Raw genomic sequence first — 115,343 nt, forward strand, 5'->3', positions numbered from 1 at the left:
TCGGCTATGGTTTTCAAGGCGCGTTGTGTCGTCCAGTAGTCATCAGAGGAATCCACACCGCGCAATTCACGGAAGAAGTGGCCGTATTGGACACGAACCGGCACAGGTTTTTCTGGATTGAACTCACCGCGATAAAAAGCCAAATGTTCGGTGTCATTGATGTGGTCTTGGAATTTTTTGACTTGAAAGTCGCCCCATTGGGTGCTGAATTCAAACTCACTGATGACCTCAACGGTAGTCTCCGTCATCATGCGGTATTCAATCAAATCGGCAATCGTACCAATTTTTAAATCATGCTTTTGTGCTATCTTCATCAAATCATCACGGCGCGCCATGCTGCCGTCTTCGTTCATGATTTCGACAATCACAGCAGCTGGTGTTTGACCCGATAACAAAGCAATGTCACAACCCGCTTCGGTGTGCCCTGCCCTTGATAACACGCCACCTTGTTGTGCCATCAATGGAAAAATATGTCCAGGCATCGCCATGTCTTCTGGTTTGGCATTGACTTTTACCGCATCAATGATGGTTTTATAACGGTCATAGGCAGATATGCCTGTAGTAATGCCATGGGCGGCATCAATCGAGATGGTGAAGTTGGTTTCCAATTGCGCCGTGTTATTGGTCACCATCAGTGGCAAGCCCAATTGCTCACATTTTTCTTTGGTCAAAGTCAAACATATTAGGCCGCGTGCATGTTTGGTCATGAAGTTAATCACTTCAGGTGTCACGGCATTGGCCGCAATAACCAAATCACCTTCATTCTCACGGTCCTCATCGTCCATCAAAATGACCATCTTGCCATGTTTGATGTCTTCAATTAGTTCTTGCGTGCTGTTCAGTTGTAAGCTCATATTTTTTGCTCTTTTTTATCGTCATTACACGGCTGCCCTAAAGGCCCTACTTTTGGTGACCGGGTAATCTATAGCGAAGCGGGTTCGAACGCAGTTCGAAATTTTAATCGTATATTAATAGTTATTCTAATTTGACTGACAGGCCAACATCTTTTCAACGTATCGCGCCACGGTGTCAATTTCAACATTCACCGCATCACCGGCTTGTAACGCACCCAAATTGGTGTGTTCCAAAGTGTGTGGCACCAAATTCACCGACAACACACCCTGATCCACAGTATTAACCGTCAAACTTGTGCCATTGATGGTGATCGAACCTTTAACCGCAACGAATTTATCTAATTCTGCGGGTATTTTAAAGGAAAACACTTCAGAACGGGCGCTTGCCGTGCGAGATAAACATTTGCCCACCGCATCGACATGACCCGAAACCAAATGACCACCCAATTGATCTTGTAAAGTCAAAGCAGGTTCCAGGTTCAAAACCTTACCCACTTGCCAATCACCCACTGTGGTTTTATTGACGGTTTCTACAGACACATCAACGGTCACTTCATCGCCTTTGAAGCTGGTCACTGTTAAACAGACGCCATCCATGGCGATTGAGTCGCCCAGATGAACGCCTGACATGTTCTTGAAATTAGTTTTGATGGTCATGTGCAAATCCCCCCCGCGAGATTCGCGGGCTTGCACTGTACCCAAAGATTGGATGATACCTGTGAACATAGAATAACTGATTATTTTCAATGCCTCTGATATGGCGGCTGATTCCATTAAATCAACTTCAACTCATAATTATTTTATTCAACAAATTACACTTGACTTCTTAGAGACTACAGCTGTAAACTTTAGACACCCAAAAAGCACTATACTCATGAATATTGCAGAATCAGAGTTAACAGTCATCTCCACACTGTGGAAACAATCTCCATTGACCATAGGTCAAATAATAGAACGCGTTCAGCACAACACAGACTGGCATGACAACACAATCAAAACATTGGTTAACAGGTTACTGAAAAAAGGTCACATCAGCCGTGTTAAAGATGGCAGGCAATTTTTCTACAGCCCGATTACAGAAGAGAATCAAGTCGCAGAAACTGAATCCAATCAATTACTTGACCGTTTTTTTAAAGGCAAACTATCTCCCCTCTTGGCCCACTTTGCTGAGAATAAAAAAATCACACAACAAGATTTAAGTGAAATAGAAAATATCATTCAAAACATAAAAACAGATATTCAAAAGGGCGAAACTGATGAGTGATTGGCTTTTACAAAACACCTTGACACTGTCTGTCACCTTGATGCTTATCCTCTTTTTAAGGTTACCACTGCGTAAATATTTGGGAGCACATATAAGCTATGCCCTGTGGCTGCTGCCTTTAATGGTATTGGCACTCCCCTCTTTGTTGAAATATACCCTTGCAGAAGAACAATGGCTAAGCGTCACCACAAGCTTTCAACCACAGCTGATTCAAGGCTTGCCACAAGCCACATTGAATCCACAATACGATTGGTTATTGGCCGTATGGCTGATTGGCTTTTTAATAACAGCGGTTTTAAAAATTGTACGAATGATTCGCTTCAATCACCATGCCTTGCTCAATGCACAATACTTAAACCCAGAAATTTGGCAGCTTGAGACAGGCCGAGTTAACATAACCCAATCAAAACACATTAAAACACCATGCATCAGCGGATTGCTTTTTCCAACCATCTATTTACCGACTGGCTTTGACTCAGATTACAGTCATGCACAACAGCGATTAATCATTCAACATGAGCTACAACACCACAAAAATGGAGACCTGTGGTTTTTAATGTTGGCTGAAATTTATTGCAGTGTATTCTGGTTCAATCCTTTGACACACATAGTAAAGCCATATTTTATCGTAGACCAAGAGCTGGCCTGTGATCGACAAGTTTTAAAAGAAGCTTGTCAACAAACCCGCTTGGACTACGCTCAAGCACTTCACCAAGGCCTAGTGACGCAACTGTCACCGATGTCCTTGTCATTTTTTACAGTAAAACACGTAAGGTTTATTATGCTCAACAAACACCAAAACAACACAACAAAGACAGTTATCGGCTTCACATTGATGGTGCTGCTTACATTCACAGCAAGCGTATTCAGCCAAAGAGCCATTGTTAATGAAGATTCAGGCCAGAAAGTAAGCTTTAACTTTAATGAAAGCGCTTTGCCAATGGTAATTCGCTTAATTGCAGACGCAACAGAAGTTGAAGAAACTTTTGTAAACGAAGATTTGTTAGCGGGTAAATATGTTACAAAAGAAGTTAGAAATACCAATGTATTTAAAGCTTTAGACGACATTTTAGCCGATCAAGACTTACAAGTCAGCCGAACCGATAAGGTTTGGACTTTTTCAAGCTTATAAAAAATATCCATTTCTACAAAAACACAAACCACTTTAATTAGAAGTGGTTTTTTATTTTTATAAATAACCAATCAGCTGTGCCTCTCGTTAAAGCTATAACATCTAACCTAAAAGAGCAGACCACATGACGATTAACAGACGACAATTACTCAAAAACAGTCTCGTAGGCTCAGCGGCTTTGGGCTGCTTGAGTCTATCTGCTTGTGCATCAAAAGCCCTTTCCCCAACGCAACATAAAGCCCAAAACATGATCATCAATGGCAACATGGTGATTTCACCTACATTTGGTGAACCATTAGATGAGACATCAAAAGCTCAGCTTCGACAAACTGGATTAACAGCATTCAAACAGTCAATTGGGGGCTCTCAAGGCACATTTGAACAAACCAAAGACATACTGGATTCTTTTAAATACATCTACGAGGCCAATCCAGATGTCTTCATGCATGTCAATTCAGCACATGATTTATTCACTGCACAAAAGAGCAACAAGATTGGCATCATTTACTCTTTTGAAGCCGCAACAATGCTGGTTGACGATCTAGATAACATTAAATATTTCGCTGACCGTGGCGTGCGGATCATGCAACCAGGCTACAACAACTCGAATGCCTTTGGTGCTGGCGTGATGTCTATCGAACCACCATTGGGCTTAACCAACTTAGGTAAAGAAGCCATTAAAGCCATGCAGGCCAACAATGTTTTGGTTGATTTATCTCATGCGCATGAACAAACCGCTTTTGATGTGTTGAAAGTCAGCCAAAGACCAGTTGGTATAACGCACACGGCTTGTTTTGGCGTCAATCCACACCAAAGAAACAAAAGCGACGCCCTACTCAAAGCTGTTGCCCATCAAGGTGGTGTAGTGGGTATCTATGAAATGAGCTACCTGACACCAGATCTAGAACAACAATCTCTTGATGCCTTTATGGCCCACATATTTCATGCCATCAATGTCTGTGGCACTGACCATGTAGGCATCGGCAGTGACACACCCGTTTTAGGCTTTGATACCGGCGAAGAAAGCATGAAGCAATGGAATGAAATTAATGCCATGCGTAAAAGAACAGGAGTGGCCGCGCCAGGTGAAGGCCCGCCTCCTTATGTCGTTGGCCTGAATGGCCCACATAAGATGCACGGCATCGCGGACGAATTGATAAAACGTGGCATGTCTTCGGCTTCTGTCGATAAAATAATTGGCAATAATTTCGCTCGCTTATTCAAAGCCGCTTGGTAATCAGTCACACCAGCCATCAACAGCAAGTGCATTGATTGTCATGCACTTGCTGTTTATAATGTTTTGATGTCTGAAAGCAATAATAAAAACAAATCCCAAAACACGTCTCAACGTTTAACTGGTGAAAAACTGAATTTCATTATCGCCATATGTGCGATTTTGATTTCTGCGGCCTCTTTTTATGCCACCTACTTACAAGCAGATGCGGCCAACAAACAAGTCAAAGCGATGACCTTACCCATGGTTCAATATGAACATGGGAATGCCAACAGCCAAGATGAAGCAGAAATTAATTTTTCTTTGGTCAATGCCGGTGTAGGACCTGCCATGATCAAGTCTGCCGAATACCAATACAAAGGCAAAAGCTATGACAGCTTGTTCGACATCCTTAATGTCTGCTGTGAAAGCGCCTCGCTTAATTTTAAAAACAAGGCAAATAATCCTGAAATAGACATGCCCCAATTCATCACCAGCCCTGTTGAAAACAAAATCATCCCTGCTCAGGACGAATTGTTTATTATGCGTCTGGAAAAACACCCTGAGAACAATGACATTTGGCATGCCCTGAATGACATTCGCTTTGAGATTAGGTTCAAGGCTTGTTATTGCTCTTTACTCGATGAATGTTTTGAAACCAATGAACAAACTGAAACGAAAGCCGTAAAATCATGCCAATGATGATTTAAAACAAAACCAAAACTATCAGTAATTAAATCATAAGTTAAGTATAAAAAATCATACCCACAAATTTAAACTTCTAATAGAATACCCTTTTTGAGTCGGCTCACAGTAGTGAACACAACAGCAAATACTCTAACCCAAGACCAAAAGTGCCAGTTCTTATATGCGGCTTTGAAAGAAGCCCAAGACAACATCCGCACTTACGACACCAAAGCACAGATTGTTGGTATTGGTTTTATTTTTACCATCGGCATGGCAACCCGGTTCAACACCTGGTCTCAAATACCTACTGAATGGCAACTGTGGACGACTTTATTTACTTGGGTTTTGATTATTGTACCTGCGATTCTATTTGGAGCCGTCCTTTACCCAACTCGACGATTTGCGCCTTCAGTTCTGAGAAATAAAGATTTAGTTAAGGGCATGTTTTACATGAACGAAGTTGAAAGTGTGGCTGATTATGTTGGACAACTGAATGACATGAACACTGAGCAAGAATTATCATACGAGTTACTCAAAGTTTCATATTTGCGTGACTTGAAACGCCGCCATTTCTTGAATGCTTTAACCGCAGCCACAACAAGCTTGTTTCTGCTTTTTGTATTGCAAATCGTACCAACGTTGACATAATTAATACCTAACCGAACAATCACAAGGTCCTTGTTTTATAGCGCTTATACTTGACGAGTAAATTTGTTAAGATAAAAGAACATTTAAAATCAGAACCAACTTAATGAAAAAAATTGTCATCATCAGTACGTTTATACTGATTCAAGCTTGCAGCCAAAATCAATCCATCAAATCATCCCCTGTTGAAGCCAAACCTGTTGAAGCCAAACCTGTTGAAGCCAAACCTGTTGAAACCAAGCCTGTTGAAACTAAGCCTGTTGAAACTAAGCCTGTTGAAACTAAGCCTGTTGAAACTAAGCCTGTTGAAACCAAACCTGTTGAAACCAAACCTGTTGAAACCAAACCTGTTGAAGCCAAACCTGTTGAAACTAAGCCTGTTGAAACTAAACCTGTTGAAACCAAACCAACAGTGCGGTCAATCAAAGGGCAATTGTCATTTGATTTATCTGCAGTCAGAGACAATGAAATAGACAAAGAGTCAACGGTTATTTATTTCAAATCAGACTCGACATCAAAGATGAAACTGCCTGTTCAAAACCACCAAATTGTGACCCAAAACAAAAGGTTTTTGCCCAGTGTTTTGGCCATAACCAAAGGCAGTTCTGTTACTTTTCCCAACCGAGACAGGATTTTGCATAATGTGTTTTCGGTCAGCCAAGGGAGTGAATTTGATTTGGGTCTTTATTCATCAGGTGAAGAAAAAACTACCGTATTTGATGATGCTGGCATCAAATTTGTTCACTGTAACGTTCACCACTCCATGCAAGCAGATATATTGGTTTTAGACACACCCTGGTTTACCAAAGCCAATGAAAATGGTGAATTTGAATTAAACCAAATACCGCAAGAAGCTGGCACATTGTATGTCTGGCACCCGAGAGCCGCATTGCAACAATTTACAGTCAATCATGACACCAAAAACATACCTGACATTGAAATTGACATCACCAGAGCGAAAGTGCCTAAGCACTTGAACAAATTTGGTAAATCTTACCGCGCAACCAGAGACTGATATGTTTAAAAGATTTTCGTTGAGTAAAAAATTAACTTTTGCCACCGGTTTTTTGATTGGGTTAACCGCATTAATCTCCATCATGGTTTCTTTCTTTTTTGGTAAAGAAATAGCGGATGATACCGTTTCACAAAAGTTATCAGCCAGCCAATCAGTTCAAAAAGCCTTCACAGAACAAAGGGCGACACAACTGGAATTAATTTCTATGTTGGTGGCTTCAGACCCAGCCTTTGTGGCCTATATATCGGCAGCTACCAGTCAAGCAGAACGAGATGAAGATGTAGACACCGCCTCTATTCAAGACTTATTGTTGGAACGCAAACAGCAATTTGGATTCGATTTTGCCATGGTAACCACCACTGAAGGTCACCAATTAGCCAGGTCTGACCAAGCCATGACCGCCTACAAAGATTTATCCTCAGAGCCATTACTTAAACTGACCATGGAGGAATTATTGCCTCAAGCAGGTTTTTGGGTGGACAAAGAGACACTCTATCAAGCATCAATCATACCTTTGGCCAGAGGAAGAAACTTAATCGGCTTCTTAATCACAGGCCTGTCTATCAACAACACATTAGCCAATGAAATCAGCCAAATCAGTGGGTCAGATATTATCATTTTGCAACGTGAAGGCGACCAACTCAAGTCTCTGGCTTCAACCCACAGCCTAGAAATCACCAATGACATCTTAGCCAAACTTTCTGCGCTACAAGCACAACAAAAAACAATCAAAGATGGCACCCTAAAAGTCAATCAAAACACGCTCTCTTTTGAGTTTAATCCATTTGATGCATTACATTCATACAATGAGTTATCACTGCTATCAACCGTGTCGAATGACTTGGCATTGCAACCTTTCACAAACACACGCAATGCACTGATATTAATCGGTATATTCATGGCTCTGGCTGGTTTTATATTGTCATACTTGATGATAAAAAACACCATGAAACCTTTAGATCACATTGCCCGTTCTACAGCCGCTTTTGCCAATGGCGATTATGAAGTCACCTTCCCTAAAACCGTCAACAAAGACCTGTTCTTGCTCAGCAATTCAGTCAGTAAACTGAGTCATGAGATCAGAGGACGAGAAGCCCTTTCAACACATTTAATCACCATCAGTAAAAATAAATATTTCGACAAAGAAGAACAGTCTTTGAATGAAAAATTCAAAGCAGGCACAGTTTTGGGCAAACGTTTTAAAATCATTGAAGGCATTGGTTCAGGTGGTATGGGTTTTGTGCTCAAAGCATTTGACCAAGAATTGAACGAAGTGGTGGCACTGAAGGTGTTGAAAACTTCAGTAGATGAAGCACAAAGTTTAGACAGTTTTAAAGAGGAAATTAAAATTGCCCGCCGGATCACCAACCCCTATGTGGTCAGAATTTATGACTATGGCTTAATTGGCAAACATTCCTTTATTTCTATGGAATACATCAGTGGTCACAGCATCCAAGAAATCATTAACCAAGAGAAAAAGTTGTCACCATTGGCCGCCAAGAGTGCAGCGATTGACGCTTGTATCGGCTTACAAGCCTCACATGAAGCCGGCATCATTCACAAAGACATCAAGCCAGCGAATTTGATTGTGTCATTAGATGCCAAGATTAAATTGATGGATTTTGGCATTGCCTCATTCAATTCTTCAGTCACCAAAGAAGCCTCTGAATCAAAAGTAGAAGGCACCACCGATTATTTATCACCTGAACAGGTATTGGGCAAAGGTGCTGACGAGCGTTCAGACATCTATGCCATGGGTGTTTTGATCATGCAAATGTTCGTTGGACACAGGCCATTTCATGGTGTCAGTGCCGATGACTTGATGCTTAAAATTGTCAATGACGAGCCTATACCCGTGAGGTCTTATTGGGCTGATGCGCCTGAATTATTGGTCCAAATCATTGGCAAGTGTTTAGAGAAAAAACCGAATGACCGTTACCAAAGGGCTTCATCTTTGTTGATTGACTTGAAAAACTTAAGATTTGATTAACCGTTTTTTCAATTAAAAAAGGCAGCCTCTTTCAAGAGCCTGCCTTTTTTATTACCTAAATAACAATGATTTACTGATAGGTAATGTCTTCTCTCATCGGAGCAAAAATAGCCAAAAATTGATTTTGTAAAGTGAATGGCACATTTGCATCTTCCATGGCCAAAATCAAATCTTCTACAAACACATCAAACTCAGAGTATTTAATCTCTTGTCCACTGTGTGCCTCAACCATGTCTAGACCTTCATAAACACAAGGCCCACCGGTTTCTTGGCACAATTGGCTGACAATCCTTTCATGCAAATCTTCACGAACCGTTTCTTTAAACAAAAAAGCGATTTTTTCATTGTTCAAAATTCTGTCCAATAAGTTTGAAGTGATTTGATTGATCACCGGCTCGCCGCCCAATTGATCATATAAACTTTCAGTTTTTTTATGGTTAGAACACGCACCAAGCGCAACCAACATGGTCATTATTAATATTTTATTTTTCACAATCAAAACCCTCCATTAACAGAAACATACCAACCTTTTTGGTTGGTTAACGTAGCGACATTGCCTAAATCTGCATAAGCCAAAACCAAAGACACGTGTCGATTGGGTACCCAAGCGACAAATACATCTTTCCAGTGGCTCTCTTTGGCAAAGTTCAGTTGCCTCTGTTTTTGTCTGAAGTCAACACCAAAAGCCAAGCTTTTATTAACAAAAATACCAAAAGAGGCTTCTAAGTTGACATCCCTACCTGATCCATTATCACCTCCAAAACCGAGTAAACCCGTTTCAATCGCCTCTGTTGACCTTAACGTCATGGTAGCAAAACCATTAAAACCGCCAGGCTTTCCTAAAAACAATTTGGTGGCACTGAGGTAATAGTCAATGCCTGTGTCATCTTTGGCACCCACCACTGAAGGAATCAAAAAGTCTTTGTTCTTTTTATATTGAACACCAAAGGCAATTTGTGGCATTTTGCTGTAGACCAAATTACCACCCAACCTGACTTTGGCACCTATCACATCTTGATTCAATGTGGCACCTGGCAAACCAATGGCAGGACCTAAAGTGATCAAATCCAACTCTTGTTTAGCAAAAGAAACTTCTACTCGATTGTGCCAACCCACAGAAACACCTTGCATGTCAAAGCGGTAATCGCCTGTATCTACACGGGTTAAAGCTGCCAAAAAATCAGTTTCATCAGACTCGCCATAGCCAGCAATCGTTGCCCAAGGAACCAATCCGCTGCCGGATGCCCCTTCAATTTGAGTCACGGCTCCGGTACCCAATTGCCGACTCCCAGCATCCGCTGGCTGTGTGGTTATCACTATCAAGCAGATAAGCGCACACCATTTATTTATATCAATCATTCTCACTTATAATCACTCCTGTCTAAAACGCATATTCAGGATACATTAAATTTTCGTAAAAAGCGAATCCACTTTTTAACTTAAAGACTAATATTAAAAAAAATATTGCTTATATATCAATCTGATACAGAAACATTAAAACAAAAGTCAAACCCCAGTTTTTTAACATTGTTTACATTCAAACACAGCCTTTGAGGCATATGGTCTATGTCCAATTTAACCAGTGGCTTGGCCAAACTGCCCATAAACACCGGTGCGGTATAAATCAACATCTCATTGAGCAGCTTGTCACTAACCAACTGACCAGCTAAAGTCGCACCACATTCAAACAGCACTTCATTGATGTTTTGATTTCCCAACCACTTGATGATCGCTTTAATATCAACTTGACCTTGGGAATTTGGCATCTGTAGTACCTTGACACCTTTTTCCTCTAATCGCTTGATTTTATGTGCATTTTCATTACAAGTAACGACCACACAACGAGCATCATCAGCAATGATTTTGGCATCCAATGGCAAGCGCAACTGACTGTCCAAAACCACACGCAGTGGTTGCCTATTAAGTCCATTCTCACCATTGAAATCATGAGTCAACTTGCGGTACTTTTTCGGCAAGTCATCAGGCCTGACGGTTAATCGGCAGTCATCAGATAACACAGTACCAATGCCAGTCACAATCACCCCACTGCGCCCGCGCCAATACTGAACATCTTGGCGAGCCTTTCTACCCGTTATCCAAAAACTGTCACCATTGGCCATCGCCGTTCTGCCATCCAAAGATTGCGCCATTTTCAAGCGCACCCACGGCAAGCCCGTTTTCATGCGGTGCAAAAAGCCTGCATTCAAGGCCTGCCCTTTTTTCTTCATTACACCGGTCACCACTTCAATGCCAGCGGCCCTGAGTTTGTCATATCCTTGACCTGCAACCAAAGGATTGGGGTCGTCATTACACACCACAACGCGCTTGATTCCCGCTTTGATCAAAGCATCGGCGCATGGTGGGTTTTTGCCATGGTGGCTACATGGCTCTAACGTAACATAAGCTGTAGCGCCTTTGGCTTGATCACCGGCTTCTTTGAGTGCCAATACTTCGGCATGAAGTTGGCCGACGTATTGATGAAAACCTTGGCCTACAATTTCATCACCTTTGACTATCAAACAACCCACTTTTGGGTTTTCGCCTACAGTAAACAAACCTTTGCGCGCCAGCTTGAGGGCTTTTTTCATGAATTTTTTCATGTGCTTTTTATGGGATTTTTTTCCGTATTTCTTATCGTGGCTCTTGTGCATTCGTCGGCTGTTACAGATAATGATGACTTTGTATTTTACCGAATAAAAACCATGAATCCAAAACATTACCGCCACATCATCGAAGACGCTTTGCATGAAGACATCCAAACAGGTGACCTCACCAGCGAAGCGATATTCCCACGCCGACAAATGTGTACGGCACAATTGATTGCCAAACAAGACGGCATCGTGGCAGGTATTGAAGTGTTCCGTGAAGCATTTTGGGTATTGGATGAAAACGTGGAAGTGACTTTGAATTTCAAAGACGGCGATCACTGTAGAGACCGTGAAGTGATTGCTGAAATCAAAGGACCCGTGCTGTCGGTTTTGGGTGCAGAACGGGTGGCATTGAACCTGTTACAACGCATGAGCGGCATTGCTTGCTTAACCCATGAATTTGTTAAGCGTTGTCAGGGCAAATGCAAGGTCTTAGACACCCGAAAAACGGTACCAAACCTGCGTGTTTTGGACAAATGGGCAGTATTGATCGGCGGCGGCGTTAACCACCGCATTGGCCTATACGACATGGCCTTGATCAAAGAAAACCACATCAAAGCCGCCGGCGGCATCACCCAAGCGGTCAACCACATATTGGATTTTGATAACCACAGCCGCAAAATTGAGGTTGAAGTGACCAATTTGGATGAACTGCGCGAAGCCCTCACCTGTCCAGTTGACCGCATCATGTTGGACAACATGGACAACGACACGATGCGCGAAGCCGTAAGTATCACGAACGACAAGATTGACTTAGAAGCCTCAGGTAACGTCAGTTTGGACACCATAGAAGGCATCTCTAAAACAGGCGTAGATTATGTCTCAATTGGCGCCTTGACCCATTCGGTAAAAGCCATGGACTACAGCTTGTTGGTGGTCTGATGAAAGTCGCAATTGCCCAGATCAATGTCAAGGTCGGTGACCTGCACGGTAACACCGAACGCATCATTGAAACGATTAAAAACCACCGCGAAGCTGTTGATTTGATTGTCTTTCCAGAGCTGGCCATATGTGGCTACCCGCCTGAAGACTTGCTCTTTCACCGCCAGTTTATTCATGATTGTTACCATGCGGTTCAAACCATTGCCGACCATTGCAAAGACGTCGCTGTGGTTTTGGGTTACCCAAGATTTCATGCCCATGAACCTGATAAATTACACAATTCAGCGGTCTTGATTCAAAACGAACACATCAAGATGGTCTATGACAAACACAAGCTACCAAATTACTTGGTATTTGATGAAATGCGCTATTTCACAGCCGGTGGTCATGACGGCTTAGTGGACATAAGCTTGGCAGGACAAAGCATAAAAGTCGGCATCACCATCTGTGAAGACATTTGGTATGACGCCGAACCTGTGGTCAACCAAGCGTCACTAGGCGCTGACTTATTGATTAATATTTCGGCATCACCCTATGCGGCAGGAAAAATTGACCGCCGAATAGACATGCTCAAACGCCGCGCGGAAAGCTTTGAAACACCCTTGATTTATTGCAACTTGGTCGGTGGTCAAGATGAGTTGATATTCGATGGCAGCAGTGTGGCGATTGACCGTCATGGTGATGTGATGTGCCGCTTAGAAAGCTTTAAAAACCAAGTGCAAATCATTGATTTAAATGATGAAACTAAAGTCGAAACCACCGACAACAACACACTTAGCAATGAAGCTGAACTGTACCAATCCTTGGTCATGTGTACCCGCGATTATTTTGTTAAAAATGGTTTTTCAAAGGCTGTCTTGGGTTTATCAGGCGGCATCGATTCGGCCTTAAGTGCTGTGATTTGTTGTGATGCCATTGGCGCTCAAAACGTCACAGGCTTACTGATGCCCTCAAAATTTTCATCAGATCACTCTGTCGCTGATGCCAAAGCCTTGGCTAACAACATGGGCATGCCCCATCATGTGGTTCCTATTGAACCAATGCATCAGGTATTTGAATCCAATTTATCACCACTTTTTGACGATTACTTCCAAAACCTCACAGATGAAAACCTACAAGCCAGAATCCGTGGCGTGTTGAACATGGCCGTCGCCAATAACCAAAACGCCATCTTGCTGTGCACGGGTAACAAAAGTGAAACCGCAGTAGGCTACACCACACTGTATGGCGACATGGCCGGTGGTTTTGCCCCCATCAAAGACCTGTTCAAGATGCAAGTCTATGCCCTGTGCCAATACCGAAACACCCTGGCATCTGATGATAAACCCGCCATTCCGCACAACACCATCGAAAAACCACCCTCAGCCGAATTGCGCCCAGATCAAAAAGACTCCGATTCGCTGCCTGATTACGCAGAATTAGACCAAATCCTAGAAGCCTACATTCACAACCACCAAGACGCCGAACAAATAGCCGCTTTGGGATTTGATTTAAGCTTAGTCAAAAGAATCCTCCGACTGGTCGACATCAACGAATACAAGCGCCAACAAGCCGCTCCCGGCCCCCGCGTCACCCAAATGGGCTTCGGCAAAGACCGTAGAATGCCAATTACCAATGGTTATAACCATTAGTTGAATTAAAGGAATGACGTCACCCTCGGGCTTGACCCGAGGGTCTTTTTTAAACGAGCATAACTCCTAAAATCCAGTTCATTTAAATTTGTAGGATGGACTCCGACCATCAAAATTTATACATTCTGACAACCATGCGATGGGCAAAGCCCATCCTACGAAACTTCAATCGCTTTTTTAATTTTATAAATGCTTTTTAAACCACTGAACTATTTCAGTAATGGCTTTAGGTTTATTTTTCATTAAACTATGGTTATCACCAGGATAAACTACTAGCTTATGGGGGATGTTGTTTTTGGATAATGCATCAGCAAACGCTATGGAGTTATTAACGTCCACCCGATTATCATTTTCACCATGCATCAGTAAAATTGGTACTTTGGGTGACAGTTCATCAACCCAATTTATTACTGACCGCTTTTCCAGTTCTGCCACTTTATTTTTATCGTAGTCAGGAATTGTTGCCTTAAAGACCTTTTCCATTTCAGGACGAAAATCAAGTTCTTTGACCAGGTCGATAACACCAGCGATAATGGCTATCGCTTTAATTTCTTTTGATTGCTTGACGGCTAAATGTGTTTGCATACCTCCCCGGCTGGCTCCAAACATTCCGATTCGTTGCTCATCAGCGTCCTCAATATTAGGAATATACTCCAATAATGCAGTTACATCATTGACATCATCCCCTCCAAATTGATCTTGCAAGGTCTTATTTCTTGTATTAGTTCCGCGATATTGACTGCCGATAATAACAAATCCTTCATCGGCAACAGGAAATAAATTATGCATCATAGAGCCGAAAACGACAGCACCATAATTACCATTACCACCCCTGTTATAAATTAATACAGGTAATTTACCCGTTGATAGCTTGGGTTTGATTACATAACCACTTACCGTTTTTCCATCAACAAAGTACTTAAAGTTGACGCACGATAAATTACTTTGATAATAATCGAACTTTTCTTTTCCAAAATGAGAATCAAATTGAGTCAAAGCCATTTTCAGTTTTTCAACTGACTTTATTTTCTCTTTATATTTTTTTTCAATGTGGCTACGCCATGAAGAATAATCAGTAAAAATCCAAGTAAAGCAGCTTTTTTGATCTTTAACCCGTTCATCATTAATTAAATTTGATGCTTGCGTGCTAAACGATAAAATAACTAATGAGGTAATTAGTAGGTATTTTTTCACATGAACTCCTGTTGGTGATTGACACTTTTAAAAAACTATTAAACACATATTATATACTATTAACCAGATAAAACCTGTATATCTAAAATCAATCTGCTTTGTACTTATTGCAACAACCAATAAATTATTAAGTGGATTCTTTTAGTGGTGGGTTTTGGACCCACCCTGCTTTTAACCGTCCTGCGTCGCTGCCAATTGAACGGCCGTGTCTGTGTACTGGTGAAATTTCACCGCCATACCATCTGCCATCTGCCAAACATGCGCGACGGGTGCTTCAAAAGATTTACCCGTGGTTTTGTGTGTACCATTGTAGGATCCCAAAACCACAATGGTGTCACCGTCTTCAATGAATTGATGCGGTTCTGCGGTAAAGCATTCCCAATCACCACCTAATTTCATAAACACATTTTCTAAGATTGCTTGCGGCCCAACAAACACGCCACCATAAGGCCCGCCCAAAGCTTCAGTCCACTCAATGTCATCAGCTAACACAGACAACACGGTGGGGATATCACCCGTGGTAAAGGCTTGATAAACATTCTTAATGGTTGCTAAATTTTTACTCATGCTATTCCCCTATTTAATTAATTGTTTCTACGTTATTTTTGAAAGTTAATTCACGTTTGACAGAACCCATCCATCCTAACTACTTTATTATTGTAGGGTGGGCTCTGCCCACCATTGAACGTTCAAAACAGATGGTGGGCGGAGCCCACCCTAACTGACTTAGCCCTACTCACCTTGCTTAGGAATATCAGAACAATACCCTATCAGTAATGTGAAGGCTTGATTGAACAGCAACAATTGATTAACCAACTCCACAGGTTTTTATATTTCTATGATTTCATATTCAGGGCCGAGGCGATACAATTTTAGTTTCGATCCTTTAACTGATGGAATAAAAACTTCTTTCAAATCACCAAAAGTGTATTTTGATTTTGTTTCATACCCAAGCAAAATCATTTGAGCAAGATCCTCTGGTAATACCCCCATTTTTAACTGATGCCAAAAACAGAATTCATGCGGCCATTAAGGGAGGTCGCCCACCGTTTGCCTTGTGTGGCCTTTCACGATTATAAAACCAAAGCCACTTTGTTGCATAGTTTTGTACTTGCTCTAGTGAATCAAACAGATGTTTACTGACCCAACTGAACCTGATTGTTCGGTTGTGTCTTTCAATATAGGCATTTTGCTGAGGCTTGCCAGGTTGAATATATTCAATTCGAATATTTTGTTGTTTGGACCAATTTATAAACTGATAGCTAATTAACTCTGGCCCATTGTCACATCTTATAACTGCTGGCTTTGTACGCCATTCAAATAGGTTTTCTAATACCCTGATTACCCTCAATGATGGGAATGAAAAGCTGGCTTCGATCGCCAAACCTTCACGTTTAAAATCATCAATCACGTTAAATAAACGATACTTTCTGTCATCAATTAATTGATCATGCATGAAGTCAATCGACCATACTTGGTCTTTTCTGATGGGCTCTTTCAAAGGCTCAGGTTTATTGCGCTTCAATCGTCTGCGAGGCTTGATACGCAGGTTTAAAACCAGTTCGCAGTAGATTCTATACACACGTTTATGATTCCAGCCAAAATGCTTTACGTTACGCAAATAGTCAAAACACAACCCAAAGCCCCAGTCAGTTTCTTTTGTGGTGAGTTTCATCAGCCAACCAGCAATCTCATCATTCTCACCTGACAGTTTGGCTTGGTTTTGGTAACATGTTTCACTGATACTAAATGCTGCACATGCTAATCTGATGCTTGAATCATATTTGGCTATGGCCGCCTGAGCCATTCGTTTACGAAAAGACGGCCTTACCACTTTTTTGATAGTGCATCTTTAACCATTTCCGCTTTTAAACGCTCTTCTGCATACATCTTTTTCAAACGACGATTCTCAACCTCAAGCTCTTTCATTCGCTTCATTAGTGATGCATCCATACCACCATATTTTGCACGCCATTTATAAAATGTGGCAGAGCTCATACCGTGTTCACGACATAAATCTGGCACAGGTACGCCTGATTCATTTTGCTTAATAATTGCCAGTATTTGGCTGTCTGAATATCTTGATGTCTTCATGTAAATCTCCTCAAATTTCATTATAAGAAAATTCTACTTTTGACGTCAGCTATTTTTCGGGGGGATTACCGGTGAAGCCTGCGACTACATTCACATGTGATTGTTCAGAGTTTAAAAGCGTGGCGATTCTTTTTGTTATTTGGGTTATCATGTTCACATAGAATCTATGACGAGATATGTATGACTTGGTTGAGTATTTTACCGCCTTTAGTGGCGATTGCTTTTGCGATTTGGAAGCGTGAAGTAACATTGGCTTTGTTGTTGGGTATATTTACCGCTGCCATGATCATGAGCGGTGGCAATCCAATCACTGCTTTTGTTGATGTCACAGCGCGCATCGTGGATGTATTTTCAAGCGCCTATAACACCCGCGTTTTGATGTTCAGTTTGTTGATTGGTGCGTTGATTCAATTGATTCGTATATCAGGTGGTGTCACCGCTTTGGTCGATTGGTTGACCATGAAAAAACTGACCAACAGCCAACGCAAAGCGGGCTTATTGCCTTCCCTACTCGGCAGCAGCATTTTCATTGATACCAACATGAGCGTGTTAACCGCTGGCATCTCATCACAAGCGGTTTTTGACCAACAAAAACTGAGTCGCGAACGCTTGGCTTATATTATTGATTCTACTTGTGCGCCCATCAGTGTTTTGGTGTTGCTCAATGGTTGGGGCGCTGCCATTTTAGGCTATGTGCAAGAAACCGGTGTGGCCGATCCAGTTGCAGTGATGGTCAGCAGCATTGGCTATAATTTTTATGCCCTCATCACTTTAATTATCGTTTACTACACCGTGCTGAGTACCCGCGTTTATGGCTCCCTGAAACATTCAGAGAAAACCATGCAATCAAAAGGTCCTGCCATAGCTGAAGACAGTGATTTACCCCAAGCGACCAAGAAACGATACATGTTGCTGCCCTTGGTTTTCATGGTGTTAAGCATTCTTATTTTCATGTTCATTACAGGTGACGGCGACCTGCGCCAAGGCTCAGGTTCTGAGTCTGTTTTGTGGTCTGTGATATTGTCTGTGATGTTGGTTTTTGCTTTGTTGCGTTTTGATGCCAAGAAACCCACCAAATTTTTGATGGAACAGTGCTTCAAAGGCATGGGTGAACTGCTACCATTGGTGACCTTAGTTTTATTGGCCTTTGCGCTTTCTGCTGCCATGGGTGACTTGGGTACGGCGAAATTTGTCACCGCGGTGGTCAGTGATTCAGTGCCTGTGTTCTTGATTCCAGCTTTGTTATTTGTGATAGCTGGCTTTGTGTCTTTCACTACTGGCACTTCTTGGGGTACATTTGGGATTTTAATTCCTATCGCCATACCTTTGGCCATGGGCTTGGGCATATCGCCCGGTTTAGTTTTGGGTGCGGTACTGGGTGGTTCGGTCTTCGGTGACCATGCATCGCCAATTTCTGACACCACTGTGATTGCTTCTTTGGCGGCCGGTTGTGACTTGCTTGACCATGTTAAGACACAGTTACCTTATGCCTTAACTGCCGGTGGTTTGAGTGTGGTTTTGTATTTAATTTTGGGTGCTTTGCAATAGCTACAGCAATAAACGGTAATGTAATCGGGTAAAAGTCACACCATCGACGGTGCTGGCCTCTTCTTTAACGTATGTGGCGCCGAGTTTGTCCACCGCTTTTCTTGAACGCATGTTTTGTTTTGCCACATGGAACCAAATTTTTTTAGCCCAAGAGGACACATGGTCGATCATTAAGGCCTTCATTTCAGTGTTCACGCCCTGAGCCCAAAAGGATTTACCAATAAAGGTGTAACCGATGGCGATTTCTCGTTTGTCCTTATCTAAATCATAATAACGGGTTGATCCAATGATTTGGCCTTGCTTCAGCACAACAAATGCACTTTTTGAAGCCAATGCAGGTTCAAAAAAATGCTGTTTAAAATGTGCTTTTTGATAACGGTCACTGGCCGGGTGCTGTGCCCAGATTTCAGGATCAGATGCCACAGCATACAAGGCATCAAAATCAGAAGCCAAAAGTGGCCTGATTTCACACAATTGACCAATGAAGGTAGGTTGCAAGTCTGTCATGTTACTTTTAGAGGAAGAATAACAGGACAATTTTACTGTGAGTCACCATGGATGCGGATAAATTTTTCTAACAATTCAAGCTCACTTTCTGGGCGATCAGGGTCAGGTATGATGCAATCAATTGGGCACACTTTGATGCATTGCTCCTCATCATAATGGCCTTTGCACTCAGTGCACAAATCTGCATTAATTTCATAAATTTCTGTACCATAACTGATGGCCTCGTTGGGGCATTCAGGGTCGCACATGTCGCAATTGATGCACGCTTTGGTGATGGTTAAGGCCATGGGCTGCTAACTACTGGCTGTTAAAGCGCATGATCAAAGCCAACTCTGGCGTTTCAATTGCTTGTGGTAAAACAATATCCACCACATGACCTGACCCTTTGGCATCATCAATTATCGCGCCATTTTTATCATACATTTCGGTGAGCCTGAAGGTGAAATTACCTTGGGTCGTCATGACTTCCAAATCATTACCCACGACGAATTTATTCTTAACTGCCACTGTCATTCGTTTGCCTTTGGCAGCAATCACTTCACCCACAAATTGTTGCGTTATACTACTGGAATGCCCTTGCTCATAGTTTTGCGTTTGTTGGTGATTGTGGCGGCGAAGAAATCCTTCGGTGTAACCACGATGCGCCAAATGACTAAGCTGAGTTGACAAGCTGACATCCAAGGGTTTGTCATTGACCGCATCATTGATGGCTTTGCGGTACACCTGTGCGGTTCTGGCACAATAATAATGGGATTTGGTTCGGCCTTCAATTTTAAGAGAGTGCACGCCCATCTTGACCAAACGCTCCACACAAGCCACAGCCATCAAGTCTTTTGAATTCATGATGTATGTGCCGTGTTCATCTTCATCAGTCGGCAAATAATCATCCGGTCGGCCTTTTTCTTGTAACAACACCATCTCATCAGCACCAAGCGCCCGCGGCAAAGGGATCACATCACCATGTTGGTTTTGTTTTGCAGGGTGGACGTCGTATTGCCAACGACAGGCATTGGTACACGTGCCTTGATTGGGGTCGCGTTTATTGATGTAGCCAGACAACAAACAACGGCCAGAATAAGCCATACACAAAGCACCATGGACAAACACTTCCAGTTCCATATCTGGCACTTTGAATCGTATTTCTTCAATTTCATCCAAAGACAACTCACGTGATAAAATCACTCGCTCAATACCTTGGTTTTGCCAAAATTTAACCGTCGCCCAATTCACTGCATTGGCTTGAACTGACAAATGAATCGGCATGTCAGGGTATTGTTCACGTACCATCATGATGAGCCCCGGGTCCGACATGATCAACGCATCAGGCCGAAGCTTAATCACGGGGTCAATGTCCCTTAAATATGTTTTGAGCTTGCTGTTGTGTGGTGCAATGTTACTTACCACATAGAATTGTTTGTTGAGTTGATGTGCTTCATCGATACCAATGGCCAAATTTTCTAAATTGAATTCATTGTTTCTTACACGCAAGCTGTATCTGGGTTGACCGGCATACACCGCATCGGCACCATAGGCAAAGGCATACCGCATGTTCTTTAAACTGCCGGCAGGTGACAGCAACTCTGTAGCTTTCATGGTGCACAATATTTGATAAAGTGCGGATTTTAGGTGAAGTGAAAGCCAGCTATGGCTTGATTTATGCTTATTTTAAAGTAATTTGACTTTTATCATCCTGCCCAACAAACAAAGCCACCACGCCAATTAAACAAGCATAGCGAAATGCGGACCCCAATACAGGTCCGCGCATGGCATCAGAACGCCACAACTCAAACCATGATTCAGCTACAACAATAAAACCAAAAAACAGCATAAATATAGCGATGCCACAACCTGACAATGCCCAAACCTTGGCTTGATTGTATTCATTTGATTCAGCAGTCCTTTTTTGCCACAATTTTAGTGATCCAATAGTGCACAACAATGCAGTCAGTAGTTTCGATGTCACAATGAATAAAGCGCCCAACCACACAAGCCAAGAGGCATCGGTGGCTTGCCATTTATCAGTGCCACCTTCGAAAGTGACCATTGAAGTGGTGGCTTTGACTGCCCCTAAAGTACCACCCCAATCCATCAAGTTATGCAATGCACCAACATAACCCCAAGAGGCTACTGCCAATACCAACATGATTTTGACAAAACGTATCATTTTAATCCCCTCTATTTAAATTCCAACTCCAAACTCAGTCATACCAGCCTTTAAGCTGTTCCATACTGACGCCACAATTTTTAAACACTGTCTTAACTTCATCAGTTTCTTTTTTGGAAGCCAAGTTAAGGTATGAATGCGTTTTCAAAACACATTTGACTTGTTGCTCTGATACGCCAAATTCGCCCAGTTCTTTGATGGCCGCGCGGTTAACCACTTTACCCATACGCTTTCTGACTTTGGCTTTATACGCTTCTTTTTCTTTGTCACTCAGCCCAGCGCTGTTGTCTTCTTGTGTTGCTGCAACTTCTTTATCAACCACTTCAGCTCCACAAGATGACAGCACAAACGACATGACCAAAAAAACCGCTAACATCAGAATTTTATTTAATAAAAACATCTCTTCCCCCTTGTAGTTAGTTAACAAACCATTACTATTATTTATTTGGCTATCCTTTTTGTCAATCAATGTGCCCAATATCCAAACTTTACCTCAACCTTATAACCAAAAAGATTACTGAGGATGTAAGCCATAGCCTGCACTTCTGTACCTTCAGTAACAATAAGTTAAATATTGAGTTTATAGTGCAATCTGGTGAAAGGCACACCGTCGACAAAACTGTCTTCTTCTTGAGTCAAAACGGCACCTAATTTTTCTACGGCCTTTCTTGATCGCTGGTTTTGTTTCGCCACATGGAACCAAATGACTTTAGCCCATGAAGACACATGATTAATCATCAAATCTTTCAGTTCTTTGTTGGTGCCCTTGCCCCAATAATCACGACCAATGAAAGTGTAGCCAATGGCGATGGATTGCTTTTCAGGATCAATGTCATAATAACGACTTGAACCAATCACTTGTTCTGTTAGTTTATCTATTATGACAAAGGCCCTTTGTGATTCCAAAGCAGGCATGAAGAAGTGCTTTCTGAAATGGCCTTCTTGGTAGCGGTTACTTGCAGGGTGTTGTGCCCAAATTTCAGGATCTGATGCCACCTGATACAAAGCATCAAAATCTGATTCAGACAATGGCCTGAGTTTGATTTTATTCCCTGAAATTATTGTCAGTAAATTAATCTTCATTTTTTATTGAAATATTGTTATTTTATGTGATTTTATTTTTCACAGACACATCACCCCAACGACCTTTTAGCTCTACTTCAATCATTGAAAGGAATGATTTATAGTGGTCAATTATGGGCTCGTAGTAAGAAAATTCTACTTTTGACGTCAGCTATTTTTCGGGGGGATTGTCATTGTCTTTAGATTTGATTGGGGAAGTTAGCCAGTAATGAAATTGAAGTTTGTATAATTTATATAAAAACCACAGTCAAATTAATGATGTACATATATCCCCTTTACTTATTGTAATCAATTTTCAACAATGTATTGGGGAATAATGTTGCACTTTTTGCAACTAAAATGGCTTTTATCGTTTTATTCAGCAGATAAAACTTCATCTAGCACATGAAAAGAACCAAATACCAATAAGCGGTCCTCAGCTTGAGTACATCGTTTTGCCAGGTCGTATGCCTCTTTAGGTGAACTGAAACATGACAGTAAACCCACATGGTCAGCCATGGTGATTTTTAAATCTTTAAGTGGGCTTGCGCGATCACCTTGTAATTGGAAAACAAACCAATGATCAATGAGGCCATCAAATGTGGGCAACCACGTTTCTAGCTGTTTGTCTTTAAGCACAGAAAAAACTGCCCTGGTTTGTCCTGATATGGGGTTTTGATTTAACCATGCTGCCAAGGCATGTGCAGACTGGAAATTATGGGCCACATCAGCAATGACTGATGGTGATTCACTGATGGTTTCTAAACGCCCTTGTAAGTGAATTTTTTGTAAAGAATCAGACACATCCTTTTGATTTAAACCATAGCCCAGTCGAGATAAGGTATTAATAGCAGCAGCGGCATTTTGGATTTGCCAGTCGCCTTGTAAATTGGGACGAGCCACTGGATTCAATTTCAATTCAGCACCAAGGTACTCAAAAGAATCATTCAGTAGTTTAATTTGATAATCTCGATTAAGTATATGGAGGTCACAAGATATTTCTTGAGCATACTTAACTACGCTTTTAGGACAATCCATTGAACCAAAGGTTGCCACTTGATCGGTCCTCAATACACCTGCTTTTTCTTTACCAATGGTTTCCTTGTCATTCCCCAACCAATCAACATGGTCAATATCCACGCTTGTGATGATGGCAGCATCTGCATCCAAAACATTAACCGCATCTAAGCGACCTCCTAAACCGACCTCCATCACTTGAACATCGACTTCTTTTGAATCAAAAACACAACAGGCTATCAAAAATGCATACTCAAAATAGGACAATGAGATGTCGGCTTGAGCGTCTGTTATGCGTTCAAACGCAGCTACGATCACATCATCAGACACGGGCGTGCCATTGATGCAAAAGCGTTCATTGTATTTAAAGATATGCGGCGATGTGAATGTGCCTACCGTTTTACCTTGACCTTGTAATAATGCACTGAGAATGGCGACGGTTGAACCTTTGCCGTTAGTTCCAGCCACAGTAATGGTTTGTTTGGGTTTTAAACTGAGGTTTTGATGCACCTGTTTAACACGTGCCAAACCAAGATCAATTTTGTCTTGGTTCAGCGTGTTTAACCAATCATCAAGCGTCTTTTTGCTCATCGGCTACGATGACTTCATCAGGCTCTATGGCTTGATCGATTCGTGGTAAAAATAAATCCAATAAGTTTGAAATTTTGTCGCGCATGTCATGTCTTGAAACAATCATGTCTATGGCGCCGTGATCCAATAAAAATTCTGATTTTTGAAAACCTTCAGGCAGTTTTTCTCGAACGGTTTGTTCAATCACACGAGGACCTGCAAAACAAATCAAAGCATTGGGCTCAGCAATATTCACATCTCCCAACATCGCCAAAGAAGCTGAAACTCCGCCAGTTGTTGGGTTTGTCAACACCGAAATATAAGGCAAGCCTGCTAACTTCATTCGACTCAATGCGGCCGAAGTTTTTGACATTTGGAACAATGAAAACAAAGACTCTTGCATTCTTGCACCACCTGAAGACGAGAAGTTAATCAGTGGCAACCCCTTTTCCAAAGCCACATGAGCAGCCCTAACAAAACGCTCACCAACCACAGACCCCATTGAGCCACCCATGTAACTAAAGTTGAACGCAGTAACAACCACATCACGGCCGTTTAATTGGCCTTCAACAGCAACCAAAGCGTCGGTTTCACCTGTTTTCTTTTGTGTAGCAGTGGTTCGGTCCTTGTATTTTTTGCTGTCTTTGAACTTCAAAGGATCTTCAGGCTTAATGGCTGCACCAATTTCCACTTTATCACCTTCATCTAAAAAGTGATTGATTCGATCTCGACCAGTTAATCGCTCATGGTGTCCGCATTTAGGGCAAACACGCCCTTGCTTTAAGAAATCAGGTTGATACAAAACGGCTTCACATTGGCCGCATTTGTCCCATAAACCTTCTGGAATATTTTTCTTTTTACCACCGCCTTCTGTACGAATGCGCGATGACATGATTTTTTGAAACCAACTCATATTCAGTTCATTTTATTGTGGTGAACAGCAAATTATAACGAATTCAACGCGATTCGGATAGGTTTTAAGAATGACTCAATGGTAGAAACCACAGATTTTTCATCAACACAGTTACCTAGTAACTTAACCAAGGCGCTGCCAATCACAACCGCATCAGCCTGTTCAGCAACAGCTGTAGCCGACGCCGCGTCCTTTACTCCAAAGCCCACAGCAACCGGTAACTCCCCTAATGCTTTCAGCTTTAACACGTCTTTATTCACAGATTCACTGTCCAAATCAGCAGAACCAGTGACACCTTTCAAGGCCACATAGTAAATAAAACCAGTTGCCGATTGCATGATGTATTTAATTCTTTCATCAGTCGTTGTAGGCGCTACCAAAAAGATTTGGTGCATGTTCTTTTCTGCTAGCAGTTTTAACAACTGCTCAGATTCTTCTGGTGGAGAATCAACCAACAACACGCCGTTAATACCACATGCATTGGCTTGTTTTACAAATTCTGAATAGCCAAAACATTCAATTGGGTTTAAATATCCCATTAATAGCACTGGAGTGGTAGTGTCATTTTCTCTAAACGAAGACACCATAGACAAAACGTCATTTAAACCAACCCCTTGCGCAATCGCAGACTCTGAAGACAACTGAATGACTTCACCGTCAGCCATTGGGTCCGAAAAAGGAATACCCAGTTCAATCACATCTGCCCCATTGGCAACCAATGCATGCATGGCTGAAACGGTTAATTCTGGTTTTGGATGCCCTGCTGTGATAAATGGCACCAACGCTTTTTTACCAGCCAATTGTTCAAACTTTTGTGTTAATAAACTCATACCGAAACCCCTTCAATGGCGGCAATAGTGTGTACGTCTTTGTCTCCACGGCCGGACAAATTGATGACGATATTTTTATCTTTATCCATGGTTTTAGCCAGTTTCATGCCATAAGCAATGGCGTGTGAACTTTCCAAGGCAGGCAATATGCCTTCAACCTTTGTCAATGTGTGGAAGGCATGCAATGCTTCATCGTCATTGATGGTGACATATTCAGCACGACCCGTGTGATTTAAAAAAGCATGTTCAGGGCCAACACCAGGATAATCTAAGCCTGCAGATATAGAATGGGTTTCAATAATTTGGCCATCGTCATCTGACATCACATAGGTTCTATTACCATGCAACACACCCACCTTGCCTGCTGTAATTGAAGCCGCATGTTCACCAGTTTCAACACCGTGACCACCCGCTTCCACACCATATAACTTGACCGATGCATCATCTAAAAACTCATGGAACAAGCCCATCGCATTAGAGCCTCCGCCAACACAAGCAACCAAAGCATCGGGTAAACCGCCTATCTTTTCAGCCGCTTGACGTTTCACTTCTTGACCAATTACTGCATTAAAATCACGCACCATCGCCGGATATGGATCAGGCCCTGCCACTGTTCCGATGATATAAAACGTATCATCAACGTGGGTTACCCAGTCACGCATGGCTTCATTTAATGCATCTTTCAATGTTTTAGAACCTGAAGATACAGATCGCACTTCTGCTCCCATAAGTTTCATTCTATAAACATTAATGGCTTGACGTTGAATGTCAACTTCACCCATATAAACAACACATTCCAAACCCATACGTGCGGCAACTGTGGCAGTCGCAACACCATGCTGCCCTGCACCAGTTTCTGCGATGATTCGCTTTTTGCCCATCGCTTTGGCCAATAAAATTTGACCAATGGTATTATTAATTTTGTGCGCGCCAGTATGGTTTAAATCTTCACGTTTTAGCCATATTTTTGCGCCACCCATTTGTGTAGTTAATCGTTCAGCTAAGTATAAAGGTGAAGGACGGCCAACATAGTCAGCTAAATCATTTTGAAAACGCTGTTGAAATTCAGGGTCGTTTTTAAATTTAGAATAAGCTTCTTTTAGCTCTTCTAAACAATGCATTAAGGTTTCTGAAGCGAACTTGCCGCCAAAGTCACCAAAATGTCCTTTATCGTCGGGGTAATTTGCGTAAGTAATGGTCATGATGGGTTTACCAAATGAAATAATTGTTTCATTAAAAGTGGCGATTTTACGCCACGTGAAGATTCAATGCCACTGCTGACATCGAGATATTGTGTTTGTGTTTGATTAATGGCTTGATTGATATTTTCAATATTCAAACCACCAGCCAAAATTAGCCTGTGCCTTAACTCAACAGGAAAATTAAACCAGTCGAAAGCTTCGCCTGAACCACCCAACTGCCCTGATTGATATGAATCTAATAAACAATACTCAGCATCATGGTAACAATTAACTGATTGCACCCATGGCTGATTATCAAGCATGGCTATGGCTTTCCAATAAGTGTGGTTAAACTGACGGCAGAACTCGGGTGTTTCTTGGCCATGAAACTGCAACACATCAGGCTTTACTCGTGCCAAAACTTCTGCCACGTATTCGGCAGTCGGATTAACAAACAAAGCGACAACTTTAGGTTTTTTTGAAGCCGAAAAGTTCCTTAAATGTAATGATAATTTTTCCCCTTCTTCAATTGTCACATAGCGTGGACTTTTAGACACAAACACCAAACCTATGGCATCTATGCCTAACTTACTGGCCAATTCGACTTCTTCTTTTTGCTTTAATCCACAGTATTTAATTTTGATGGTCACATTATATCCTTGGTATTTCAAAACAATCGGGGTAAGTCACTCCTGCAAAAACCAAACCATTTGGCGCTGCGGTAACTCCCGCCTTTCGGCGGTCTTTACTTTCAATGATTTCACCCATCCAACTCACTGGCTTTTCCCCCTTTCCTATGGGAATCAAAACACCCATGACATTTCGAATCATATGATGCAAAAAACCATTGGCTGTAACATAAAAATGTATCAACTCACCTTCGCGAACAACACGTGCTTCCGACACCGTTTTGACTGGCTCTTTTGATTGACAATTACTTGACCGCAATGCAGAAAAATCATGAGTCCCCAATAGAATTTCTGCAGCCTGTTGCATCTTAATTTCATCAAGGGGCATCAATTCCCAGGTCAAATGATGGCGATTTATTGCCGGTTTAACATTCCGGTTAAGAATGGTGTATTGGTATGACCTTGTTAACGCGGAAAATCTTGCATGAAAATCATCAGCAACTTGTTTAACCCACAATACTGATATAGCCCTGTGGTTTGAGGAATTTATCCCCAACCGCCACTGTCGATCAGAACGATTGGCAGTTGTATCAAAATGAATTACTTGGTGACGAGCACTCACTCCTGTATCAGTTCGTCCACAACAAAAAACGGACACTGGTTCATTGGCAACTTGGCTGATTGCTTGCTCTAGGCAACTTTGTACTGTATTGCCCTGTTTTTGACTTTGAAAGCCAAGAAAAGGTTCTCCATCATATTCAATACCACAAGCAATACGCATAAAAAAAGCCGGACTATAAAATCCGGCTTATTATAGGTCATTATTGACTTAGTTTACATATCATCTAGCAGCTTCTTAGCCATTTCAATTTGCGATTCATCACCTTCAGCAGCGACTTCTTTTAACAAGTTTTTCGCACCGTCTTTGTCACCCATTTCCAAATAAGCCTTTGCTAAATCGATCTTGGTATCAATCACATCACCATCTTCTAGCATGTCATCTAAATCCAAACCTAAGTCAATTTCAGAATCATCTGCTTCAGTAGTAACTTCTAAAGATTCAGTCGAATCATCAGAAATATCAAGCACTTCATCAAACGCATCTTCAGAAGCATCTGCTGCCTCAGAAACAACTTCTTCAGCTTCTTCAGCTATTTCTTCTAGTTCATCATCAAGGTCAAATTCAAAATCTTCATCTAATGAAAAGTCTGGCTCTTCTTCTACTGCTTGTTCTACAGCTTCAACTGCTTCTTCTCCATCACCAGACAAAGAGTCTAATGCGTCATCAATTTCATCAGACAAATCACCATCTGTAGCATCATTTGATTCTTCTAAATCATCTAACTCACTTAGGTCAAAATCAAAATCTTCATCTACATCAAATGACTCTTCTAAAACCTCTTCAGTATCTTCAACAACGTCGTCAACAGCACCTTCAATCTCAGAATCAAGCTCATCATCAGAATCATCATTCAAAAAGCCATCTAAATCAAATCCATCATCTACATCTGAATCACTTTCTTCGTCAACTTGTTCTGGCTCAGTGATGGCCTCAGGTTCATCATCAAAGCCTTTGAAAATGTCTTCATCTTCATCTTCATTTTCTTCATCGCTTTCAAAATCAATTTTTTTGTCTAAATCTGCCAAAACATCATCCGCCATATCTTCAACTGGTTCGGTTTCAATTAATGGCTCATTAACTTTGGTATCTTCAGTTTCGGTTGATAAGTCTTCAATTTCACTTTCTTTACCATTGTTTCTTGATTTAATGTCATCTAAAAAGCTGGTTTCTTCAGCCACATCTTTGTTTTTAGACCTTAAAAACTTAGGAACAAATATCAATACCAACAAGGCTAACAGTCCTAAAGCCAACCATTGTAAATTTTCCATAATCCAATTAACCCCCTTATCTACCATTGATTCTTCTTTATTTTGCGGTATTGAAAGCGCTTTTACTTCAGTTTTCACTGGTTCAGCTTCGACAGCTGTACTTTCTTCAGAATCAGTCTCTGATTCTTCACCAACAGATAAATCTGTAATCATTGACTCAGGTTCAGCAGCCATTTCTTCTTCAGTTAAAGCAACCGATGGATCATCACCCCAAACATCGTCAGACTCACTTGATGTGGCTTCTTCTGTAACAGTTTCGTCACTGTCAGTAAATTGATCTTCTAGGTTTGCTAAATCGTCACTTTTTATTTCCAGTGCAGCTTGTTGCACTTCAACAATCCCTTCCAGTTCTGATAATCGCTCTTTCAACTCTGCATTTTCAGAATCTTTGTTATACAACTCTTCTGCTGTTGCGCTTTCATTCAGATTTTCATAACTTTCGCCTTCCAAGCCTCCATTTGAATCTTCCTGATCTGTACTTCCTGCCAATTCAACACCATAATCAATGGTTTCAGCCACTGCTTCTTCTGGCTCAGAATAATCAGGTTCGGTGGTTTGAAAACTTGAGTAACTTTCTTCAGCTACTTGGCTGGGAGCCCAGGTGTCATTATGTGAACGAACCAAGTCCAATGCATCAGTTTGACTGATTGACTGTAATTCATTGGCATCAGGAATCATCAACCGACTGCCTTTGATCAACTGATTGATGTTGTTGTTAGCAAACGCCTGAGGGTTGCTATTAAACAAGGCGGCCATCATTTGATTGGTGGTTAATGCACTGGGTTTATTTTGATTTGCTAAACGCCACAATGTATCTCCAGACATCACTTCTATTGAACCAACAGTCGTATCGTAGCTAACTGCTTCCTCAGGTTCTTCATCCGTAACGTTTTCTACAGTATCTTCAACAGCATTTTCTTCAACATCAAATTGATTGCCTTCAGAAGCCTCAACCCTGGTTTGAACCTGTGGGGTTTCATCAACAGCGTCTGCAACCTCTTCAATAATTTCGGATTCTTGGTTAGTTGTTTCTTGTGCAACTGGAGTTTCAGTGATGATTTGACTGCTGCTGTAAACTGGAGGATCAAGTAAGATGGTAAATTCACGGAAAATTCGACCATTACCCCAATTAACATCCAGCAACAAAGAAACAATCGGCTCACTGACTGGCCCAGAAGAGGAAACTTTGATTAACAGTGGATTTTCTTCATCTATTGACACACTGATATTACCAGGAACAAAGGACCTATCTAAACCTACTTTTTTATAGTCTTCTGCACTGGCTAATTTAACATCAAGACCAGATAAATCCTCATCATCACCAATCATTAGGTTAATGCTGGCATGCAAAGGTTGATCCAGTGCGGAATGTACCTGTATGGTCCCCATTCCTAGAGATTGGGTGTCTTGTGAAGCCAAGGTTAAGCCCATTACTAAGCCTAGTAAAATAGATTTTTGTTTCATAATTTTCACTGTTTGTCGCTGTGTTTAGTACAAAAGAACGCTAATAACTTTTAGATATTAACCAATTCTACAATAAATTACCAAGAAATTATCTAAAAAAAACGTGCTAACTTACTCTTTATCCAGTAATTTTATCAGCTCTTCAGCTATTTGAACACTGTTCAAAGCCGCACCTTTCCTTATGTTATCTGAGACAATCCACATATTGATACCATGGTCAATTGATATGTCTTCACGAATTCTACTCACATAAACAGGGTCATTCCCTGCACTGTGAACAGAAGGTGATGCAAATGACATACTGGCAGGGTCGTCCATCAATTCAACACCCGCTGTATTTTGCATTAAAGATTTAACTTCGTCAGCAGTAATTTTGGCAGTTGTTTCGATATGGACTGCTTCTGCATGACCATAAAATACGGGCACTCGAACACATGTTGGATTCACTCGCACCGAACGGTCTCCCAATATTTTTTGGGTTTCCCAAACCATTTTCATTTCTTCACGGGTGTAACCATTGTCTTGAAACTCATCAATCTGAGGAATCACATTAAAAGCAATTTGTTGAGAAAAAGCGTTGTTTTGTAACGGCCTGAAATTCAACAATGAACGGGTTTGTTCCGATAACTCATCAATGCCCTTATTACCCGCACCTGAAACAGACTGGTAAGTTGCCACATTGATGCGCTCAATGCCTACTTTTTTATGAATGGGCGCCAAGGCCACCAACATCTGAATGGTTGAGCAATTGGGATTGGCAATGATGCCTGTTTGTTTGAATTCAGCTATTGCTTCTGGGTTCACTTCAGGCACCACAAGCGGCACATCTTCTTCATTGCGGAAATATGACGTGTTGTCAATCATCACACAACCTGAGTCAACACACTTGGCTACATATTCAGCAGAAACAGCCGCACCAGCTGAAAACAAAGCAATGTCCGCCTTACTGAAATCAAAATGTGCCAAATCAGCAACTTGCACTTGTTTTTTATTGAAATCTATAAAGTCACCAGCACTTCGTTCACTGGCCAAAGGGAATATTTCATTGATTGGAAACTTTCTTGATTCCAAAATTTCTAGCATGGTTTTACCCACTGCACCTGTGGCGCCAACCACTGCTACATTATATGTTCTCATTTAACTTTTCCTGATTTGGTTTGTGCGTGGTGCCTGAGCAGATGATCCATTAAGACCAATGCCATCATGGCTTCCACTATAGGTGTTGCTCGTATCCCAACACATGGATCGTGCCGACCTTTGGTCACCACCTCAATGGCTTCACCATGAATATTTTCACTTCGACAAGGGATTCTTAACGAAGATGTGGGTTTAAATGCCACACTTACCGTGATAGCCTGCCCTGTAGAAATACCTGCTAAAATACCACCGGCATGGTTACTCTGAAAATTGCCATCGACAATTTCATCTCTGTGAACAGAGCCTTTTTGCGGGACAGAATCAAATCCAGCACCGATTTCTACACCTTTTGAAGCATTGATACTCATCATGGCCAGCGCCAATTCAGCATCTAACTTTCCATATACTGGCTCACCCAATCCTGCGGGTACATTGATTGCTTCCACGTCGATGCGAGCACCCACTGAATCACCTGACTTTCTTAATTCATCCATGTAATCTTCAAGTGCAGTAACTTGAGCCACGTCGCCAGTAAAAAAAGGATTGTCGTCCACTTTTGAAACATCACCTTTTTCCAGCTTTATCTCACCAAGCTGAGACAGCCAAGCTTTTATCTCAATATCATGATTTTCTTTCAACCATTTCTTAGCCAATGCACCGGCTGCCACACGCATGGTCGTTTCTCTTGCTGAAGAACGACCGCCACCACGGTAGTCACGGATACCGTATTTATGCCAGTAACTGTAATCTGCATGTCCGGGCCTGAATGTTTCAGCAATATTTGAATAGTCTTTGCTTCTGGCGTCTGTATTTTCAATCAACAGTGCTATTGGATGACCCGTCGTTACTCCTTCAAAAACACCAGAAACAATTTGTACATCGTCTTTTTCTTTACGCTGTGAAGTGTGGCGTGATTTGCCCGTGGCGCGACGTTCCAATTCGACCTTAATTTCTTCAACAGTAATCGGCATACCTGGTGGAAAACCGTCCAAAACACAACCGATTGTGCTGCCATGGGATTCACCAAATGAAGTGAACACCAAATTCTTACCAAAACTATTGTGTGACATGTGTATTTAAGAACTCCTCAAAATAGGGTTTGAATTTTAACAAATCTGCCTTACTAAAAACACAAATACCCTGACCATCTCCCAGAAAATCGTCTGTTTCATCAGAAGAAAAATCCAACCACATGAAGTCAACATTCGGTAACGCTGTTGTCAATGCCTGGTCATAAAAGCCCACTTCTAAAAACAAATAACCTGCTTCAGTTAAATAATCAGCTGCTTGAGACAATATTTTCACTGGAATTTCCAGTCCATCGCGCTCACTGACCAAGGCCATTTTGGGCTCGTGAATAAATTCTTGGGGTAAATTTTTATACTCTGTTTCATCCACATAAGGCGGGTTGGTAACGATCAAGTCGTATTGTTTATCCAAACTTTCAAACAAATCAGAGTGTATCAATTGTGTATGTGAATTCAATGCCAGCGCCTGCTGGTTTTCCTTGGCTAAACTTAATGCATCCTCACTCAAGTCGGACAAATCCACTTGGCAATGCTTAAAATAATGCGCAATCGCCAATCCAATACAGCCTGACCCCGTACACAAATCCAAAACGCCTTTTACTTCATCCATGTTTACCCACGGTGAAAATCCACAGTCTATCAATTGGACAAAAGGAGAGCGAGGAACCAACGCCCGTTCATCAACTTTAAAATCAAGTCCTGCGAAAACAGAAAACCCCAACACATATGCCATGGGTTTTTGTGTCTTAATCCGCTCTTCCAAAAGCTGATTTGCAGCTGAAATGACTTCAGGAGATACTGCATCACCTGTCATTTGATTTAACGTTTCAAAATCAACAGCCAACATTTTCATCATCAACAGCAGCACTTCATCTTCTGCAGTAGTCACACCGTGACCATAAAATACTTTTGATGCTTGCAGTTGCTCACACAAGTTATGGAACAATTCTTTGACGGTCAACATTTCGCTCAATATAAAAAAAGGCTACAATGCCTGTTTTTACCTTGTGGGTCAATCACTAATTTGCCCTTATAAAAAAATATGCTGAAAAACTTATTGATACTTTCTATTGCTTGGCTGTTAAGCGCTTGTCAGCCCAACGACCCAATTGAATACCAAAATTTAAAACTGTTTCCTCAAGGAAAAGCATTTTCTGGTTTCAGTTTAACCAATCAGAACAAAGAAAAAATAGATGAAAATGCATTCAAAGGTAAAACATCTGTGGTATTTTTTGGTTTCACCAATTGTCCTGACATCTGCCCAACCACTTTACAGGAACTGAAATTAACCGACAAGCTATTAAAAAAGGCAGACAAACCGAGTCCGGACTTTGTTTTTATATCAGTTGATCCAGACAGAGATAAGCCTGAAAACTTAAAAAGCTATATTGAATATTTTAATCCTGACTTTACAGCCGCAACGGGAAGTGATGCCAACATATTGTCTCTGGCATCTCAATTGGGTGTTGCGTATCATGTTGAAGATCATGATGAAGCGCAAGTGGTTTATGATGTAGACCATTCTTCAGCCTTATTTCTTATCAATGAAGCTGGTGAACGAATTGGTATATTTCCAGCACCACATAATGCAGCCACTTTGGCCGCAGACTTGACCTTATATATGGAGCAACAATCATGAGAATCATTGCATTGGCATTCCAATACATACTACCCCACCGCATGCTATCAAGACTCATGTACCATTTGATGCGCATTCGCTTCAAACCCATCAAGCATTTCACTTTGAACAGAATGATCAAAGCATTCAATATCAATTTAGATGAAGCCGCTAGTGCCAATTACGATGATTATGAGCATTTCAATGCTTTTTTTACCAGGGCATTAAAGCCAAGTGTCCGACCCATTGACACCATGTCAGACAGCATCATTTCACCCGTTGATGGCGTGATTTCGCAAGTGGGTCAAATAAAAGATGGCAGAATCTTTCAGGCCAAAGGCCACGAGTTTACTTGTAAAGAACTGATTGCATCCGAGTTTGATGAGGATTTCAGGAACGGCTCGTTCATAACCATATACTTGTCACCTAAAGATTATCATCGCATGCATGCGCCTGTGACTTGTGAATTAAAATCCATGCGCCACATCCCAGGCCGTTTATTCAGTGTGGCTGATTGGACCACGCAAAAAATCCCACGTTTATTTGCACGCAATGAAAGGTTGGTCAACATATTACAAACACAAGCAGGTAAAGTGGCTTACGTTTATGTGGGTGCCATTTTGGTTTCAAGCATGGAAACAGTTTGTAATGGTGTCATCACACCACCGTATGCCAGTCAAGTTACAGACATCATTCCTGAAGGCAAAACCCATTATAATAAGGGCGATGAAATGGGACGCTTTAATATGGGTTCTACTGTTATATTATTGTTTCCAAAAGACAGCATGGCGTTTGAACCAGAACTTCAAGCCGGGTCCCCACTTAAAATGGGCGAACGCATGGGCACAATGTTACAATAAACATTGGATTCCAATAGGGAACTTTTTATCTAAAACTCAGTCAATATCTGCATGAAAACTTTTATTTTTATCTTCATTACAACAGCATCCATGATTGCCTCCGCGCAAACAGCACTTCAAGACATGCAAGATTCAGAGTTCCTGCCAGAATCTAATCCCGATCATCAATTTGACTATCAAGAAGTCAAAAAACAAACATTTACTGACTTTGAAAGTGCGGCCAAGTGGGCTGATGTAGTCGCTATTGCGCAGTTAACCAACATTGACTACACCAAACAAAGGGCACTCAATGCTGAAGGTCAAGCATACTTAACAGTCCGGGTAGGATATAAAGGTGTACAAAAAAATGAACTGCTGATTATAAACGCCAAGGGTTTTGAAAAAGAAGCCTGTTACTTTCCTGATAAAGAGGGAGTCGAAGGACAAAGGTACCTGGTTTTCCTAAAGGCCACAGCATCAGATGGAGAGTACACAGGATTTAAACCCTTATGTCAGCTACCTATCCTATTGACTGATACAGGTCAATATGCACTCAAATACCCTTTGGATACTGAAATTCCAGTTCCTGATACATTGGTTAAAAATTTATCCTACAAAGATCCACATGCCACAATTGACACATCTGAATGGACTCACCTTAAACGTGAAGAAATTGCAGAAAGTCAGTTCATGGAACTAACAGAAAAAGATGACCTGTTTCAAAAACGTTTCTTTTTAAGCTATACCAAAGGCATCATGATGTATGAAATCAGAAAATTGATGAACATACCGATTCAACCCAGAATCACTTCTAAACAAAAATAAGTCATCAAATTGCCAACACCGACCTTTTTTTGGCTGATTTTTAACTAAAAACCAGCCAATAAACCCAACTTTCCACCTCCTTAAATGGTTATTACCACGTTTCAGTTCACATTTTTAAAATAATTTTAAAAATTATTTTTTATGTTATTGTAAGTCTTCAAAACATATAAAGTATTTTTTAAACCCATTTATCCTTTATATACAACAACTTAATCAACTCTCTAAATTAGAATAAACTAAAATACCATTGAATTCGCATTAGTATTTTTCATGCATTAGATAAATTTAATTTGCAATCACTTCACTTATATATACAATCATTGCGTCACAAAAAAACAAAAACAAATAATGTGACAAAAAGGGTTAACTATTAACTCATTAGTTTTAACAAAATAGAGGAGAGTTATCTAATGCAAAAATTAGATGGTGGCACGAATGTGTCAAATAATTCATTAAAGACAGCAATCACGCGTTCATTGATGGTTGCAACAATGGCAATGTCATGTCAAACAGTTCTCGCACAAGACGGTTCAAGACCTGGTGCGGACTATTCAAATCAAATCAGCGGCTTGAACAGTGAAAAAACCATTCCCGGCGCCTACATCGTTGTTTTGAAAGATGACGAAGTCAACAGTTATGCAGCTACTTTAACTGTCAGAGAAGGTGGTTCACAGCGAGCACAAGCGGTACAAAACATGGCCGTAGATATGGCTACAAGAGCTGGTGGCGAATTGGTTCGCACCTACTCTAACTCAATTAATGGTTTTGTTGTCAATTCAAGAGCTGTTGGCTTAGTTGCTAAATTAACCAACGATCCTCGAGTAGCCTTTATTGAAGCTGATCAAAAAGTTTCTATCGGTGCAACACAAAATAACGCCACTTGGGGTTTAGACAGAATCGATCAAGCTAATCTACCATTAAACAACTCATACAGTTATGATTACAACGGCAGCGGTGTAAATGCTTATGTAGTTGATACAGGTGTGCGCACCTCACATAACGAATTTGGTAACCGCGGTTCATCCGGATATACAGCCATTAATGACGGCAACGGCACTTCTGACTGTAATGGTCATGGAACACATGTTGCAGGTACTGTAGCTGGTTCTACTTACGGTGTTGCTAAAAATGCCAATGTAATCGCTGTACGTGTACTGGGCTGTGATGGTTCTGGTTCAAACTCTGGTGTTATCGGCGGTATTGACTGGGTTGCTCAAAACCACGTTAAACCTGCTGTTGCTAACATGAGTTTGGGTGGCGGTGCTTCATCTGCTACTGATAACGCAGTACAAGGTGCTGTTTCTGCTGGTGTGACTATGGTTGTAGCTGCTGGTAATGACAACTCTAACGCTTGTAACTACTCACCTGCACGTGCGGCCAATGCCATCACTGTTGGTTCAACATCAAGCAACGACAGACGCTCATCTTTTTCTAACTACGGTAACTGTTTAGATATTTACGCACCTGGTTCAAGCATTACTTCTGCATGGTATAACAGCAACTCTGCTACCAATACCATCAGTGGTACTTCAATGGCTGCACCTCATGTAGCTGGTGTTGCTGCTTTGTATTTGCAAAACAATCAAAATGCTTCTCCTGCTCAAGTTCAAGCAGCTATTGAAAATATTGCTGTAACAGGTAAAGTAACAGATGCTAAGTCGGGTTCGCCTAACATATTGTTACAAAACTTCGCCGCTGGTGGCGGTGGTCCAGTAGATCCACCAACAGGTGGTAGTGAATTGTCAAATGGCGTAGCCAAAACTGGCTTGTCAGGTTCACAAGGTTCAGAAACTTTCTTCACTTTAGACGTACCAGCTGGTGCAACTGATTTGAACTTTGCCATGAGTGGTGGTTCAGGTGATGCAGACATGTATGTCAAGTTCGGAAGCGCACCAACTACTTCGACTTACGATTGTCGCCCTTACAAAAATGGTAACAACGAAGACTGTGCATTTGACCCAGCTCAAGCGGGTACATATCACGTGATGTTACGTGGCTACAGCTCTTTCTCTGGCACCTCTTTAACAGGTAGCTTTACAGAAGGCAGCACAGGTCCTGGACCAGGCACAAACTTCTTTGAAAATACAGACAATGTAACCATTTCTTCTGGAGCAGCCAACACAGTGAGTTCTTACATCAACGTAACACGCACTGGTGCATCTGGAAGCATCACTATTAAGTCTGACATCGTTCATACTTACCGTGGTGACTTAGAAGTTAAGATTTACGCACCAACTGGTGAAAATGGTACTGTTCATGCCCGCACTAACTCAAGTGACAGCGGTGACAACTTAACTTTAGATGTCACTTTGAATGCCGGTACCATCGAGTCTAGCGGCCAATGGCGTTTAGAAGTCACTGACCATGCTAACTATGATGGCGGTTATATCGATGCTTGGAGCATTGAGTTTGAATAATTAATTATTCAGAGCTTTAGACTAAAAGGGAAGCTTCGGCTTCCCTTTTTTGTTGTTCAAAACAACTAAATCATATTTATCAAGCCATTCACAATCATATTTTACTGGTCAGCAGGTTCGATGAAAAAGAGCCGACTGAGGTAGCACTTTTACTGAAGGCATTTATTCCATTCTTCCCTCTGCTGTTTTTTGCTATAATCAAATAAGGGATAAACATTTGTGTGTTTTATTTAAACCATAGGACAAATTAAGGAGGATCATTGTGCACCTGATTTTAATATTTATAGCAGTGGTTGTACTCTACCTGTGGTGGCAAAACTATTTTTCCCAGACAAACTCCGTCACATCGAATCAAGTACCAAATCACTCCGACCATTACACCATCGCTTTTTTGTCGCATGGCAAAATCTTTTGTCGCAAACCAGCAGGTGACATCAAGGAAATCCACAGCCCATTCATACAGGGAGTGGTAGAACGTACCGAAAAATCTAAACAACTCCACAGTTGGAAAGAAGGTACCACTTTTGACGTGTCAGCAGGCGGCGGTATGAGGACACACAAATCTGCGAATATTGAGTTACACGCCACCTCCTTCCAATTTGTTTCAACAGATCATGTGATATACGCATTAAAAGACAACAGTGTTGGCGGTCTGTTTGGCCAAAACCTCATCGATGGCACTGAACAAAGGTTGATTCATAAACAACACTTATTACTCGAAGATTTAGCCATCAATCCAGATGGCACCCAAGTATTGTGTACCTCTCTCAACCAAAACGGTGCTGCAAATATCGGAATCATAAACATAGACGGTAGCGAATACCACGAATTGACATCTGGTGATACCATCGACACACACCCTGCCTGGGTACAAAATGAGCCGCATAATATGTTGTTTCAATCTATTGGCATTGCACGAAATGAGCACGGCTATCAAGCAGCACATGGCCCCGCATCAATACAAATGCTTAATACCAAAGAGGCTGAATTGGAAGCAGTCAAAGAAGCTGAAGATAAAGATTACTTACAACCTAAAGTTGCTCCCGACGGTTGTCTTTATTTTATCCAACGCCCATATGAAATACCTCAATATGCCACCAAAAACCAACTCACAGACACCCTACTCTTTCCTTTTCGATTGCTGCGCGCATTGTTCCATTACTTGAACTTTTTTTCTTTGATGTATTCTCGCAAGCCACTAACGTCTGCCAACGGTATAGAATCGCAAGCCGACTTGAAAAACATCCTTGTCAAAGGCAAACATTTTGATGCCGAACAGGCATTGAAAACTGGAAAAAAGGTGAATGGCGTGCCTTCTGTGGTACCTCAAGACTGGCAACTCATCCGTCGCACACGCTACGGTGAAGAAAGCGTTGTTGCAAACCATGTCGCTTCCTATGATATCGCTCAAGATGGCAACGTAGTTTTTACCAACGGCTATGGTGTATTTGTCATTAAACCAGGGTCTTTACCCACATCGGTTTTTGAAGGTAAATTAATCACGGAAGTCATCATTGACAAAGTGAACTCAGTTCAAAAACCCACCTGATTCATACTGAATTTGGCATGTTTTTTTCTTTTTGTAAGATGAACAAAGTGGCACCAACAATCAAAGCTGAGCCCAACCACAAAGCACCTGGCGGCACATAATGAAAAACCACCCAGCCAGCCAAAACATTCAGTGGCAACTTTATCAAATCAAAAGGTTGAACAAAGGAGGCATCTGCTTTGACATAAGCTTTGGCAATAGACCATTGCGCCAAGGCCACCAAAACACCTGACAACACCAAAAGATACCACATACCAGGCGTAGGCGCAGTAAAATTAGGTACCGCCAATATAAAATTAAATGGCGCAATTAAAATCAACAAATACACCACCAATGAACCCTCTGATTCAGTATCCGCCATGGTTTTTATCATCAATGAAGAACCCGCCCAAAAGAAAGCAGCTGCCACGGGTAACAATGCGGCTAATTGGAAATCATCATTCCATGGAGCCAAAATAATTAAACTGCCAACAAATCCAACAAGCGTTGCCATCCATCGCGCCAAACCAACCTGCTCTTTTAAAATCAAAGCCGACCCCATGGTCACGAACAAAGGTGATGTCATAATCAAGGCAATCGCTTGCCATATCGGCACAGGATAGGCCAAAGCTGCCATCCAAAACTGAATACCTATCACCGCCAATATCACCCTGAACACATGGGCTTTCATGCGTTGTGTTTTCAATGCCGTCATCAAACCCGCATTTAACAGCCAAGGCAGCATACAGATAAAAGAGATGAAATACTGGAAGAAAGCCACAACTGTACTGTGTAAGCCTAAGTTGGCACTTAAGTATTGACTGGTGGTGTTTACCACCGCGAAGCTGGCACCAGCCAAAACCATCCACATGGCTGCCTGTACAGGATGGTATTTATTTTTTTCAGTCATGTGAAAACGCTAAAAAATCAAACTTAATATCAATACTGTTACACCCGTCACTACCACCGGAATCACCAATGACACCATCGCAATGTCTTTGTACGACTGCTTGTGTGACAATCCGCAAATGGTCAATAATGTGATCACCGCACCATTATGAGGCAATGAATCAAATCCCCCTGAGGCCATGGAAGCCAATCGATGCATCCACTCTGGGTTGATGCTGTATTGTTGAGCCAATTGGGCATAGGTTTCACCCAAGGCTTCAAGTGCAATCGTCAAACCACCAGAAGCTGACCCGGTGATACCTGCCAATACATTGACAGCGACCACTTCTGAAATCAAAGGGTTACCAGGCGAAATATTAATCACAGCATCTTTGACCAAAACAAAAGCAGCCAAAGAAGCAATGGTGGCACCATAACCCACTTCAGAGCCGGTGTTGAATGTCGGTAACATCGAACCCAAAGCACCCTTGGTCATGGTTTGGTTGATGCTAACAAAACGGCGCCAATGAACAGCAATCACCACCAAATTCGCCGCCAATAAGGCAATAATCATAGACCAAACAGCGACCAATTTATTGACAGAAATGGCTCCATATTTAGCCTCAGCCAAGTAACCAGTATCCCAGGAAGGAATGATGTGTTTTTGAAGCAAAAAATTCAACAGCACCACAACAACAATAGGCAACAAAGCCAACATTAAGTTGGGCAAGTGCTGACTGTCTAAATGTTCAGGTTCATGCGTGTGATTTTCACCATACCCTTCTGCCTGATGGGTTTTGATGCGTTTGTTAATCCACAACAAGCCACCGACCATCATCGCCAAGCCCGCACATATACCAATCAATGGAGCGGCATACATATTGGTACCGAAATAACTGGTTGGAATGATGTTGTGGATTTGTGCCGTTCCGGGCAAACAGGTCATGGTGAATGTGAAAGCACCAAGGGCAATGGTGGCAGGAATAAAACGTTTAGGCAAATTGGCTTCACGGAACAATGCAGCGGCCAAAGGATAGACAGCAAAAGCCACCACAAAAGCCGACACGCCACCATAAGTCAACAAACCACAAGCCAAAACAATGGCCAAACTGGCATGTTTGATACCCAACGCTTTAATGATTCGATGGGCAATGACTTTCGCCGACCCTGAATCTTCCATCAGCTTGCCGAAAATAGCACCCAATAAGAAGATAGGGAAATACTTCACCGCAAAGCTGCCCATCTTGCTCATGAACACCTGGGTGTAAATACCCATCATTTGGCTGCCTTCACCCGCCAGCACCACCGCTAACATGGCCAAAATGGGGGCCAAAATGATGACGCTGATGCCCCGATAGGCGAGGTACATCAACAATCCCAAAGACAGCAAAATACCGAAAACACCCATGTATTCCATAATTATTCCTTAGCCGTTTTAATTAAGTGATGCTGATTGAACAGCTTCTTATTTCGCACCCAGGATCATCACACTGTCGGCTACAATTTCATAACTTTTCTTAGGTAACTCACCTGCACCTTCAGATTGATAATGTGCAATTTGCTCATCACTTAATTCTTTGGCTTTTAAATATCCATAGACACGTGCTTCACCTGATGAATCCTTAGGAATCAAAAAAGCATGGTCATTAAAATCCACGCGCGCAAAATCATCACCATCTGTCAAAATCATCCAACAGCCCATTTTTTGACACACTTTGGTAATTCGACCTGTCATCACACGCTTTCCTGCAGTGTGTTTTTCTGGTGACTTCATCACGGCTTGTAAAGGGTAATCCGCCTGCTTAATGCGTGGCCAAGTGGTACCATAAACGGTATGGGTTCCCATCATTTCAGTGACAACAACTTCTTTTGCTTTCTTTTTCTTTTTTGCCGGTTTATCTGCTAACTTTTGAGTCTCGGCATACAGCGCTTGTGCCTTAGACAATGCCACAATCACATCATCTGCATGGGTTTTAGGCTCCACTTCTTCAAAATGTTTAACAATCACACCCTGCGGATCGATGATGAAAGTTTGACGTTTTGCATAAGAAATCAACCCCATACCACCAGCCACACCATAGGCTTTTGACATCACTTTGTCTTCATCCACCAACAAATCAAAAGGCAACTGATACTTATCAATAAATTCTTGATGTGATTCAGCATCATCCATAGAAACCCCAATCACAACAGCATTCATGTCGACTAATTTTTGGTACTTGTCTTTAAACTCATTGGCCTCAACGGTACAACCTGGGGTGTCATCTCTGGGGTAAAAATACAGCGTCAACCACTTGTCTTTAAACTCAGACAACACACGTTCATTGCCATTTTGGTCTAAACGCTTAAAGTCTGGTGCAACAGCACCCGTCATGTTATTACCAGCAACCGCAGCGACTGAGAAACAAAGTAAAATCAAAACAAACCATTTTTTCATGATTGCATTCCTATTAAAAAGCCACTATTCTATCAAACCCATAACCGAGACATTGTCTATGTATCAAAATATTTTGCCCAAGGGCGCAAAAGTATTGGTGGACAGCCAAACCATTGCTGACACCACCCAAGCTTTGGCGAATCAAATCAATCAAGATTATCAAGGAAAAGAGGTGGTATTTTTAACCATCATGAATGGCGGCATGATTTTTGCCTCTGATTTGTCTAAAAAATTAAATATAGACATGGAGATGGATTATTTACAGCTCAGCCGATATGGCAGTGGCCAGACAGGTGGTGAATTGATATGGAAATACCAACCTGAAACCGTGATGCAAAACAGACACGTGATACTCTGTGACGACATTTATGACCAAGGCCACACACTCGAAGCTGCCCATGCTTGGTGCAAGAAAAAAGGCGCTCTGACTGTAAAATCTGCCGTACTCGTTCACAAAGAACATGACCGCGAATATGCCGCCTACCAAGCCGATTACATTGCACTGACCATTGAAGACCACTTCATCTTTGGTTATGGCATGGATTTGGATGAAAAATTGCGCCAATTACCTGAAATTTACTTCATGCCACCCAAGGCATAAACCAACACCCATGAAAAAAGCTGACCTCATCACCCAAATAGACACCGCCATTAAGCGGGCACATGCACCCTATTCTCAATTCCATGTAGGGGCTGTCATCATCGATGAACAAGGTAATAACCATGCCGGCTGTAATGTAGAAAACGCCGCCTACCCGTCAGGCTGCTGTGCAGAACAAAGTGCCGTATCAAACATGATCATTCAAGGCGGCAAAACCATCAAAGACATCTACATTAAATCCAGCAGTGACATGCCCTGCCCACCTTGTGGTAATTGTCGACAAATCATCTCAGAATTCAGTGATGCTGAGACGAAAATTCACATGCTTGATGGCAACAACGAAATCACAAGCTGCACACTTGAACAATTACTGCCTTCACAATTCAACGCCGACTGGCTCAAAACAGAATAATCCGAACACACGAACACAAAACACCACATCCCGTAGTCGCAGGATTCACCCCTGCCTTGCACCGCAACAGCCTAAAAACAAAACAACCCGTAGTCGCAGGGCTCACCCCTGCCTTGCACCGCAACAGTACAGCAAAAACACAGTCAATTTCCCACCACAGGAAAATGCTTGAAATAATTTTTTAAAGACTGTGTTTGCATCGCCTCAACACTGCTTTGATGATAATTTTTCCACAGCAATTGACCACTTTGCATATCAAACAACAGGCTGTTTGAAACCGCCACACCATATGGGGTTATCGTGGTATAAACTGAACCACCCGATGCGCCTACGGATATCGCCGTACTCATCAAAGCCATGCCAAAACCCTTACCAAAAGAAACACGTGGCCGCGTGACTTGAACAAACAAAACAGCTGACCACTGCGCTGTATCAGATAACTCATGTTCTAAAGCCACAGGCATCATTTGTAAACGATTCAAATAACCCATATTATCTTCTTTTACTGAAACCATGCCATGACCTTGGAATTGCGACAAAGTATTCAACAAGGCATCCTGCTCTTCTGCACTGATAAACTGAGATTCAATCAAAAAAGGCGGTGAAATCAGCTGTTTTTGATTTTTTTTGTTGTGATAAAGTTCGAAATCAAAATCAGCGTTCAACAAATAACCACTGCTTTTTGAAACAAAATAAACAGCCTCATAACCTTTCTGGTTCAGCACCAAAGACAAGGTCTCTTGCAAACCCGCCAACTTTTCACGATTCAAAGGCAAATCATAGTTATACAACTTCCCCACATCATCAACAAATTCAACATAGTCCATCACCACATAAATGCGATCAATCGATGCTTCAGACGTCACTGGGTTGACATATTGATATTTCGGCGCACAGGCTGACAACAGCATCAGAACTGGCAGTAACAGAAATAAAATGGTCGAATTCTTTTTCATGGTAAAAGTATAGGCTGAATCAAGAGAAATCATTTTAGCAGTCAAAAAAGAAAAGCGTTGAACAGTTTACAATTGAAAAGCAATAATTCTTACATTTTTAAGTAACTCTTGGTTTATTTGCAGGCAGAAATGGTGGAGGTTTTTTGAACGACGATTATGACTTTAAAAATGAAGCATTTGTTAAGCATGGCTAAACTCAATACTTGCTACTCACTTTAATAAAACCAATATTCTTATTTTTTGGTAAGTTGCGTATTTCACACCAATACTCCTCACGTACATCTTCATCAATTTCTGCTGTAGTAGAATATAGAGCATCACACCCATCTTTCCTACAACCAGAAATCCAATAGTGTTCTCCCGTTTCAACATCAAAGTAGTTTGACTTAAACCCAGACCCACTTAAAGTTTGAAATGTTTTACCAGCAAAACGTACAGACTTACCTGACTTGGAAAATTTGACTCGACAAATTCTTGCTGAGCCAACCATCCCATCACCTCATTTATATTCAATGTACACTATTCTCGTGGAAGGTCTCATATATTCCTACGTTTAACGCCCGGCTAAATCGCCGGAACGGAGTTGTTTGTTTTGTGCGAGCGTAGCGGAAAAGCACAAAACGAGCAACGCAGTGGAGGTCGATTTGAGCCGTTTGTTATAAGCCTTTACCACGGAGTTTTTTCCTTAGAGCTTTAACACCAACTAGTTTTAGTGAGCAGTGCCTTGCAAATATTAACTCAGCAATAAACGGTACAACTATTAATATAACCCCGAACATTACCCAGCTTTGCAAGTATAAACCAGCATAAATTGCTACCACTGGAATGAAAGCGCCGCCAAAAGCGAGCACCCATTTTGACAGTGAAGTGTATTCATATTGTGCGAAACATTTCTCGCAATGCATTATGTTTGTAAATGTAAGAAGCTTTACTTTAACTGCAACCTCTTCACATTCTAGGCACTCTCTCTTCATGGCTTATAACAATTTATTAAATACGCATTATATGCAATTAACAAAATAAAACCTGTCGATTTAATGCCCTTTTTAGCCAAATAATGCGAACATTTGCTGATCTATGTACAGTAAGCGCATACCTATTTAATGTATTCAAGTTTAAATTGCTTATCTGTTTCATTATATTAGTTATTCGTGTTTATATTGCAGTTGAAATACAATTCAAAAGAATACTGAAAGGCAGTTCAAGACAGTGCTTTCAATATGCTTTGTTTTAAATCTTCATCTTGCATCGCCACATGCAGGTTTGCCAAAACAAACCCTTCCTGTGAACCACAATCGAACCGCTGACCATTGAGTTTAACCGCTTGTAAGCCTTCGCCTTTCATCGCTTCGAACAAAGCATCGGTGAGTTGAATTTCTCCGCTGTGATCTTGTTGCGTTCTTTTGAGGTATTCAAATACTTTGTGAGGCAGGACATAACGACCAATCACGCCAAACTCAGAAGGCGCATCTGCCACAACCGGCTTTTCTACGATGTCATCGACTTTGGTCACATCATTTTGCCACTGTTTTGGTGCAATCACTCCATAAGATGACAAACGCTCTTGAGCCACTTGCTCTACGCTGACGGTCGCTTGTTGTGAGTTTATCGCAGCATCCATCAATGGTTTAAGCGGATTCACCTCACTTTGAATAAAGTCATCGGCCAGAATCACGGCGAACATTTCATCTTCATCAATCAGCGTTTCTGCCTGTAACACGGCATGACCCAAGCCCAATGGTTGACCTTGTGGTACAAACACGCGCTTCACTTCCAAAGGTATGGTGTCCAGTTTTTTCGCCAAATGTGGTTTATTTTCTGCAAACTTTTCACGCAAATCCGGCATCGGATCGAAATGGTCACTGATGGCGTGTTTACTGGAACTGGTGATAAATATAAGCGTATCTATGCCCGCTTCAATCGCTTCTTCCACAGCATATTGAATCAAAGGCTTGTCAATGATAGGCAACAGTTCCTTTGGGATGGACTTAGTCGCCGGTAAAAAGCGCGTTCCCATGCCGCCCACGGGAAACACTGCCTTGGTGATTTTTTTCATGATTGTTCCTTAATTATGTCCTTTATTTCCGCTTTAACCACGGCCAACTCTGGGCTGGTTTTAAATTCTGGCACCATGGCCTTCAAAGCTTTCTTCAAAGCATCCTGTTCAAACGCCAAAGCCAGTTTTTGTGCTTGATTGATGGCTGTTACCAAGCCTGCTTTTTGATCCGTTTGGTATTTTGCTACGTGAATTTTATCCACTGGCGTGTGGGCCAACTGCTCCACATCATAGTGCAGCTCTTCATTTAATTTTTCACCTTGTCGCAATCCAGTGAAACTGATGTCAACTTGACCGGCCTTCCCGGCCAATGCAATCATCCGTTCGGCCAAAGACTTGATTTTGATGGGTTTACCCATATCCAACACCAATATGCTGTTTTTTTCACCCAAAACCAAACCTTGTAATATCAGCTGACAAGCCTCAGGAATGGTCATGAAGTAACGCTCCATGTCTTTGTGTGTGACTGTCACAGGACCGCCTTGGGCAATTTGCTGTTCAAACAAAGGCACCACAGAACCTGCTGACCCCAGCACATTTCCAAACCGCACCACCAAATAATCCGTGTTGCTTATTTGATTTTTGAATTGACAGTACTTTTCAGCCAAACGTTTGGTCGCGCCCATCACACTGTATGGATTCACTGCCTTGTCAGTCGATATCAGCACCATTTTATCAACCTTAAACTCATCACAACAGTCGGCCACATGCTGTGTGCCCACCACATTGTTTAAAAACGCTTCAGATGCATGGGATTCTAACAACGGCACATGCTTATAGGCTGCGGCATGAAACACCACGTCAGGTTTAACCTGTTTGAAGACATGGAATAAGTGGGCTTTATTCACCACATTACCCAACAACGATTTCACAACCGTTCCACTGGCACTTAACTCTTTATCAATCGCATATAAATTGTATTCAGCATGGTCAACAATGGTCAACTGACTGACACCAAAACGTGTCAACTGGCGACACAGCTCAGAGCCAATTGAACCGCCACCACCGGTTACCAAAACCGATTTGTTTTTAACAAAATCAGCAACGGGCTTCCAATCTAACTCAACTTTGTCACGCCCCAGTAAATCTTCAACAGTAATCGGCTTCAACTGGCTGACATTCACCAATTGTGCATCAAAATCTTCTGGGTCAGGCGTGATGCGAATTTGGCAGTGACTGCCAGCAACTTGATCCACCACCAACCTGATTAACTCAGAACTGGGCTGACTTTTGGCAATCACCACAATATCCAATGACATGTCAGTAATCAACTGACCCACTTGGCTTAAATCATGCCGAATTTTAACGCCACGCAGTTGCGCACCTTTTAACTTGGCCGTGTCATCAATGATGGCCATCACATGACAAGAGCCATTACTGGCCGCATTTCGGATAAATAAATCAGCCAAATTTCCCGCACCAATCAATAATACTCGCGGCTTATCAATCGCACTGATTTTGAAGTGCCTGTCTTTCCATATTCGGTAAGTGATGCGTGGACCACCCCATAAAATCACCAGAAAAATCGGGTAAAGTACCAGTACACTGCGTGGTATGCCATCTAATCGATTCCACAAAAAGAAAAACACCGCGATGGACAAAGCGCCCAATACAGCAGACTTCATCAGGTTCATTAAATCGGGCACACTGGCAAAGCGCCACAATCCACGGTACATATTAAAGAAATAACTGACCACCGCTTGTATAGCCAATAAGCAAGCGATATCAAATGACCACAGTTCTATGTCGCGAGATTCGGGTAAAAAACTGTAACGCACAACAAAACCCAAAACCCACGCCAGCCAAACCATGAACAAGTCATGGGCAACCACTGCGAGTCTTAAATGAAACAATCGATTTAACATGGCGTCATTCTACCTTGATAGCTGTAAAGTTTTGATAAAAAACACAGCCAAAAGCACATATACCGCCAATGCCACTGACCATTGAATGGTTAACCCTTTTCCAATTAAGACATAACAGCTGATCGCACACAGGGCCGTCACAGCTGCATATGAAAAAGCAACTGTGGCATGACCGGCACCGGATTTGACCCAGCGTTGATAAAAATGCGTGTTATGCGCTTCACTTAAGCGCGCTCGGTTTTTTATTCGGACCAATAACGTGTAGCTGGCATCAGCGATAAAACCAGCATGTAACAAAGCCACCAGCGGCAATGACAGGATGCCTTCAGTTAAAACAAACACCGCTAACCACGCCTGAACAAAAGCCAAAGGCAAACTACCTGCGTCACCTAAAAACAATCGCCCAAGGGCCAAGTTAAAAACAAGGAAGAGTAAAATTGACCCAAGTAATTCACCAGCCATCAATGTCAAATGGTCATTCTGGCCACTCAAAACTACCGCATAGAACAACAAAACCACAGCGGCATGTAAGCCTGCTATGCCATTGGCACCGTCCATAAAATTAAATAAATTCAGCCACCAAACTATGGCCAACAATAAAAACACAGTCCATATGACTGAAGAAAAAACATTGAATTGATACAGCAACAGCAAAGTCACCAACAACTGTGCCAGCAATTTGGGTTTCGCTGACCAATGCCAAACATCATCAGCCAATCCCACCAACAACATCAGCCAAACACCATACAAAGGTGATAATTCAGGTGATTGGTATGTCGCATAACACAACCAAGGTAACAGCACAAAAACGCCGCCTGCGGTCAATGTTTTTCCTTGGTGCAATGAACGTTGATTGGCCTCGTCTCCCAAAGCATGTTGAGAAAACACGTAGACGTAAAGGTAACAAGCCAAAGCTGTGCATGACCACATGCCCAGTATCAGCTGCCAATTATTCAGATTCAAGTCCATAAATAGGTTTCACCACATCCCAGTTTTTACATGACGGACATTGCCAGTGTTTTTGTCTGGCACCAAAGCCACATTTTCTACACCTCAATTGAGGCTTCCCTTTGAGCAGTTTATTAACCAAGGACTTTAAAACTTCAAAGTACTTCTGGTTGACATCCTGTACGTCATCCGGACTACCATCCTCTTTTGACAAATTCAATTCCAATAAGGCATTTAAACCACGTACAGAAGCACGTTTTTGCAGCTGTTGCTCAACAAAATCAGCCGCAAAAGTGGCGCCCTTTTCACTTTCGTACCATTTGGCTAAAGTCAATATAGGTGAAACACCATGGTAAGTCTCCATCAATGACAACAGCCAACTTTCCAGTGCTGCTCCCTGACCTAATTCGAGGAAACATGCAGCCATGTCATCAATAAACAGCGGCAAATAATCTTTATCAGCTTTCACTGCCAAATGATACAAATCCAAAGCCGCCTGCAAATCAGTTTGAGCGACCTTAATTTCAGCTTGGGTAATCAAAGCACGCGCACAACGTTCATCAACACGCAAAGCCGAAGCCAGATTTTTTTCAGCACCTTCGAGGTCTTCCTGACCCCATGCCAAATCAGCCAACTCACAATAATAATGGGCAATCGGCACATGCATTTGTCGTTTTGAAACATTTTGAAAACGTTTGGCTGATCGAATCGCTTCTTGCCAGTCTTGCTCTTGTTGATAGATGTCGGTTAAGGCCATCAAAGCTTCAGGTGTATGCACTTCCAATTCAACCAACTCAGAAAACAACACCTCTGCCCTGTCTAAAAGGCCTGCACTCATGTAATCTTTACCTATGGCAAGCAAAGCACGGGTGCGGTATTTTTCTGGCAAGTTAGGTTGTGATATCAACGCTTGATGTAATTTTATGGCACGGTCAACTTCACCTTTTCGTCGATACAAGTTACCCAGAGCCAGTTGCGGCTCAAATGTTTCGTGTGAGGTTTCCGCAAGTTGAATGAAGACATCAATGGCTTTATCAGATTCATCGTTAAGTAAATAGTTTAAGCCTTTGAAATACCTGTGATTAAGTTGTTCAAATTTTTGTTGATTGTTCTTTTTACGTAACAAACTTGCCAACCAAGCACCCAATAAAATACCGCACAGTAATGCAGTGGAAACCCATAAAAAAGTATAACTCATGGTAAAAGTTGATTTGATTCAGGTTGATTATTCATTTCTTGCGTTTGTTTGTCGTTGAGTTGATTGTATTGTCGTTTCCAATGAACAGCTTCTCGTTTGGCTGGCCATACCCACCACACACCGGCAATGAACAGACCGCATAACAAACCGCAAACAGCGAAAACCAATAGTAAGAAGCCCATGGGCAAGGTCAATTGATACCAATACAGATTCAATGCCACAGATTCCGCATTCAAACTGCTCAATGCCACAGCACCAATCAACAACAATAAGGACAGCGTTATGCCAACAACTTTTTTCATAGTCAAACCAAAGTTAACAAGTAAAAAGCATTATAGCCCAAGCACTTAAAAAATGCTGTCAATCAAACAGCAGAAGCTATTTTTTGTTGCGTTAAATCAGCCAACTCTGATGTCCGTTTTGCTTCCACATCAGCCAAAGAAACTGGCTCGTGAAAAGTCAAAGTAATGGTTCCAGGCAGGATGCGAACACTTTGCGCCGGCATGACTTTATCGGCATCTGCAATTGACAATGGCAAAATAGGTAAACCCAAGTCTTTGGCCATTTTAAATGCCCCTTTTTTAAATGGATTCAAAGCCTGACCGCTGCTGCGCGTACCTTCAGGAAAGAAAAACACAGATGTACCATCAACCAATGTGGCCTTTGCCGCTTCCATTGAAGCCAAAGAAGCTTGGCGATTCCTTCGGTCAACAAAAATATGGCCAATTTTGTAACAAGCAAAGCCCAAAAACGGCACTTTTCTCAACTCTTGTTTAATGACCCATTTAAAGTCCAGTGGCATGTGTCCATATACCGCTAAAATATCATAAGTACTCTGGTGATTGGCAACCACCACATAGGATTGATGCGCTTCAATGAGCTCTAAACCTTTGGTCCTAACCTTAACAGGTGTGATCCATAAAATCACTTTACCCCAAAGCCTTGCCACATAACGCCCTGCCCACTTGGCACCACCGACATGAGACATCAAAGCAATCACTATACAAACCAAAGCAGTCCAGGTCCATGCCACAGGATATAGGAACAACCACACATAAATTTGATAGAGATTTGACAGAAATTTTCGCATCAACGGATTATACCCGATGCCTCACCACGGTTAAATCTAAAATTTTCCCAACATGGCTCTGCCGTCAATCAGTTATCGAAACCATGCTTAAATATCAAATCTGTAAACGGCATCACATCAACCTGCCATGTATGTTCAAAAACAGGAAGCTGTGGTTGTATTGAGCTGTGAACCAAGGGTGACAAATCTTTCACCGTCACTTTCACTGTCACCGTTGTATTTACCTGATTTTGTGTAGGCACGAAGTCAAAATCTTGGGTCACAAGGTTTGAATCATAACTACTGACCACACCACCTGCGACCTCCCATGTAAAAGACAAGTCATGGGTGGGTTGTAAACTGTCAACACTGAGATTTAAAACATCTCCCATCATTACTGACGCCTGATTATTTACTGGAACAGCACTGCCAGGCTCGATTAAATTCAATAATGCATTACCCGAACCATAGGGCACTTGAAATACCTTTTGGACGAAAGCTTGTTGACAGACTGGACAAAACGGAGAACCTAAGTAACGCATATTACAAGCACTCACTGGTCGGTACATGCCTGCTGCAAAATACCTGGCACCTTCAAATAAACCGGTGACTTGGCTGTATTGTTGTGTGTCAGGCGTAGGAACTGGTGTTGACTGACTGACAAAATAGTTCCATTTCAAATTGTTGCGACTGGTGACATCTGTGACATTGGCTTCACAGTCAGGCCCATTGATGTCACTACATGTTGGGAAACCAGGATAGGCCGAATCATACTCATCAGCTAAATCGGTAAAAGAATGACCAAATTCGTGAATAAAAACGTCCGTGGCCAGAGCATGTGCCGAAATGGTTGAAAATCCACCACCTGAACCACCATATGTCCCATCGTTTACCAACACCACAATTTCATCCCAATTAGGAGACAGCGCGGCATCGGTATAAATTTTACTGCTGTTAACAGTCAGCAAACGATGAATGCCACTGGTACAATAAGTCGCATCAAAACGCGTGTTAACAAATAATGGTGCTTGCGGATCGGTCACACCCCCGCAGGGACTGGTAGGATGGTCTGCACCTTGTTGGGCACTTTCTAAAAACAACCGATCAAAACTGATGAAATGACCATAACTGGCATAGGGCTCAAAACTGTGCATATAGGACATCACCGCATCGGCGTGTTGATCAAATGTATTGGTTTGATTAATCAGGTAACCATCGCCCATGAATAACAAGTTTATCCTGTTGTCGATACTGCCTTGCGATTTTTTTGAACCTGTTTTTTTTGCCACGATCCCACTGGTCATTTCATTGATAGCATACAAATGCTCAATGGGTTGATCTCTGAGATTCAATCGCAATTGTTGCGCTTGACCCTTAGGTGTCCTGACAACAAAAGTTAACTGGTCTTGTTCAAAACTGCTGTCAGCGATGTGATTGAAGCCATGATGTTCTGAACGCTGAACTTTTAATCGTTTTAAATCTATGAACTGAATGACTTCACCGAAATGGTTTTCAACAGCCACATAGTCTGATGACTTAACTGTTTGAGGTTTTGATTTCGGTGCAGGTAAATTAACTTCTTGTAATGAATACAGTGACAGACCATCTGATGCGGTCCATTGAAATACCATATAGTCGAATGGGTCAGCATGTACAGTAAAACCACAGGCCATCATCAGGCCAAGAAATAACGCTTTCATGATTGTTAAGCCCTCAAAACAATTATTTTAAGCCTTGTGATAAACAGAATCAATTTCTATGAAACATTTCACCCCATTCTGGCTTATCTTTTTTTGCTTATGACAAAATAACATCAGCTTTGGTAAAATTGACTTTTTCAGTACGAGAATCATCATGTATAAAGTACAAAATAAAATCAAACAAACTGCATTAACAGCCTTGGTTTTGATATTAACCGCCTACTCACTCCATGCAGAAGTGTTATTGATTGAGCGTGTTGAATCAAAATCGGGCATGTCTTTACCCACCAAAAGCCAAACCATGGCCAAAGTTCAAGCACAGTTTGGAGAACCATTAAGTCAATCTGCACCAGTAGGCGAACCACCCATCACACAATGGGCTTACGCTGATTTTGTGGTTTATTTTGAACACAGCCATGTCATCACCACCGTCATCAAAAAGTCCAGCGAAACAGAAATTGGGCCAAAAGCCATTGAACCCGCAAGTCATAATGAAGAAACAAACCCTATTGATAATAAGGACAATTAACAAAAACAGATGAATCGCCAACAACAAATGCAACAATGGCTCAGTGAACAACTGACCACAATCAACCCATCTGCCGGTGCAGGTTTTAAAGTTGAATCAGCATCAGAAGATGCCAGCTTTCGTTCATATCACCGTGTGACCCAAGGCAATAAAACCTGGGTATTGATGGATGCACCACCCAGTCATGAAGACTGCGCACCGTTCATTGAAATTCAAAAGCTGCTGTTTGAAAATGAGGTGTGCGTTCCTGAAATCATTGCCCAGGACTTGTCTTTGGGTTTTTTGTTGCTCAGTGATTTAGGGAGCACCCTGTTGTTAGGTGAGTTAAATGACAATAATGCTGATGACTTATATGGAAAAGCCTGTGACCAGATTCACCTCATGCAAAGCATCACATCCAATGCCTCAAACTTACCTGCATATGACGAGGCTTTATTAACCACTGAAATGAATTTGTTCAATGAGTGGTTTATCGATCGTCATCTGGGAGTGACTTTAACTGACAACGAGCAAGCCACAGTCAGCGCAGTCCAACAGTTACTGATTGATAATGCATTGAGCCAACCACAAACTTTTGTCCACCGTGACTTTCACAGTCGCAACCTGATGCCTCAGGTGAGTGGTCAAATGGCGGTGATTGATTTCCAAGATGCTGTTTATGGGCCCTTAACCTATGATTTGGTATCACTTTACAAAGATTGTTATATTGCTTGGCCTGAAGATCAAGTTTATCAATGGGTAGACTCATTCAGGCATGAATACAATCAGAAACACCAAAGTAACCACGATCAAGCGACTTTTCTTAAGTGGTTTGACTTGATGGGCGCACAAAGACACATGAAAGCGATTGGCATTTTTTGCCGACTGAACTACAGAGATGGAAAAAAACATTATTTATATGATATTCCACGCACCATGAAACACCTACAAATAACTTGTTTGGCTTACCCTGAATTGGCTGACTTCAATCGTTTACTTGATAAAATTCAACCTCGATTTCAAATCGCATGAAAGCATTCATACTGGCCGCTGGAAAAGGCGAAAGGCTGAGGCCACTGACACTCAAGACGCCTAAACCTTTAGTCAAAGTTAAAGATAAACCGCTGTTACAATGGCATTTAGAAGCTTTGAGGGCTGCTGGCATTTCAGACATCGTAATTAATGTATCTTGGCTTAGAAATCAAATTATTGATTTTGTTGCTCAAGATCAATTTGCTGACCTGAGCATCTCAATATCTGATGAAGAAGATGAGCCATTGGAAACGGGTGGCGGTATGTTAAAGGCGCTGCCTTTATTAGGTGAAATGCCTTTTCTGGTGGTCAATGCCGATGTGTTCACTGACTTTAATTACAAATACTTGCCACAACTCAATGCAGAGGACTTAGCACACCTTGTTTTAGTCAATAATCCTGACCACAATCCAAAAGGTGACTTTTCTATCCGGAACGGCAGACTTTCAGAACAACAAGCACAAAAACTCACTTACAGTGGTATAGGCCTATATTCACCCAAACTTTTTGAGTTGGCCGATTTAGATGGTAAATTCTCAGTGGTTCCTTTGATCAAACAAGCCATAAAACTCAACAAGGCATCAGCCAAACAACACACAGGTATCTGGAATGATATAGGCAGCCCCGAACGCCTCGCTGTTTTGAACGGTTCAACACTGAATAAATAAAACTCAGATTCAAACACATTTGATATAAACTGATATGCCCTATTATGCTTGAGGATTTGTTGTGGAATATGTAGCGATTGTTTTGGTTTTGGTTTTATTGCAGTACACGTTTTTTTCTATCATGGTCGGTAAAGCCCGTGGCACCTATGATGTCAATGCACCTGCTGTTACCGGTCATGAAATATTTGAACGTTATTACCGAGTACAACAAAATACACTGGAGTTATTGGTTGTCTTTATTCCGGGCATGTTTTTATTCGCCTCATACGTACACGCTTTGACCGCTGCTGGCTTGGGTGTCGTTTTCTTCATTGGCCGCATGTTGTATTACAAAGCCTATGTCAATGACCCAAAATCCAGAGGCATTGGTTTCACTTTGACCTTCCTTTCAGCGCATGTCCTCATCATTGGTGGCATGATCGGCGCAGTCATTAAACTACTGTAACATCACATCAAAAAACCACAGGTTTCAGCGATTAGAATCTGAAACCTGTGAATTTATTATTCAATTACTTTTTGAACAGATTAAAAACCAATTTGGCATTTTCAATATCAGCTTCTTCTGTGTCACCAATCATCGGCGCAATACTGACATTTACGTCACCACTCAACACATTCAAACCACCAAATCCCACTTTTGACCAATAGGCTGCATCACCCACACCGTCAACAACCTGATTCTCGTTGTTTTTCTTCATCATTTTTTCAACCATGTCATTTGCCATATCTCCAGCGACCGCCTTTTGATCTGCTGTTAAACGCTTTTCTGCCGCTGCCTTGGCTGCATCAATTTGGGCCTGCAACTGCTCTGGACTGAGTTTTCGAGGTACATAGTTTGAAGCTTTGCGTCTTGCTTCAGACAATGAAATACTTAATTCACTGCTTGGGACCTTCTGCCTCATAGATAATTTGCCCTTGCCTCCATTTTGTGCTGAAACCATCATGTTATCTAACATCAGCTTTTCTCTGGCTTCACTGTCAGCCCTGTCCCACATGAACTTACATGTGAAATTGCTGCCATAAGAATACTGCTCTGATTTAATTTCAGTAGTGATATTGAATGTTGATTTCAAATCCTCAACATCAATCACAGCACATATTTTTTCATCTGACATATAGTTATTTAACGTTGAACCAGAAACTGCCACTGGCTCAGTTTTTTTGGCAGACTGCTGGCCATTACCCAAAGCCTCACCTGACGGGCTGCTTGATTGATCTGAACCACAAGCGACTAAACCCAAAAACAAACATGGCGTCATTGTTATTACTTTAAACTTCATACATCTCCCCTGAAAAAAAGCAGATAATGATATCAAAACAATCACATGGATTTAAAGTATTTTGAATGAGTTTTATAAATTCAAACCATGCATTTATGTTTTTTTACAAACAACATCATAACTGCACACCTAAGAATCTTGGTAAAAACATCCACCAATTTATTGACATTAAAAACCACTAAAAAAGTGCACCTTTACAACAATCTGTATTTTCATTATCATGATACCAACTCATAAAAAGCTCAAAATGTGAACAAAAGAAACCTTAAAGTGTTACTTGCATTTGTCTTGCTGATCTTCACCAGCTTTTGGCTGAAACAAAATGAAGAAAAAACACTCACCAAACAAGTAAACACACCCAATACAGTCACTCAAAAACCTGCGTTTGATCTTGAGAAATTTGAGAAAGAAGCGAAAGAAAAACAAAGCCAGAACGATACAAGGTTTCGGGACAATTGGTTTAAACAGTTGGCTGGTAAAATCCCTAAACCTTTAAACAAGACCCCCACTTTCTTACAAGCGTACAGGGATTACAGGTATTTCAATCGTTGTGAACAAATCATCGCTGCCATTGACGCTGGCTCACCTGCTTATGCATTCGCCATTCCCGGTTTTCAAGCCAATAAATTTGATGTGTTGAGTGACTTACAGAAACTTAATTTTGAAAAGCGTGTGGGTAAATGCCAACATTTGGCCCATGCCTTCATAGACCTACCCTATTCGACACAAATCTCCATCAGATTACAACAACGCTACCAAAGCATACAGCCCAAAACCGATGAAGAAAAAGCGCTGGAGTCGATACTAAAGCAAATCACTGAGTTTAAACACACCTCAGGACTTTTAAACAATTTAAAAAGGGGTGAACGCATTGATCACAATCTATTTTTTGACCTCAACAATCAACGAAATGCGCTGCGCAAAGAATACCCACAAAGAACATTACTTTTTGGCGGGTACAGCGAAGCCGACCAAGATTTGGTGGCAAAACTCGATGCGCAAATGGCAGACCTAGATAAACAAATAGCTGCCAACACGTACTATGATCATGAGCAAATTAATCACCAACAATCAAATAAAGACACAATAGCTCAACAGTTGATTCAAAACTACTATAAAACGCCATATCCAGATACATTGTTAGCCATGTATGATTTATTCAACAACGATTCGCACAAAGTAGCATTCAATGCTTATGAAAAACAATATGGAAAAACAATATTACCTGAAGAATATGGCATGTGGTTAGAGCAAGCCGTCACTAATTTTAGGGCTTGCGAACTCGGATACCCATGTGGCCCAGAATCAGAATTAACTGAAACTTTGTGCTTAGAATTTATGAACCCAGATGCCACAAAAGCTTGCGACCAAGCAGTGACTACCCACTATATCGATAACTTACTGTCTGAAAATCAACTGCTGGATGTAGAAACTTTACTTAAGGAATGGTTCTGATGAAAAAAGTAATCATCATCAGCGTGGTATTATTTTCAATCTTTTTATTCCTCTCGTTTTGGTCAGTCACTGATTCAATCGAGGAAAATTCAATTGATGAATCTAAAAGCACCAAAAGCACAAAACAACTTCCCAATAAAAAAACGTCAACCCTAATAACTGATAAAACCAAAACTATTGGATCTCAAACATCAAATCAATCATCCGAAGACCTGCCTCGCAACCAATTTTTTCACCAAGACCCATTAGTCGATATGATTATGGGCATCAACCATTTCAGCTTGTGCATCATTCAAAACAATGACAAGACGTCACAGTTATCATCTTTGAATGCAAAACAGAAACAGTTTCTACAACCTTATCAGGATCGGTGCGAGACTGAAATCAAACAAGTCAAGAATTACCAAGTTGATAACATGGTGACTCGAATGAGCGACAGCATGAGCAAATACGGCAAAGACCACATCTATTTACAAATGATGAACAGCCGCAGTCAACTGAGTGATATGCTGGCTGACCAAGCCTTAGAGACCATAAGAAACATGAATGGCAATGAATTGATCATGGCCACATCTTTACTAAAGCCCTATTTTAAACAGCACATTCTCCCCATGATTCACGACACATTGGGTGGTAATAATGAGCAAGTTTCCCTCATGGCAATGAACCAAGCAATGACCTTGATTGCATGTCAATCAAGTGCCGATTGTTCAGCAACCAGCGGCTTGATGTTGGCGCGTTGTGTGGACCACGAAACGGCCTGTGGACTCAACTATTTTGAATACATTGAAAGCCACTATATGCCAGGATTTCGAAATGAAGTGATTTTGGCAGCCAACCTTTTACAAAGCCACTTTGGATTTGAACTTTAACAACAAATACAATGGTTCTCACCTTTATCTTTTCGTATTTCCTAAGGCAGGCAATTGTAAATTTTGAGCAATTTATCCACGCGTGATACAATCGCTGCCTAAATAAAAAAACATATAAATAACAAATTAAAAAAACAGGGAATTTATGAGTCACAAACACCTTTTGATCACATTTTTATTGTTTCTGTCTGGAGTGGCTTTTGGCGCTGAGGAAGAAGCCAAAACAGTCAGTCAGTATGCAGGAACCTGGCTGTCTATTGTGCCTCCACTTTTGGCCATTGCGATTGCATTGTTATTCCGTAATGTGCTTCCTGCCTTGTTTATCGGATTGGCTGTCGGTGTTTGGATCATTGCTGACTTAGGCTTACAAGCCTTTTTCTTAGCACCTGTTCAAGCTTTTGAAACTTATGTCGTGAATGCTTTGGCAGACAAAGACCACGCTTCTGTGATTTTGTTTTCTTTGATGATTGGCGGCATGGTCGGCATCACATCGCGCAATGGCGGTATGGTCGGCATTGTCAACATCATCATCAAATGGGCCAACACCACCAAGCGTGCCAGTTTGGCCACCATTGGCATGGGCATGAGCATCTTCTTTGATGATTACGCCAATACCCTGGTCGTAGGTAACACCATGCGTCCGGTGACTGATAAGATGAAGGTATCACGAGAGAAACTGGCTTATTTGGTCGATTCAACAGCAGCACCCATAGCTTGTATTGCCTTAATCACCACATGGGTGGGGTTTGAAGTGGGCTTGATTGACGATGCATTGAAAGGTGTCGGCTATGAAGGCATGAGCGCCTATGCGGTGTTTTTACAAACCATTCCATTCAGTTTTTACCCTATTTTGGCTTTGTTACTGACCATTTACATTGCCAGCACCGGTTTGGATTTTGGCCCCATGTATCACGCTGAAGTCCGTGCCAGAAATGCCTCTGTCAGCTCTTTGGATAAAGAATCACATGCAGAGGAAGAAATTCAACCTGTAGAGGACAAACCACACCGTGCCATTAATGCGGTTTTACCCATAGTATTTTTAATTGGTTCTGTGATGGTCGGCTTATATGTCACCGGTCACGATCCATCAGTCGAAAACCAAAGCATCAAAGACATCGTTGGCAATTCAAACTCATACCAAGCTTTGCTTTGGGGGTCTATGGCTGCAGTAATCGTTGCTGCATTTTTAAGCATCAGTCAAGGCATTTTAACATTACAACAAACCGTTAATGCTTGGTACAAAGGTCTGAAATCTATGATGTTGGCCATGACCATTTTGTTGTTGGCTTGGTCACTTTCTGCAGTCACGGAAACATTACAAACCAGTGCTTTTTTGACTTCTTTGATTGAGGACTCATTGGCAGTTCAATGGTTGCCAGTGATTATCTTTTTATTGTCTGCATTGACTGCTTTTGCCACTGGCTCAAGCTGGGGTGCCATGGGCATATTGATACCTTTGGTGATTCCCATTGTTTGGAGTTTGATGGCTACACAAGGTTTTACTGATCCTGAGCACCATTATTTATTGTATGTCACCATTGCCAGCATTCTCGCCGGTGCGGTATGGGGCGATCATTGTTCACCCATATCAGACACCACCATTTTGTCCTCTATGGCCTCAGGCTGTGACCACATTGAACACGTAAGGACACAAATCCCTTATGCTTTCTTTGCCGGTGGATTCGCCATCATATTAGGTATCATTCCTGCCAGTTTTGGATTTTCGCCTTGGTTGTCATTGGGTGTTTCAGCGGTGGGCATGTTCTTTGGATTGAAATTAATGGGCAAAAAAGCATGACCCCTCCCTCCACACCTGCCTCAAGTGACGTCAGGGATTGGTTGCCACGTGTGACTGTAGCAACCATTGTTGAAGATAACGGTAAGTTTTTAATGGTTGAAGAAGACATTTATGGTGTCAAAACATTGAACCAACCAGCAGGTCACTTAGAGCCTAACGAATCATTAGCTGAAGCGGCTGTACGCGAAACTTTAGAAGAAACAGGTTGGCACATCAAGGTAGACCACCTGATTGAATTTTCACAATGGACCAGCGAGAACAGTAAAAACCACTACCTGCGCTCTTGCTTTGCCGGTACGGCCATAGAATTCGACCCTGAACAGGAACTCGATGACGGCATCATCAGGGCCATTTGGATGACCCGAGATGAAGTGGCATTAGAAGCCCATAGACTGCGTTCACCCCTTGTTTTGCACCACATTGACCTCCATATCAAAGGCAAATCAACCGACTTAGATGTGTTCAGCTTTTACGACTGATACACAAAATTAAAATACCATGAAACAAAAAGTCATCATAGGCATGTCAGGCGGCGTAGACTCTTCAGTCAGCGCGGCACTTTTACAACAACAAGGTCACGACGTGGCCGGCATGTTCATGAAAAACTGGGAAGAAGATGACACCACTGAAGTGTGTACCGCTGATGAGGATGTCAAAGACGCGCAATCTGTCGCTGATAGACTGGGCTTAAAGCTTCATCGCCGCAATTTTTCCAGCGAATACTGGGATTATGTATTTGAAGAATTCCTCAGTGAATACAATAAAGGGCGAACACCCAACCCTGACATATTGTGTAACCGTGAAATTAAATTCAAAACTTTCCTCGACCACTGTGACGACTTGGGCTATGAAATGATGGCCACTGGTCATTACGTGCGCAAAGACGAAAAAGACGGCGAATTTTTCTTACTCAAAGGCTTGGACAACAACAAAGACCAAAGCTATTTCCTGTACGCCATCAACCAATACCAACTGTCTCGTTCACTGTTTCCAGTGGGTGAATTAGACAAGCCTGAAGTCAGACAAATTGCTGAATCTTTGAAGCTTTCCACTTTTGATAAAAAAGATTCAACTGGCATTTGTTTTATTGGTGAAAAACGCTTTCAAGATTTCTTATCACAATACCTCAAGCCAAACCCTGGAAAAATCGTTACACCCGATGGCCAAGTGATTGGCAAACATTCTGGTTTGATGTATTACACCATTGGACAAAGGCAAGGTCTTGGTATCGGTGGTGTAAAAAATGCCTTATCCGAACCTTGGTTTGTGATTGCCAAAGACCACAAGAAAAACCAATTGATTGCGGGCCAAAGCACACACAACCATTTGATCATGGATGATGAATTGGTCGCATCACAAGTGACTTGGATTTCTGGTAAAGCACCGAAGCTGCCATTCACTTGCCAAGCCAAAATCAGGTACCGTCAGCCTGACCAGGAGTGCACCATAACAGCCATCAATGAAAATGGTGAAATCAGAGTGGTATTCGACCAAAATCAACGTGCCATCACACCTGGCCAATCGATTGTGTTTTATGACGGTGAAATCTGCCTAGGTGGCGCCATCATTGAACACTCTAATCGACTCACATCAACTTGCGAACTGAAGAATTAACACCATGAGAGACCAAACCATAGCACTGGCTGCCGTATATCAAGCATCATCTTTAGCCCACGAACTGGCCAACTCTGGCACCATTCGCGATCCAAAAGGCTGGGAAACCAGCTTGAACAGCTTGTATAAAATTGATGCCGCCAGTACAGAAGATGTATTCAATAATGACATGAGTGGCTTGGCCATGGGCTTGAATGCCTTGATCAAATCATTTAATAAAGATGCCCATTACATCAACATCATTAAATACACCATCACCCTACTCAGTCTACAAGGCAAGTTAACCAGCCGTGATGAAATGATTAACCAAATCAGTCAGGGACTGAGTAATTCTAAAGTGCTACAAACTGCAGACGAACCCTTCAATGACGCAGTTGTTACCAAGCTCGCTAACATCTATTCGCAAACCATCAGCCAAATGCAACCACGTGTGATTGTGGCAGGCCAACCATTTCACCTTAAAAACCCGGCTACCACAGAAAAAATACGCGCTGTATTATTGGCCGGCATCCGTGCCGCCATGCTGTGGCGACAGGTCGGCGGTACACAATTGCAACTGTTATTCAAACGCAATGCCTATATTGAAGAAGCCAAATCATTATTGAGGGTCTGATATGAAGTACCTGCGGAAATACTTACTGCTGTTATTGTTAATACCCACGTTCGGTTTAGCAGAAGGAGAAAAAAAATCTGGTTTAACGCCAGAAAACATCCATGACTTGGGTGTCATGCTATCCCCAGCAGAATCACAAAAGCAAAAAATGGCGCTCAAACTCAGTGCCCAGTGGCATGCAGGTTTAAATAAATTCCTTGCAGAAACTGAAGACCCTTATTTATTGGCCCTGGCATTGTTTCGCATAGTCAATGATGACAGCCACCGTCAAGGCATGAGCGTCATCAAGGGTCAGGAGAAAAAGCCATCCAATTTACCCGCCGAGCAGATAGCAAAAAACATCAATAATTTGGTAGAAAATGCAGCCCAGTTAAGACCAGAAACCATAACCATTTTGGCTGGCATTTGTTTTTATCAAAGCATCGTGCCGCATTGTGACAAACCATTGATGATCAATTCTCGGATTAAACATGACCGGCTTAACCTCATCAGTTACATCCAACCATTGGCGCTTTCCATACAAGAAAATGACCAAGAAAAAATCACCAAACTACTCAATCTGATGACAAAAACCGCCTACAGTGACATGCATTTTTATTTGCTGCCCAGTTTCCAAGAAGCCATCAAGCGTTACGCTACTGCCAACCCCATGCCTCAAGAAGTCGTTGACAATGAACTGGCCTTTTATAAAAAAATGCAATCACCCAGCGATGAAGCCAAAGCAAGTCGTAAAAAACACATGCGAACAGAGTTATTGTATCTTGTTGAAGTATCAACACTAATGAGCTTTCCTGTTCCAGGCTTTCGCGTTCTTATGGATTATTGTAAAAAAGACAGCTCACTTCATAATCAGTGCTTGAAGGTTGCAGATATTTTGATAGAAAAAAGCCGCGATGACATCAGTACAATTGTTGGTTACCAAATCAAAAAGTCAGTGCTTGAAGTAACTAACAAAAAAGATGCCGCAACGACTGTTCAATCACAACTTGAAACTTACAAAGAAAAACGACAATGCTTATTGGACTACATCAACGAACACCGCTTCAATGATGTACTTAAAGGCATTGAGCAAGACCGCATACGCAATAACCCCATGCACACCGAATTCGAAAACTTCATCAAACAAACCGAATACCTCTACGAAAAAAGAATTGACCAAGCGGATATCAAAGATCCCGCTTACTGCTTGACTGAGTAAAATTCCCTTACCGTCATTGCGGCACAGGCCACAATCCAGTATTTGAACATAGACGCTATGTGAATTATTTGATGGTTCTTAAGTATGATTGTTTATCCTGTATTTTCTTTGTTTCGGCTTAAGTTTAAGAACGCTTCGCTTTGTTTGCTCCGCAAACTAGACTCCGGCCTTCGCCGGAGTGACGGTAGGAGCGTCATTGCGGCGAAGGCCGTAATCCAGTGTTTGAACAGAGAAGCTATGTGAATTATTTGATGGTTCTTAAGTATGATTGTTTATCCTGTATTTTCTTTGTTTCGGCTTAAGTTTAAGAACGCTTCGCTTTGTTTGTTCCGCAAACTGGATACCAGCCTCGCCTAAAGCGCCAATTTTGAGCGCCGATATGAAGGCAATGTGCTTCATTGCAACGACATAAGCTTTGACAGCAAGTGAAGTTATCAAAATACCACCCTGAACACCAGAATCAAAGTTTTCGCTCATAGTCTGAATGATGAAATGTGAACTCAGTCACCAACTTGAGCCCGCTTACCAGCTAATTCATGCAAAATAATGTACCAATGCTCTAATGCAGAATAAAAGGACTTCACAGGCATGCGTTCATTCAAGCCATGAGCAAAAGCATCTTCATCACGTAAAAACATGCCGGAAACACCAAAAGTAGGGATGCCATTGGCGCGTAAAACTTTACCATCTGTGCCCCATGGAACCATCGCCGGAATAACGGGCACATTCGGGTATCGCATTTGGACTGCCTTAGTCACTGCTCGAATTACATCTTCTCTTAATTCCGAGGCTGGACTGGCTAATGGTTTTTCCAGCATCTCAATTTCAACATTTTCCCCAGCGACCGTTTGCAATACAGTTTTAACCTCACCAGGTTTAATCCCAGGAAAAATCCTACAATTTACCGTGGCCGTTGCTGATTGAGGCAAAGCATTTTCAGCGTGCCCTGCATTGAGCATGGTGGCCACACAAGTGGTTCGTGTTATACCCACATATGACGGTTTTTCATATAAATAGTCAATCGCCTCTTGGTTAGACGGGTCTTTGGCAAATTCAGACATGGCTTGACTTAAATTTCCAGATTCTGCCTTTGCAGACTCGGCAAAAAAACGCAATGTAATGTCATTATAACGAACAGGAAACCTAAAATTTTGTACTTTTTTCAAAGCATCAGCTAAATCATAAATCGCATTGTCACTTCTGGGTGTAGAACTGTGGCCACCAGGATTTCGTATGGTTAATTCATATGTTGCATAAGTCTTTTCAGCCGCTGACATCCAAAAACTTGTGGGCTTATGCTCTGAATCTAAACCACCGCCACCATCATCTGAATTTAAAGCAAATTCAGCATCCGTTATATCCCTGTGCTGCGTGACCAGTAATTCGGTGCTTAACATCCCTGTTTCTTCATCTCCTGTGAATGCGATGATGAGGTCACGAGTAGGCATGAAACTTTCTGCTTTCAAACGCAAAAAAGTCGTTGTTAATGTTGTAACACCCATTTTATTATCCATGGTGCCACGGCCAAAAAAGTAACCACCCTCTTCAATCAATGTATATGGGTCTCGTTGCCAATCTTTCGGCAACGCATCGACAATATCCATGTGCGCAACTAATAAAATCGGTTTTTTATTCGCCGATCCATCTCCGCGATATCGAACCACCAATCCTGCAATGTCTTCACCATCACTTGATTTAAATGGCAATACATTGACATCTTCTTTTGGAAAGCCCCCTTGGATAAATTGATTGGCAAGGTATTCCGCCATTTTTGGTACTTGCCCATACCCAGCTGCTGTTCTGTAAGCAATCAGTTGCCGGTAGATTGTAAGGGCTTGGACTTGGTATTCTTTGCTGAAAGAGCTGCTGTTAATAGACTTTTCAGCCAAACTCAAATTAACAAAACCCAGAAATACAAATATAAATACACACTTAACTTTGTTCACGCCGATTCCCCACCTAAAAATAAAGAACCAGAATAACACAAGCAAGCTGACACCTTCGTGCTCAATGAATGGCAAGTCACTTATTTAAATGATTTTTCCCTTTACAAACATACCGGTGGCATTTTGGTGGATTCTTGGAGTACCCAACAAAACGGCACCATTACAAATGCCATTAGGGATGATGTTATTGAAATCACTCAACTGTGTACAAATCAAGAGGATTAAGTCATCCTCAAAAAAAGGACAACCATTAAGTTGCCCCTTCATTCTCAGTAGAAAACCTTCAATCCATCAAATGCTCAATAAAATAATCACTTTGCATGGTGTACAAGTGCAATGACGTACCCTCACCTTCCACTATGCCGTGTCTGCGATTTGGGTAAGACATAAAATCGAATTGGCGGTTGTGCTTGATCAATTCATTTTGCAAACGTTCTGCCCCTTGGTAATGTACGTTGTCATCACCTGTACCATGAACTAACAACAATTTTCCGACCAAGTTCTTGGCATGGGTAATCGCTGAGGCTTCTTTGTAATTGTCCTCAAATTCTGCCAACAAACCCGAATAGCGTTCTTGGTAAATCGAATCGTACAAACGCTGATCAGGCACTGGTGCACGTGACACACCCACATGGTATTGTTCAGGGTATCTGAACAACATGTTTAAAGTCATAGAACCACCACCAGAGTGTCCCCAGATACCCACACGATCACAATCAACATATGACCAACGTTTACAAATCGCAACCAATGAATCTGATTGGTCTCTGGCGCCCAAAGGACCAATGTTGCCATAAACCGAACGACGCCAATCACGACCACGCGGCGCTTTGGTACCGCGATTATCAACTGATGAAACCAAGAAACCTTTTTGCGTCATCATCAAATGCCAAATATTGCGAGTGGTGTAGAAGTCTCCCGCCGTTTGACTGGCCGGTTCGCCATAAACATAGTTGATGATGGGGTATTTTTTGTTTGGATCAAAATTTGGTGGTCGCATCATAAAACCATCCAATCGCAAACCATCACGCGCTTCTACGCTGTAAAACTCCACTTCACCTTTGGCCAATTGGTCAATACGCTCAAACAATTCAGCATTGTCTTCTAACACGTGGTGCGCTTTGTGATCAGGCAATGAAACCAAAGAAGAAACAGGTGGTTTCATAAAACTCGAAACCGTGTGAATGGCCCAAGTTGAATCGCCAGACATTTTATAACTGTTGGTGCCAGTGTTTGCTTTTGGTGTTACCTGCTCCATTTGACTGCTTACTTTGTCACCAGAGCCATCCAGACGAGACCTGTGTAAATAGCGCTGTGCCACGTTGTCAGGTGAAGCGATAAAATACAACCACCCCTTATCTTCATCGACAGAAACCAATTCAGTCACATCAAATTCGCCCGGTGTTAAATCTGTAACGGTTTTTCCGTCACGTGACACACGGTACACATGTTTCCAGCCATCACGTTCGCTTTGCCACAAAAATGATTCAGAATCCTCTAACCACTTGGGGTCTTCGACTAATTCAATAAACGTTTCTTCTTGCTCAACAAAGAACGGCTTGGCCTTGCCTGTCTTGGCATCAGCATAGAACAAGGTGTTGGTATCTTGCTTGCGGTTCATCTGCTGAATTAACACCTGTTCTGAATTATCAGCCCAGTCCATGCGTGGCACATACATGTCTTTTGCTATACCGGGTAAAGTGACCCAAACAGTTTTGGGATCCTTGACTGTACTGATGCCGATTTTTGCACCTGAATTTTCTTCGCCAACCTTTGGATAAGGAATCGAAGTAATTTCTGGATACAGTGTGTCTGTGTTGTTGATGATGTGAAAGTCTTGCGCCGCGTGGGTATCCAATTGCCAATAAGCAATACGCTGGCTGTCAGGGCTCCAGCGGAAGCCATCTTGGATGCTGAATTCTTCTTCATAAGCCCAATCAAACAAGCCATTGATAATGGTATCTGATGCATCCGTGGTGATGGCAGTGATCTCACGGTTGTTCAAATCTTGAACATAAATATTATTGTGATAGACATAGGCAAATTTTGAACCATCAGGTGAAAATTTACCGAACATCATTTGGCTGGCTTCCGCGTCTTTTTGACCCAATTGCCACAAGTCGTCATTCTCTAAATTTAACGCCCAGTATTCTCCACGGGTTTTGTCACGCCATACATATTCGGCTTGGGTATAAATCAAAACACGCTTTTTGTCTTTTGACCAAACATAATCATCGACTGGCAAGGCGTTTTCAGCACCCTCTGGTGTCAATTGTGCCAAAGTAATCAGCACTTCGCGGTCTAAAGTAGCTGGATCATATTGAACAATTTCTTCATACAACTTGATGTCATCACCATAACGGTCTTTTTCAAGTTCAGCATCTTCAAAGCCTTTGGCCGTTTCTAAAGCGGTAAAACTGGCGCCGTCTTCTGCCCAACGAACCACGCCAGGACGTTTGGCGTTGTATTCCCAGTCTTTAAAAATGGCTTCATTGGTCAACAGCACGCCGTCATTTTTTGTTGTCATGTTTACTCCCTCTTGGGTACTTTTCCTTTCTTGAACACCTGCACAAGCGGCCAGTGAAATCACAGCCAGACAGGTCGCCGTTCTTCTAAAAAGTTGTTTAACTTTGGTCATTGATTATGTTCCTTTTGTTTGATTGTTGGGCCAGAGTTTGACTCAAACTTATTTTACAGCGATAGATTCTAACAGCTACAGAATGAACTTTATACCGCTATTAGCCATTTGTATAGGTAGATTGAATTGGCACAATTAAACCATTTATTTTTGAGTTTATACTCTAATGCTTCGGTGCTAAAATACGCGCAAGTAAACCACCGCCACAGAGAAGTAGACTGTACAAATGAGAAAGACCAGCCACACAGGATTAGATCGATTGATGATTGAATTGGACCGAGGTTTAAAAACTTTGGGCCACCAATCTGATGTGGCTGCTCAACGTCCTGGCAGCACATCAAAAGAAGTTCAATTGACCAAGGCCCGCAAGCAACACACCATTGGCCTGATGCGCATCAACCACACCGGTGAAGTTTGTGCCCAAGCCTTGTACAATGGACAGGCCATGATGGCCAAAGACAGTTCAACTCGCGAACATTTGTTACAAGCGGCCAGTGAAGAACAGGATCATTTGAATTGGTGTCAAGTGCGCTTGGATGAATTGGGTGGCAAGCCCAGCATCTCCAATCCACTGTGGTATGCCCATTCTTTTATGCTGGGCGCAGTGGCAGCTAAATTTGGCGACCCCATCAGTTATGGTTTTGTGATGGAGACTGAACACCAAGTAGAAAGCCATTTACAAGAACACATTGAAGACATTGGCGATGACGATCCACGATCGTTAAAGATTTTGCAACAAATGCAAGCCGATGAAATCAGACATGGCGAAAATGCCAAGTCAGCCGGCGGTGTCGAACTGCCGCAAACAGTAAAAAACGTCATGACAGCAATGTCGAAAATAATGAAATTTGTCAGTTATAGGGTTTAAGCATGAATGATAATGTGAACGAAATAGAAAGAGAGTCAATGGAATTTGACGTGGTGATTGTGGGTGGCGGGCCTGCGGGTTTAGCAACGGCTTGTCGATTGGCGCAACTGTCTCAAGAACATGGTAAAGACTGGCAAATCGCTTTGGTCGAAAAAGGGTCTGAAATTGGTGCCCACATTTTATCAGGAGCCGTCGTTGAAACAGGCGCACTGACTGAATTGTTTCCAGACTGGAAAAACATGGGTGCACCGGTTAAAACCGAAGTCACTGATGATGAATTTCATTACTTGCGTGGTTTAGACAAAGGCAAGAAAGTGCCTAATATGCTAATCCCCACACCGATGAAAAACCATGGCAATTACATCATTTCATTGGGTAATTTGTGCCGTTGGTTAGGTGAACAAGCTGAAAATTTGGGTGTTAACATCTTCCCAGGCTTCCCTGCTGAAGACATCCTTTATAACGAAGACGGTTCAGTACGTGGCATTGTTACAGGCGACATGGGCGTCGGCGCTGATGGCCAAGCCAAAGGCTCATTCGAACCCGGCTATGAATTATTGGCACCACAAACCATATTCGCTGAAGGTTGTCGCGGTTCATTGGGTAAAAAACTGATGGCCAAATTTGATTTACAAAAAGATGCCGACCCACAACATTATGGTTTGGGCATCAAAGAGGTCTGGCAAATTGACGAAGCCAGTTCTGAAGTCGGTAAGGTGGTTCACACTTTGGGTTGGCCATTGGATAACCACACCGAAGGTGGCGGTTTCTTATACCATTTAGACAAAGGCACTGTCGCTTTGGGGTTTGTCGTTGCACTGAATTATGACAACCCATACCTTTCTCCTTTTGAAACCTTCCAGCAATGGAAACAAAATCCAGTGGTTAAAAACGTCATCAAAGGCGGTAAACGCGTCTCATATGGTGCACGTGCGATGAACAAAGGTGGCTTTCAATCCTTGCCTAAACTGACCTTCCCAGGCGGTTTGTTGGCTGGTTGTGAAGCGGGCTTTTTGAATCCAGCCAAAATCAAAGGCACACACACCGCATTAAAATCAGGTTTGGTGGCAGCAGAAACATTGGCCGAAGCCTTATTGGCTGAAAAAGCCACAGGTGAATTAACCGCTTACAGCGACAACATCAAAGCCTCAAGCATCTATGCCGAATTGAAACAAAGCAGAAACTTTGAACCTGCTTTGAACAAGTTGGGCACATTTTTTGGCGCCGCTTTCACTTTCATGGACCAAAACATCTTTCGTGGCAAACTGCCCTTCACATGGCGCAACCCAACACCAGATTACGCGACATTAAAACCGGCTGCTGAGTGCAAAAAGATTGAATACCCAAGACCTGACAATGAAATTTCTTTCGACCGTTTGTCATCGGTGTTTTTATCCAGCACCAACCACGAAGAAGACCAGCCTTGTCATTTAGAGTTAAAGGATAAGGACATTCCTATCGCAGTGAATTTACCCAAATGGGCTGAACCTGCACAGCGATATTGTCCAGCAGCAGTTTATGAAGTGGTTGAAGAAGGTGGAGAAAAAACCTTCAGAATCAATGCACAAAACTGTGTTCATTGCAAAACATGTGACATCAAAGACCCATCACAAAACATCAATTGGGACACCCCAGAGGGCGGTGGCGGCCCCAATTATTCAAACATGTGATTTAAATATCCAAGGCGACCATCAAGTCGCCTTTTTTGATTAATGTTGCTAAAATATTAAAATGGAATTGCTTTTGTTTATTGTGCTTGTTTTCTTGTGTTTTGCTGTTGCATGGCAAGAAGTTCGAATTCGCAAAGAAAAAATACATAATCAACAGCTCATTCAACAAGCTAAAGTATTAACTTCGAACTTACAAAAATCAGAACACAGCAGCGAAGCCAAATCTAGGTACCTGTCTGGAATTTCACATGAATTGCGTACGCCTTTGAATGTCATCATGGGTTACGCGCAAATATTGGAACAACAGGAAGATAACCCTAACCAAATTCAAATCAAACTGATTCGCCAAAATTGCGAACACCTGAATCACTTGATTGAAAGCCTTTTAGAATTCTCCGCCATGGAGGCAGGTAAACTTAAGGTACAAAAAGAACTGTTGAACCTACCTGAATTGATTAAACAATTAAGTTATATGTTCCAAAACATGGCAGAAGAAAAAGGTTTAACTTTCAATGTCAGCTGCCCCGACTACATCCCTGAATGGGTCAAAACAGACCGCCAAAGGTTGCGCCAAATCTTAATCAACTTACTGTCTAACGCGATTAAATTCACTGAACAAGGGGCGGTTAATATAAAACTTGAATACCGCAGCCAAGTGGTCAAGTTCACCATCGAAGACACTGGCAGTGGCATGAAAGCCGAGGACATGGATAAAATTTTCCAACCATTTAAACGCTTAAAACAACACCAAAAACACACCGCAGGAACAGGTTTGGGCCTGCCCATTTCTAAATTATTGGCTGAATTATTGGGTGGAGAATTACAAGTCAGTAGCCAATGGCAACAAGGCAGTCAATTCATCTTGAAATTGATGCTCTCGCCACAATCAGCACCTACCGAAACCAACGAAGTCCCAAGCCCTCTTCCATTGACTAATAAGCAACTGAATATTTTGGTAGTTGATGACCAGAAAGCACATTTAGATTTGATGGCAGCAGTATTAAAAACCTTGGGCCATAAAAGCAGACAAGAGCTCAACAGCACAGCAGCATTGGATTTATTGGCAAACAAAAAGTTTGACTTACTTTTACTCGATATCAATATGCCCGAACTGAGTGGTTGGGATCTGGCCGAACACATTCGAACTGCCGGACATCAAATGCCCATCGTGATGCTTTCCGGTAATGCCAGGGACCAAGTGGGCAGTGAACAATCACACCACCAAGCCTACCTGACCAAGCCTGTTCAAATTGATCAATTGAAGCAATGTTTGAACCAATTGACCCAGTCTCAAGACGTCACTCAAGAAGAACAATCTCTGGCAGAAAGTCAGACACACCCTATTTCACTGAGTAAAAGCCAACAAGCCACTTTGCAAAGCATGGCCGATATTGGACACATCTCTGGTATTTTGAAAAAAATTGAAGAATGGCGACAACAGCAACAAATCGGCAGACACAGCTTCAACAGGTTAAAATCAGCCGCCAACAGCTACCAAATACAACGCATTAAGGACCTGTTAAACCATGCCCAAAACTGATGCCACTTTACTCATTGTAGATGACAATGCCGATGCTTTGGGTTTAATGAACCAAACCTTAGACCAGGCAGGCTATACGGTACTTGTTGCTAACAGTGGCTCGCAAGCCATTGAAATATTGGACAAAGTTTCACCCAACCTGATGCTATTGGACGCCATCATGCCAGAAATGGACGGCTTCGAAACCTGTCGACTGATTAAGCAATCACACCCTGACCTGCCCGTTATCTTCATGACAGGACTGAGCGAAACAGAACACATGGTCGCGGGCTTCGAAGCTGGCGGCGTAGATTATTTAGTCAAGCCAGTTAACCACCAAGAGTTATTGGCAAGGGTCAAAGTCCACATCAACAATGCCCAAGTCACACAAGAAACCAAACAAGCACTGGATGATTCGGGACAATATTTGATGTCGCTTGACAGTGAAGGGCATATTTTGTGGCGCACAGAACAAGCCCAAGCCATTGTCAAAACCTTAACCAGTAAAGAACGAATCTTGGTCAATGACTGGATTAAGGACACTGACCGCAACCCACAATTGATGCTACAACAAAGTCCCATCACGCTCACATTAACCCTGGTTGAACAACAAGCCGAAAACAGTTACTTGGTTAAATTCAAAGCCCAAGATTTAAAGTTTGAAAAACAAACACTGAAAAACAAATTAAAAATCACCCGCAGAGAAGCCGAAGTGCTGTTTTGGGTAGCACAAGGTAAAACAGACTGGGAAATATCACAAATCCTCAGCATATCAGACCGCACAGTGAATAAACATTTAGAACAGATATACCGCAAGTTGGGTGTCAGTAACAGAACCGCCGCCAGTTCACAAGCGCTTTCAGTCTTGTCATAAAAAAACACTTAATCTAATTACGAATCTTTCGCATTTGCATTACTATGCGCATTTTATAACAATGACGCACAATGAATAAAACCACACTCAACCTCGCGATTTTGCTTGCCATTTCACCTCATTTGGCATTAGCCGAAGAAGAAAAAGTTGATAACAAGGAACAACTTTCAGAAATCAAGGTCACTGGCTCATCATCAGGCTTAATTTCTTATGTCTCAGCCACTGGCGCTAAAAATGACACCCCTATTGTTGATACCCCACAATCTGTATCGGTATTAACAGCGCGCCGTTTCTCAGACCTTGGTGCCGAGTCTATTCAAGATGCTTTGGGTTATGTAGCAGGGGTTTACAACGGCCCCTATGGCGTTGATAGTCGTGGTGATTGGTCGCAAATTCGATCAGTTTCTCCTGTCCAGTATTTAGATGGGTTGCGCACCAACTTTAATCACTACAACAACACAAGGCCGAATCCATACAGCATGCAACAAGTAGAAATACTGAAAGGACCCAGCTCTGTTTTGTACGGACAAGGGAGCTTGGGTGGTGTGATTAATATGGTCAGTAAAAAACCACAAGCTGAATTTCAGGGTGAAATTTGGGGACAAATTGGCTCATTCAATCGCAAACAAATTGCCGCCGACTTTACTGGTGCCTTGAATGAAGACGCATCAGTACAATACCGCATGGTGGGTTTATTCAGAAATGCCGACCACCAAACCGACTTTGTGCCTGATGATTCTGTTGTCATCAACCCCAGTGTCAAATTTGTTATCAGTCCGCAAACAGAATTGACCTTAATTGGTAATTGGACCAAAAATGAGACGGGCTCAAGCACACAATTTTTCCCACATGAAGGCACCATACTTCCCGCGCCTTATGGACAGATCCCTGTCAATCGATTTGTCAGTGAACCCGCTTTTGATCGTTACGACACGGAACAACAATCTGTCACTACCCTGTTCAACCACGACTTCATGAATGACTGGCAAGTCAGAGGTGGATTGCGATACAGTGATTCCAGTGCAGATTACCGCACCATGTATGGATGGCCACCTGTTTTCCAAGACGATGACCGCAGCATATTACGTTCTATTTATATCAGCGATGCCACCGCAGAATCTTTAACCGCTGATGTACGCCTACACGGCAATAAAATGTGGGGCAACAGCATACATCACCTGGTTTTCGGCATCGATTACCAAAATGTAGAAACTGACAATAACAGCTTGTTTATGTACGGCATGGGCGGCTTATTAGATCTCTACAACCCGGTTTATGGTCAAATAACTGACTTACCTACCCCAAGTGACATTCCAAACAGCCCGGCCAATAAAATCTATCAAACAGGGTTTTACTTTCAGGATCAAATCTATTGGGGTGACCATTGGATCACTTCTCTGGCAGTACGCAAAGACACCGTGAAAAATAAAACTGAAATCACAAATGCCCAATCTGACTCTGCCACAACAGGCCGCCTGGGAGTCATGTATCAGTTTGATAATAACCTTTCTCCTTATGCCAGTTATTCAGAGTCATTTGAACCGGTTATGGGTCTGGACGCTTATGGTAAACAGTTCAAACCACGCAGTGGTGAACAAGTTGAATTGGGGGTGAAATTTCAACCAGAAGGCACCGAACACCTGATCACTGCCAGCGTGTTTAAGATCAAAGAAAGCAACCGAACCACTGCCTTATCAGCTGATGATTTAAACGACCCTAACTTGATAGACCCCAATGGACAAATTCAAGTGGGCGAAGTAGCAATTGAAGGACTGGAAATTGAAGGGCAATTTGAATGGAAAAATTTGGACATCTACAGCAGCTATGCTTATGTGGACTCTGAAATTACCAAGAGCAATCAGCTGGGTGAACAAGGGGCACGTTTGGCAGCGACGCCTGACCACATGTTTTCAACGTGGTTGACTTATCGTCCAGAGGCTTTTTGGCCAGGCTTTAAAATGGGCTTGGGCTTGCGCTATGTGGGCGATACTTCAGATGGTTCAGCCTTTGTCGCTTTGCCTGATGGTACGGTCATAAATGAGCCTTTGCTGACAGATGATTATACCCTGGTAGATGCCATGATTGGTTATGAAAAAGGCGCCTATGACTTCAGCTTGAATGTGGATAATGCCACCGATAAAGTGGTGGCCACCAGTTGTTTAGCCCGCGGTGACTGTTTCTACGGACAAGCACGCACCATCACTGCCAGCATCAAATACAAATTCTGATGAATTGGCAAACATATATGACTTTTGTATTGGCTTTGGCCGTATTGTGCTTGGTTCCATTTTCTTGGTACCAAGCGCAAAAATATAAAAAACAAGCGGTGCGTTGGTTGTGGCTAGGCGCTTCAATGCTGGCACTGTGCGGTGGTTTTTACCTGTTTCAAAAACAGCACGGCACAGAATTTGCCGTTTTTTTTGTTTTATTTCACGTCAGTTGGTTGGCTTGGATTTTTATCAGCCGCCAAGCCAAAGTGAAGACAGAAAAACAGCCCGCCAACTATGTGAATAAAGGGCCAAAAGGCAAGCCATTTGTATATAAACTCAGTGTCTTTTTACTTGCTGGCACTTTGGCTTTACTTGCCAGCATTTTAGTTTCACAAGCCTTGGCAAAACTGTTGGTTTCACAACTGATCAACCAATGGGCAACAACTCTGATAGTCGCACCATTAGTTTGGGGCGGTTTGGTTACTTGGTTGGCTTCTGATCGCATCATCTACAGACCCATATTGGTGATGATTATATTCACCTCACTTTCTTGGTGGTACATCGCATGAATTTGATTAAAAAATTAACGCCTTCAAAACATTTGGTTAAACAAAGCCTACAAGGTCATGCTTGGATGGGCCTGTTTTGGGCTGGCCTGTTATACCTTATTTGTTTGAGCGGCACCTTGGTGGTGTTTTTTCCTGAAATGGAACGCTGGGAACAACCACTTGAGGCAGAATACACAGAAATGTCAGCGCCGGCTATTTCTCAAGCCCTAACGGCATTTCAACAAAAAATAGATGAACCCATTGAGTCTCTGTATTACATTTATCCCAGTGAAGATATTCCAAGGGCACATGTATCTGCCAATGACCAAGAATGGTGGCTTAACAAAGCGGGAGATTTAACCGAAGCGGTGGATGCGCCGTGGACATCCATGATGACTGACCTGCATATTTATTTGCACTTACCGCACACCATTGGCATCATCATTGTGGGCATGCTGGGTGCCATGATGTGCGGACTGGTCATTTCAGGTGTTTTATCACACCCCAATTTATTCAAAGATGCTTTCAAGATGCGCTGGGGCGGTAACAAACACCTGGAACAAACCGATTTGCATAACAGGTTGAGCGTTTGGAGCCTGCCTTTTTTCTTGGTTATCAGCTTAACCGGTGCATACATTGGTCTGTTTGGTGTCAACATGACTGTGGCAGATTATTTTGATGAAAGCATTACTTCAGAAGAAGTCATCAGCACAGTGTTTGGCGATGACCCACTCATCGATGAAGCACCGACAGTAGTTAGTATACAAACCATTCAAGACGACCTGAAAGAACGGGAACCTCAGGCTGAATTTTTATATTTGGTGGTTCAAAAACCAGGCACGGATGGCCAATATGTTGAAATGGCGGCCACCTTACCCAATAGGTTGATTTATTCAGAAATATACCGCTACCATAGCGATGGTCGGTTTATAGATTATCAACATTTATCAGACGGCGATGCTGGCAGACAAATAGCCTACTCTTCTTATAGAATTCATTTTGGCCATTTTGGCGGCGTCTTCACCAAAATCATGTATGTCTTACTTGGTTTTGCCATGACAGCCATTACTGTCACTGGTGTGAATATGTGGTTCAACAAAAGAAAAATGCGCAACCACTGGTATTATTTGTGGAATGGCTATGTTTGGACCACACCAATGTCAATTGCGCTTTCTGCAATGTGCAGCATGGTGTTTGGTCTAAACCCTGTTTATACTTTTTGGATTAGTTTGGTCATTCTCAGTGCGGTAGCTTTACGCTATCAGGATGAAAACAAACATAAGAATTATCTTCAGTTATTGCGTTGGCTTACCGTTGGATTGACCGTGATGACAGTTTTTATTCACGGTATAAATTTCCCATATGAAAAATGGTATTGGATTTTCAGTGGCAGCATCATTTTGTTGTCAATTTTACCGGTACTGAATCTTCGGTTATGGACCTATAAATGGGCAACAGCGTGAAAACTTTCAAGGCTTATAAAGGCAAAGCAGTGGTGCTTTTTTTCTCGCGCAATATAAAATTGGTGTTGGTTGATTGAATCACGCCCAAACTGAGTAACTGGCGCATCAAAAATGTTTCCAGTTGCTCGGTGTCTTTGACCACAACTTTCAAAACATAATCAAAATTACCCGCAATGGCATTGCACTCAAGAATAAATGGGCTGTCTTCGATGAACCTCAAAAACTTATCCAGCGTACTGATTTCATGGTCCAACATGGTCACTTGGACATAAGCCATCATAGAAAAACCCAATTTTTTTCTGTCCAGTAGTGCCACTTGTTTTTGGATAAAACCTTCTTGCTGTAATTTTTTTAGTCGCCGCCAACAAGGTGTTTTAGAAATACCTACTTTATCAGCCAAATCTTGGACATTGATGTCAGCATCCCTTTGCATCACAGAAAGTATTTTTACGTCTACCTCATCTAATTTAGCCATATAAACCATTAAAAATAATATAAATAGAATTATATTCTAATATTACCCAAAGATAACAGTGATTAAGAATTTTATTTTGCCTATTATCCCTACAATATACTTTTTCAAATTAAATTGATTCATGGACAGATACACCAGCGAGCAATATCAAGCCAAACAAGCAGACAAAACGGGCTTTATCAGCTACACCAAGGAAGAACATCAGACATGGGCGGCTTTATACAAAGAGCAAATCGATCTGGTTAACCGGCACATGGCCAATGAATATTTAGAGGGATTGGCCACCATCAATTTACCCGAGCATCGGATACCTCAATGTAATGAAGTGTCAGAACAACTCCAAAAAAATACCGCTTGGGAAGTGGTGCCGGTGCCAGCACTGATTGGCTATGACCGCTTTTTTAAACTGCTGTCTGAGAAAAAATTTCCAGCAGCCTCTTTTATCAGAAGCAAAAAAGATTTCCATTACGTCAAAGAACCCGATATCTTTCATGAAATATTTGGTCATACACCCTTATTAACCAACCCGATAGCGGCTGCCTTTTCACAGCATATTGGTCAATTGGGCACACGCTGTGACAAAAGCGACCATGTGTGGTTGGCAAGGTTGTATTGGTTCACCATAGAATTTGGCTTGATCAAAGACACCAATGGTGAAATCAAACCACTGGGCTCGGGCTTGGCCTCCTCGCCTTCTGAAATACAATATGCGGCCAAAGATGAATGGGTGGAACGCAAACCTTTTGACATCCTTGAAGTCTTGAGAACACCCTACAGGATTGACATCAAACAACCCATCTATTTCGTACTAGATAATATTGAGCAATTAGAAGAAATCATAAAAAGTGACATCATGTTTTATATTAAAATGGCCAGGAGCCAAGGCTTAAAAGCCCCACATCCAAAACTTAAGAAGGCAGGATAATGACAAAAGAGCTAAATTTAAACGAAGCCCATTGCGAAGCCTGTAATGGCTTGGTTGACTGTATTGAAGCCACTGAGCTGGCTGAGTGGATGGCATTGATTGATGACAATTGGCAGCTGAATGATGACAACGACACCATCACACGTTCATACAAATTCAAAAACTTTGCAAAAACCATGTTTTTTGTCAATGCATTGGCACACATGGCAGACCAAGAGCGCCACCACCCTGATGTGACTTTTGGTTATAACTATTGCCAAGTCAGTTACACAACGCACGAAGCAGGCGGCCTGACACGCAACGATTTCATTTGTGCGAAAAAAGTAGATACCATGTCTTAATCAAATATGAGTAAAACTACAGTTTCAGTTTAAAACCTTCATGATTGGCTTTAAAACCCAACATTTCATAAAACCGCAGCGCCTCTGGGCGTTGTTTATCTGAAGTCAGTTGTATCATTTTACAATGGCGTTCTTTAGCACGATCAATAGACCATTGAATCAATTCAGCACCTAATCCTTGCCCCCTGAAATCTTTGTGAACCCTTACACCTTCAACCAAACAGCGCCAAGACCCCACATGTGTCAAATAAGGAATAAAAGTCAGTTGTAGCATGCCAATGGTGCCACCATCAGATGTCAAAACCATCAACTCATTGTTTGGGTCACTGCTTATTGCTTGAAAAGCATCTGAATATTTCGAGTTCAGGGGCAATTGAGCATCCTCTCTCAAAGCCCCCAAAGGATCATCTGCTAACATTTCTATCAATTGTGGCAAATCACCAAATTCAACCTGCCTCACCGAATAATGTGGTTTCACCTTATTGCTCACTTCTTTCTGCCATTCAACAACCAACCCAGCGGTGTGGGCCTAACCATTACCAAATAACTCAACATACCCACCCCCAAAGTCACGGCACAACTGGTCAGAAATTGCCAACCCATGTGCCAGCCACTGTCCATCAAATAAAATTGCACCATAAACAACAAGGGCAAGTGAATCAGGTATATCCAATAAGATGCATCAGCCCACAATTTCAATTGCTTGTTACTGCGGTTCAAATAACGTTGCCCCAGCAACAAACAAAACAATGTCATATACAATGCGACCACAGACTCAGCCAAAGCGACAGGCAAATGACTCCAGCTCATGCTGCCATTGCCCGCCAACATCATTGCCATTTGCGGTGAAATCACATCAGGAATGGTTTTGTAAAAGTAGGTAAAAACAGCCAAAGAAACCAATAACAACAGGTACTTATAAGGCTGCCATGATGTCAAAGTGTTGTGCTGTTGCTGCATCAAACCACCCAAAAAGAAAAACAAGCCATAAAATAACAAGGCCCACCATTGTGGCACCGCTTGCTCTGGTGCAGGATGAGGAGCGGGTACTTGGAACAAACCCACGGCCAACAAAACAGGCATCAACAGCAGCAAAAACACTGGATGCAAACACCATGACCACACACGCCATGTAAACACTTTCAACTTGTATAACAATGCCACCACTACCACCAACATATACAGGTAATACAAAAACCACAAATGCATGCTTGAAAACGGTGTTTCAGGTGGCGTTCCAGTGGCGGGTGCGCTGAACATCATTTTGATAAAGAACAGCATGGGGGGCAAGTTATCCACATGCTCAATGGCCCATGAAATGGTCAAACCCACCAACCAGAAAAGCAAAGGCAAAAACAACAAAAGCGGTAACAATATGCGCATGCTGCGGTGTTTCAAAAAGCCCAGTACACCGTGTTTTTTCAACAACATCAAGGCAAAATACCCCGCAATAAGGAAAAACAAAGGCATGCGAAACAAATGACTGAACCAATTGAACACATCAAAACCCCAATGGTAATTCCCACTGGCGGTAAACCATATATTTTGCATCAATGGCCCAAAAGCCAATGACGCATGGAAAACCACCCCCACCAGCATCGCCAAAGCGCGCAGGTTGTCCATATAATGCAATCGTTCACTATGGTTCATGCCTGGGTTTATTTCTTGATTCATGTCCTGATTTATCATGTTCATCTCATTGACCTCAAATAAAATCTTTCTTGCGTGATTGCAGGTAAAAAGTGGTCGCCACAATAAACAAAGCCACCGCCATTTCAACAACAATAATTGTCATAGCTGTGCTGTTCCAAACAGCCACACCACCATTCAAATGCTCATAAATACCATCAAAACTGCCCACCCAAAACATGAACAAAGACACCGAAATATTGGTGAAGGTAGTCACCACAATGGTCCATTTTTCAGAGCCAGTGACCAACGACGTGCCCAGCACCAACAAAAATGACACAAAAAGTTGAATCAAAACAATCAAAGCGATCGGCATCAAACCATTAGACAAATGGGGCTTAAACGCAATCACGGCCAAAGTGGCCGCGGTCAAAACACACCAAGCCACACTGTATGCCCCCAAGTTAAAAATCAATTTGCCTTTGGTGTAATCCATACAGGTGACGGGTAAACTCATGATAAAAGGCATGGTCTGCTCTTTGTGCTCATTCACGACCGAAGAAAACACCAACAAAGCGCCAATTAATATCACCACACAAAGGATTAAAGTCATGGCCAAATAAAATGCCTTGGTGCTCTCTATCAAGAAAATAGAAACCGACAACAAGCCCAAAATACTGAACAACCAAAAATTCTGCTTGTTCAATGCCCAATCCTTACGCACCAATGCGCCCACGATGCCGCCCTTTACATCATTCATTTCAACACCCACCTCTGTACTCATTGCCTTATTCATTTTTGACCTCCTATTAACTCAGTTTGCTGTCTGCTAGCTTGCACTTCCGAGACAAATATTTCTTCTAAGGTCATGCGTTCTACTGACTCAATCTCGGCACCACAATTTCTATACACTTCGGCCAAGTCATCATTAAAGCCATTGCTGGTGATGATGGCTTGGTGCCCCACCCGCCTTTGTTCAACGATGCCAACCATGTTGGGCAATTTCACACCATCATCCACCTTCAAACGCAAACGGCGCCATGATTCCAGATACGATTCTTTGTCCTTCGATTGAATAATACGACCTTTATCAATGAACGCGATGTGGTCCGATAACTGTTCAATGTCTTGGGTGTTATGGGATGAAAACAGGATACTGCGGTCACCCTCTAACAACACATCCATCAACTCGTTCAACACCTCATGGCGTGCCACTGGGTCTAATCCCGTGGTCGGCTCATCAAGGATTAATAATTTTGGACGTCTGGCCAACATCAAAAGCAAAGCTGCTTTGACACGTTGTCCATGAGACAATCCTTTGATTTTGTGATCTGCCAATAAATCAAAACGCTTGAGTAAGGTCTTGGCATAGCCAGAATCCCATGAGACATAAATGGATTTCATGTAATCCATGTGCCATTGGATATCCACCTTGCCATACAATCGCATGTCTTCTGAGGCATAACCAATGTCCCATTTGGCCGCCCTTTGTTGTTCAGGTAAACGGTGGCCCAAAACATTAACCGAGCCGCTGTCCTGCTGAACCAAGCCCATCAAAATCCTTATGGTGGTCGACTTACCCGCACCATTGGGCCCAATAAACCCCATGATTTGACCCGTTTCTAGCTGCAAATTAAGGTCAGTCAATTGAAAATGCGGATACGCTTTGTTCACACCACGCGCTTCGAAAGCCAAGTCGCCTGAAGCCAAATTATTAAAATCCGATTCAATCATGACCCACATCCGCTGAACTGTTTGTCTTTGTTGATTGATGCTTTTCTGCTGCTTGCAGTGACTCCAAACGTTGTTGTACTTGTTTAATGTTGAGGCCCAATGATTGGGCAATGGTCATGGCTTCTTTCAAATGCTTGTCCATTTCTTCCTCCTTCAAATGATCAGATAGGTTTTCAATTTCTGCCACAAATGAACCGCGCCCGGGCTGCGTCACAATGACGCCCTCAGCTTCAAGTTCTTGGTAAGCTCGTTTGACAGTAATGACGCTGACTTTAGCCGCCACCGCCAATTCGCGTATGGACGGCAACTTGGCACCCAAAGGCCAATCACCCAACGTGATGCGTTGCTTGATCTGCGCCATGATTTGCAAATACATGGGCCGACCATCGGTTTGTGACAAAATAAAATCTAGTGGCATTGCTGTGCATACTGTATATATTCAATATGCACAGTATACACAGATATATACACACTGCAAATATTATCTGATATTTGATATTGCGTCGGGTTTTATAAATTTGTACAATTGCCCTATTTCTCAAACCTTTTCACACATGAAATTTCTTCAACAAACGTTGTTGCTCTCACTGATTGCAACACAAGGTCATGCCTTAAACTCACCAAACCTGAGCGACTACAAACCCGTCACTCAAAGCCAACAAAAATCCAATCAAACAGTTAACGGTGGCACCCCGCTAACTATGACTGATGGTAATTATTTGATTTCTACTTCTGATGGATTGATGGAAATTAATGTTGTTGATGGCAGCTATACTTTGATTTCAGAAAACAGCTTAGCCAACAAACATTTGAGAATATCAGGTACCACCATTTATTTAGCACATGAATACAACTATACAATTGAAAAGCTCAACACAGTCAATGCTCAATTAACGACGTTGGCTGACAATGTAGAAGCTTCAGATTTTGTCATCGGCACAGATAAGATCATTGCCAATAGAAGGTACAACAGTTGTGGCAGCCATTACATTGTTTTCTTGAATTCTGGAAACGTCTTTGAAAGCACCCAATGTGAGGAAGGATGGAGAGGTGTCAACATCAATGACAACGAATTATATGTCTCACAATACGGTTCACAATCCATCAGAAACATTGCATCACCTACTTTCAGCACACAAAGTATTCCAGAAAGCGGTCAAAACTTCCTTCGAGACATTGACGGCGGGTATTGGGTCATCAATGGCAGTCAGTTTAAGAAATATGATACCAATCAGAGTTTGATCGACACCTATTCAGTCGGTGCGAATTTCGATCGCGTTTCTATCAGAAATGATGGTTTGCTTGTTGGCGAAACCTACAACTCAATTCACCTGCTAAGGCCTGACCATCATTTTCACAGAGCGTTAGACCTGTATGTGTACAACAGCAATTCATCAGGACAGTTTATTGGCACTGTAACCGTGGACGGTGACGCCGATTTAATGCCTTTTTGGTATGAAACCTTATACGGGCTAAACCCAAACGATGCCTCTGATGCTTTACTTGACAGTGATTCAGATGGCCTAAGTAACATTGAAGAGTACAACCAAAAAACATTCCCAGATGATGCCGACTCTGACGATGATGGACTAGATGATGGTACAGAAGTCAGCATTGGTACCGATCCACATAACCCAGACAGTGATGAAGATGGATTAAATGATGGTATTGAATACATAGATTTACAGTCTAATCCACTGTCCTCAGACACAGACGATGATGGTATTGATGATTTAACAGAATTTCAATTCGGTTTAGACCTTAATGTTTCCAATGTCGGAATGGATACAGACAATGACGGCATTAACGACTTAGATGAAATCATATTAGGAACCAGCCCCATCAATAATGACTCGGATTCAGATGGTGTGATTGACGGTGATGAATTGAACAACAACACTGATCCACTGGACAGCGACACTGATGATGATGGCTTGAACGACGGTGATGAAGCAGACACAGGCACAGACCCTTTGAATACCGATTCAGATGGTGATGATTTGGAAGATGGTTTTGAAGTACATACTTTACTTTCCAACCCACTCAGCACTGATACTGATGGCGACCTGATGCCGGATGGATGGGAATACCTCTACGGCCTGAATCTGATTGTTGATGATTCAACAGAAGATTTAGACAATGACAACTTAAACAACTTGTTAGAATTTCAGTTGGGTGGCATTCCTACCAATCAAGACACTGACAACGACAACATCATGGATGGTGACGAATACAGCCTGGGCTCGAACATCAACAACAGGGACACCGATGGTGACCACATGCCAGACGGTTGGGAATTGTTGAATAGCACAGACTTACTAACGCAAGATGCCGATTTGGACAATGACATGGACGGACACAGCAACGGCATCGAATATTGGAACAGAACCGATGCAAACGATGACACAGTATTTCCAGTGCCCAGTCAATGGAGTACCTACCAAGGTAACCCACTGCACACAGGATTCCAACCCACCTCAATAGTGAGCTACAACCCGACACCAACCACGTCAATTGACATCTCAGATACAAGCCCTAATTTATTGAATGCAGCCACAATGAACCACGACACTGTGATCATCAGCTACACAGACAATTTAGTGGCCTTCAACAAACAAACTGGGGCAGAAGTTTGGAGGCAGGTTTTCCAGGTTAGCTCTACCAATCCTCCAGCCATTGAAGACAATCGCGTTTACATTCAAACAGGTAACCACAACAATGCCACACATTTAAGATCATACGATTTAGAAACCGGAGCCTTGAATTTTCAATCACCCCACAGTGCCCAATGGGAAAGCTATTTAGCACCCACCATTGATGGTAACGTCGTTTATATCAATGGTGGCTCGTACGGTGGGGCCTATGCATTTGATAAAATCACAGGCGACCAACTGTGGTTCAGCTCGGCTTTCAACCAATTCGATATGTGGACACCATCAATAGATGAAAACAACGCTTATGGCTACACCTATGGTAACTTGATTGCCGTAAATAAAACAACGGGTGCGATGGTCTATTCAACAGATGACCCCAGTTATGATTGGCATGGTTACTCGACCAATCGAGCTGTAATTTTAGGAGGTTATGACACAGCCATCGTATCGGACCAACGAAATTATACCGGTCACATTAGCGTTTTCGACCGCATAACAGGCGACTTGTTATGGACCCACATTTCAGAGTACCAAAACCAAATGGCGGCATCCAATGGGATATTGTATTCTCAGTCCAGGAATGGTGTTTTATATGCTTTTGAAGAACGTTCTGGCCTGGCGCTATGGAATTTCACCTTACCGCTTGGCGACGGATTCTTAAACAACATGATTGTTACCAATGAACACATCATTGCCTCAGGTGGGAATCAAACCTACTTCATTAACATCAACGCCCAAAGCATAGACTTCACCATACCCATGTCTGGTGAAAAAGAACTGAATGAAAACAATGAACTATTAATCACTTCAGACGAAGGCGTTATCAAAGCTTTTAAACTCTTGGGTGACTTTATCTTCAAAACCTCATTCTAAAAAGCCGAACGTGTAATAAAAAAAGCGCTGACACCAGCGCTTTTTTTATGCATGTCCCGTCTTGAATTAATGTTCCACACTGATTATTTCACAATAACTCAATCAGATTGAGACCTGTAAAGTATTTTGTTGATAATATAAAATCACCTAAATGCCCTAAATTAGTCATAAACCGCGGCACACTTCACAGCTTATTTCTGCTTCAAGGCGTAGAATAACTTATTTGGTTTTGGGGTGAGCGCAATGAACACATTAACAAAAACAATTTTTCTACTGACGTTTTCGGTATCAGTTTTTGCTGGGAGCGTTAACATCAACAACCCCATCATGTTTGTCACCCAATTTCCAATAGCAGAAGACTTTGCTACCATTGGTTCAACTTTTGCCAACCACATTACACGCATGAACAGGGTCGCTCGTGGCGGTGATTTGTATATCCGCTACCCAGATGGCACATTGCGCAATTTAACTCGAGAAGCGGGTTTTGGTGTTGTTGGCCACCAAAATGAAAACGCCATTGCGGTTCGCGATCCTTATGTGCATTGGAGTGGCAACAAAGCACTGTTCAGTATGGTCATCGGCGCACCTGAACAATACGATTACAATCCCTATTATTGGCAAATTTACGAAATCTCTGGATTTGGCCAAGGTGAAACCATAAACATCGCCCGTGTCAATGGGCAAGCCAGTACTTACAACAACATCACCCCCATCTACGGGTCTGATGATGCCATCATTTTTACATCAGACATGCCAAGAACAAAAAACCGATTCAACTACCCACAACACGACGAATACGAATCAACCCCGACCAATACTGGCCTTTGGAAACTGGTTAACGGCCACCCCACATTGATGCAACATGCACCCTCAGGCTCATTCAGCCCTTTTATCGACAGCTTTGGTCGTTTGGTTTTCACCCGCTGGGATCATTTACAAAGAGACCAACAAGCTTCACCAACAAACTACGACGGCCGATTCAACTACAGTAACGAAAATCCAGGAGCCACTCCGCTTAATACGATTGAAGAGGTCTTTCCAGAACCACGCCCTGCTGAAACATCTTTGTTACAAGGCACAAATCTGATCGGTAACCGCATCAACCATTTCTTCCCATGGCAATTGAACCAAGACGGCACCGAAGAAGAAACATTGAACCACGTTGGACGACATGAATTTCACAGCTATTTCGACCGCAGCATGAATGATGATGGTAATTTAGTTGAATTCATTCCAGGCATCAGCAGACCAAACCAGAACAGCATCCTCAACACTTTTCAAATGGACGAAGACCCGAACCAAGCAGGTCGTTACCTCGCCATAGAAGCACAGGAATTCGGCACACATTCAGGCGGCCAATTAATTGCCTTTAATCTGCCTGTCGGAGCAAACCCAGCACAAGTTCAAGTGGACTACCTCAGCCACATAGCCACACGAAATTTTGTCCTTGATGGTGGTAATGTACCACCCGAGCACGTCGGATTTTTCAGAGATCCCATCACCATGCGAGACGGTCAAGTTTTTGCATCTCATACATCAGAAACCCACCAAGCTGGAAACGATGGCACACGTGCCAACCCACAACCTCGCTACGACTTCACCATCAAAAAATTGTCAATGAACCAAAGTAATTACATGATTCCAGACGAACGCCTTACCAGTTTAGGCAACGTCACCATCACATACTACGACCCCGATGTACTGGTCAATTACACAGGACCCTTGTGGGAGTTACAGCCTGTAGAAGTCGTCAACAGAACCGTACCACCGATGACCGAAGAAACCCTGCTCGACCCAGAAGCTCAAATTTTCGCTGAAGAAAGCATTGATGCCGATTTATTCAAAAGCTATTTAAGAACTAACAACCTCGCCGTCGCCGTGATGCGCGACGTCACCACCCGCGACGAATTAGACAAACAACAACCCTATAACCTCAAAGTCGCTGGCAGTCCTCACCAAACCATTGGAACAGGCGGCACCTTATATGAAATGTCACACATGCAATTCGTTCAAGCCGATCAAATTCGCGGCTCAGGCGGTACCGCAAATCCAGATGCCGGACAACGCGTCATAGCACAATTCCTCCATGACCCAAAAGCCATGGACAACAACATCCCACTTACTGGTGCACCTGAAGGCAGCGCAGAAATCTACCCAGACGGTTCAGTCGCCTACTTCGTACCCGCACGCCGCGCTGTCAGCTGGCAATCCTTAGCACCCGATGAAACGCCTGTCGTACGCGAACGTTACTGGATTACTTTTCAGCCCGGAGAAATCCGTGCTTGCGGTGGCTGTCATGGCGTCAATGAACAAGACCAAGCAGGACAACTGCCCTCAGTCATCAAACCCGAAGCCTTCAGACAACTGCTGCGCTACTGGGATGCTAACTTTGAAGACCTCATCTTCGCCAATAGCTTTGAAACCGATTGAATAAAACACAAGGCCGTAAGGTGGGCTCAAGTCCACCCTACATTTTTTAGATTAAATAAGCTTGCTTTTCAGGAATTTCACATCCCTTATGCCCTACTTTAAACTCAAAAGCAGTGCCTGTCTGATTATCGAAACTTATGCTGCTGTATTTGAAAAACCAGTCTGTTCTTATCACTGTAATTGATTGATACCAGTCTGGTAATCTGTGTACCAAGTTTTACCTTGATCTTTGCTGACCTGCAAGTCTCCATTAATACAACTTAAGTATATTTGCGAGGCGGTTGAGATTTCAGGGACAAATGTTGAGCACCTTTGTGGGATTGAACTGACCTTGTTGGCTTCATCATTGGGCAAAGCTTCATTAATAGAACCATAGTACAAATACAATTGATAGGGCTTCTTAAAGCTTTTTAGGCGGTAAGAACCTTTTTTATATCTTTTGATTGGACTGGAAATCAGAAACATGTTGTTTTCATCAACAACAAATACATCCCGAGTATAATTAAAACCACTGACAAAAAAATCCCTGGGCTTTCCTGAGTACACCTTTTTATCTTTTGAGCCGCTTGTCATTTGAATCGAAGTTTTATTGAATCCCAAACTTTTTTTCACTACATAGCCATTAGACTGAATTACGTCTTCATGTTGGTTATAAGCATCAACTCGGTAATTTATGTTTTCTAATTTATGAGAAGCCACTTCCCTTAAATTAGAAAAATTTGAACTTAACTCGTAAGTATATCCCCTTCTACCAGGCATATGAACTGACAACTGTATCACTTCATCTGTGACTTGAATATTCATGACACTCGCTTCAATTGGTAACAAATCCAAAGAACGCCAACTCATCAAATCTTCACTGAAAAGTACAGCACCATATTCACCTCCGATGACATAACCATTAGCGACTTTGGCGATGGCATTGTATTGTTGCACCCTGCCCGTATTGAACTGTTGCCATTGACCAGCTCCAACCTTTCTAGAAATCAAACCATGTCGGTGCAGCATGATACGTTCTTCACTGTTTTGCTGATAAAAATATTTAAAAGGCAGACCACTCATAAGTTCAGGTGGTTGTATAGAACCTGATTTATCTACTTCAGGCTGATATAAAGCCACACTTGAAAATATGCTTTTATATTTATTCAAAAGTAAAGCCGCTAAATCTAAACCATCATCTTGTACTTGTACCATGGAAAACGACTTAACTACGCTATAATTATTAATACCATGATGCTGAGGAAAGAGTAATACGGTTCCCACATCCGTTATCTGATTCAGCACCACTTCGAAGGCAACTTCATTATGATTCGCTTTAACCGCATGAGTTTCATGGAAAATAACACAGCCAGCATACTCGGTATCTTCATAAACATCTTCAACCACATATCGACCTGGTTTTAAATATCCACCAAACACCACTGAGGCATACTTTCTAGCGGCATTAACAGGCAACAAACGAAAAGACTTGCCACTACTTACATTTTTTACCGTAACAAAATCCCAGTTTGACAAGCCGCGTTGATAATTAGAATTGGTAGAAATTTGTAATACTACCAGCCCATGTTGTGTACCATCAAAAGATTCAATCTTTACTACCTTATCACCAAATAAACCTGCATTCGCCCCAAAAACAAGCAGCAGCAGTAAAATCAAGAGCCCTTTTTTTATCATAATCAATCCTATTAAGTGAGTACCAATAAATGGCAAATTCAATCTGTTATTGTATAATTTATCGCGGTTTTTTTGGGTGGATAATTAAGCATTTTTCACTTCTCTCACCAGCATCTTAATGCCCTAAAGACCCAACATTTGAAAGGAATACTCAGCTTTGTAAGGTGGGCTTTGCCCACCACATTAATTGGTGATATTAGTTAGTAAAACCACCTAACGATTTATCGAAAATTTTAACTCTTGTTGTCCCGTGCCGCAAATTGGAACTTAAAAACCATCACCCACATATTGCTCAACACGTCAATCAAAGGCCGAGTTTTTTCTTTAAATAATCACTGGTCAAATGTTTGGAAATGTCCATGGGATCACATTGTGTTTTACCAGAATTGACCGCAATCGGTCCAATTTGATTCGCCACTTTCAATGCCGCTTGGTTCAAAACCACACTCCTTTTCCCTATCCCCATCAGTGCACCACCCATAGACAAATGAACACTGCTGTCTTCATCTTTATAAGAACCTTCTATCTGATTGATAAAACTCATAAAATACGTCTCATCAGGCGCAGCTTTCTTGGTTGATTTAGACAACTCATAAACAAAACCATAAGCACAACGTCGCCTGACAGGATCATCACTTTCAACCCACTTACTGGCCATTTCATCAATAAATTTCGTCTTCGCCACCGGCGCACCACAAGCCGAATATACATGCACCATCATGCCAAAATCCAAATCCTCAACCTGCGATTCCATTTGCTCAGTTGTAATCAACTTTGGATCATCAATCAAAACCCCAATCACTTTCATGTCATAACAATCACTGGCCCACAAATCCATCGCCAAATCATGATCCTTACCCACCTGCTTGGCCAGTTTACGCAAAACAGTCAACCCAATACCAAAACTGCTGTAAGGACTGTCAGGAAACATCTCCTGCCAATTATCAATTCCCCGCTGATTCTGATTCGCCTCCAACAACGCCAACACACTCGCTTTATCCATACCACCACCCCAAAATTAACCAATAAATTAACCAACTAATACTATACGCCACCCAAACTAATTTCATAAACTTAAAAAGCAAAATTTGGTAGGGTGGCTTTGCCTACCACAGCATACCGTTGCAGAACGTTATCTCATTTTTTGGAGTAAATGTGAAGATTTTGAACAATTGCTTATGGCTTGAAATGCCTACAAGGTTTTTTCTCGTTCCTCAATCTCCTGATTGGGAATGCATAGTGCTACTGAAGTCTTAAAGGCCTTACTGAGGGAATGCATAGAGCTACTGCTGCCCTAAAGGCGCAACTGTTGGTAAAAATGCACAGAGTTTTTTATGCCAAACAGCCTCCTCAAGGGTTTCGACAAGCTCAACCATCTTGAATTAAAATTTTTGGGGCGGGCTCTGCTCACCACAGTCATACCATTCAACAACGGTATCCAATTTTGTAGGGCGGGCTCTGCTCACCACGTAACATAGCAATATTGGTGGACAGAGCCTACCCTACTATTTTACTGAGCTTGCAAGCTATTATGATTTTTTCGCTGAGAAGCAGGGGAATTTAATTTTGATTTTTGGCTTTGAGGCTGTCCTCTGATTTGACATTTTAAGACACTTTTTTTAGCTTTATTCTGCCGTTGAGTTGCAATCAAATGGAAAGGAGATCTTCGGGTCAAGCCCGAAGATGACGTTAGGTGGGAATGTCAGTTCTATGCTAGGTCCTTCGGCTTCGCTCAGGATGACAGGATTTTTTTGAGCTATTACCGTCATACCGTTGCAGAACGGTATCCAGTGTTTTGAAATAAGTGTTGTAATCTTGGGTAGTGACGTATGGAACGCTTCGCGTTGTTTGCTATGCAAACTGGATACCGACCTACGTCGGTATGACGGTAGATAGGAATTGGTGGGCGGAGACCACCCTACTTTTTTGTGGGTTGGTGTATGAGGTCCTTCGGCTTCGCTCAGGATGACAGGATTTTTTTCAATCAAAGCCATTGGCGAAGATGAAGTCGATGATGTATTCGTAGGCACCGATGTCGAGTGTGCCGTCGTTGGGTCTTATTTGGGCGTTTTGGTGTTTGAGGTAGCTTTGGGTTACGTCGTGGTCTGGTAGCAAGGATTGCGGGATGGTGTCGCCTTGGTCTATGACGGGTGCGCTGGTTGTGAGGCCGTAGTCTTGGGTGTTTTCGTTGAGGAAGCCGGGGGCGGTTCCGGTGAGGTTGAAGCCTTGGTTGTTGACGCTGCCGTTGATGGTGTCGTGGCTGTTTCTGTAGTCGGTTTTTATCCAGTTGTGGTGGTAGTTGAACGTGCCGTTACCGCCCATCAAGGCCAAGCGGTTACCTGAGGCTGTGCCGTAGTAGATGTTATTGAAGGCTTCTATGGTTTCGTCATTGGTAGACAGGCGCACCCATGTGGTGTTTCCGCTTCGTGTTGAGACCAGTGTGTTGTTGTAAAAATAGAGTGTGCCTTTGCGGTAGTCAGCGATAATGTCACCGTCGCCACCGTAATGGACCATTTGTGAATTACCTGCACCATCGGGCTCTATCAAAATGTTGCCATATACATGAGTTGTGCTATAGCTGGGGTGGTTGACCAGTACAGATGAGTCTTCGGCATCGACCAAGTCGAGTTGTCTGTTGCCGCTTTCAATCCAGTTATACCGCACCACCAAGCCTGCCGAACGGTCTTTGAGGTTGTTTCCGCCTGCACCCTGTCTCAATGGGCCAAAGCGGTTGTACTGGAATGTGATGTCAATGGCGGCTGAATAATTGTTGTGTTCATAGAATCTGTTGATCACGCCGTTACCATGGATGTGGTTTTTTTCTATTAATATGTGCTGTGTTTGGCCACCATTGGCACCGATGAACAGGCCGTTTCCTGAGTCGGTCAAGGTGCAGTTGCGGATGGTTAGGTTTGCTGCTTTTTCGACGTAGATGCTGGCGGCGTTGTTGCTGTAGCTTTCTGTGCCGCCTTGGTCATTGGTGAAGCTGTAATCGACATAGCCTGAACGCACTTCGAGGTTGTCGATGATGATGTGTTGTGGCAAGCCGTCGCTGGGTGTGTTTGAGCCACCGATTTTTATCACACCACGTTTTTCGTTCCAAAAGTTAACGCTGGAAACGGTTGTTGCACCATTACCGTCTATCACGGGCTGCTGTCCTTGTGGCCCGTTGACACCGATGATTTCAATGGGGTTTTGGGCGGTACCCTGAGCATTTATAACCCACTTTTCTTTGTAAGGTTGATTGCGCCAGTGGATATACACGCGGTCCCCTGCTTGTAAGTTGGCCCAGTTGACGTCGTCAATTTGTGACAGGGCTTGGTTCGGCCCAATGCGGTAATCGGTTGATTGTGCTTGGCCCACAACAAATTGAATTGTGATCAACAACGCGGCCCAAATTTTCAAGTTATGTTTCATATACACCTCAAATACTGAAAAACAGCTTAGCATTTGAGGTGCTTGTTTTTTGTTAATCTAATCTCAATTACGAGAATGAGGCATTCTATTCAAAAGTGTCCTGCATGTTTTCGATACTGGCCTCTACTTTTCTGGGTTTTGAAAAATAGGCAATGTGGTAAACCGCCTCACCTTCTTGCACCAATGGAATGTTTTGTTTACCTATGATGATACCGTCTGCGTGGCTGTGAATGTAGGAACTGACATCGCCCAAAGGCTTTTTAATTTCCGCCAACACATCACCTTCTTCGACACGATCACCCAGTTCTTTTTTGTGAATCACAAACCCACTGTCTGAAGCCCTGACCCAACCACTGTTACGTGCGACAAAAGGTTCCACAGGGGCTTTTTTGCTTCGCAGCTTGGGTAGCATGTTCAAATGGCGCAATACATTGGTGATGCCTTTGACGCCAACTTTGATAGACAATTCATCAAAGCGCAGTGCTTGTCCTGCCTCGTATAACAACATCGGAATACCATATTCAGCGGCACATTGTCGCAATGAACCGTCCCTCAAATTTGAATTAACCAATACCGGTACAGCAAAGGCTTTGGCCAAGCCAAAAGTCACTTCGTCATCTAAATTGGCCCGAATTTGCGGCAGGTTACTGCGATGAATGGCCCCCGTATGTAGGTCAATTCCATAATCGGATTTTGACACCACTTCTTGCATAAACAAGTGGGCTATGCGACCGGCCAATGACCCTTTTGCAGACCCTGGAAAGCAACGATTCAAATCACGGCGATCAGGCAGGTATCGGCTTTGGTTCAAAACACCGTAACCATTGACCATCGGTACAGCGATTAAAGTACCCTTCAGTGAGTTAATCGTTTTACTTTTAATCAACCTGCTGATGATTTCTATGCCGTTCAGTTCATCACCATGTATCGCCGCACTGACGAATACTGTGGGCCCCGGTTTTTTACCGCGCTTGACATAAATCGGTATGTTCATGCTCGTGTCGGTATACAACCGAACCGTCGGCAGCTCTATTTTCTTGGTTTCGCCTGGCAATATGTCATGCCCACCAATAACCAGCACATCTTCTGTTTTATTCTGTTTAGCCATTCAGCCTAATCCTCTAGAATAATAGAACACAAACCATATGTGTTCAGCCCATCGATTATAAAGTTAAAATTTCAAATTAAACAGCTTATTTATTCGCCAGATAGCACAAACAGTGAAGTGTTTCATCCGTTCACGACATGAGTTGTTAATTCGTACTTAATATTTTTTTAATTATTTAGGTGTTATAGTTATGACACTCTTAAAATAGAAAAAACATGCCAAGAATTTTATTTATTGTTGCTGCTTTGATGTCGTTTGTTGATGCCAAGGCGCAAAACATCAACATTCAACCCAGCTCACCCAATGATGAAAGCCTGATTTCGATAATTACTGCTTATAGTTGCGATATTAATACCGAAAGCATGACCCATTCAATCAATGGTTTTGTCATTGAATTTGATATTGAAGTGGATTACATTTTAAACAACCCGCTTTGTATGGTGGATCCACCGCCACCGCTGACTTACACTTATCCAATCGGTCAATTACCCGCCGGTGATTATGAATTCATTTTAAACACCACTTTCTTGTTCGATAACAGCGTCAGCCAAAGGTCATTCTTTATCACTGTTGGACCGGCCCCTGCTCAAGTGCCATTAAACAGCAGCCTTCTGATCTTTTTGGTTCTTGGTTTCAGTTTCATTTGGTTTAGAAAAAGCAGCTAATGACTCTTAGTTTCATGAGATTTAACTGACCATAAAAGGTATTTGTATCGGTCAGTTAAATTAGCCAATTAAATTAATCTGCCAGAATCAAGTTATAAAAAAGTACCGACCCTTTTCAAACCTTCAACAAAGGCCGATGGGCGCCAATGCATCCACACCATGCGTGCTTTACCAACGATATTTTGTTCGGGTATTAAGCCAAAAACCCGGCTGTCGGCACTGTAATCACGGTTATCACCCATACCAAAATAATGCCCTTGTGGCACCACCATTTCAGTGAACTGGAACGGGTGGCTAATGCCATTGGCGGTTAACATTTGGTGAGATTCACCGTCGATGGTTTCGGTTTTTTCTAGCAGGCCAGTTGGGCTGATGTCATCAAGAAAGCCTTGGTAAGCTTTGGTTTCAGTTTGGCTTAAAGCTTCACCATTGATGTAAACCATTTTGTCTCTGGCATCGTATTTCACATGATCTCCGGGCAAAGCCACGACGCGCTTGATGACGTCAATTGATGGGTCTTCAACTGAACGGAAAACGAACACATCGCCGCGTTTAGGCGAACCCGTTTCAATCAAAGTGTTATGAAATACCGGCATTTTCAAACCATACGAAAACTTATCGACCAAAATAAAGTCACCGGTGTATAAAGTCGGCATCATCGAAGAGGAAGGGATTCTGAATGGCTCGAATGCAAAACTTCTGAATGAAAACACCACCAACAACACGGGTAAATATGCCCCAACTTGGGCACTGACCCTGCCCCATTTATTCAATTTTTTTGTTCTTCTCTTTTGGAATTGATAAACACCCCAAGACAGCAATGTCACAAGAAATGCTAAAAATATCACTGCTTCGTAATCAAAATGTAATTGGGCAAAATGTAATTGGCCAAAATCTACTTGTCCCATGGTTTCCTCTCTTTTCAGTTTAATTAAAGAGGTAGAGCCTGAAACTTGACCATTGGTTCACCTAAGCAAGACCATTTGCTGATAAAGTGACTTTTGGCATAAATGTGATGCTCTTATTTATTGCATCAAACTTTAGCCTTCTTCAATATCAAAGTATTTCTCGAGTTGTTTGATTGCCACTTCATTTTCTAACAAATAAGCCAAATCCAATGCGTCCATGTCATCATCATTCATCTCATAAACATCTGCACCACGAGCGATTAAATGATCAACAATGCCGGTGTGTTCATTGTACATTGCTGAAGCGGCCAAAATACTGTTATTATTCAAAAGCTTGGCATCCAAATCTGCACCCAGTTTTAACAATTTATCAATCACTTGCGTGCTTTTGTTGTAACTGGCTGCACCAGACAAAGGTGTACCTAAGAAAATACCGTCCGCTTCATTAACAGCGGCACCACGTTTCACCAAAGCTTCAATGATTCTGACGTCTTCTACTCTAGTCGCTGCCCACATCAATACAGGACCGTTTGAATTCCCTGGTTTGAGTGCTTCTTCGGGAATGGCAGCCACATCTTCCAGTGTCGCCTTTTCCCAGTAGGCTTGTGTACTGAATTTTTTGTGTGGATTCATCAACCTCATCGCTCCCAATCCGACACCAATAATGACAATCAACAACAATAATATAAGTTTCGGATTAACCATGTGATTTTCAAGCGTGAAGAAGAGACATCAGCATAATAGCATGTGTGGTTTTATGCAAATGGTTGCATAGCAGTTACGCTGTGCTTTAAAAATTTTTCAACAATGGTTTTATTGTAGGTTGGCTCAGCCCACCAATGTAGCCAAAAGAAACCAAAATGGTGGGCGGAGCCCACCCTTGTATGCTACCGCCCATGCTTTTGACTTGAATGCCTCAGTTTTTACATAAAAAAACATAAATCCCTATGCATTCCCACGCAGGAGCGTGGGGAACGAGTTGAGGTGCTCACCCACCCACCTGCCAAAAGACTTCATCTTGGTCATTCAGGGTTCGGGCCAAGACAAAGAGGTAATCTGACAGGCGGTTTAGGTACTGTGTGGCTTCGGGTTCAATTTCGTATTCTTTAGCCGCTTTCCATGTTTTGCGTTCGGCACGGCGGCAGGTGGTTCTGGCCAAATGGCATTGGCTACCGGCGGGGTTGCCTGCGGGCAGGATGAATTGTTTCAATGGCGAGAGGTTTTCTTGCATTTCATCAATCCACTGTTCTAATTGAACGATATCTTCCTTTTTGATCAAGTTGCCTTTGTATTGCGCGACTTGAGCACCTAAATCGAACAGTTTGTGTTGAATGATGGACAGTTGTTCGTCTATGGCTGAGTTGTTGCCCATGGTTGAATTTAAACTGCGCACCACACCGATGAAGGCATTGGTTTCATCGATGTCACCAATGGCGTCACACAAGGCGTCACTTTTGGCAATTCTGGTGGCGTTGGCTAATCCTGTTTTTCCGGCGTCGCCAGATCGAGTGTATATTCTTGTCATTATCCTATGTTTTTCCTTGCTTTGTACTTGAATAAAGTTGGGTTTAAATTTTGTCCTTAATTATAGTTTTTACTTGCTTTAAAACCAACAAGCCATTGACTCTTGAGCCGCTGTTAGAATTATTTAATAGTTTCATTAAACTTTGGTTGCAGTGACTTAAGGCTGTAATGTATAGTTCGCTCAATTTTTTTGCAATCATCAGGGCGGACAAAGATGAAAAAAACCATATTGAATGATGCACACCGCAAAGCCGGTGCCAAGATGGTCGACTTTGGTGGATGGGACATGCCCATCAATTACGGTTCACAAATCGAAGAACACCATGCAGTTCGTCAAGATGCAGGCATGTTTGATGTCTCTCACATGACGGTTGTCGATGTGACTGGCGCACAAGCCACAGATTTCTTGTATAAATTGTTGGCCAATGATGTCACCAAGATGAACATCAACCAAGCCATGTACAGCACCATGTTGAATGAACAAGGTGGTGTGATTGATGACTTAATAGTTTACAAGCTGGCTGATGACAACTACCGCGTCGTAGTGAATGCCGGCACCCGTGACAAAGACATCGCGTGGTTTGAGAAGCAAATCACTGCTTTTGATGCCCAAATGGTTGAGCAACAACAAGCGGCAATGATCGCCGTTCAAGGCCCAAATGCCATCACCAAATTGCAACCTTTGATCGATGTCGATTTAACTGACACCAAACGTTTTTACGCTAACTATAACAATGAAACCTTTGTCGGTCGCACCGGATATACCGGTGAAGACGGTGTTGAGATCATCATTGCCCCTGAGAAAGCAGAAGCCTTGTGGGATCAGCTGATTGCTGCGGGTGTCAAACCTTGTGGCTTGGGCGCACGTGATACCTTGCGTTTAGAAGCAGGTATGCACTTATACGGTCAGGACATGGATGAGCACATCACACCATTAGAATGCGGCTTGGCTTGGACCATTCGCAAAGATGATGACAGTTTTATTGGAGCCAGCGCCTTGGCTGAGTTAAAATCGAAGGGTGTGGATAAAAAATTAGTCGGTCTGGTCTTACAAGACCGTGGCATTTTACGCCATGACCAAACATTAAGTGACGAAGCAGGTAACGCCGGCATCATCACCAGCGGTGGTTTTTCACCATCCACAGAAAAAGCCATAGCCATGGCTGTAGTTGATAAAAGCATGACAGGTACTGTGAATGTTCAAATTCGCAAGAAGTCTTTGCCTTGTCAAATTGTCAAATTACCTTTTGTCAGAAATGGTAAATCATTAATAGAAGCCTAATAGAGGCTTAACAGAGGATCAATCATGAGTTACGTACCAGATAATTTGTTATACACAGCCAGCCACGAGTGGTTAGAAAAATTAGACAATGGCAATTACAAAATCGGCATCACCGAATTTGCTCAAAGCCAATTGGGCGACATCGTTTTTGTAGAATTGCCTGAAGTCGACGAAAGCTATGCACAAGAAGACGAGTGTGGTGTTGTTGAATCTGTGAAAACAGCGTCTGACATCTACTGCCCTGTTGCAGGCACAGTAACCGCTGCCAATGATTCATTAGAAGACACACCTGAGTTAATCAACGATTCTCCGTATGATGACGGTTGGATTTTTGAAGTGGAAGTAGCTGATGATGCCGATTTAGGCCACTTGATGTCAGCAGAAGATTACCGCAACTCTATCGCAGACGAAGATTAAAGCCAAAGGTTTAATAGAACATGCCATTCATTCCACATACTGAAGACGAAATCAAAGACATGCTCGACACCATTGGTGCCGACAGCATCAATCAACTGTTTGACGAGATTCCTGAAGAATTGAGGTCATCAAAATTGGATCAAATTCCAAACCGCATGAGCGAAATGGAAGTGACCAAGTTCGTTACGGCTTTGGCCAAACAAGACGGCACGCCGACCTGTTTTGCTGGTGCCGGTTCTTACGAGCATCACATCCCCGCGGCTGTTTGGCAATTGACCACACGTGGTGAGTTCTACACCGCTTATACGCCTTATCAGCCCGAAGTTTCGCAAGGCACTTTGCAAGTAATCTACGAATACCAAAGCATGATGGCGCATTTGACTGCGATGGAAGTCTCGAACGCTTCTTTGTATGACGGTGCATCGTCTTTGGCAGAAGCTGTTTTGATGGCCGTACGCGCCAACAGAAAGAGCAAGTCAAAAGTGATATTGGTACCTAAAACGGTTAACCCTGTTTACCGCCAGGTAGCACACAATATTGTACATAACCAAGACATTAAATTGGTCGAAGTGAACTTTGATCCAAAGACAGGTTTAATTGACCAAGCTGATTTGGCACAATACGAAGGCCAAGACATCACGGCTGTTGTGGTTCCACAACCGAACTATTTTGGTTTGTATGAAGACGTACATGGTTTGACCAATTGGGCACATAAACAAAAAGCCATGGTCATAGCAGTCGTTAACCCGACTTCACTGGCCTTGTTGTCAGCCCCTGGAAACTGGGGCGAAAATGGCGCTGACATTTGTTGTGGCGAAGGACAACCGATGGGTGTTCCAATGTCTTCAGGCGGTCCTTACTATGGTTTCCTAACCTGTAAAGAAGCCTTGGTTCGTCAAATGCCTGGCCGTATTGTTGGTATCACAGAAGACTTAGAAGGCAAACGTGGCTTCGCCCTCACCTTCCAAGCCCGTGAACAACACATCAGACGCGCTAAAGCGACTTCAAACATCTGTACCAACCAAGGCTTGATGGTCACCGCTTCAACGATCTACATGTCGTTGTTAGGTTCTGAAGGTTTGCGTAATGTTGCCAGCAACTGCATCAAGAACACCGACACATTGAAACAAAAGCTGAAAACTGCTGGTATTGAATTGGCCTTTGATGGCGCGGGTTTCCATGAGTTTGTCATCAAGGTTAATGACGCTGAAAAAACCATTGAACAAATGGCCGCCAAAAACTATGTTGCTGGCGTGAATATTTCAGAGTCTTTCCCAGAACTGGGCCAAGTGATCCTGCTGTGCGTCACCGAAACCAAAACCGACGCAGATTTGGATGAGTTTGTAGCAGCCCTAAAAACCTGCATCTGAGTCACTGAAGTTTCAAATCAAAAAGCCCAAGCTGTTATAGTAAAACTGCTTGGGCTTTTTCATCATTCTGTTAATTTTTTACCGTGCCATGGACAATAAACCCATGTTCCATTGACTTTTTTACCATCTACAGGACACATTTTCTTTTTTACCAACGAACTTAATGGCAAGTTCCATTCGTATGTGTCACCAGAAAAAACCAATGAAAAACTACCTTTCTCAGTCGCTTGTGCTAACGATTGACCTTTGTTGCTTTTATTTTCAAAGGCAAAAAAGTGAAAGTTTGAACCCATTTCTCCTAACATCGCTTCAAACACAGGTTTCATTGATTGAAACAATATTTTCAAGTCTGGATCAAGTTCTGTATCAGCCAAAGGATAGTAAACAGTACCTTCTGAATCCTTCAAAGAAACACCGGTGCGAATTTTATCAGCTGGTTCATAGCTAACTGAACCAAAAGGGCTGATGACACCGTCAACGACAGCAACAACCATATACTTCTCAACCAAATCAGTCACGTCTTTGATGATTTCATCAGTCATAGTAGGATCACTCTCCCCAACTACTTCCCAGTATTCAGTGGGTAACCACCAAACCATTTTCATCGAATCATATGACTCGCTCATCTTTTGAGTTTCAGCCATAAAATCATTCAAATCAACAGATTTGAGATCGGCTTGAACGGTTGAACTCAATACAAAACACATGATAACTTTCCAATGCATACTCAATCCCTAAAAAATAATGTTTCAGTATATCCTAAATTGCATTTTTTAATTCGTCGATTTGGATTTTTAATTGCCCTACCTTAATGCTAAAATATTAAGATGATTAAAAACCTGCTCGACAAACTGTTCTTTGCATTCGGTGTGATTGTATTTTTACAACTGCCCCACTTTATTGACCAATACACCCAGCGCATGGGTGGCTTTGCCGCTTCTCAAGCACAACAAATTTCAGAATACCAAGCGATAGCTGACCAACATTTTGAAGGTAACTTAAATGCTTACATATCTCGCCTAAAAGAAAATACAGACCCAGTGATTGCAGCCTCTGCCAAGATGGTCACTGAAAACATTGAAGGTAACAAAAATATCAATAAAGACTTACAAGTCTATGAAAATGAACCACTTTGGTATCAACTCCCCTATTTCTTATCCCATGTGCGAGTTGATTTAGCACGAGGCACATTCAATAACTTCTCACCAGGCGTACCAATAAATCTGTGGGCTTGGGGCTATGGCATTCTGGGCGGTGTACTGTTCAGTTTACTGTTTCATGGCATGGCTAAAACACCAAAGCTGGTTAAGAAGAAGTTGGTTAAGAAGAAAGCGATTAATTAGGTTAATACATACTTGTAGGTATTTTTAATTAATCAAACATATGCATTCCCACCAACATTAGGGCCCTTAAGGCAGCAGGAACTTGAGGAACGAGGTAAAAATTAATTAGGTTTATTAATCATAGAAGCGTAGGGCGGGCTCCGCCCACCACATATTTTTTTGTGAGCAGAGCCCGCCCTAACTTTCTTCCCACCAAAGCACCTATTTTGGTGGGAAGAATCTTTAATCTGCTTTAGCCTAAGGCAGCCATGGCCGCATCGTAATCCGGCTCATTAACAACATCAGAAACCAACTCGGCATGAATCACTTTGCCGTCTTCGTCAATAACCAAGGTGGCACGGGCATACAAACCCGCCAAAGGGCCGTCGGTCATTTTGACGCCATAATTTTCAGCCAAAGCGTTGTATCTAAAATCTGACGCCGTAACCGCATTATCAACACCTTCAGCACCACAAAAACGATTCAACGCGAAAGGCAGATCCATTGAACCAAACAACAAAACCACATCGTCTCTGCCAGACAGTTTTTGACTGAATGATTTTAACTGTAATGCACAAACGGCTGTATCCACACTGGGAAAAACATTGAAGACCACTTTCTTGCCTTTGTAATCAGAAAGGGATACTTCGCTGAGGTCTGTATTGACCATTTTAAAATCAGGTGCGGTATCACCTACTTGCGGGAAGCTGCCTTGTGTATTTACTGGATTGCCTTTGAAGTTAATGTTTGCCATGCTGTTGTTCCTTATTCAAAAACAATCAGTTTAACCTTGCTTATCTTTGGCTTCAAGACTTTGATGAATTGACTCAAAGTAATGTAAGCCACCCTCACCTCAGTGCCGCTACTGTGTTAAAATCTGCTCCTTATTTAGATACCGTTGATAACACACCGCAAGCGGTTTAATTGACAAAGGACAGTTATGAAATTATTGGTCAGAAACATTGCACGAACAGTTAAAGAAGAAGAGTTAAAGGCAGCATTTGAGAAATTCGGTACAGTCCAATCGTGTAGCATTGTAATCGACAAAGAAACTGGCATTTCCAAAGGCTTTGGTTTTGTCGAAATCCCTAATCCAGGCCACTGTAAAGCGGCAATGAAATCACTCAATGGTAAGGAGTTAGCTGGCTCTTTGTTGCGTGTTAAAAAAGCCGAATCTGCTGAAGACAGAGAAGCCAAAGAAAACAAAGCCATTGAGAAAAAAGAAGCCAAAGCCAAAGCCAAAGAAGAAGCTAAAAAAGCTGAAGAACAGCGTAAAGAAGAGCGACAAGAAGAGCGGTTGGAAGCTGAAGAATCTGCAGCAATAAAATCATTCACTTCAAAAACCAAATCTTATGGTAAAAACAAAGGTGTTAATGACCATATTTGGAAAAAATAATACCCACCTATGTCACCAAGTATGACTGCGACACACCCATTTGAATCTCTAAGCCCTGACTGTGTTATGTCAGCCATTGAACAATTGGGCTATGCTTGCAGTGGACACGTCATGGCGCTGGGCAGCTATGAAAACCGCGTATATCAAGTCGGGTTAATGGACCAAGACACACCGATCATCATTAAATTCTACCGCCCTGGTCGTTGGACTGAAGCGCAAATCCAAGAAGAGCATGACTTCAGTTTTGAAGCTGCTGATCATGACATCCCAGTGGTCACACCGATTAAAAATGATACGGGCCAAAGTGTATTCAAACACCAAGGCTTTATGCTCGCTGTTTTTCCAAGAAAAGGCGGACACTCACCTGAGCTGGATTACCAGGACAACTTGTCGATTATGGGCAGGACTTTGGCTCGTTTGCATAACATCGGTGCCAGTAACACGTTTATACACAGACCACAGTTGAATGTTCAGACTTTTGGTCACGATATTGTGAATTATGTGGCTGAACACCACATCCCATTTGAGCACAAAAGCAGCTATCTGGGTGTTACCGAGCAGATATTAGCTGTTGCTGAGCAACAATTGAACAACGCTCAAAACATCCGTGTACATGGCGATTTACATGTCGGCAATATTTTACTGCGAGATGATTTGGCACATTTGGTGGACTTCGATGATTCACGCATGGCACCCGCGATTCAAGACATTTGGATGCTGTTATCTGGAAATGCTGAAGAACAAGAAGTGCAATTACAAAAAATCATTGCCGCTTACAACGAATTCAGAGACTTTCCACACCATGAATTGCACATGATTGAATCATTGCGCAGCCTGCGATTGATTCACCACACAGGGTGGATTGCCCGACGATGGGACGATCCTGCTTTCCCTGTCGCCTTCCCCTGGTTTGAAGACTTCAATTATTGGACCCACCATATCCAAGACTTACAAACACAATTGGAAGCGATCAATCAATCTGCCACCAGTTATTAACAAGCCCCGTCATTCCAGTCGAGCGAATGGTCAGGTAATGAAATTGGTACGGTTAGAACTTGTTCTAGAAGCGCCGCTTTAATGCCGTAAACCGTGAGGGCAGGAATCTCAAACAACTGATTACATCCTTCGCGGTAATGACGGGAGGTAAAGCACAAAAAAAGCCGATGATTCAAACCATCGGCTTCTTAAACAAACTGATTAACTTGTTTTACAAGTAATCATTCCATTCTTTAACTTTATCAGCTTGTGCTTCTAACAAAGCATCAACGTCACCTTCTAATTCGATGGTTTGGATTGAATCACCGCCAGCAATTGAGTTAACCACTGCTTGATCTGCTTCAGACACCACTTCACCGAAAACTGAATGTTTGCCGTCTAACCATGGTGTCGCAACGTGTGTGACGAAAAATTGTGAGCCATTGGTGCCAGGGCCTGCATTGGCCATTGATAAAATACCTGGCTTGTCATGCTTTAAAGAGGCATCAAATTCATCTTCAAAACGGTAACCTGGCCCACCAGTACCCGTACCAATTGGACAACCACCTTGTACCATGAAATCTGGAATCACGCGGTGGAAAGACAAATCATTATAGAAACCGTTTTTAACTAGATTGACGAAGTTCGCTACAGTTACTGGCGTTTTTTCGTCAGTTAAATTGATATTTATGTCACCTTTACTCGTTTTGATGGTCGCTTTGATCGCCATAATATTTTCCAAATTAAAAAAACATATGTGGGGTAATTCATTTAATTTTCAAGTTGTTGAGTAAAAAAACCTTGATTGAATATGGATTCATTTTTGGTTATGATATAAACAATAAATTATTGAGAGAAATGATGCGTTTACTGACTATCGTCATGATAGCGACCTCCATGAGTGCGGCCGCTTACTTTGAAGATGACATCAAAAATATCGAGCCGCAAATGATTGAATGGCGTCGTGATTTTCATCAAAACCCTGAGCTCAGTAACCGAGAATTCAGAACCGCTAAAATTGTGGCTGAACACCTATCCAAACTGGGTATGGAAGTTCAAACTGAAATTGCTCACACGGGTGTTGTTGGCCTACTTAAAGGTGGTAAACCAGGCCCTGTGGTCGCCCTTCGCGCTGACATGGACGCCCTCCCCGTTACTGAACAAGTTGACTTACCCTTTGCCTCTAAAGCCACTGACACTTACCGTGGCGAAACAGTCGGCGTGATGCATGCTTGTGGTCATGACAGCCATGTCGCCATGTTAATGGCTGCGGCAGAAGTATTGGCTCAAAATAAAGAAGACATTGCCGGTACCGTGATGTTTATATTTCAACCCGCTGAAGAAGGCGCTCCCAAAGGAGAAGAAGGTGGTGCTGAATTGATGCTCAAAGAAGGTGTCTTTGATCAATTAAAACCTGAAGCGGTGTTCGGCATCCATGTCACTTCTGGACAACATTCAGGCAATGTACTTTACAGGACAGGACCTTATATGGCGGCTGTAGATGATTTTGAGTTGACCATCAAAGGCAAACAAGCCCACGGCTCACAACCTTGGAAAGGCATTGACCCGATTGTCACTTCGGCACAAGTGATTAACTCAGTACAAACCATCGTGTCTCGAAAAGTCAATGTGACAAAAGCGCCTGCCGTTGTTTCATTTGGCGCCATCAAAGGTGGCATCAGAAACAACATCATTCCTGATGAAGTCACCATGGTCGGTACGATTAGGAATTTTGACATGGACATTCGTGATCACATTCATGATCAATTACATCTGATCACCAAGAACGTGGCAGAAGCCAATGGTGCAGTAGCTGAATTCAAAATCAACCATGGCTATCCAGTGACTGTAAACAACCCAGAGTTAAGTGAGCTCATGAAGCCGACATTGGCCAAAGTTTTTGGCGCTGAGCACATCATAGATTCTGCTTTGATTACAGGTGCTGAAGATTTTTCATTTTTTGCTAATGAAACCCCTGGCCTTTATTTCTTCATAGGCATCACACCCAAAGATCGCTCATTGAACGGCATCCCATCTAACCATTCTCCACAATTTTACATTGATGAAGCGGCTTTAATTAAAGGCGTTGATGTGTTTGTTCAATTGGTCATGGATTATCCCCAAGCTCAGTAAATATGACAAATTTGATTCATCATGCCAAGCTCATCACGGTGAGCTTGGCATTGATTTTTTTGGTAGCCTGTCAAAATAACAAACGACCAGATTTAGGCCGGCTTTATCTAGACCATGCCACAGATTTCAGTAATACTCCATTAATAGTTATCCATGGCACCATGGGCAGCAAATTGCGCCATAAGGAAACACATGAAGAAATGTGGATTGGTAATTTAAAGAAGCTGGCCTTCTCCAATTACCGTGATTTGGCCTTAGAAATCAACCCAGCAACACTTAACAACCTAAACAGTGAGTTAGAAGCATTTGAAATATTAGACTCTGTTTCTGGTGTTAATTTTTATGAAAACTTGATACAAGTTTTAACTGAAGTCGGTGGTTATCAATTGAACAAGGTGCATGAGCCCATACAACCTGGAAGGCCGCTCTATTTATTCAATTACGACTGGCGACAAGATAACGTTGTCAGCGCTCAGAAACTCAGTCAATTCATTGATGACATCCTAATTAAACACCCCAGCCATCAAAAAGTAGATGTTGTGGCGCACTCTATGGGAGGGCTTATCGCCCGATACTATATGCGTTACGGAGATAAAGACGTTTTAGATGGCAATATTTTTACAGGCAAAACCACTGCCAATAAAATACGGCATGCGATTTTTTTGGGCACCCCGAATTTAGGCTCGGTATTAACAGTGAATCGCTTTATCAATGGTTTTAACTTTAACCTGAGAACCATTCCCATTGATGTTTTGGCCACCATGCCCAGTATTTATCAATTATTACCCTATGGCCAACATGCATGGTTATTTAATACCCATGGCCAGGCCATTCCTTTAGACGCCTATTCGCCAAAAATGTGGCAAGACAACCAATGGGCAGTCTATGACCCTATAGTACAAGAAAATTTCAGAAAACAGTTTGATGATCCTGCACTTGCTGACACCGCTTTAACAACCCTCATTACTTTCTTTAACAAACAGTTAGAACGAGCCCGCCGATTTGCATGGGCTTTATCAGTCGAGTTAAAAGGGCAGCAACATGAGTTCATTGTCTTTGGCGGAGACTGTAATATGACCACCAATAAACTGGTCATTGAGAACATTGATGGTCAAAATCATATCAGATACAAACCTCAACAAATCACACACCCCGTTCCAAACATAGACTACAGAAACTTGATGCTGTCACCCGGAGATGGCCAAGTCACTAAATCGTCATTACTGGCACGTTTTGAAACACAATTCAGTCCAAATTTTGAACCCGCTGTGCCCATAAAATACCCCATATTTTTATGTGAAAACCACCTTAAATTAACCCGAAATTTAAATTTTCAGGATAATTTATTGCACATCCTACTTCAATAATTTGAACACCCATTCTGTAGTTTCATCAAGCTAGGTAACACGTGCTCATTCCAAACCCGCTCACGCTCTTCACTTGATGCATCTTCGTGATACCTTTTCTTTACCCCAAAGGTGGATAAGTCAAGGTGTGTGGTGGCTGTGATTTTATGGCGAGCCAGAGATTTACGAGCACAATGTAAAGGACAACCATCCAACACCAGCACTTTTCGGTCTGACTTTGCGGTTTTTAATAAAGAACGCACATCACCACCCACTCCTGCGATGCAAGACATTTCTGCCAAGCGTTCTCGATCTGAGCGAACCGCTAAGGTATTGGCTAATTGGGCTGCACTGGAACAGCCTGAACATGAATAAATCAATGGTAATTTAGCATAGGCTTGTTTGAGTGATAATTTTGTTTCAACGGCTTTAGCTTTCATTAATTTTATCTATTAAAAGGTTCAAAGGCGGTATTGTAATCAGCAACCACATGTCGCCACATGATTTAGATCAAGCACAAATAAACAACCTGCAAACCCTACAATCGTTAAATAATGGCACGCAAATATTGATTTCTTTAGAATGACTTAACACTTCATTAACCGATTATTTCGAATCCACCTGTGAGCCTATTCATACTATAATATATGTTTTTAGTGAGATTAATTGTGAATTCAGATTCAAAATTTAATTTCAAAGCCATTGGTATTATCTCTCTTGTTATTTTGGTTTTGATATTTACCCTTCAAAACATTGAAACTGTTACAGTTAAATTTTTATGGTTTGATTTCTCAATGTCCAGAGCCGTTTTGGTTATCACCTTATTTGTTTTGGGTTTCATCATCGGAAAATTTTCTAATTTTAAAACCAAGAAAAAGTTAAATCATAAGTGACATGGCATACCTTCACAGCTTAATTAACGACCCTTCAGCATGGATTGCTTTACTGACATTAATTATGAAACTGAGTGTCCAAACGAAGCCATCAGCTACGGTGCTGAAATTTATGAGGTTGAAGCCGCATTATGCACGACGTGTATACATTATGTACAGTTTGAAAAGGCCATTGCGATACTGAACAATGCACCAAGGCCTGACTCATCGATTGCAGTATTCTTGACACCAATGATTCAGAAAGCGAAAAAGAATGATTAGAAAGTTTGCGCGGATTCAACCACAAGAATAACTTCAAGCAGATTGTTTTAACAGTTGATCGAGTTGATTGACCTGCGCTGGCTTGCTGAACAAAAACCCTTGGGCTGATGTACAATCTAAACCCTTAATCAAATCAAATTGAGCTTGGGTTTCAACCCCTTCCACAGTCACTTCATAACCCAGATTGTGGCCCATCTCTATCATTGATTTTAAAAGAACATATGATTTTTCATCAGTACAAATGTCATCAACAAAGTATTTATCAATTTTCAATATATCAACTTCAAGGTGCTTCAGTGAAGCAAAATAAGAGTACCTGCTACCAAAATCATCAATTGCCACCTTGACACCCAGTAGTTTTAGTTTTTTGAATATATTGAGGTTTTTCTCGTGCGTTTGCACCACACTTTCAATCACTTCCAACTCCAGTTTAGAAGGCGTGATGCCCGTTTCAATAATGGTCGTATTAACTAAATCAACTATACTTTCATCTAACAAATGATTCGGGGAAATATTAACTGCCATTGTCAAATCGGCAAAACCTTCTTTTTGCCAAGACACACATTGCTTACAGGCTTCATTTAATACCCACTGTGTTAACTCTTTGATCTTTCCTATTTTTTCTGCTGCTGGTATGAAGTCCAATGGCTCTACATTACCAAGCTCTGGATGCCGCCAGCGCAATAAGGCTTCAAAACCAGTCACCTTGGCAGAAGCTATATCAATCTGTGGTTGATACACGATATTGAACTGTTGTTTGTCTATGGCTTCTTTAAGGCATTGTTCCAGTTTAAACCTATACTCCGCATTTCTAGATAATTTGGGTGTATAGAAAGTGGTTTGATTTTTGCCTTTTTCTTTGGCCCGATACATCGACACATCCGCTGCTTTAAATAAACTTGAGATGTCTTTACCGTCATCAGGAAAATGGACAACGCCAATACTGCAAGTTGGATTGATGGTTCTGGAGGCCAAATTCAGTGGTTCTGAAATTTTGTCAATCGACCTTTTGGCAATGGTTCTGGTGGTATTTTCTTTTAGATTTTTGACTAAAATGCAAAATTCATCCCCTCCCAAACGGCCTACAAAGTCCATGGCTCGGCTGGCATCTTTTATTCGACTGGCAATAATTTGAAGTAATTGATCGCCTACGTCATGACCAAGACTGTCATTGACGTCTTTAAAATTATCTAAATCTATATATAACAAACCAAAAGTATCATTTGAGTCCAAACTCTCTTGAATCGTTTTCTCAAGGTTTTGATAAAAGTATGCACGACTGGGCAAGCCAGTGAGTTCATCAATGTATGCCAATGTGTGAACTTTCTTTTGAATTTGATCGCGTTCCATCACGATACCTGCCAACCTGGCTGCAGCTTCTAAATCCGCAGACTCTTCCTCATTGGGCTTGGCCACATGGTTATAATACATACCAAATGCGCCCAATACTTTTCCAGTAGAACTTTTTATCGGTTCTGACCAACAACTGCGCATGCCATGAGGCAATGCGAAATGTTTGATATTAACCCACTTTGGATCGCTGTCGATGTCTTCTACAACCACACGATTGCCAGTATAGGATGAAGTCCCGCAAGAACCCACATCAGGCCCGTATTCTAATCCATGAACGGCATCACAATACGCTTTAGGTAAACTGGGTGCCCCGCCATGCAACAGTTTGTTACCGTGCAGCTCTAACATGGAACAGCGAAGGCCAGGATGACGCTCTTCATACATCAAAGCAATGGCATCATATATTTCAGCAGCAGGCGTGCCAATGGCTATTTTTTTGAGAATTTCTGTATTTTGAGCATTGTGCTTTTCAGCTTTTTTCCGCAGCGTGATGTCAACATGTGTCCCTACCAATCGATCATGTTCACCATCACCTTTACTTGCTACTAAAAACGCCCTAGACAATACATGTATGCTCCTGCCATTACGGTGAAGCATTCGCATTTCAACTTCAAATGAATCGGATTCTCCATTCGTATAAGCTTTAACTTGGGCTAATACACGCTCTTTTTCATCTGGGTGAACCAGTTTGGCCCAAGTTTCTAAGCTGTTTTCTAGCTCATTTTCCTTATAACCCAGCATGCCCTTCCATCTGGGAGAATAATACACTTCATTGGTATTTAAATCCCAATCCCATATGCCATCATTGGCTCCCTTCAGAGCCAAGGTGAAACGCTCGACTTTTTTCTCTAAATTATTTTGCTGACTGATATCAGGAGGTATATTTGTCATTTTAATCCCGCACACACTTTGATTTATCATACAGCTTAAGCCAAAAGAAATAAAGAAATGCCCAGGTCACAGGCACAGAATGCGAGAAAATTGACCTACATTTGAAATCATGTTGTCAATTGCTTTCATCAGATATTAATCCACCTCATTGGGTAAAATCTGAAATTCAATGAAAACATGAGTCATATAGAGGCCAGAAAGTGGTACTTAAAACTCACTGCCAACCGCTTAACCAATGCTGTTGATTTTGCAAAATTTTCCAGTCTATTTCAGCAGCGCGTTTTGTTATGACTGCTTCAATTTCACAGTACAAAACAAGCCCAACTTCATCAAGCTTTAGTTTTGTCACTATAAAATGTTTTTCCTTGTTGACTGGTTTGACTGCAGTCCATTTAGAATGTAACAATTTTTTCGGATTGATTTGATTCACGGAATAAAATACCCAATTCACTTTTAAAAGCACACCATAAGCTTGGGCATGTCGAATTTATGTAAAAAACTGGCCATTAACTCATCCTTGAGTCGAATTGATTCTTACAGCTTCATCCAGCTTTTTTTATAGTTAAAAAATCTGATTATGATTTTAAATCAGGAACTTAAGATTCATTCAGCGGCAGTATTTTCGCTGAGATTGCTTTGCTTTTTTGATGATTGATGCCCTTTTGTCATCGTCTAAAAACACCTTTTTACCCGTTTTAGGGTCCATGCGACTCATGCGAACTTGCTGCTGGTATTTTTTTATGGTGTACCGGGCTTTTTGACACTGCTTTTGATTTTTTAGCGCTGTTTCCTTGGCTTTTTGCTTATTTTCTCTGCGTTGTTCCAGGTAACTCTTTTCAGGCTCTTCTTCTGATTCAGTAACGATTTGAGGCTTTTCTGCCACATCCATGGCTTGCGCAACCTTAGGCTGCCTGTTACTTACTTTAACTTCATCAGTTTGTTGATTTTCTGGCTTTTCAGCAGAATAATGCGTATTGCCTTCTTCATCGACCCATTTATAAAACTTTTGTTTTGAGGTGGCAGTGGATGATAAAAATATCAGGCCAATCAATAATAATTTGTTCATCTATAACAGTCCTTTTTAATGATTAAATCAACCTTTTATTTTTATTCGGTTGTTCATGTCTTTACTTTGTGTGATCAGTTCATTACTGGTATCAACATTTTTGTTTTTTGCCAATCGATCGTACAGAACCACATTAACCGTTGCAGCCAAATTCAAGCACCCAATGGTTGGTATGTACACAACAGCATCAGCTGCATCAATCACTGCTTGATTGATGGTTCCATCTTCTGGACCAAAGACATAATAGGCGTTATCCGGGTGCTCAAATTGATGCAGTGGCACCGCATCCTCAACCAGTTCCACACAAACCACTTTTGCATTGGCAGGTTTCGATTCAATCAAGCATTCCACACCCTTCAAAGGTATGCTTTCACTGCGATTCTTTGTGTCTGTATGAAAACTGGCCGCTTTATCATAGCGGTTTCCCGTATAAAATATAGAGCCCGCAGCAAAACAACCTGCTGCTCGTAAAACCGCACCGACATTGGTTGGGCTCTTTGGATTGATTAATCCGATGGATACCTGAGTCTTGCTCTCTTTTGAATTAGGCTGCTGCATAACAGGTTATTATTTATTAAAAACAGCCTTGATTGAAAACTCAGCTTCACCGGCCTCAACCCAATCACTGGTGTTTCTGTAATAAATCGTCAACCTGTCATCACCCCGTTTGGCGGCAAACATGTAATATTCAGGCTTGTCAGATGATGAATAAGATTGAAAACCTGCTTCTTCAGTCGCTTTGCGATATAAAGCAATCACCTCTTCTCGTGATTTATTTGTGCCAAACCTCGCAATCGACTCCACACGATCACCACCTGCCGTATCGTATGAATCACTGATGGCCAAACGTGCATCGGGCAAGCTCGGCAAGCCAAATGGCATGGTGTATGCTTCGGCTAAAGCCGCACTACCGCAAACAACTGACACAAAAGTCAGTAACATTACTATTCTTTTCATTGGG

General features: G+C 42.2%; 113 protein-coding genes (1 of these 113 cut by a window edge). 49 read left to right on the plus strand and 64 right to left on the minus strand.

Annotation, left to right across the window (positions count from 1 at the left end; genetic code table 11):
• Together ribB and FET73_RS00495 are read right to left on the minus strand one after the other, a co-directional pair.
• On the minus strand, window positions 1-854 hold the 5' portion of the coding sequence (gene ribB / locus FET73_RS00490) for a 3,4-dihydroxy-2-butanone-4-phosphate synthase (protein WP_154221967.1). The gene continues 241 nt to the left of window position 1, outside the view; 854 of the gene's 1,095 nt are visible here — the first part of the coding sequence; the start codon lies at window positions 852-854; the stop codon falls past the left edge of the window.
• A gap of 126 nt (window positions 855-980) precedes the next feature.
• Entirely contained in the window at window positions 981-1,628 is a 648-nt protein-coding gene (locus tag FET73_RS00495; protein WP_218944229.1) for a riboflavin synthase, read from the minus strand.
• 100 nt (window positions 1,629-1,728) lie between these two features.
• Between FET73_RS00495 and FET73_RS00500 the strand changes: the two genes are divergently transcribed.
• The 7 genes from FET73_RS00500 (at window position 1,729) to FET73_RS00535 (ending at window position 8,800) form a co-directional block, all read left to right on the plus strand.
• Window positions 1,729-2,118, plus strand: coding sequence for a BlaI/MecI/CopY family transcriptional regulator (locus tag FET73_RS00500; RefSeq protein ID WP_179952029.1), 390 nt, complete (start codon window positions 1,729-1,731; stop codon window positions 2,116-2,118).
• Window positions 2,111-3,250, plus strand: a complete 1,140-nt coding sequence (locus tag FET73_RS00505) for a M56 family metallopeptidase (protein ID WP_154221969.1) — start codon at window positions 2,111-2,113, stop codon at window positions 3,248-3,250. The genes FET73_RS00500 and FET73_RS00505 overlap by 8 nt, the downstream gene beginning before the upstream one ends.
• Window positions 3,251-3,374: 124 nt before the next feature.
• Window positions 3,375-4,487 carry a dipeptidase gene (locus FET73_RS00510; RefSeq protein WP_154221970.1) on the plus strand — a complete coding sequence of 371 codons (1,113 nt, stop codon included), beginning with the start codon at window positions 3,375-3,377 and terminating at the stop codon, window positions 4,485-4,487.
• A gap of 66 nt (window positions 4,488-4,553) precedes the next feature.
• Window positions 4,554-5,165, plus strand: a complete 612-nt coding sequence (locus tag FET73_RS00515; RefSeq protein WP_154221971.1) for a hypothetical protein — start codon at window positions 4,554-4,556, stop codon at window positions 5,163-5,165.
• A 114-nt stretch (window positions 5,166-5,279) separates the two neighbouring features.
• Window positions 5,280-5,798 carry a Pycsar system effector family protein gene (locus FET73_RS00520; protein WP_154221972.1) on the plus strand — a complete coding sequence of 173 codons (519 nt, stop codon included), beginning with the start codon at window positions 5,280-5,282 and terminating at the stop codon, window positions 5,796-5,798.
• A gap of 103 nt (window positions 5,799-5,901) precedes the next feature.
• The gene (locus FET73_RS00530; RefSeq protein WP_246172624.1) at window positions 5,902-6,810 is read left to right on the plus strand and encodes a hypothetical protein; all 909 of its coding nucleotides are present in this window, start codon (window positions 5,902-5,904) and stop codon (window positions 6,808-6,810) included.
• Window position 6,811: 1 nt separating this feature from the next.
• Window positions 6,812-8,800: a protein kinase domain-containing protein gene (locus FET73_RS00535; RefSeq protein ID WP_154221974.1), complete on the plus strand. Its 1,989-nt coding sequence runs from the start codon at window positions 6,812-6,814 to the stop codon at window positions 8,798-8,800.
• Window positions 8,801-8,870: 70 nt separating this feature from the next.
• On the opposite strand, the gene FET73_RS00540 is transcribed toward FET73_RS00535, so the two are convergent.
• The 3 genes from FET73_RS00540 to ribD all read right to left on the minus strand — a co-directional run bounded on the left by FET73_RS00540 (window position 8,871) and on the right by ribD (window position 11,400).
• Window positions 8,871-9,293, minus strand: a complete 423-nt coding sequence (locus FET73_RS00540; protein ID WP_154221975.1) for a globin domain-containing protein — start codon at window positions 9,291-9,293, stop codon at window positions 8,871-8,873.
• Window positions 9,294-9,295: 2 nt separating this feature from the next.
• On the minus strand, window positions 9,296-10,117 hold the full coding sequence (locus tag FET73_RS00545) for a DUF3034 family protein (protein WP_343032274.1): 822 nt from the start codon (window positions 10,115-10,117) through the stop codon (window positions 9,296-9,298).
• A 158-nt stretch (window positions 10,118-10,275) separates the two neighbouring features.
• On the minus strand, window positions 10,276-11,400 hold the full coding sequence (ribD, locus tag FET73_RS00550; RefSeq protein WP_218944233.1) for a bifunctional diaminohydroxyphosphoribosylaminopyrimidine deaminase/5-amino-6-(5-phosphoribosylamino)uracil reductase RibD: 1,125 nt from the start codon (window positions 11,398-11,400) through the stop codon (window positions 10,276-10,278).
• A gap of 102 nt (window positions 11,401-11,502) precedes the next feature.
• On the opposite strand from ribD, the gene nadC reads away from it, so the two are divergent.
• Together nadC and FET73_RS00560 are read left to right on the plus strand one after the other, a co-directional pair.
• On the plus strand, window positions 11,503-12,330 hold the full coding sequence (gene nadC / locus FET73_RS00555; RefSeq protein ID WP_154221977.1) for a carboxylating nicotinate-nucleotide diphosphorylase: 828 nt from the start codon (window positions 11,503-11,505) through the stop codon (window positions 12,328-12,330).
• A complete protein-coding gene (locus tag FET73_RS00560) occupies window positions 12,330-13,961 on the plus strand; it encodes an NAD+ synthase (RefSeq protein ID WP_154221978.1) in 1,632 nt (543 codons plus the stop codon). The genes nadC and FET73_RS00560 overlap by 1 nt, the downstream gene beginning before the upstream one ends.
• Before the next feature lie 183 nt (window positions 13,962-14,144).
• Here FET73_RS00560 and FET73_RS00565 read toward each other — a convergent pair whose 3' ends face one another.
• The 4 genes from FET73_RS00565 to FET73_RS00580 all read right to left on the minus strand — a co-directional run bounded on the left by FET73_RS00565 (window position 14,145) and on the right by FET73_RS00580 (window position 17,249).
• Entirely contained in the window at window positions 14,145-15,155 is a 1,011-nt protein-coding gene (locus tag FET73_RS00565) for a prolyl oligopeptidase family serine peptidase (RefSeq protein WP_179952030.1), read from the minus strand.
• A 171-nt stretch (window positions 15,156-15,326) separates the two neighbouring features.
• Window positions 15,327-15,722: a nuclear transport factor 2 family protein gene (locus tag FET73_RS00570; protein ID WP_154221979.1), complete on the minus strand. Its 396-nt coding sequence runs from the start codon at window positions 15,720-15,722 to the stop codon at window positions 15,327-15,329.
• A 261-nt stretch (window positions 15,723-15,983) separates the two neighbouring features.
• A complete protein-coding gene (locus tag FET73_RS00575; RefSeq protein ID WP_154221980.1) occupies window positions 15,984-16,148 on the minus strand; it encodes a hypothetical protein in 165 nt (54 codons plus the stop codon).
• Window positions 16,149-16,173: 25 nt separating this feature from the next.
• Window positions 16,174-17,249, minus strand: a protein-coding gene (locus FET73_RS00580; protein ID WP_154221981.1) for an IS3 family transposase whose coding sequence is annotated in 2 segments (ribosomal slippage) — window positions 16,174-16,997 and window positions 16,997-17,249 — 1,077 coding nt in all. Because the reading frame shifts where the segments join, the coding sequence is not laid out codon by codon here.
• A 180-nt stretch (window positions 17,250-17,429) separates the two neighbouring features.
• On the opposite strand from FET73_RS00580, the gene FET73_RS00585 reads away from it, so the two are divergent.
• Complete coding sequence (locus FET73_RS00585) at window positions 17,430-18,797, plus strand: Na+/H+ antiporter NhaC family protein (RefSeq protein ID WP_154221982.1); 1,368 nt, start codon at window positions 17,430-17,432, stop codon at window positions 18,795-18,797.
• Here the strand turns inward: FET73_RS00585 and FET73_RS00590 are convergent, their stop codons facing one another.
• The 16 genes from FET73_RS00590 to prmB form a co-directional block, all read right to left on the minus strand.
• The gene (locus FET73_RS00590) at window positions 18,798-19,304 is read right to left on the minus strand and encodes a GNAT family N-acetyltransferase (RefSeq protein WP_154221983.1); all 507 of its coding nucleotides are present in this window, start codon (window positions 19,302-19,304) and stop codon (window positions 18,798-18,800) included.
• Window positions 19,305-19,336: 32 nt separating this feature from the next.
• Entirely contained in the window at window positions 19,337-19,591 is a 255-nt protein-coding gene (locus tag FET73_RS00595) for a YfhL family 4Fe-4S dicluster ferredoxin (RefSeq protein ID WP_154221984.1), read from the minus strand.
• A 10-nt stretch (window positions 19,592-19,601) separates the two neighbouring features.
• Window positions 19,602-20,897 carry a prephenate-dependent tRNA uridine(34) hydroxylase TrhP gene (gene trhP, locus FET73_RS00600; RefSeq protein WP_154221985.1) on the minus strand — a complete coding sequence of 432 codons (1,296 nt, stop codon included), beginning with the start codon at window positions 20,895-20,897 and terminating at the stop codon, window positions 19,602-19,604.
• A gap of 67 nt (window positions 20,898-20,964) precedes the next feature.
• Complete coding sequence (locus FET73_RS00605; protein ID WP_154221986.1) at window positions 20,965-21,468, minus strand: DUF2165 family protein; 504 nt, start codon at window positions 21,466-21,468, stop codon at window positions 20,965-20,967.
• Between the two features lie 34 nt (window positions 21,469-21,502).
• Complete coding sequence (locus tag FET73_RS00610; protein WP_154221987.1) at window positions 21,503-21,844, minus strand: hypothetical protein; 342 nt, start codon at window positions 21,842-21,844, stop codon at window positions 21,503-21,505.
• 191 nt (window positions 21,845-22,035) lie between these two features.
• Complete coding sequence (locus FET73_RS00615) at window positions 22,036-22,551, minus strand: GNAT family N-acetyltransferase (RefSeq protein ID WP_154221988.1); 516 nt, start codon at window positions 22,549-22,551, stop codon at window positions 22,036-22,038.
• 354 nt (window positions 22,552-22,905) lie between these two features.
• Window positions 22,906-24,138, minus strand: a complete 1,233-nt coding sequence (locus tag FET73_RS00620; RefSeq protein WP_154221989.1) for a bifunctional folylpolyglutamate synthase/dihydrofolate synthase — start codon at window positions 24,136-24,138, stop codon at window positions 22,906-22,908.
• A complete protein-coding gene (gene accD / locus FET73_RS00625) occupies window positions 24,119-25,030 on the minus strand; it encodes an acetyl-CoA carboxylase, carboxyltransferase subunit beta (protein WP_154221990.1) in 912 nt (303 codons plus the stop codon). The genes FET73_RS00620 and accD overlap by 20 nt, the downstream gene beginning before the upstream one ends.
• 32 nt (window positions 25,031-25,062) lie before the next feature.
• Window positions 25,063-25,860, minus strand: coding sequence for a tryptophan synthase subunit alpha (gene trpA, locus FET73_RS00630; protein WP_154221991.1), 798 nt, complete (start codon window positions 25,858-25,860; stop codon window positions 25,063-25,065).
• Entirely contained in the window at window positions 25,857-27,062 is a 1,206-nt protein-coding gene (gene trpB / locus FET73_RS00635; RefSeq protein WP_154221992.1) for a tryptophan synthase subunit beta, read from the minus strand. The genes trpA and trpB overlap by 4 nt, the downstream gene beginning before the upstream one ends.
• Entirely contained in the window at window positions 27,059-27,691 is a 633-nt protein-coding gene (locus FET73_RS00640; RefSeq protein WP_179952031.1) for a phosphoribosylanthranilate isomerase, read from the minus strand. Before FET73_RS00640 ends, trpB begins: the two co-directional genes overlap by 4 nt.
• A gap of 1 nt (window position 27,692) precedes the next feature.
• Entirely contained in the window at window positions 27,693-28,451 is a 759-nt protein-coding gene (truA, locus tag FET73_RS00645) for a tRNA pseudouridine(38-40) synthase TruA (RefSeq protein WP_154221994.1), read from the minus strand.
• Between the two features lie 53 nt (window positions 28,452-28,504).
• Window positions 28,505-31,024 carry a motility hub landmark protein FimV gene (locus tag FET73_RS00650; RefSeq protein ID WP_154221995.1) on the minus strand — a complete coding sequence of 840 codons (2,520 nt, stop codon included), beginning with the start codon at window positions 31,022-31,024 and terminating at the stop codon, window positions 28,505-28,507.
• Between the two features lie 111 nt (window positions 31,025-31,135).
• Window positions 31,136-32,161, minus strand: a complete 1,026-nt coding sequence (locus FET73_RS00655) for an aspartate-semialdehyde dehydrogenase (RefSeq protein WP_154221996.1) — start codon at window positions 32,159-32,161, stop codon at window positions 31,136-31,138.
• Window positions 32,158-33,231 carry a chorismate synthase gene (gene aroC / locus FET73_RS00660; RefSeq protein ID WP_154221997.1) on the minus strand — a complete coding sequence of 358 codons (1,074 nt, stop codon included), beginning with the start codon at window positions 33,229-33,231 and terminating at the stop codon, window positions 32,158-32,160. Before aroC ends, FET73_RS00655 begins: the two co-directional genes overlap by 4 nt.
• Entirely contained in the window at window positions 33,218-34,150 is a 933-nt protein-coding gene (gene prmB / locus FET73_RS00665) for a 50S ribosomal protein L3 N(5)-glutamine methyltransferase (RefSeq protein ID WP_179952032.1), read from the minus strand. Before prmB ends, aroC begins: the two co-directional genes overlap by 14 nt.
• A gap of 81 nt (window positions 34,151-34,231) precedes the next feature.
• On the opposite strand from prmB, the gene FET73_RS00670 reads away from it, so the two are divergent.
• From FET73_RS00670 to FET73_RS00690, 5 genes are all read left to right on the plus strand, one after another.
• Window positions 34,232-34,828, plus strand: coding sequence for an SCO family protein (locus FET73_RS00670; RefSeq protein WP_154221999.1), 597 nt, complete (start codon window positions 34,232-34,234; stop codon window positions 34,826-34,828).
• The gene (asd, locus tag FET73_RS00675; protein WP_218944234.1) at window positions 34,825-35,667 is read left to right on the plus strand and encodes an archaetidylserine decarboxylase; all 843 of its coding nucleotides are present in this window, start codon (window positions 34,825-34,827) and stop codon (window positions 35,665-35,667) included. The genes FET73_RS00670 and asd overlap by 4 nt, the downstream gene beginning before the upstream one ends.
• Window positions 35,668-35,718: 51 nt before the next feature.
• Window positions 35,719-36,471, plus strand: coding sequence for a hypothetical protein (locus tag FET73_RS00680; RefSeq protein WP_179952033.1), 753 nt, complete (start codon window positions 35,719-35,721; stop codon window positions 36,469-36,471).
• A gap of 410 nt (window positions 36,472-36,881) precedes the next feature.
• On the plus strand, window positions 36,882-38,888 hold the full coding sequence (locus FET73_RS00685) for a S8 family peptidase (protein ID WP_154222001.1): 2,007 nt from the start codon (window positions 36,882-36,884) through the stop codon (window positions 38,886-38,888).
• A 262-nt stretch (window positions 38,889-39,150) separates the two neighbouring features.
• Entirely contained in the window at window positions 39,151-40,437 is a 1,287-nt protein-coding gene (locus FET73_RS00690; protein ID WP_154222002.1) for a TolB family protein, read from the plus strand.
• A gap of 1 nt (window position 40,438) precedes the next feature.
• Here the strand turns inward: FET73_RS00690 and FET73_RS00695 are convergent, their stop codons facing one another.
• From FET73_RS00695 to FET73_RS00705, 3 genes are read right to left on the minus strand one after another with little or no spacing between them, the layout of a single operon-like run.
• Window positions 40,439-41,326, minus strand: a complete 888-nt coding sequence (locus FET73_RS00695; RefSeq protein ID WP_246172625.1) for a DMT family transporter — start codon at window positions 41,324-41,326, stop codon at window positions 40,439-40,441.
• Between the two features lie 9 nt (window positions 41,327-41,335).
• On the minus strand, window positions 41,336-42,721 hold the full coding sequence (locus FET73_RS00700; protein WP_343032258.1) for a GntP family permease: 1,386 nt from the start codon (window positions 42,719-42,721) through the stop codon (window positions 41,336-41,338).
• A gap of 48 nt (window positions 42,722-42,769) precedes the next feature.
• A complete protein-coding gene (locus tag FET73_RS00705) occupies window positions 42,770-43,741 on the minus strand; it encodes a DUF4920 domain-containing protein (protein WP_154222003.1) in 972 nt (323 codons plus the stop codon).
• Here FET73_RS00705 and FET73_RS00710 point away from each other — a divergent pair.
• Complete coding sequence (locus FET73_RS00710; RefSeq protein ID WP_179952034.1) at window positions 43,740-44,342, plus strand: hypoxanthine-guanine phosphoribosyltransferase; 603 nt, start codon at window positions 43,740-43,742, stop codon at window positions 44,340-44,342. The two genes, FET73_RS00705 and FET73_RS00710, sit on opposite strands and share 2 nt — an antisense overlap.
• Window positions 44,290-44,754, plus strand: coding sequence for a cytidine deaminase (cdd, locus tag FET73_RS00715; protein ID WP_343032259.1), 465 nt, complete (start codon window positions 44,290-44,292; stop codon window positions 44,752-44,754). Before FET73_RS00710 ends, cdd begins: the two co-directional genes overlap by 53 nt.
• Window positions 44,755-44,897: 143 nt before the next feature.
• Here cdd and FET73_RS00720 read toward each other — a convergent pair whose 3' ends face one another.
• From FET73_RS00720 to FET73_RS00760, 9 genes are all read right to left on the minus strand, one after another.
• Window positions 44,898-45,710: a hypothetical protein gene (locus FET73_RS00720; RefSeq protein WP_154222006.1), complete on the minus strand. Its 813-nt coding sequence runs from the start codon at window positions 45,708-45,710 to the stop codon at window positions 44,898-44,900.
• Window positions 45,711-45,906: 196 nt separating this feature from the next.
• Entirely contained in the window at window positions 45,907-46,200 is a 294-nt protein-coding gene (locus FET73_RS00725; protein ID WP_218944235.1) for a hypothetical protein, read from the minus strand.
• 711 nt (window positions 46,201-46,911) lie between these two features.
• Complete coding sequence (locus FET73_RS00730; RefSeq protein ID WP_154222007.1) at window positions 46,912-47,766, minus strand: UTP--glucose-1-phosphate uridylyltransferase; 855 nt, start codon at window positions 47,764-47,766, stop codon at window positions 46,912-46,914.
• Entirely contained in the window at window positions 47,763-49,631 is a 1,869-nt protein-coding gene (locus FET73_RS00735; protein WP_154222008.1) for a polysaccharide biosynthesis protein, read from the minus strand. The genes FET73_RS00730 and FET73_RS00735 overlap by 4 nt, the downstream gene beginning before the upstream one ends.
• Window positions 49,632-49,640: 9 nt before the next feature.
• The gene (locus tag FET73_RS00740; RefSeq protein ID WP_154222009.1) at window positions 49,641-50,600 is read right to left on the minus strand and encodes an MraY family glycosyltransferase; all 960 of its coding nucleotides are present in this window, start codon (window positions 50,598-50,600) and stop codon (window positions 49,641-49,643) included.
• Window positions 50,581-51,777 (minus strand): lipopolysaccharide assembly protein LapB, encoded by a 1,197-nt coding sequence (gene lapB / locus FET73_RS00745; RefSeq protein ID WP_154222010.1) that lies wholly within the window; start codon window positions 51,775-51,777, stop codon window positions 50,581-50,583. Before lapB ends, FET73_RS00740 begins: the two co-directional genes overlap by 20 nt.
• Window positions 51,774-52,079, minus strand: a complete 306-nt coding sequence (locus FET73_RS00750; RefSeq protein WP_154222011.1) for a LapA family protein — start codon at window positions 52,077-52,079, stop codon at window positions 51,774-51,776. Before FET73_RS00750 ends, lapB begins: the two co-directional genes overlap by 4 nt.
• Before the next feature lie 62 nt (window positions 52,080-52,141).
• A complete protein-coding gene (locus FET73_RS00755; protein ID WP_154222012.1) occupies window positions 52,142-52,867 on the minus strand; it encodes a lysophospholipid acyltransferase family protein in 726 nt (241 codons plus the stop codon).
• Between the two features lie 68 nt (window positions 52,868-52,935).
• Window positions 52,936-54,546 (minus strand): M64 family metallopeptidase, encoded by a 1,611-nt coding sequence (locus tag FET73_RS00760; RefSeq protein ID WP_154222013.1) that lies wholly within the window; start codon window positions 54,544-54,546, stop codon window positions 52,936-52,938.
• Window positions 54,547-54,700: 154 nt separating this feature from the next.
• On the opposite strand from FET73_RS00760, the gene FET73_RS00765 reads away from it, so the two are divergent.
• The 4 genes from FET73_RS00765 (at window position 54,701) to FET73_RS00780 (ending at window position 57,199) form a co-directional block, all read left to right on the plus strand.
• Window positions 54,701-55,075 (plus strand): hypothetical protein, encoded by a 375-nt coding sequence (locus tag FET73_RS00765; RefSeq protein WP_154222014.1) that lies wholly within the window; start codon window positions 54,701-54,703, stop codon window positions 55,073-55,075.
• 9 nt (window positions 55,076-55,084) lie between these two features.
• Complete coding sequence (locus tag FET73_RS00770; protein ID WP_218944236.1) at window positions 55,085-56,086, plus strand: aminoglycoside phosphotransferase family protein; 1,002 nt, start codon at window positions 55,085-55,087, stop codon at window positions 56,084-56,086.
• On the plus strand, window positions 56,083-56,754 hold the full coding sequence (gene murU, locus FET73_RS00775; protein ID WP_154222015.1) for an N-acetylmuramate alpha-1-phosphate uridylyltransferase MurU: 672 nt from the start codon (window positions 56,083-56,085) through the stop codon (window positions 56,752-56,754). Before FET73_RS00770 ends, murU begins: the two co-directional genes overlap by 4 nt.
• A gap of 61 nt (window positions 56,755-56,815) precedes the next feature.
• A complete protein-coding gene (locus FET73_RS00780; RefSeq protein WP_179952035.1) occupies window positions 56,816-57,199 on the plus strand; it encodes an MAPEG family protein in 384 nt (127 codons plus the stop codon).
• Window positions 57,200-57,263: 64 nt separating this feature from the next.
• Here FET73_RS00780 and FET73_RS00785 read toward each other — a convergent pair whose 3' ends face one another.
• Window positions 57,264-58,034: a hypothetical protein gene (locus tag FET73_RS00785; RefSeq protein WP_154222016.1), complete on the minus strand. Its 771-nt coding sequence runs from the start codon at window positions 58,032-58,034 to the stop codon at window positions 57,264-57,266.
• 249 nt (window positions 58,035-58,283) lie between these two features.
• On the opposite strand from FET73_RS00785, the gene FET73_RS00790 reads away from it, so the two are divergent.
• The 7 genes from FET73_RS00790 to FET73_RS00820 all read left to right on the plus strand — a co-directional run bounded on the left by FET73_RS00790 (window position 58,284) and on the right by FET73_RS00820 (window position 65,584).
• Window positions 58,284-59,489, plus strand: a complete 1,206-nt coding sequence (locus FET73_RS00790; protein WP_154222017.1) for a hypothetical protein — start codon at window positions 58,284-58,286, stop codon at window positions 59,487-59,489.
• On the plus strand, window positions 59,489-60,361 hold the full coding sequence (locus tag FET73_RS00795) for a hypothetical protein (RefSeq protein WP_154222018.1): 873 nt from the start codon (window positions 59,489-59,491) through the stop codon (window positions 60,359-60,361). The genes FET73_RS00790 and FET73_RS00795 overlap by 1 nt, the downstream gene beginning before the upstream one ends.
• Window positions 60,362-60,506: 145 nt before the next feature.
• The gene (locus tag FET73_RS00800; RefSeq protein ID WP_154222019.1) at window positions 60,507-62,159 is read left to right on the plus strand and encodes a Na+/H+ antiporter NhaC family protein; all 1,653 of its coding nucleotides are present in this window, start codon (window positions 60,507-60,509) and stop codon (window positions 62,157-62,159) included.
• The gene (locus FET73_RS00805) at window positions 62,156-62,638 is read left to right on the plus strand and encodes an NUDIX hydrolase (protein WP_154222020.1); all 483 of its coding nucleotides are present in this window, start codon (window positions 62,156-62,158) and stop codon (window positions 62,636-62,638) included. The genes FET73_RS00800 and FET73_RS00805 overlap by 4 nt, the downstream gene beginning before the upstream one ends.
• 19 nt (window positions 62,639-62,657) lie before the next feature.
• Entirely contained in the window at window positions 62,658-63,773 is a 1,116-nt protein-coding gene (mnmA, locus tag FET73_RS00810) for a tRNA 2-thiouridine(34) synthase MnmA (protein WP_154222021.1), read from the plus strand.
• Between the two features lie 4 nt (window positions 63,774-63,777).
• On the plus strand, window positions 63,778-64,386 hold the full coding sequence (gene hflD / locus FET73_RS00815; protein ID WP_154222022.1) for a high frequency lysogenization protein HflD: 609 nt from the start codon (window positions 63,778-63,780) through the stop codon (window positions 64,384-64,386).
• A 1-nt stretch (window position 64,387) separates the two neighbouring features.
• A complete protein-coding gene (locus FET73_RS00820; protein WP_154222023.1) occupies window positions 64,388-65,584 on the plus strand; it encodes a hypothetical protein in 1,197 nt (398 codons plus the stop codon).
• Window positions 65,585-65,842: 258 nt separating this feature from the next.
• Here the strand turns inward: FET73_RS00820 and FET73_RS00825 are convergent, their stop codons facing one another.
• The 4 genes from FET73_RS00825 to FET73_RS00840 all read right to left on the minus strand — a co-directional run bounded on the left by FET73_RS00825 (window position 65,843) and on the right by FET73_RS00840 (window position 70,168).
• Window positions 65,843-66,061, minus strand: coding sequence for a hypothetical protein (locus FET73_RS00825; protein WP_154222024.1), 219 nt, complete (start codon window positions 66,059-66,061; stop codon window positions 65,843-65,845).
• 23 nt (window positions 66,062-66,084) lie between these two features.
• Window positions 66,085-67,530, minus strand: coding sequence for a M20/M25/M40 family metallo-hydrolase (locus FET73_RS00830; RefSeq protein WP_218944237.1), 1,446 nt, complete (start codon window positions 67,528-67,530; stop codon window positions 66,085-66,087).
• 84 nt (window positions 67,531-67,614) lie between these two features.
• The gene (locus tag FET73_RS00835) at window positions 67,615-67,797 is read right to left on the minus strand and encodes a hypothetical protein (RefSeq protein WP_154222025.1); all 183 of its coding nucleotides are present in this window, start codon (window positions 67,795-67,797) and stop codon (window positions 67,615-67,617) included.
• Window positions 67,798-67,813: 16 nt separating this feature from the next.
• Complete coding sequence (locus FET73_RS00840; RefSeq protein WP_218944238.1) at window positions 67,814-70,168, minus strand: S9 family peptidase; 2,355 nt, start codon at window positions 70,166-70,168, stop codon at window positions 67,814-67,816.
• A gap of 226 nt (window positions 70,169-70,394) precedes the next feature.
• Between FET73_RS00840 and coq7 the strand changes: the two genes are divergently transcribed.
• From coq7 to FET73_RS00875, 7 genes are all read left to right on the plus strand, one after another.
• Window positions 70,395-71,036: a 2-polyprenyl-3-methyl-6-methoxy-1,4-benzoquinone monooxygenase gene (gene coq7, locus FET73_RS00845; RefSeq protein ID WP_154222026.1), complete on the plus strand. Its 642-nt coding sequence runs from the start codon at window positions 70,395-70,397 to the stop codon at window positions 71,034-71,036.
• Between the two features lie 2 nt (window positions 71,037-71,038).
• Window positions 71,039-72,706 (plus strand): electron transfer flavoprotein-ubiquinone oxidoreductase, encoded by a 1,668-nt coding sequence (locus FET73_RS00850; RefSeq protein ID WP_246172626.1) that lies wholly within the window; start codon window positions 71,039-71,041, stop codon window positions 72,704-72,706.
• A 61-nt stretch (window positions 72,707-72,767) separates the two neighbouring features.
• Complete coding sequence (locus FET73_RS00855) at window positions 72,768-74,246, plus strand: ATP-binding response regulator (RefSeq protein ID WP_154222027.1); 1,479 nt, start codon at window positions 72,768-72,770, stop codon at window positions 74,244-74,246.
• Window positions 74,233-75,099 (plus strand): response regulator transcription factor, encoded by an 867-nt coding sequence (locus tag FET73_RS00860; RefSeq protein ID WP_154222028.1) that lies wholly within the window; start codon window positions 74,233-74,235, stop codon window positions 75,097-75,099. Before FET73_RS00855 ends, FET73_RS00860 begins: the two co-directional genes overlap by 14 nt.
• A 71-nt stretch (window positions 75,100-75,170) precedes the next feature.
• The gene (locus tag FET73_RS00865) at window positions 75,171-77,327 is read left to right on the plus strand and encodes a TonB-dependent siderophore receptor (RefSeq protein WP_154222029.1); all 2,157 of its coding nucleotides are present in this window, start codon (window positions 75,171-75,173) and stop codon (window positions 77,325-77,327) included.
• Window positions 77,327-77,878 carry a hypothetical protein gene (locus FET73_RS00870; RefSeq protein WP_154222030.1) on the plus strand — a complete coding sequence of 184 codons (552 nt, stop codon included), beginning with the start codon at window positions 77,327-77,329 and terminating at the stop codon, window positions 77,876-77,878. The genes FET73_RS00865 and FET73_RS00870 overlap by 1 nt, the downstream gene beginning before the upstream one ends.
• Window positions 77,875-79,320, plus strand: coding sequence for a PepSY-associated TM helix domain-containing protein (locus FET73_RS00875; RefSeq protein WP_154222031.1), 1,446 nt, complete (start codon window positions 77,875-77,877; stop codon window positions 79,318-79,320). The genes FET73_RS00870 and FET73_RS00875 overlap by 4 nt, the downstream gene beginning before the upstream one ends.
• A gap of 13 nt (window positions 79,321-79,333) precedes the next feature.
• Here the strand turns inward: FET73_RS00875 and FET73_RS00880 are convergent, their stop codons facing one another.
• On the minus strand, window positions 79,334-79,795 hold the full coding sequence (locus tag FET73_RS00880; RefSeq protein ID WP_179952036.1) for an Lrp/AsnC family transcriptional regulator: 462 nt from the start codon (window positions 79,793-79,795) through the stop codon (window positions 79,334-79,336).
• 121 nt (window positions 79,796-79,916) lie between these two features.
• Between FET73_RS00880 and phhA the strand changes: the two genes are divergently transcribed.
• Both phhA and FET73_RS00890 read left to right on the plus strand, forming a co-directional pair.
• Entirely contained in the window at window positions 79,917-80,720 is an 804-nt protein-coding gene (gene phhA / locus FET73_RS00885; RefSeq protein WP_154222033.1) for a phenylalanine 4-monooxygenase, read from the plus strand.
• The gene (locus FET73_RS00890) at window positions 80,720-81,061 is read left to right on the plus strand and encodes a 4a-hydroxytetrahydrobiopterin dehydratase (RefSeq protein WP_154222034.1); all 342 of its coding nucleotides are present in this window, start codon (window positions 80,720-80,722) and stop codon (window positions 81,059-81,061) included. The genes phhA and FET73_RS00890 overlap by 1 nt, the downstream gene beginning before the upstream one ends.
• A 16-nt stretch (window positions 81,062-81,077) precedes the next feature.
• Here the strand turns inward: FET73_RS00890 and FET73_RS00895 are convergent, their stop codons facing one another.
• The 5 genes from FET73_RS00895 to FET73_RS00915 are packed head-to-tail and all read right to left on the minus strand — an operon-like array spanning window position 81,078 to window position 84,842.
• On the minus strand, window positions 81,078-81,551 hold the full coding sequence (locus FET73_RS00895) for a GNAT family N-acetyltransferase (protein ID WP_343032260.1): 474 nt from the start codon (window positions 81,549-81,551) through the stop codon (window positions 81,078-81,080).
• Window positions 81,548-82,756 carry an acyltransferase family protein gene (locus FET73_RS00900; protein ID WP_154222035.1) on the minus strand — a complete coding sequence of 403 codons (1,209 nt, stop codon included), beginning with the start codon at window positions 82,754-82,756 and terminating at the stop codon, window positions 81,548-81,550. Before FET73_RS00900 ends, FET73_RS00895 begins: the two co-directional genes overlap by 4 nt.
• A gap of 10 nt (window positions 82,757-82,766) precedes the next feature.
• Window positions 82,767-83,486, minus strand: a complete 720-nt coding sequence (locus FET73_RS00905; protein WP_154222036.1) for an ABC-2 transporter permease — start codon at window positions 83,484-83,486, stop codon at window positions 82,767-82,769.
• The gene (locus FET73_RS00910) at window positions 83,483-84,433 is read right to left on the minus strand and encodes an ABC transporter ATP-binding protein (RefSeq protein ID WP_218944239.1); all 951 of its coding nucleotides are present in this window, start codon (window positions 84,431-84,433) and stop codon (window positions 83,483-83,485) included. Before FET73_RS00910 ends, FET73_RS00905 begins: the two co-directional genes overlap by 4 nt.
• Window positions 84,417-84,842, minus strand: coding sequence for a GntR family transcriptional regulator (locus FET73_RS00915; RefSeq protein WP_218944240.1), 426 nt, complete (start codon window positions 84,840-84,842; stop codon window positions 84,417-84,419). The genes FET73_RS00910 and FET73_RS00915 overlap by 17 nt, the downstream gene beginning before the upstream one ends.
• Before the next feature lie 136 nt (window positions 84,843-84,978).
• Here FET73_RS00915 and FET73_RS00920 point away from each other — a divergent pair, with 136 nt between their 5' ends.
• Together FET73_RS00920 and FET73_RS00925 are read left to right on the plus strand one after the other, a co-directional pair.
• Window positions 84,979-87,951 (plus strand): PQQ-binding-like beta-propeller repeat protein, encoded by a 2,973-nt coding sequence (locus FET73_RS00920; RefSeq protein ID WP_179952037.1) that lies wholly within the window; start codon window positions 84,979-84,981, stop codon window positions 87,949-87,951.
• 243 nt (window positions 87,952-88,194) lie between these two features.
• Window positions 88,195-90,381, plus strand: coding sequence for an HzsA-related protein (locus FET73_RS00925; RefSeq protein ID WP_154222040.1), 2,187 nt, complete (start codon window positions 88,195-88,197; stop codon window positions 90,379-90,381).
• A 171-nt stretch (window positions 90,382-90,552) separates the two neighbouring features.
• On the opposite strand, the gene FET73_RS00930 is transcribed toward FET73_RS00925, so the two are convergent.
• The 4 genes from FET73_RS00930 to FET73_RS00945 form a co-directional block, all read right to left on the minus strand.
• Window positions 90,553-92,055 (minus strand): hypothetical protein, encoded by a 1,503-nt coding sequence (locus tag FET73_RS00930; RefSeq protein ID WP_154222041.1) that lies wholly within the window; start codon window positions 92,053-92,055, stop codon window positions 90,553-90,555.
• 304 nt (window positions 92,056-92,359) lie between these two features.
• On the minus strand, window positions 92,360-93,058 hold the full coding sequence (locus FET73_RS00935; protein WP_154222042.1) for a DNA alkylation repair protein: 699 nt from the start codon (window positions 93,056-93,058) through the stop codon (window positions 92,360-92,362).
• 977 nt (window positions 93,059-94,035) lie between these two features.
• A complete protein-coding gene (locus FET73_RS00940) occupies window positions 94,036-95,472 on the minus strand; it encodes a polysaccharide-degrading enzyme (RefSeq protein ID WP_154222043.1) in 1,437 nt (478 codons plus the stop codon).
• Between the two features lie 85 nt (window positions 95,473-95,557).
• Window positions 95,558-96,580, minus strand: coding sequence for a succinylglutamate desuccinylase/aspartoacylase family protein (locus tag FET73_RS00945; RefSeq protein ID WP_154222044.1), 1,023 nt, complete (start codon window positions 96,578-96,580; stop codon window positions 95,558-95,560).
• A 215-nt stretch (window positions 96,581-96,795) separates the two neighbouring features.
• Here FET73_RS00945 and FET73_RS00950 point away from each other — a divergent pair, with 215 nt between their 5' ends.
• Window positions 96,796-97,245: a hypothetical protein gene (locus FET73_RS00950; RefSeq protein ID WP_154222045.1), complete on the plus strand. Its 450-nt coding sequence runs from the start codon at window positions 96,796-96,798 to the stop codon at window positions 97,243-97,245.
• A 92-nt stretch (window positions 97,246-97,337) separates the two neighbouring features.
• Here the strand turns inward: FET73_RS00950 and lepB are convergent, their stop codons facing one another.
• The 3 genes from lepB to FET73_RS00965 form a co-directional block, all read right to left on the minus strand.
• A complete protein-coding gene (gene lepB, locus FET73_RS00955) occupies window positions 97,338-98,153 on the minus strand; it encodes a signal peptidase I (RefSeq protein ID WP_154222046.1) in 816 nt (271 codons plus the stop codon).
• Window positions 98,154-98,285: 132 nt separating this feature from the next.
• A complete protein-coding gene (locus FET73_RS00960) occupies window positions 98,286-98,858 on the minus strand; it encodes an ankyrin repeat domain-containing protein (RefSeq protein WP_154222047.1) in 573 nt (190 codons plus the stop codon).
• A 283-nt stretch (window positions 98,859-99,141) separates the two neighbouring features.
• Entirely contained in the window at window positions 99,142-99,678 is a 537-nt protein-coding gene (locus tag FET73_RS00965) for a cob(I)yrinic acid a,c-diamide adenosyltransferase (protein ID WP_154222048.1), read from the minus strand.
• 213 nt (window positions 99,679-99,891) lie between these two features.
• On the opposite strand from FET73_RS00965, the gene gcvT reads away from it, so the two are divergent.
• From gcvT to gcvPA, 3 genes are read left to right on the plus strand one after another with little or no spacing between them, the layout of a single operon-like run.
• Entirely contained in the window at window positions 99,892-100,959 is a 1,068-nt protein-coding gene (gcvT, locus tag FET73_RS00970) for a glycine cleavage system aminomethyltransferase GcvT (RefSeq protein ID WP_154222049.1), read from the plus strand.
• A 24-nt stretch (window positions 100,960-100,983) separates the two neighbouring features.
• Window positions 100,984-101,376 (plus strand): glycine cleavage system protein GcvH, encoded by a 393-nt coding sequence (gcvH, locus tag FET73_RS00975; protein ID WP_154222050.1) that lies wholly within the window; start codon window positions 100,984-100,986, stop codon window positions 101,374-101,376.
• Window positions 101,377-101,396: 20 nt separating this feature from the next.
• Window positions 101,397-102,746, plus strand: coding sequence for an aminomethyl-transferring glycine dehydrogenase subunit GcvPA (gene gcvPA, locus FET73_RS00980; protein WP_154222051.1), 1,350 nt, complete (start codon window positions 101,397-101,399; stop codon window positions 102,744-102,746).
• 62 nt (window positions 102,747-102,808) lie between these two features.
• Here the strand turns inward: gcvPA and FET73_RS00985 are convergent, their stop codons facing one another.
• Window positions 102,809-103,471, minus strand: coding sequence for a hypothetical protein (locus tag FET73_RS00985; protein WP_154222052.1), 663 nt, complete (start codon window positions 103,469-103,471; stop codon window positions 102,809-102,811).
• A gap of 102 nt (window positions 103,472-103,573) precedes the next feature.
• Between FET73_RS00985 and FET73_RS00990 the strand changes: the two genes are divergently transcribed.
• Window positions 103,574-104,089, plus strand: a complete 516-nt coding sequence (locus tag FET73_RS00990) for a DUF2937 family protein (protein ID WP_154222053.1) — start codon at window positions 103,574-103,576, stop codon at window positions 104,087-104,089.
• 232 nt (window positions 104,090-104,321) lie between these two features.
• Here FET73_RS00990 and tpx read toward each other — a convergent pair whose 3' ends face one another.
• Window positions 104,322-104,822 carry a thiol peroxidase gene (gene tpx, locus FET73_RS00995; protein WP_154222054.1) on the minus strand — a complete coding sequence of 167 codons (501 nt, stop codon included), beginning with the start codon at window positions 104,820-104,822 and terminating at the stop codon, window positions 104,322-104,324.
• A 186-nt stretch (window positions 104,823-105,008) separates the two neighbouring features.
• Here tpx and FET73_RS15090 point away from each other — a divergent pair, with 186 nt between their 5' ends.
• Window positions 105,009-105,464, plus strand: a complete 456-nt coding sequence (locus tag FET73_RS15090) for an RNA recognition motif domain-containing protein (RefSeq protein ID WP_179952038.1) — start codon at window positions 105,009-105,011, stop codon at window positions 105,462-105,464.
• Window positions 105,465-105,485: 21 nt separating this feature from the next.
• A complete protein-coding gene (locus FET73_RS01005; RefSeq protein WP_154223053.1) occupies window positions 105,486-106,460 on the plus strand; it encodes a serine/threonine protein kinase in 975 nt (324 codons plus the stop codon).
• A gap of 211 nt (window positions 106,461-106,671) precedes the next feature.
• Here the strand turns inward: FET73_RS01005 and FET73_RS01010 are convergent, their stop codons facing one another.
• Window positions 106,672-107,169: a peptidylprolyl isomerase gene (locus FET73_RS01010; protein ID WP_154222055.1), complete on the minus strand. Its 498-nt coding sequence runs from the start codon at window positions 107,167-107,169 to the stop codon at window positions 106,672-106,674.
• A gap of 128 nt (window positions 107,170-107,297) precedes the next feature.
• On the opposite strand from FET73_RS01010, the gene FET73_RS01015 reads away from it, so the two are divergent.
• Window positions 107,298-108,572 carry an amidohydrolase gene (locus FET73_RS01015; RefSeq protein ID WP_154223054.1) on the plus strand — a complete coding sequence of 425 codons (1,275 nt, stop codon included), beginning with the start codon at window positions 107,298-107,300 and terminating at the stop codon, window positions 108,570-108,572.
• 2 nt (window positions 108,573-108,574) lie between these two features.
• Complete coding sequence (locus FET73_RS01020; protein WP_154222056.1) at window positions 108,575-109,939, plus strand: alpha/beta hydrolase; 1,365 nt, start codon at window positions 108,575-108,577, stop codon at window positions 109,937-109,939.
• Here FET73_RS01020 and FET73_RS01025 read toward each other — a convergent pair.
• On the minus strand, window positions 109,933-110,358 hold the full coding sequence (locus FET73_RS01025) for a putative zinc-binding protein (protein ID WP_154222057.1): 426 nt from the start codon (window positions 110,356-110,358) through the stop codon (window positions 109,933-109,935). The genes FET73_RS01020 and FET73_RS01025 overlap by 7 nt on opposite strands.
• Window positions 110,359-110,850: 492 nt before the next feature.
• Between FET73_RS01025 and FET73_RS15370 the strand changes: the two genes are divergently transcribed.
• Entirely contained in the window at window positions 110,851-111,072 is a 222-nt protein-coding gene (locus FET73_RS15370; RefSeq protein ID WP_154222059.1) for a hypothetical protein, read from the plus strand.
• Between the two features lie 33 nt (window positions 111,073-111,105).
• Here the strand turns inward: FET73_RS15370 and FET73_RS01040 are convergent, their stop codons facing one another.
• The 5 genes from FET73_RS01040 to FET73_RS01060 form a co-directional block, all read right to left on the minus strand.
• The gene (locus FET73_RS01040; RefSeq protein WP_218944241.1) at window positions 111,106-113,316 is read right to left on the minus strand and encodes a bifunctional diguanylate cyclase/phosphodiesterase; all 2,211 of its coding nucleotides are present in this window, start codon (window positions 113,314-113,316) and stop codon (window positions 111,106-111,108) included.
• Window positions 113,317-113,530: 214 nt separating this feature from the next.
• Complete coding sequence (locus tag FET73_RS01045; protein ID WP_179952040.1) at window positions 113,531-113,746, minus strand: TIGR02450 family Trp-rich protein; 216 nt, start codon at window positions 113,744-113,746, stop codon at window positions 113,531-113,533.
• 177 nt (window positions 113,747-113,923) lie between these two features.
• The gene (locus FET73_RS01050; RefSeq protein WP_154222061.1) at window positions 113,924-114,382 is read right to left on the minus strand and encodes a DUF4124 domain-containing protein; all 459 of its coding nucleotides are present in this window, start codon (window positions 114,380-114,382) and stop codon (window positions 113,924-113,926) included.
• Between the two features lie 27 nt (window positions 114,383-114,409).
• Complete coding sequence (locus FET73_RS01055) at window positions 114,410-114,940, minus strand: RNA methyltransferase (RefSeq protein WP_154222062.1); 531 nt, start codon at window positions 114,938-114,940, stop codon at window positions 114,410-114,412.
• A gap of 9 nt (window positions 114,941-114,949) precedes the next feature.
• Window positions 114,950-115,339, minus strand: coding sequence for a hypothetical protein (locus FET73_RS01060; RefSeq protein WP_154222063.1), 390 nt, complete (start codon window positions 115,337-115,339; stop codon window positions 114,950-114,952).
• Window positions 115,340-115,343: the final 4 nt, after the last annotated feature.

Source organism: Marinicella rhabdoformis (genome assembly GCF_009671245.1).
Taxonomy (GTDB): domain Bacteria; phylum Pseudomonadota; class Gammaproteobacteria; order Xanthomonadales; family Marinicellaceae; genus Marinicella; species Marinicella rhabdoformis.

Bases quoted from the DNA above. Each gene is read 5' to 3' on its own strand.
- FET73_RS00785 (WP_154222016.1), bottom strand. From the start codon at position 58,034: ATGAAGTTTAAAGTAATAACAATGACGCCATGTTTGTTTTTGGGTTTA.
- FET73_RS01025 (WP_154222057.1), bottom strand. From the start codon at position 110,358: ATGAAAGCTAAAGCCGTTGAAACAAAATTATCACTCAAACAAGCCTAT.
- FET73_RS01060 (WP_154222063.1), bottom strand. From the start codon at position 115,339: ATGAAAAGAATAGTAATGTTACTGACTTTTGTGTCAGTTGTTTGCGGT.
- coq7 (WP_154222026.1), top strand. From the start codon at position 70,395: ATGAGAAAGACCAGCCACACAGGATTAGATCGATTGATGATTGAATTG.
- FET73_RS00735 (WP_154222008.1), bottom strand. From the start codon at position 49,631: ATGTTAAATCGATTGTTTCATTTAAGACTCGCAGTGGTTGCCCATGAC.
- FET73_RS01055 (WP_154222062.1), bottom strand. From the start codon at position 114,940: ATGCAGCAGCCTAATTCAAAAGAGAGCAAGACTCAGGTATCCATCGGA.
- gcvT (WP_154222049.1), top strand. From the start codon at position 99,892: ATGAAAAAAACCATATTGAATGATGCACACCGCAAAGCCGGTGCCAAG.
- FET73_RS00875 (WP_154222031.1), top strand. From the start codon at position 77,875: ATGAATTTGATTAAAAAATTAACGCCTTCAAAACATTTGGTTAAACAA.
- FET73_RS00945 (WP_154222044.1), bottom strand. From the start codon at position 96,580: ATGGCTAAACAGAATAAAACAGAAGATGTGCTGGTTATTGGTGGGCAT.
- FET73_RS15090 (WP_179952038.1), top strand. From the start codon at position 105,009: ATGAAATTATTGGTCAGAAACATTGCACGAACAGTTAAAGAAGAAGAG.
- ribD (WP_218944233.1), bottom strand. From the start codon at position 11,400: ATGAAAAAATTCATGAAAAAAGCCCTCAAGCTGGCGCGCAAAGGTTTG.
- FET73_RS00740 (WP_154222009.1), bottom strand. From the start codon at position 50,600: ATGGACTTGAATCTGAATAATTGGCAGCTGATACTGGGCATGTGGTCA.
- FET73_RS00615 (WP_154221988.1), bottom strand. From the start codon at position 22,551: ATGAAGATTAATTTACTGACAATAATTTCAGGGAATAAAATCAAACTC.
- FET73_RS00935 (WP_154222042.1), bottom strand. From the start codon at position 93,058: ATGGATAAAGCGAGTGTGTTGGCGTTGTTGGAGGCGAATCAGAATCAG.
- FET73_RS00760 (WP_154222013.1), bottom strand. From the start codon at position 54,546: ATGAAAGCGTTATTTCTTGGCCTGATGATGGCCTGTGGTTTTACTGTA.
- FET73_RS00510 (WP_154221970.1), top strand. From the start codon at position 3,375: ATGACGATTAACAGACGACAATTACTCAAAAACAGTCTCGTAGGCTCA.
- nadC (WP_154221977.1), top strand. From the start codon at position 11,503: ATGAATCCAAAACATTACCGCCACATCATCGAAGACGCTTTGCATGAA.
- gcvH (WP_154222050.1), top strand. From the start codon at position 100,984: ATGAGTTACGTACCAGATAATTTGTTATACACAGCCAGCCACGAGTGG.
- FET73_RS01015 (WP_154223054.1), top strand. From the start codon at position 107,298: ATGATGCGTTTACTGACTATCGTCATGATAGCGACCTCCATGAGTGCG.
- FET73_RS00835 (WP_154222025.1), bottom strand. From the start codon at position 67,797: ATGAAGGGGCAACTTAATGGTTGTCCTTTTTTTGAGGATGACTTAATC.
- FET73_RS00495 (WP_218944229.1), bottom strand. From the start codon at position 1,628: ATGGAATCAGCCGCCATATCAGAGGCATTGAAAATAATCAGTTATTCT.
- phhA (WP_154222033.1), top strand. From the start codon at position 79,917: ATGGACAGATACACCAGCGAGCAATATCAAGCCAAACAAGCAGACAAA.
- FET73_RS00930 (WP_154222041.1), bottom strand. From the start codon at position 92,055: ATGATAAAAAAAGGGCTCTTGATTTTACTGCTGCTGCTTGTTTTTGGG.
- FET73_RS00825 (WP_154222024.1), bottom strand. From the start codon at position 66,061: ATGAGCGAAAACTTTGATTCTGGTGTTCAGGGTGGTATTTTGATAACT.
- FET73_RS00770 (WP_218944236.1), top strand. From the start codon at position 55,085: ATGAATCGCCAACAACAAATGCAACAATGGCTCAGTGAACAACTGACC.
- FET73_RS00990 (WP_154222053.1), top strand. From the start codon at position 103,574: ATGATTAAAAACCTGCTCGACAAACTGTTCTTTGCATTCGGTGTGATT.
- mnmA (WP_154222021.1), top strand. From the start codon at position 62,658: ATGAAACAAAAAGTCATCATAGGCATGTCAGGCGGCGTAGACTCTTCA.
- FET73_RS00985 (WP_154222052.1), bottom strand. From the start codon at position 103,471: ATGCATTGGAAAGTTATCATGTGTTTTGTATTGAGTTCAACCGTTCAA.
- FET73_RS00865 (WP_154222029.1), top strand. From the start codon at position 75,171: ATGAATAAAACCACACTCAACCTCGCGATTTTGCTTGCCATTTCACCT.
- FET73_RS00685 (WP_154222001.1), top strand. From the start codon at position 36,882: ATGCAAAAATTAGATGGTGGCACGAATGTGTCAAATAATTCATTAAAG.
- FET73_RS00530 (WP_246172624.1), top strand. From the start codon at position 5,902: ATGAAAAAAATTGTCATCATCAGTACGTTTATACTGATTCAAGCTTGC.
- FET73_RS00720 (WP_154222006.1), bottom strand. From the start codon at position 45,710: ATGAAAAAGAATTCGACCATTTTATTTCTGTTACTGCCAGTTCTGATG.
- FET73_RS01050 (WP_154222061.1), bottom strand. From the start codon at position 114,382: ATGAACAAATTATTATTGATTGGCCTGATATTTTTATCATCCACTGCC.
- FET73_RS00860 (WP_154222028.1), top strand. From the start codon at position 74,233: ATGCCCAAAACTGATGCCACTTTACTCATTGTAGATGACAATGCCGAT.
- FET73_RS00670 (WP_154221999.1), top strand. From the start codon at position 34,232: ATGCTGAAAAACTTATTGATACTTTCTATTGCTTGGCTGTTAAGCGCT.
- FET73_RS00500 (WP_179952029.1), top strand. From the start codon at position 1,729: ATGAATATTGCAGAATCAGAGTTAACAGTCATCTCCACACTGTGGAAA.
- FET73_RS01005 (WP_154223053.1), top strand. From the start codon at position 105,486: ATGACTGCGACACACCCATTTGAATCTCTAAGCCCTGACTGTGTTATG.
- FET73_RS00505 (WP_154221969.1), top strand. From the start codon at position 2,111: ATGAGTGATTGGCTTTTACAAAACACCTTGACACTGTCTGTCACCTTG.
- trhP (WP_154221985.1), bottom strand. From the start codon at position 20,897: ATGAAAGCTACAGAGTTGCTGTCACCTGCCGGCAGTTTAAAGAACATG.
- asd (WP_218944234.1), top strand. From the start codon at position 34,825: ATGAGAATCATTGCATTGGCATTCCAATACATACTACCCCACCGCATG.
- FET73_RS00805 (WP_154222020.1), top strand. From the start codon at position 62,156: ATGACCCCTCCCTCCACACCTGCCTCAAGTGACGTCAGGGATTGGTTG.
- FET73_RS00925 (WP_154222040.1), top strand. From the start codon at position 88,195: ATGAACACATTAACAAAAACAATTTTTCTACTGACGTTTTCGGTATCA.
- FET73_RS00765 (WP_154222014.1), top strand. From the start codon at position 54,701: ATGTATAAAGTACAAAATAAAATCAAACAAACTGCATTAACAGCCTTG.
- FET73_RS00570 (WP_154221979.1), bottom strand. From the start codon at position 15,722: ATGAGTAAAAATTTAGCAACCATTAAGAATGTTTATCAAGCCTTTACC.
- FET73_RS00910 (WP_218944239.1), bottom strand. From the start codon at position 84,433: ATGTGGGTCATGATTGAATCGGATTTTAATAATTTGGCTTCAGGCGAC.
- FET73_RS00820 (WP_154222023.1), top strand. From the start codon at position 64,388: ATGAAGTACCTGCGGAAATACTTACTGCTGTTATTGTTAATACCCACG.
- FET73_RS00605 (WP_154221986.1), bottom strand. From the start codon at position 21,468: ATGATACGTTTTGTCAAAATCATGTTGGTATTGGCAGTAGCCTCTTGG.
- FET73_RS00590 (WP_154221983.1), bottom strand. From the start codon at position 19,304: ATGACAGACTTGCAACCTACCTTCATTGGTCAATTGTGTGAAATCAGG.
- lepB (WP_154222046.1), bottom strand. From the start codon at position 98,153: ATGGGACAAGTAGATTTTGGCCAATTACATTTTGCCCAATTACATTTT.
- gcvPA (WP_154222051.1), top strand. From the start codon at position 101,397: ATGCCATTCATTCCACATACTGAAGACGAAATCAAAGACATGCTCGAC.
- FET73_RS00585 (WP_154221982.1), top strand. From the start codon at position 17,430: ATGACTTGGTTGAGTATTTTACCGCCTTTAGTGGCGATTGCTTTTGCG.
- FET73_RS00695 (WP_246172625.1), bottom strand. From the start codon at position 41,326: ATGACTGAAAAAAATAAATACCATCCTGTACAGGCAGCCATGTGGATG.
- FET73_RS00575 (WP_154221980.1), bottom strand. From the start codon at position 16,148: ATGGGGGTATTACCAGAGGATCTTGCTCAAATGATTTTGCTTGGGTAT.
- lapB (WP_154222010.1), bottom strand. From the start codon at position 51,777: ATGAGTTATACTTTTTTATGGGTTTCCACTGCATTACTGTGCGGTATT.
- FET73_RS01010 (WP_154222055.1), bottom strand. From the start codon at position 107,169: ATGGCGATCAAAGCGACCATCAAAACGAGTAAAGGTGACATAAATATC.
- FET73_RS00880 (WP_179952036.1), bottom strand. From the start codon at position 79,795: ATGGCTAAATTAGATGAGGTAGACGTAAAAATACTTTCTGTGATGCAA.
- FET73_RS00855 (WP_154222027.1), top strand. From the start codon at position 72,768: ATGGAATTGCTTTTGTTTATTGTGCTTGTTTTCTTGTGTTTTGCTGTT.
- FET73_RS00515 (WP_154221971.1), top strand. From the start codon at position 4,554: ATGTCTGAAAGCAATAATAAAAACAAATCCCAAAACACGTCTCAACGT.
- FET73_RS00750 (WP_154222011.1), bottom strand. From the start codon at position 52,079: ATGAAAAAAGTTGTTGGCATAACGCTGTCCTTATTGTTGTTGATTGGT.
- aroC (WP_154221997.1), bottom strand. From the start codon at position 33,231: ATGTCACACAATAGTTTTGGTAAGAATTTGGTGTTCACTTCATTTGGT.
- trpA (WP_154221991.1), bottom strand. From the start codon at position 25,860: ATGAGTTTATTAACACAAAAGTTTGAACAATTGGCTGGTAAAAAAGCG.
- FET73_RS00870 (WP_154222030.1), top strand. From the start codon at position 77,327: ATGAATTGGCAAACATATATGACTTTTGTATTGGCTTTGGCCGTATTG.
- FET73_RS00595 (WP_154221984.1), bottom strand. From the start codon at position 19,591: ATGGCCTTAACCATCACCAAAGCGTGCATCAATTGCGACATGTGCGAC.
- FET73_RS00680 (WP_179952033.1), top strand. From the start codon at position 35,719: ATGAAAACTTTTATTTTTATCTTCATTACAACAGCATCCATGATTGCC.
- FET73_RS00940 (WP_154222043.1), bottom strand. From the start codon at position 95,472: ATGAAACATAACTTGAAAATTTGGGCCGCGTTGTTGATCACAATTCAA.
- FET73_RS00610 (WP_154221987.1), bottom strand. From the start codon at position 21,844: ATGTTAGCGGTTTTTTTGGTCATGTCGTTTGTGCTGTCATCTTGTGGA.
- FET73_RS00755 (WP_154222012.1), bottom strand. From the start codon at position 52,867: ATGCGAAAATTTCTGTCAAATCTCTATCAAATTTATGTGTGGTTGTTC.
- truA (WP_154221994.1), bottom strand. From the start codon at position 28,451: ATGCGTATTGCTTGTGGTATTGAATATGATGGAGAACCTTTTCTTGGC.
- FET73_RS00795 (WP_154222018.1), top strand. From the start codon at position 59,489: ATGAAAAAAGTAATCATCATCAGCGTGGTATTATTTTCAATCTTTTTA.
- FET73_RS00730 (WP_154222007.1), bottom strand. From the start codon at position 47,766: ATGAAAAAAATCACCAAGGCAGTGTTTCCCGTGGGCGGCATGGGAACG.
- FET73_RS00960 (WP_154222047.1), bottom strand. From the start codon at position 98,858: ATGGTTAATCCGAAACTTATATTATTGTTGTTGATTGTCATTATTGGT.
- murU (WP_154222015.1), top strand. From the start codon at position 56,083: ATGAAAGCATTCATACTGGCCGCTGGAAAAGGCGAAAGGCTGAGGCCA.
- FET73_RS00915 (WP_218944240.1), bottom strand. From the start codon at position 84,842: ATGCCACTAGATTTTATTTTGTCACAAACCGATGGTCGGCCCATGTAT.
- FET73_RS00700 (WP_343032258.1), bottom strand. From the start codon at position 42,721: ATGGAATACATGGGTGTTTTCGGTATTTTGCTGTCTTTGGGATTGTTG.
- FET73_RS00650 (WP_154221995.1), bottom strand. From the start codon at position 31,024: ATGAAACAAAAATCTATTTTACTAGGCTTAGTAATGGGCTTAACCTTG.
- FET73_RS00800 (WP_154222019.1), top strand. From the start codon at position 60,507: ATGAGTCACAAACACCTTTTGATCACATTTTTATTGTTTCTGTCTGGA.
- FET73_RS00890 (WP_154222034.1), top strand. From the start codon at position 80,720: ATGACAAAAGAGCTAAATTTAAACGAAGCCCATTGCGAAGCCTGTAAT.
- FET73_RS00900 (WP_154222035.1), bottom strand. From the start codon at position 82,756: ATGAACATGATAAATCAGGACATGAATCAAGAAATAAACCCAGGCATG.
- FET73_RS00850 (WP_246172626.1), top strand. From the start codon at position 71,039: ATGAATGATAATGTGAACGAAATAGAAAGAGAGTCAATGGAATTTGAC.
- hflD (WP_154222022.1), top strand. From the start codon at position 63,778: ATGAGAGACCAAACCATAGCACTGGCTGCCGTATATCAAGCATCATCT.
- FET73_RS01040 (WP_218944241.1), bottom strand. From the start codon at position 113,316: ATGACAAATATACCTCCTGATATCAGTCAGCAAAATAATTTAGAGAAA.
- FET73_RS00965 (WP_154222048.1), bottom strand. From the start codon at position 99,678: ATGACAAGAATATACACTCGATCTGGCGACGCCGGAAAAACAGGATTA.
- FET73_RS15370 (WP_154222059.1), top strand. From the start codon at position 110,851: ATGGATTGCTTTACTGACATTAATTATGAAACTGAGTGTCCAAACGAA.
- FET73_RS00840 (WP_218944238.1), bottom strand. From the start codon at position 70,168: ATGACCAAAGTTAAACAACTTTTTAGAAGAACGGCGACCTGTCTGGCT.
- accD (WP_154221990.1), bottom strand. From the start codon at position 25,030: ATGAGTTGGTTTCAAAAAATCATGTCATCGCGCATTCGTACAGAAGGC.
- trpB (WP_154221992.1), bottom strand. From the start codon at position 27,062: ATGACCATTACTTACGCAAATTACCCCGACGATAAAGGACATTTTGGT.
- FET73_RS01020 (WP_154222056.1), top strand. From the start codon at position 108,575: ATGACAAATTTGATTCATCATGCCAAGCTCATCACGGTGAGCTTGGCA.
- FET73_RS00710 (WP_179952034.1), top strand. From the start codon at position 43,740: ATGATTGCATTCCTATTAAAAAGCCACTATTCTATCAAACCCATAACC.
- FET73_RS00655 (WP_154221996.1), bottom strand. From the start codon at position 32,161: ATGAGAACATATAATGTAGCAGTGGTTGGCGCCACAGGTGCAGTGGGT.
- FET73_RS00950 (WP_154222045.1), top strand. From the start codon at position 96,796: ATGCCAAGAATTTTATTTATTGTTGCTGCTTTGATGTCGTTTGTTGAT.
- FET73_RS00920 (WP_179952037.1), top strand. From the start codon at position 84,979: ATGAAATTTCTTCAACAAACGTTGTTGCTCTCACTGATTGCAACACAA.
- tpx (WP_154222054.1), bottom strand. From the start codon at position 104,822: ATGGCAAACATTAACTTCAAAGGCAATCCAGTAAATACACAAGGCAGC.
- FET73_RS00535 (WP_154221974.1), top strand. From the start codon at position 6,812: ATGTTTAAAAGATTTTCGTTGAGTAAAAAATTAACTTTTGCCACCGGT.
- FET73_RS00725 (WP_218944235.1), bottom strand. From the start codon at position 46,200: ATGGTTGGCTCAGCAAGAATTTGTCGAGTCAAATTTTCCAAGTCAGGT.
- FET73_RS00705 (WP_154222003.1), bottom strand. From the start codon at position 43,741: ATGAAAAAATGGTTTGTTTTGATTTTACTTTGTTTCTCAGTCGCTGCG.
- FET73_RS00620 (WP_154221989.1), bottom strand. From the start codon at position 24,138: ATGAGCAAAAAGACGCTTGATGATTGGTTAAACACGCTGAACCAAGAC.
- FET73_RS00560 (WP_154221978.1), top strand. From the start codon at position 12,330: ATGAAAGTCGCAATTGCCCAGATCAATGTCAAGGTCGGTGACCTGCAC.
- cdd (WP_343032259.1), top strand. From the start codon at position 44,290: ATGAAAAATTGCGCCAATTACCTGAAATTTACTTCATGCCACCCAAGG.
- FET73_RS00905 (WP_154222036.1), bottom strand. From the start codon at position 83,486: ATGAATAAGGCAATGAGTACAGAGGTGGGTGTTGAAATGAATGATGTA.